We start from the raw sequence: 115,343 nt of genomic DNA on the forward strand, positions 1-115,343 counted from the left end.
CGGCATGTCCAGCCAGCGCGGCAGGGTCTTCCTGGCCACCGGGCTCACCGAAGGCGCGCACGAACGCGAGCACGAGGAGCAGGACATGCGCACGGCGTGGTTCAGCCGCGCCGAGTTCGAGAAGATGATCGCCGCCGGTGAGGTCACCGACGCCCAGTCCATCGCCGCCTACGGCCTGCTCGTGCTGCGCGAACGCCGCGGCGCCTGAGTCACAGGCCCACGCCGCCGAGGGTGTCCAGGTCGATCTGCTCCGGCGGTTCGGCGAGCATGCCCAGCACCTCGTTGAGGTCGATGTCGGGGCGCGTGGCCACGGTGGTCGCCAGCGCGGCGTCAGCGCTCTCGAAGTCCGTCCACGCCTCGACCACGCGCACCGTGTCGGGAGACCCGGCGTCCTTGCTGACCAGGTAGAGCGCGCAGCCGAGCGATCCGCGCAGGCCTTCGGCTACCTGCCTCATGATCGCGACGAGATCGTCTCCCCTGCCGGGCTTCGCGGTGAAGGTCATGATGCGGCCGACCCGCGCGGTGTCGCTCATCGGTTCCCCTCCGGATCCTCGCCTTCGGCCCGGAGACTGTAACCAGACGACGGGAACCGCTGATCATGATCCCCCGAGCAGCGCCGCGGCCGGGTCGCACCCGGCTCAGTGCGGGGAGATCAGTCCGCGACGCGCTCGATGTCAGCGCCGAGGCTGCGGAGGTTCTCCACGAAGTTCGGGTAGCCGCGGTCGATGTGGAAGACGTCCCACACCTCGGTGTCGCCGTCCGCGCACAGGCCCGCCAGCACCAAGCCGACGCCGGCGCGGATGTCGGTCGCCCAGACCGGCGCGCTGGAGAGCCGCTCCAGGCCCCGCACCACCGCGTGGTGGCCGTCGGTTCGCGCGTCGGCCCCCATCCGCACCAGTTCTTCGATGAAGCGGAACCGCGACTCGAACAGGTTCTCGGTGATCATCGAGGTGCCGTCGGCGACCGCGGACAAGGCCAGCGCCATCGGCTGCAGGTCGGTGGGGAACCCCGGGTAGGGCAGGGTCACGTAGTCCACGGCCTTCGGGCGCTGCGGCATGACCACCCGGAAGCACTCCTCACCGGTGGTCACCTCCGCGCCCGCGGTCCGCAGCTTCTCCAACATCAGGTTCGTGTGCCGGGGGTCGACGCCGTTCACCGTGATGTCGCCGCGCGTGGCAGCAGCCGCGAAGGCCCAGGTGGCGCCCACGATCCGGTCGCCGATCACGCGGTGTTCCACGGCCCGCAGCGAGGACACGCCGTGCACCGTCAGCGTGGAGGTGCCCGATCCTTCGATCTTGGCGCCCATCTGCTGGAGCATCACGCACAGGTCGACGATCTCCGGCTCGCGCGCCGCGTTGTCGATCACCGTCGTGCCCTCGGCCAGCACCGCGGCCATCAGGATGTTCTCGGTGGCGCCGACGCTCGGGAAGTCCAGCCAGATCTGGGCACCCTGCAGGTTCTCGGCTTCGGCGACGACCGCGCCGTGCTCGATGTGGCTGGTCGCGCCCAGCTTCCGCAGACCGTTCTGGTGCATGTCCAGCGGGCGGGACCCGATCGCGTCACCGCCGGGCAACGTCACCACGGCGCGGCGGCAGCGCGCCACCAGCGGCCCCAGCACGCACACCGACGCGCGGAGCTTGCCCATCGACGGCGAGATCGCCTCGTGGCTGACCTTGGAGGGCGTGGTGATGCGCACCGTGCCGCCGTCGATCGTGACCTCGCAGCCGAGGCTGCGCAGCACGTCGGCCATCAGCGGAACGTCCAGGATCTCAGGACAGTTCACGATCGTCGTGGTGCCCTCGGCCAGCAGTGCTGCCGCCATCAGCTTCAGCACGCTGTTCTTCGCCCCGACCACGTCCACCGCGCCGACGAGGCGGGCTCCGCCGCGTACCCGGAAGTGCTCACTCACGAGCATCGAGGTTACGGCCCCCGCCCAGCCCGTATCGGGTCGGGGCTCGAGCGAGTGGGGGAACCTTCCTCCCACCGGGGGTGCACACGGGGAACCATCCGCGCACCGCCGGTGCGGCAGCGACGGAAGTGGCGCATGGGAAGCTTCCTGTCACCGGCGCGCCTAGGCTGTGGGCATGGCAGTCCACCTGACGAAGATCTACACGCGGGCCGGCGACGCGGGCTCGACGCGGTTGTCCGACAACTCGACGGTGCACAAGACCGATCCGCGCCTGGTCGCCTACGCCGACGTGGACGAGACGAACTCCGTGCTGGGTGTCGCCCTGGCGACCGCGGAGCTCGCCGAGGACGTCGTCGGCGTGCTGCGCGACGTGCAGAACGACCTGTTCGACGTGGGCGCGGACCTGTCGACACCCGTCGTCGACAACCCCGAGTACCCACCGCTGCGGGTCACCCAGGGCTACATCGACCGGCTCGAAAGCTGGTGCGACGAGTTCAACGCGCGACTGGGCAAGCTCGACTCGTTCATCCTGCCCGGCGGCACCCCGGGTGCTGCGCTGCTGCACCAGGCGCGCTGCGTGGCCCGCCGCGCGGAACGCTCGGCGTGGGCGCTGCAGGAGGCCGACGCCGAGCGCACCTCGCTGCTGCCGGCGAAGTACCTCAACCGGCTCTCGGACCTGCTGTTCATCCTGGCCAGGGTGGCCAACCCGGACGGCGACGTGCTGTGGAAGCCGGGCGGGAACGCCTAGAGCTCCTTGCCGTAGCAGCGGCTGTCCGGATCGCAGCGGTAGACACCGAAGTTCTCGATCCGCTCGTAGCCCGACGAGGTGTAGAGCCCGATGGCTTCCGGCTGCTTGGTGCCGGTCTCCAGCACCAGGCGCTTGCGCACGGCCAGCGCGGCGGTGGACTCCAGTTCGGCGAGCATCCGCCTGGACCATCCAGCGCCGCGCTGACCGGGGACGATGTACATGCGCTTGATCTCGGCGTCGCCGTCGCGGAAGCCCTCCTCGTCGGAGTCGTGGGCACGCCAGCCGCCCGAGGCCACCGGCTCGTCGCCCAGGTAGCCGAGCAGGAACAGCCCCCGGGGCGCGGAGAACTCGGCCGGATCGACCGGAGTCACGTCGGCCTCGCCGTAGCGCACCACGTACTCCTGCTGCAGCTCCTCGATCAACCGTTGGGAGTCGGGGTGGTCGTAGCCGACGATCACGATGCGCACATCCGCAGCGTAATCGGCTCCCACCCAGGTCAGCGAAGCCTTTTCTCGAACCAGTGCGCGGCGTGGGGGTTGTCGTTGTAGGCGGGGATCTCCACGTAGCCCGCTTTGGCGTACAAGGCCTGCGCCTCGCCCAGCTCGGCCGCGGTGTCCAGGCGCACCCGCGCGAACCCCATCCGCCGCGCGTGGTCCTCCAGACTGGTCAACAGGGCCCGCCCGGCGCCCCGGCCGCGCAACTCCGGCGAGATCCACATCCGCTTGACCTCCGAGACGCCCGGCGACTCCGTGCGCAGGCCACCACAGCCCATCACCGCCCCGCCGACCCTCAGCAGCAGGAACACGCCCTTCGGCGGCGTGTACTCGTCGTCAGAAGGCGGAGCTCCCGCACCCGGATCGAATCCCTCCGGAAAGCGCTCGGCGAGCTCAGCGACGTACTGAGCGAGCGCCTGCTGGGCATCGCGGCTGCCGAAGGGCTCCGCCGCGATCGTGAAGTTCTCGGCCATGCGACACAGTCTCGGCCACCACGTCGACCGGCGAACCACCAGGCCCGGACGAGCACGGGAACCTTCCTGCCACAGCCGGGGCGGGAGTGACAGGAAGGTTCCCGTGCTCACTCCCCCGGCCACGAAAAAGCGGGGCCCGTGAGGACCCCGCTGTTCGTCATCCGGGCGTCAGGACGCCCACGGCACCGACCGACCCGGTGGTGCCGATTCGAGCCAGGACAAGAAGCCGGTCAGCGCGTCGCTGTTCATCGCCAGCTCCAGGTCCGGGCCGCTCAGGTCGAGCACCGTGGAACCGCTGGGCATCGCGTACGCCTCCGCCACCGAAGGCTCACGGCGCTGGGCGATGTCCACGGTCCGCCGGTTGATCACGCAGTTCGGGCCGGAGCGAAGGCTCAGGATGCGGTACCAGGCGAACTCCTCGCCCCGGTAGTGCGCCACACCCAGCTGCCAGCCGCGTCCCTTGCCGTCGGTGGCGCGCAGCGCCACGTCGATGCCTCCGACCCGCAGTGCGCGCACCCGTCGCCACGCCAGCAAACCCACCGCGAGGGCGGTGAGCACCACCAGCGCCATCACGGCGACGAGCAACACGACCGGCGACTCCATGGTGGCCCGATCAGTCCGCCTGGCCCGCTGCTCGCAATCGGGCGGCTGCCTGCGTCCTGGCCAGCTCGTCTTCGCTCTTCACGTCCTGGCGGGCCTGCGCCACGTCGATCTCCTGCGCCAGCTCCGCGGACTCCGCGAGCACGCTCACGCCGGCGCCGGTCACCGAGAGGAAGCCACCGTGCACCGCAGCGGTCACGGTCTCCTTGTCGGTGGTGGTGATGCGCACGACGCCGCCCTCGATCAACTGCCCGAGCAGCGGTTCGTGGCCCGGCAGGAGGCCGATCTCTCCCTCGGTGGTCTGCGCGACCACCGCGGTCGCCTCCCCGGACCACAACATGCGCTCGACGGCGACCAGTTGGACGGACATGTTGGCCACGCGCGTCTCCTTTGTCGGGTGTGTGCCCCGCAGTCTAGCCAACGCCACCAGGGCGATCTGGACTGGCCGGGCTCGAAGTGCCTAGTGGCAAAGGGGGTCGGGACCCGTCGGGCCCCGACCCCGCTCGCCGGTTTTCACCTCGCCCCACCGCGGCGGGCGGGGCGGCAGATCACTGCTCGGTGAGCTTCTTGTACGCCTGCTCGAGGTCGTCGAGACCGCCGATGGACAGGAACGCCTGCTCCGGGTAGTGGTCGAAGTCGCCCTTGCACAGCTTGTCGAAGGCCTCGATGGTCTCCTTCACCGGGACGAAGGAGCCCTCCTGACCGGTGAACTGCTTCGCGACGAAGAAGTTCTGCGACAGGTACCGCTGGATGCGACGCGCCCGCTGCACCGTCACCTTGTCCTCTTCGGACAGCTCGTCCATACCGAGGATGGCGATGATGTCCTGCAGCTCCTTGTACTTCTGCAGGATCCGCTTGACCTCCTGGGCCACGCGGTAGTGCTCGTCACCCACGACCGAGGGGTCGAGGATGGTGGAGCTGGAGGTCAGCGGGTCGACCGCCGGGTAGATGCCCATCTGCGAGATCGGACGGGAGAGCTCCGTCGTCGCGTCGAGGTGGGCGAAGGTCGTCGCCGGGGCCGGGTCGGTGTAGTCGTCCGCCGGCACGTAGATCGCCTGCATCGAGGTGATCGAACGACCCCGCGTGGAGGTGATGCGCTCCTGCAGCTCACCCATCTCGTCGGCCAGCGTCGGCTGGTAACCCACGGCCGAAGGCATGCGGCCCAGCAGGGTCGAGACCTCCTGGCCGGCCTGGGTGAACCGGAAGATGTTGTCGATGAACAGCAGCACGTCCTGGTTCTGCACGTCGCGGAAGTACTCCGCCATCGTCAGAGCGGACAGCGCCACGCGCATACGGGTCCCCGGCGGCTCGTCCATCTGACCGAACACCAGAGCGGTGTCGTCGAGGACGCCGGACTCGCCCATCTCCACCCAGAGGTCGTTGCCCTCACGGGTGCGCTCGCCGACACCGGCGAACACGGAGGTACCACCGAAGTTCTTAGCGACTCGGCGAATCATCTCCTGGATCAGAACGGTCTTGCCGACACCGGCACCACCGAACAGACCGATCTTGCCACCCTGCACGTACGGGGTGAGCAGGTCGATCACCTTGATGCCGGTCTCCAGCACCTCGGTCTTGCCCTCGAGCTGGTCGAAGGCCGGGGCCTTGCGGTGGATCTCCCAGCGCTCGGTGTCCGAGCCGTAGCCCGGCTCGTCCAGGCAGTGGCCCAGCGCGTTCCACACGTGGCCCTTGACCTTGTCGCCGACCGGGACCGAGATGGCCGAGCCGCTGTCCACGACCTCGACGCCGCGGACGAGGCCCTGGGTGGGCTGCATGGAGACCGTGCGCACGACGCTGTCACCCAGGTGCTGGGCGACCTCGAGGGTCAGTGTCTTGGCCATGCCCTCGGCCGTGATCTCGGCGGTGAGGGCGTTGTTCAGGTCCGGCACCTGGTCACGCGGGAACTCGACGTCCACGACCGGGCCGAGCACCCGGACGACGCGGCCCGTGCCAGTGCTGGTGGCAGTAGCAGCAGTCATGTCACTCACTTCCTGCGGACGAGAGCGCCTCGACACCGCCGACGATCTCGCTGATTTCCTGGGTGATCTGGGCCTGGCGGGCCTGGTTGGCCTCGCGGCTGAGGTTGCGGATCAACTCGTCCGCGTTGTCCGTCGCCGACTTCATCGCCGTGCGGCGAGCCGCGTGCTCCGACGCCGCCGAGTCCAGCAGGCCCGCGAACAGGCGGGTCTTGATGTACTTCGGCAGCAGGGCGGAGAACAGCGTCTCGGCGTCCGGCTCGAACTCGTAGACGGGCTTGAGCTTGCGCTCGTCGGTGTACTCGACCTCCAGCGGAGCGATCCGCCGGACGGTGGGCTTCTGGGTCAGCATCGACACGAAGTCGGTGCTGACCAGGTGGAGCTCGTCCACACCCAGCTTACCGTCCTGACCAGCGTCGTCGAGGTAGTCGTCAGCGCCCGCGAGGAACGCCTTGACCAGGGTGTCGCCGACCTCGGCGGCATTGGCGTAGTCGGGCCGGTCGCTGAAGCCGGACCAGCTCGCCTCGAGCTCGCGCTGCCGGAACCGGTAGTAGGACTCGCCCTTGCGGCCGATCACGTACAGCACCGGCTGCTTGCCCTGCTCGCGGAGCAGGGCCTGCAGCTCCTCGGCGGCCTTGATGACGTTGGCGTTGTAAGCGCCGCAGAAACCCCGGTCACTGGTCACGACCAGCACACCGGCCCGCTTGGGGTTGGCGCGCTCGGTCAGCAGCGGGTGGTCCAACGTGCTCACGTCGGCCAGCGCGGACAGGACGTTGGTGATCTCCTCGGCGTAGGGCCGCGAAGCCTCGACCCTGGCCTGCGCCTTGGTGATGCGCGAGGTAGCGATCAGCTCCTGCGCCTTGGTGATCTTCCGGGTCGATTTCACCGACCGGATGCGATCCCGGAGTTCCCGAAGGTTGGCCATGGCTTAAGCGGTCACTCCTTCGGAGCGGGCTTGTCGACCTTCACGGTCTCCTGCCCGACCTCGTCGGCGGCCAACGCCTCGGCGTCCGGGCCGCTGGGCGCGGAGGAACCGGCCGAACCGGTGAAGCTCTTCTTGAACTCCTCGACCGCGTCCACGATGGCCTTCTCGGCGTCGGCCGACATCTTGCCGGTCTCGACGATGTCCTTGAGCGTCGTCTCGTGCGAGCGGCGCATGTGGGCCAGGAACTCGCTCTCGAAGCGGCGCACGTCGTTGATCGCCACCGAGTCGAGGTGGCCCTTGGTCGCGATGTAGAGCGAGACGACCTCGTCCTCCACCGGCAGCGGCTCGCCCTGGCCCTGCTTGAGGACCTCCATCAGGCGGGCACCGCGGTCGAGCTGGGCCTTGGACGCGGCGTCCAGGTCCGAGGCGAAGGCCGAGAAGGCCTCCAGCTCGCGGTACTGGGCCAGGTCCAGACGCAGCGAACCGGTGACGCTCTTCATCGCCTTGATCTGCGCGGAGCCACCGACACGCGACACCGAGATACCGACGTCGATGGCCGGGCGCTGACCGGCGTTGAACATGTCCGACTGCAGGAAGCACTGGCCGTCGGTGATGGAGATGACGTTGGTCGGGATGTAGGCCGACACGTCGTTGGCCTTGGTCTCGATGATCGGCAGACCGGTCATCGAACCCGCGCCCAGCTCGTCCGACAGCTTCGCGCAGCGCTCCAGCAGACGGGAGTGCAGGTAGAAGACGTCACCCGGGTAGGCCTCGCGGCCCGGCGGACGCCGCAGCAGCAGCGAGATCGCTCGGTAGGCCTCGGCCTGCTTGGTGAGGTCGTCGAAGATGATCAGGACGTGCTTGCCCTGGTACATCCAGTGCTGGCCGATGGCCGAACCGGTGTAGGGGGCCAGCCACTTCAGACCCGGGGAGTCCGACGCCGGGGCGGCGACGATGGTGGTGTAGTCCATCGCGCCGGCTTCCTCGAGGGTGCGCTTCACACCGGCGATCGTGGAGCCCTTCTGGCCGACCGCGACGTAGATGCAGCGGACCTGCTTGGTCGGGTCGCCCGACTCCCAGTTCTTCCGCTGGTTGATGATCGTGTCGACCGCGACCGTGGTCTTACCGGTCTTGCGGTCACCGATGATCAGCTGACGCTGACCGCGGCCGACCGGGGTCATCGAGTCGATGGCCTTGATGCCGGTCTGCATCGGCTCGCCGACGCCCTGCCGCTGCACGACCGAGGCGGCCTGCAGCTCCAGCGGGCGGTTCTCCTCGGCGGAGATCTCGCCGAGGCCGTCGATGGGCTCACCCAGCGGGTTCACCACGCGACCGAGGAACTTGTCGCCGACCGGGGTCGAGAGGACCTTGCCGGTCCGCTTGACCTCCTGGCCTTCCTCGATCTTCTCGGACTCACCCAGGATGACCGCGCCGATCTCCTGAGCCTCCAGGTTCATCGCGACACCGTAGATGCCGCCGGGGAACTCCAGCAGCTCCTCGGTCATCACCGAAGGCAGGCCCTCGACACGGGCGATGCCGTCACCGGTCTCGGTGACGACCCCGACCTCCTCGCGGCTGACCTCCGGGGAGTAGCTGGAGACGTAATTCTCGATCGCACTGCGGATCTCGTCCGACGAGATCGTCAGCTCCGCCATGTCTCGTTCCTGCCCTCGGTTAGTTCTTGGAAGGGAGTTGGTGTTGCGCGCCGCGCGCCCGGCTCGGAGAAGCCGGGGCGCGGCGTCGGCATCAGTCGGCCAGGTCGCGCCGCAGCGTCTGCAGGCGTCCCGTCACGCTGCCGTCGATGACCTCGTCACCGACCTTGATCAGCAGCCCGCCCTCGACACCCGGATCGACCTCCAGGTGCAGAGCGATCGGACGGGCGTAGATCCGCTGCAGGGTGCGCGACAACCGGTCCTGCTGTTCCGCGTTGAGCGGGAAAGCAGAACGGATGTGCGCCACCGAGCGTTCCCGGCGCTTCGCCGACAGCTCGGCCAGCTCTTCCAGCCCCTCGCTGACCCGCCGGCCACGCGGCCGGGCCACGAGCTGCCGGACCAGTTCGAGGGTCACCGGTTCGACCTTGCCCTCGATGAGCCGGTCCAGCACGGCGGTCTTGCCGGCCGGGTCCCCGGAGGGATCCGACAGCAAGCGCTCCAGGTCCACCTCCGAGCCGATGATCCGGCCCAGGCGGAACAGCTCGTCCTCGACGTCGTCGAGACGACCTGCCCGCTCGGCCTGCACCAGCAGCGCGGTGCGTGCCAGCTGCTCCAGACCGCTGACCAGGTCGCTCGGGCCGGACCAGCGGGCGCGGACGGCTTCGACGATCACCGGCAGCGCCCGGGCGCCGACCTTCGACTCCAGCAACCCGCGGGCCAGGTTCTCCCTGGACTGCGCTTCGGTGGAGGCGTCAGCGAGCGCCCGCCGGAGCGTGGACTCACGGCCCAGCAGAGCCGCCACGCCGAACAGCTCGTCGGCGAGCTCGGTGATCTCCGCAGCCTGAGCCCCGTCAGTGGCCTGCAGCAACTGCAGCTGACTCGCTGCCATCGCCTCTCGGCTCGCGGCGTTCACGAGGGTGCTCAACTCTCAGCGCCTTTCACTAGATTCAGGGCTTGGCCGACTCGGCCGGGGCCGAGGTCGCTTCCAGCTCGTCGAGGAACCGGTCCACGGTGCCGCGACGACGCGCCTCGTCCTCCAGGGACTCACCGACCACGCGACTGGCCAGGTCGACCGCCTGACGTCCCAGATCGGCGCGCAGTTCCGCGACGATCTGAGCCCGCTGGTGCGCCAGCTGGGCCTGACCCTGGCTGACGATGCGGTCCGACTCGGTCTGAGCCTGAGCGCGCATCTCCTCCAGGATCTGCTGACCCTCGGCACGGGCGTCGTCGCGAATGCGGGCGGCCTCGGCACGGGCCTCGGCCAGCTGCGACTTGTACTGCTCGAGGGTCCGCTGAGCCTCAGCCTGCGCGGCCTCGGCCTTCGCGATCCCGCCCTCGATCCGCTCGCTGCGCTCCGCGTAGACCTTCTCGAAGCGCGGAACCGCGAACTTCCAGAGCACGAACAGCAGCAGAAGGAACGCGATCAGACCGACCACGATCTCCGCGGGCTCCGGGATGATCGGGTTGTGCTCGCCTTGAGCGGCCAGCAGCATCTGGGTCTTCACCACAACGTCTCCCAACGCGTTGAGCCGTCAGATGATCAGGCAGCCGATGCGATGAAGTAGACGACCAGACCGATCAGCGCCAGCACCTCGACCAGGACGAAGGAGATCCAGGCGATGCCCTGCAGCTGGCCCTGCGCCTCCGGCTGGCGAGCGGTGCCGTTGATGACGGCGGCCCAAATCAGACCCACGCCGATGCCGGGGCCGACGGCGCCGAGGCCGTAGCCGATCGCGGCGAGACCGGGGTTGATGTTGCTCGCAGCCTCAGCGGCCTGCGCGAGAACGATGTTGCTCACTTTCACTACCTTTCACTCGGTCCGCTTCATCTGGGCGGATCGACAGGTCCTTTTCGGATTGGAAAGTCTTTGTCGTCGCCCGGTTTTCTTTTGTGTCAGGCCGTCAGTGACCCTCGGCCAGCGCTGCGCCGATGAAGTTGGCGGTCAGCAAGGCGAAGATGTAGGCCTGAAGCACCTGGATCAGGGCTTCGACAAAGGTCAGGGCGATAGCGAAGGCGAAGGCCACCACGGAGATCGGCTTGAACGCCGCGCTCGCCTCGAGGAGCAGGTACTCACCGCCGAGCGTGAACACCAGCAGGATCAGGTGCCCGGCGAACATCGCGGCGAAGACTCGGACCGCCAGGGCGGCCGGCTGCGCGACGAACTTCTGCAGGAACTCGATCGGCGCCAGCAAGACGTAGATCGGCTTCGGAACCCCGGGCGGGAACATGATGTGCTTGAAGTAACCCAGGAAGCCGTGGCGTGCGAAGCCGACCCCGTGGAACACCAGGTAGACCACGGCGGCCAGTGCGATCGGGAAACCGATCTTGGACATCGTGGGGAACTGGATGATCGGGATGATGCCGAAGAGGTTGTTCACCAGTACGAACGTGAACAGCGCGAAGATCAGCGGCACGAAAGGACGGAAGTCCTTGGCACCGATCTGCTCCCGGGCGATCTTGTTCCTGCTGAACTCGTAGGCGAACTCGGCCACGAACTGACCCTTGCCCGGAACCAGCTTGAGGTTTCGGGTCGCGATCAGGAAGTAGGCGCCCACGATGATCGCCGAAGCCACGACGAGAACCATCGGCTTGGTGACTCCGCCAGCAATTGGCGGGAGGAAAAAGCTATCGGCGCCCGGCGGCTGGAACGTTCCGCCTTCGGCCAGCATCAGCGCGCCCAACTGGGCTCCTTCCGGTTCTCCCGGCCGAACTTCACTCTTCCGGGGGAATCGTCACGTTTTGCACTAAACGTACCTGATACGGGATCCGGCACGAGGAGGGGCCCTCCCCACCGAGTGGTGTCCGAAGGCCGACCTTCTGGGTGCCCTTCGACCCGCTGTGCAGGGAAGGCTTTCGGTCCAGACCTTACCAGCGGGTACGTAGCCTACCGACATGCTGGTCGGCTACCCCGGCGACTTCACCCGACCGCAGGCCCGGGAATTGCGCCGTGAGAACGGTTCAGTTGCCCGGGATGATGGTCGGAATCCTGGCGCGCTTGAAGGCCACCACTTCGGCCCCCGCCCACACCATCACCGTGGCCAGCATCGTGAACGCGAGCGATTCCCGGTGGATGACGTCGATGCCTCCCAGCAACGTCATCACCACCAGCAGCACCAGCATCTTGCCCACGTAGCCGCCCAGTGCGATGACCATCACGAACTGCGGGTTCATGCCGCCGGAGAACCGCATCAGCCAGATGGTGAGCAACGACGACCCGAAGGCCACCACCCCGCCGATCAGCGCCCCGACCAGACCGGAGATCCCGACCAGCACCGTCGCCACGACAGCCCCGGCGACCACGGTGGCCGCACCCGGCCACACCGCTGTGCGCAGCATCACCGTCGCCAACCGGCGCACGACCTCGGCGTGCGGGTTCACAGCCTCGGCCTGCTCACCGGTCTGGGGCTCGGACGCTTCGCTCATCAGGACTCTCGTTCGGCTCGGGTTCGCATGCGCGGAATCAACGAGATGATAGCCGCCAACAGCACGACGAGTCCGACGACCCAACCGACGACCCACGTGTTGAACAGCGTCAACGACACCGCGCCGAAGGCGATGACCGCTGCCCACAGGTACATCAGCAGCACCGCGCGGCGCTGCGAGTGCCCGATCTCGAGCAGCCGGTGGTGCAGGTGCATCTTGTCGGCGTGGAACGGGCTCTTGCCCGCCTTCGTCCGCCGCACCACGGCCATGATCAGGTCCAGCAGCGGGACGAAGAGCACCGCGGCCACCACCAGCAGCGGCGACAGCAACGCGATCGTGTCACCGGGCCCCGAACCGGTGTAGATGATCCGGCCCGAAGCCGAGGTGCTCGCCGTGGCCAGCATCAGGCCGATCAGCATCGAGCCCGAGTCGCCCATGAAGATCTTCGCCGGCTGGAAGTTGTGCGGCAAGAAGCCCAGGCAGGCTCCGGCGATGGCCGCCGCGATCAGCGCGGGCGGGTAGGCGTTGACGTCGCCGTTCTGCCGGTCCAGCACGCTCAGGCAGAACGCGAACGTCGCCGCGGCCGAGATCAGACCGATGCCCGAGGCGAGCCCGTCGAGCCCGTCGACGAAGTTCATCGCGTTGATCATCGCCACGACCAGCAGCACCGTCAGAAGCTGCCCCTGGTTGCTGCCCAGCACCAGCAGCTGGCCCACGTGCCCGTCGGTGCCGCCCCACGGCACCCAGAACACGAACCACTGCACACCGGACAAGACCAGGATCCCGGCAGCGGTGACCTGTCCCGCCAGCTTCGTCAGCGAGTCCAGCTCGAACCGGTCGTCGAGCGCCCCGACCAGCACGATCAGCCCGCCGGCGATGACGACCGCGAGGGAGTCCTTCGAGTAGGCGAACCCGCGCGAGAGCGCGGGCAGGTTCGCGGCCAGGAACGTCGCGGCCAGCACACCGCCGTACATCGCCACGCCGCCCATCCGCGGCATCGGCTTGACGTGCACGTCGCGGACCCGGGGGTAGGCGACCGCGCCCACCCGGATCGCCAGCAACCGGATCAAGCCGGTCAGCAGGAACGTCGTGACCGCCGCCGTGAACATGACCAGCAAGTACTCACGGGCGGGCAGTCCTACCGGGGCGAAGGGTGCGTAGTCCATGCCGGTGGATCACCTGCACTGCGGCGCGGAGTCGAAGTTCAGCCCCCAGGACGGAGTAATCAAGCCCGGCGCTCCTCATCGCTTGAGAGATCACGGCCCGTCACCGGCGTCGCCGCGGCGCCTCGCGCCCACGCGGCGAGACCGCCGCCCGCCCCGACCCGGGACGGCTGGCCCGCTGCTTCCGGTCTAACGCTATCGATCGCGCTGCCGCGCCCGCTCACCGGTCCGCTTCGACCTCGACGCCCAGCACGTCGGACAGCTCCGCCCTGCTCACGGCACCCTCGCGCAGCACCCGCGGGCTGCCCTGGGTGAGGTCGACGATGGTCGAGGCCACCGGCTCACCGGAAGGCCCCCCGTCGAGGTAGACCTGGACCCGGTCGCCCAGCTGCTCCTCGGCCTGCTCGACGTTGCTGGCCGGCGGCTGACCGGTGTAGTTGGCGCTGGAGACGGCCATCGGGCCGACCTCGCGCAACAGGTCCAGCGCGACCGGGTGCAGCGGCATCCGCAGGTTCACCGTCCCGCGGGTCTCGCCCAGGTTCCAGTTCAGCGACGGTGCCTGCGGCAGGACCAGCGACAGCCCACCCGGCCAGAAGGCCTCGATCAGCGCCCGCGCCTGCTCCGGGACCGACATGACCAGCCCATCCACAGTGGACCAGGAGCCGACTAGGACGGGAACGGGCATGTCCGGCCCGCGTCCCTTCGCCGCCAGCAGCGATCGCACCGCCTCGGCGTCGAAGGCGTCGGCGCCGATGCCGTACACGGTGTCGGTCGGCAGCACGACGAGCCCGCCGGCGCGGACCGCGTTCGCCGCGGCGGCCAGTCCCGCCTCGCGCTTGTCCGGGGTGCTGCAGTCAAAAACGGTGCTCACTCCACGCATCCTGACACGCCACGCCCAGGCGATCTCGGGTGGTGCGGCAGATCATCATCTAGGAGCATCTTGACGAGTAACACCGGGACATCGGCCCGAGATCAATTCGGGTGTGGCCGTGGACACGAAACGTCCGCACCTCCCCACGCGTCTGCCGGACACGGGCGCCGATCGAGAACAGGAATGAGGAGAACGCTGATGACCGCCCCACCCCAGGGTGTTGAGGTCGACCAGATCGAATTCCCGGCCGGCAAGATCCGCTACTACGAGGCGGGAACGGACGGCCCACCGATCGTGCTGCTGCACGGGGGCGGCCCTGACAACGCCCTGATCAGCTGGCGCAACACCATCGAGGTCCTGGCCGCCGACCACCGCGTCTACGCTCCCGACCTGCCTGGTCAGGGCGGCAGCACCGAATGGAGGGGCCGCGCCAACCAGCGCACCTTCGAAGAGGTGCTGCGCTGGCTGCTCGACGCCTGGCGGGTCCCGCAGGCCACCCTCGTAGGTCTGTCGATGGGCGGCAGCATCGCGACCGGCTTCACGCTGCGCCACCCGCAGCGGGTGCGCGCGCTGGCCCTGGTCGACAGCACGGGCGTGCAGCACCGGATGCCCCACCACCTGATGACCTACCTGCTCATGCGTGCCGGCTTCACCGGCCGGGCGGCCGCCACGATGCTGCGCGCCAACCGCTCACTGGTGCGCCTGGCCCTGAACAAGGTCTTCTTCGCCGACGCGTCCTCGGTGAGCGACTTGGAGTCCATCATCGACGAGGTCCGGGCTGAAGCCGGTGCCCGCCGGTCGGTGTTCGCCGACTGGCACGCCGATGCCATCAACCGGCGGTCGATGACCATCAACCACGTGCCGCAGCTCCCGCGGATCGCCTGCCCGGTGACGGTGATCCACGGCGAGAAGGACGCCTTGGTGCCCGTCGCCTCCGCCCACGAGGTCGCCCGCGCGATCCCCGGCGCGCAGCTGCGCGTCATGCCGCAGGCGGGCCACTGGCCGAACCGCGAACGGCCCACCGAGTTCAACGCCCTGCTGCGCGAGTTCGTCAACGCCGTCAACACGCCGACAGTGGCACCGGCGAACGGCGCCGGGAGCGCGTCCAAGCCGGATGCGACCACCGAGGCCCCCACCCGCCGGATCAAGACCCCCGCAGCAGCGGACGCGGCAGCGGCTGACGAGGCCTCCGCGTCGGAGGAAGCCGACGAAGTGCAGAGCGCGGACGGTCCGACCCGGAAGGTGAAGATCAGCTCCGACACCGCGTCCCCCGAGAAGGGTGACGACGCCGAGCCGACCACCGACGAAAACGCGGCCGAGCAGTCCGCTTCCGACGACACGGCCGCTGCCGAAGAGGTCAGCGAGGAAGCCACCGCCGAGGAGGGTGCGACCACCGAGGCCACCACGGAGGAGCCCACCACGGCCGAGTCCAGCCACGAGGACTCCAGTGGGGAGGAGGCTTCGGATGAGCGGACCGAGGAGGCCACCGACCGCTCCTCGGACGAAGCCGACACCGCTGAAGCAGACTCCGACACCTCAGTCGGACCCAGCACCTCGGACGATCGAGGCGACGACACCGACGGCGGCGGTGAGAAGAAGGCGACCGTGGAAGCACCGACCCGGTTCCTCAAGGTCGGCGCCGCCTCAGAGGGCACGAAGCACGCCTCGGAAGCGGAGCGACCGGACTCGGCCCGCCCCGAAGGATCCGACGAACCGGCCAAGGACGACGCCGCGGAGGACACCAGCAGCACGCCGTGACCTGTGCAAGGGAACCTTCCGCTCACCCGACGCGGTCAGGCGGGGGAGGTCCCCGGCTCGACGCGAGGAAGGGAACCTTCCTGTCACTCCGGGTGGGTGCGGCGTGCGGTGGCGAAGCGGGGGCGCCCGGCGAGGTCCGGGTGCTCCCGGACGTCGGTGAGGACCCTGCGGGCCCGCAGGAGGGCGGGCACCGAGCCGCCGTGGGTGTCGTCGTGCTCGATGGCCACGCCGCCGCCGGGCTTGAGCAGGCGGGCTGCGCAGGCCACCACGTGCCGGACGACGTCGAGCCCGTCCCTGCCGCCGAAGACCGCGTCGTGCGGATCGTGGTTGCGCACCTCCGGCGGCACCGGGGTTCCGTCGGGGACGTAGGGCGGGTTGCAGACCACCAGGTCGACCAGCCCCTCCAGCTCCATGAACAGCATCGGGTCGGTGACATCGCCGGAGTAGAGCGCGATCGGGGTGTCACCGGCCTCGGACCGGCGCTCAGCGTTGCGCCGGGCCCACGCCAGAGCGGTGGGGTCCTTCTCGACGGCGTGCACCGCGGCGTCCGGGCGGGCGTGGGCCAACGCGAGGGCCAGCGCACCCGACCCCGTGCACAGGTCGACGACCGTGGGCTTGTCGACCTCGTCGAGCACAGCCGCGCCCCACTCGACCAGCAGCTCGGTCTCCGGTCGGGGGACGAACACACCCGGCCCGACGTCCAGGTCCACGGGCCCCAGCGAGGCGCGGCCGGTCAGGTGCTGCAGCGGTACCCGCGCAGCGCGCTGGCGCACCAGGTCCTGCAGCGCCTGCACCACCGGCGGGTCCACCAGCGGCACCAGCATCAACTTGGTGCGCTCGACGCCGAGCAAGTGCGCGGCGAGCAGCTCGGCGTCGGTGCGCGGGCTCCCCACGCCCGCCGCCGCGAGAGTGCGCTCGGCCTCCAGGATGGCCAGGCGCAATGGCTGTCGGGTCACGTCGATCAGCTTAGAGCGCCAACCGCTCGTTGCGATCCGCAGCCAGCAGCGCGTCCAGCACCGCATCCAGGTCCCCGTCGAGGACCTGGTCGAGGTTGTACGCCTTGTAGTTGATGCGGTGGTCGGAGATGCGGTTCTCCGGGAAGTTGTACGTGCGGATCCGCTCCGACCGGTCCACCGTGCGGACCTGGCTGCGGCGCGTCTCCGCCGCTTCGCGCTCGGCTTCCTCCTCGGCGGCCGCCTGCAGGCGGGCCTGGAGCACCTGGATCGCGCGCAGCTTGTTCTGCAGCTGCGACTTCTCGTTCTGGCAGGAGACGACGATGCCGGTCGGCAGGTGGGTGATGCGGACCGCCGAGTCGGTGGTGTTCACGCTCTGTCCGCCGGGCCCAGACGACCGGTACACGTCGATGCGCAGGTCTTTCTCGTCGACCTCGACCTCGACCTCTTCGGTTTCGGGGTAGACCAGGACACCGGCGGCGGAGGTGTGCACGCGGCCCTGGGACTCGGTGACCGGCACGCGCTGCACGCGGTGCACGCCACCTTCGAACTTCATCTTCGCCCACACACCGTCGGGGCTGGTGTCACCGGCCTTGGCCTTGATCGAGACGGTCGCGTCCTTGTACCCGCCGAGGTCGGAGGGTGTGGCGTCGAGAACCTCGGCCCGCCAGCCCTGGCGCTCGGCGAAGCGCAGGTACATGCGCAGCAGGTCGCCCGCGAACAGCGCGGACTCCTCGCCACCTTCGCCGGACTTGACCTCCAGCACCACGTCGGACCCGTCGTGCGGGTCGCGGGGCAGGAGCAGCTCGGTGAGCTTGTCCTCCAGCTCGGGCAGGCGCGTGGCGAGCCGCTCGGCTTCGGCGGCGAACCCTTCGTCCTCGGTGGCGAGTTCCCGAGCGGTTTCCAGGTCCGAGCGGACCTGGTCGAGCTCGCGGGAGGTGCGCACGATGGGGGTGAGCTCGGCGTAGCGGCGGCCGAGCTTGCGGGCGTTGGCCTGGTCGCCGTGCACGCTCGGATCGGCCAGCCGCTTCTCCAGGTCCTCGTACTCGGCCAGCAGACCTTCGAGCTTCGATGTCTCCACGGACGACCCTTTTCCTGACGGCTTGAAGTCGGTCTCGACGAAGCCGCCCCGGTCGAGACGGCCCTCACGCAACAACGGCGCCCGCCCTCACGCGTGCAGCGGAGGGCGGGCGCCGTCGGCGCAGCTACTTCTTGCGCTTGCCGTAACGGGCCTCGAAGCGGGCCACGCGACCACCGGTGTCCAGGATCTTCTGCTTGCCCGTGTAGAACGGGTGGCAGTTCGAGCAGACCTCAACGGTGATCTGACCGCTCTTGCGGGTGCTGTGGGTGGTGAAGCTGTTGCCACAACCGCAGTTGACCTGCGTCACCACGTAATCGGGGTGAATGCCACTCTTCAACGGCTTTTCCTCTCGACTTGGCCGCCGGGTCCACGTGCCCGTCGCGACGTGGTGAACCGGGACCGGAACCAGCCTTCGATTGTGCCAGACCACGGCACGCGACCTGCAACGCAGGTGTCCGGACCCGTATTCCCGGCACCGCTCGTCGTGCCGGTTCGACCGCCTGGCGCAGCACACCAACCGCCCGGCGAGACCGCCCCCGATCCAGCTGCACAACCCCGTGAACACCGTTCATCATCTCTCCGTGCTGCTGTGCGCCGTCTTGGGAAGACTCACGGTCCGGTCGTGGGTGTCCCTTCCCCTGCTCTTCTTGGGCAGCGTGACCGGTGTGGCCGCGCTCATCGAGATGGTGCTGCGGCCCGAGCTGGTGATGCGCAGCGAGCTGTCGCTGTCAGCTCCGCTGCTGTTCGGCTTCGCCGCCGGCCTGGCGGTGTTCAGCGCCAGCCACGTCCGGTGGAGCTTCCGCTGGCAACGGCTGAGCCTGCGGGTCGCCTACCCACTGGTGATGATCGGCTGCGCGATCGCCCTGGACGTCTTCACCGTTCCGCTGGGGGCCGCCTTGATCGTCGGCCCGATCGCCGCGCTCCTGCTCGCGGCGACGCTGATGCGCACTCGCCAAGCCCGCGACGAGGCCGACTGCCTCACCCCCTGAGGCACCCCGGCGAGCAGGGGAACCTTCCTGTCACTCCCGACTCGCGCGACGTCCCTTCTCACCCGCCCGGCGCGCACAGAGGGAGGAACATGCCAGCGGTCGCGGCCCGCGTGGAGCAGGGGAACCTTCCTGCCATCGCCCGGCCGAGCGAGCAGGGAACCATCCTGTCACCCGGGCACGAAAAACGGGGCCCGCACCGTTGAGGTGCGGGCCCCGTTTCGCGGGAGGGACGATCAGTCGTCGTCCTTGCCCGGGGTGGTCTTGGCGACCTGCATCAGGAACTCGATGTTGGTGCGCGACTTGCGCAGCCGGTCCTGCAGAAGTTCCAGCGCCTGCTGCGCGTCGAGGGCGGCGAGCACCCGGCGCAGCTTGTGGGTCACGGCCAGCTCGTCGGGCGAGAGCAGGATCTCGTCCTTGCGGGTGCTGGAGGAGTCCACGTCGACCGCGGGGAACAACCGCTTGTCGGCGAGCTTGCGGTCCAGCTTGAGCTCCGCGTTACCGGTGCCCTTGAACTCCTCGAAGATGACCGTGTCCATGGTCGAACCGGTCTCCACCAGCGCTGTGGCGAAGATCGTCAGCGAACCGCCGTTCTCGATGTTGCGGGCCGCGCCCAGGAACCGCTTCGGCGGGTAGAGGGCGGTGGAGTCCACACCACCGGACAGGATCCGCCCGGACGCCGGAGCCGCCAGGTTGTACGCGCGGCCGAGACGGGTGATCGAGTCGAGCAGCACGACGACGTCGTGGCCCATCTCCACCAGCCGCTTGGCGCGCTCGATGGACAGCTCAGCGACCGTGGTGTGGTCCGACGGCGGGCGGTCGAAGGTGGAGGCGATGACCTCACCCTTCACCGACCGCTGCATGTCGGTGACCTCTTCCGGACGCTCGTCGGCCAGGACGACCATCAGGTGGCACTCGGGGTTGTTGGTGGTGATCGCGTTGGCGATCGCCTGCAACACCATCGTCTTACCGGCCTTGGGCGGCGAGACGATCAGCGCGCGCTGCCCCTTGCCGACGGGCATCACCAGGTCGATGATCCGGCCGGTCAGGTTCTGCGGCTCGGTCTCCAAGCGCAGGCGCTCGTTGGGGTACAGCGGCGTCAGCTTGTGGAACTCGGAGCGGTTCTTGGCCGCGTCCGGCTCCAGGCCGTTGATGGAGTCGACTCGCACCAGCGGGTTGAACTTCTGGCGCTGCTGCTCACCCTCGCGGGGCTGGCGGATGACGCCCTTGATCGCATCACCGCGGCGCAGGCCGTACTTGCGCACCAGCGACAGCGAGACGTAGACGTCGTTCGGGCCGGCGAGGTAGCCGGAGGTGCGCACGAAGGCGTAGTTCTCCAGCACGTCGAGGATGCCCGCGACGGGCAGCAGCACGTCGTCCTCGCGGACCTCCGGCTCGCCGCCTTCGCCGCGTCCGCGGTTGCGGCGACGGTCGCGGAAGCGACGTCCCCGGCCCCTGCGGCCGCCCTCGTCGTCATCGTCCTGCCGGTTGTCCCGCTCCTGCCGGTCCTGCCGGTTGTCGCGGTCCTGCCGGTTGTCGCGGTCCTGCCGGTTGTTGTCCGACTTGCGCTCGTTGCCGCCGCCGCGCTGGTCGTCGCCACCGCCCGACTCGGTGTTCGCGTTGTTGTTGCGCCCGCTGGAGCGGCGACGGCGGTTGTTGCTGCGGCGGTTGTCGTCGTCGCCGCCGCTGTCGCCGGACTGCCGCCGGGTGCGGGTGCGCGTCTGGGCGGAGCCGTTGTTGTTCGACTCGGCCGCGGTGTCGCGCGAGGCGTTCTCACCCTCGTTGTTGCTGCTGTCGAGGGTCGGCTGGTCGGCCTTGGCGGGGGATTCTTCGCTGCGCACCTGCGCCTTCTTCGCGGTCGAGCGGGTTCGCGGCGCCGTGGTGCCGCCCCCCTGCTTCTCCTTGATCGCGGCGATCAGGTCGCCCTTGCGGAGGCCCCCGGTCTCGATCCCCAGTTCCCCCGCGAGTTGGCGCAGCTCGGCAAGAACCATGCCGGAGAGTCCGCCGCGTCGCCGCGGAGTGCCGTTGGCCTCGGCGTCCTGCTGGCCAGCAGATGAGGTGCCGTTGGCGGCCTCGCTGCTCAACAGTTCGGTGTTGCTCACGAATGTCCTTCCTGACCGGATCGCGCCTCCTACGCGACCCAGCGGATTGCCCGCCCGCTCATCTGAGTGCGGACGGCCGGTATGTGCTACCAGCCCTTTCGCCGGTCGGATTCGCCCCGTGGACGCAGCATCACCGACTTCGACGTTGGCTCGGGGAACCAGCAGCACCGGGCAGTGGGAGGCACCCGGCTCGCGTGGTCCATGTGCGACGCATCCACTCCGATCCACACGTGCCGATGCACGTCCTGCCGCCTCATTCCAGGAATCCCCGACTCTCGGATTGCCCCGGTGGTGGACCGGGAAAACTTCAGGATCCGGGTCGGCGTCATGGTCACCTCGGGGGCCACACCGTGGAACTTAAGGCCCCCACCCCGACATCGGCAACGGATCAGAGCCGATGATCCCGAAGCGAACTCACTTTGAGTTGACAACTCCTGCCTCGGTCACCGCGATCGCCAGACCCGCCTCAGTTGATCTTCACCCGTGTCGGGAGAAGTCCAATTCACAGCGGGAGATGCGCCCCGGAAAACGAAGTTCCGGGTACGGCACCGGCCCTAGGCGCGGTGACTGATTGACCTTGAGGGTAGACGCCCCGTAGTCCGGGTGCAACAACCCCCTGGGCGTGTGGCGCCCGCGCAGATCAAGCCGTCGACTCCCCGGAGCGAAGACCTCGGAAGCGATCGCGAACCCATCGCGAAGACCAGGTCCGCGTGATTGCCTCCCAGCGCCTCGCGCTGCCGGACCGTCGGCGACACTTCATTTCTACCACTTCTCGCGAAGCCGCCGCGCCCGGGGCTGCTGACCAGCGCTCCTGGCGCCGGAGCAGGCCCCGGGGCGGTCGGGCGCGAAAGCGGGAGGGAGATCATCCCTCGACGCGGGTGCGGGCCCCTTCGCGATCGACCGGGAGGTCCAGCACCGCGAACCCGGCCGGGGCGCACTCCCGCGCGTTCGCGTTCTTGCCCGGCAGCGCCAGCACGGTCGGGCCCGCCCCGGACACGGCGGCCGCGATCCCGCGCGAACGGAGCTCGCGCACCAGCGCGACGGTCCCGGGCCAAGCCGGTTCGCGGTAGTCCTGGTGCAGCCGGTCCTCGGTCGCGGCCAACAGCAGCGACGGGTCGCGCGTGATCGCCTGCACGGCGAGCGCGGCACGGCCGGCCGCGAACGCGGCGTCGGCGTGCGGAACCTCCTCCGGCAACAACCCGCGCGTCACGTGCGTCGCCGATTCCCCTTGCGGCACAAAGGCGATCGGCGACACCTCCGGGTGGGCGGGCACGCTCACCGCGCGGAAGCGGTCCGCTTCCCGCCACGCCACCACGAAATCACCCAGCAGGCTCGCCGCCACGTTGTCCGCGTGCCCCTCCCGAACCGCGGCCAGGTGCAGCGCGCGCTCCACGTGCTCCGCGGCGCGCACGTCCGTTCCCGCCAACCCGTGGGCGATGGCGAGACCGGCGACGATCGCCGCCGCCGAGGACCCCAGCCCGCGGGAGTGCGGGATGTTGTTCTCGCAGCGCAGTTCCAGCGCGGGCGGAGCCGGGAACCCCAGTTCCGCGAGGGTGTCGTGCACGACGCGGACCACGAGGTGCCGCTCGTCCTCGGGCACCGAACCGGCGCCCTCCCCGACCACCGACACCGCGGCCGAGCCGGCTGGACCGTCGACCACGCGCGCGGAGACGGTGTCGTGCAACGACAACGCCATGCCCAGGGCGTCGAAGCCCGAGCCGAGGTTCGCCGTCGACGCGGGAACCTCGACCCGCACCGCGCGCACCGGGAGCGAGTTCAACGCAGCTCCAACGCGTCGGCGACCGCGCTCGGGTCGACCGGCAGCGGCTCGACCTCGACCATGCCCGCCAACGCGGTGTCGGGATCCTTCAGCCCGTGCCCGGTGACCGTGCACACCACGACGGCGCCCTGCGGCAGGCGGCCGTCGGCGGCGGTCGCCAGCAGGCCGGCGACGCTGGAGGCCGATGCCGGTTCGACGAACACGCCCTCGCGCGAGGCCAGGGTCCGGTAGGCGTTGAGGATCTCCTCGTCGGTCACCGCGGAGAACAGGCCTTCGGAAGCGTCCTTGGCCTTGGCAGCGCCCTCCCAGGAGGCCGGGCTGCCAACCCGGATCGCGGTCGCGATCGTCTCCGGCTCGGCCACCGGCTGGCCGTGCACCAGAGGGGCGGCACCAGCGGCCTGGAAGCCGAACATCCGCGGCAACGAATCGGTGATGCCGTCGCGGTGGTACTCGTTGTAGCCCTTCCAGTAGGCCGTGATGTTGCCGGCGTTGCCGACCGGCAGGCAGTGGATGTCGGGGGCGCGCCCGAGCACGTCGCAGATCTCGAACGACGCGGTCTTCTGCCCCTCCAGGCGCACCGGGTTGACCGAGTTGACCAGCGTGACGGGGTGCTCGGCGGCGGTCTTGCGGGCGAGTTCGAGGCAGTCGTCGAAGTTGCCCTGGACCTGGAGGATCTTCGCGCCGTGCACGACGGCCTGGGCCAGCTTGCCCAGGGCGATCTTGCCCTGCGGCACCAGGACCGCGGAGGTCAGTCCGGCGCGCGCGGCGTAGGCGGCGGCCGAGGCCGAGGTGTTCCCGGTGGAGGCGCAGATGACGGCCTTGCTGCCCTCGGCGAGCGCGTGGGTGATGGCCACCGTCATGCCGCGGTCCTTGAACGAACCGGTCGGGTTGGCGCCCTCCACCTTGAGGTAGACGGTGCACCCGGTGCGCTCCGACAGGTGCGGAGCGGCGACCAGCGGCGTGTTCCCCTCCTGCAGGGTCACGATGCGCGCCCCGTCCGGGACCTCGACCCGGTCCCGGTAGGCCTCGATCAGGCCCGGCCACCCGGCTCCGGACTTCGCCGGAGCGCTCTGGATGTTCGTCACGTCGGTTCACCTTCCACGCGCATCACGCTGACCACTTCGCGCACGATCGGGAGTTGCGCGATCTTGTCCACTGTGGACGACAGTGCCGCGTCCGGAGCCGTGTGCGTGACCACCACCAGGCTGGCCTCGGCACCCCTGCCCTGCTGACGCACCACCGAAATGCTCACATCGTGCTCGTTGAACGTCGCCGCGACCTGCGACAGCACACCGGGTTTGTCGGCCACGTCGAGGCTGATGTGGTAGCGGGTCGGGGTCTGCCCCATCGACTGCACGGGCAGCTGGGCGTGCGCGGACTCGCGCGGCCCCTTGCCCTTCACCACCAGGTTCCGGGCCACCGCCACGAGGTCGCCGAGCACCGCGCTCGCCGTCGGCGCACCCCCGGCACCCTGGCCGTAGAACATCAGCTGACCGGCGGCCTCGGCCTCCACGAACACCGCGTTGAACGCCCCGCCGACACCGGCCAGCGGGTGGCTGCGCGGGATCATCGCCGGGTGCACACGGGCCGACACCGACTCGTTGCCGTCCTCGTCGACCACCCGCTCGCAGATCGCCAGCAGCTTCACCGTGCGGTCGAGGGTTGCCGCGGCGGCGATGTCGCCCGGCGTCACCCCCGAGATGCCCTCGCGGTGCACATCGCTGGCCGTGACCCGGGTGTGGAAGGCCAGCGACGCGAGGATGGCGGCCTTCGCCGCGGCGTCGAAGCCGTCCACGTCCGCCGTCGGGTCCGCCTCCGCGTAACCGAGGCGACCGGCCTCGTCGAGCGTCTCCGAGTAGCCGGCGCCGGTGGAGTCCATCGCCGAGAGGATGTAGTTCGTGGTGCCGTTGACGATGCCCATGACCCGGTCGATCCGGTCACCGGCGAGCGACTCGCGCAGCGGGCGCAGCAGCGGGATCGCGCCCGCCACGGCGGCCTCGAAGTAGATGTCGGCACCGGCCTCGTCGGCCGCCGCGTACAGCTCCGAGCCGTGCTCGGCCAGCAGCGCCTTGTTCGCCGTCACCACCGACTTGCCCGAGCGCAGCGCGGTGAGCAGCAACGACCTGGCCGGCTCGATGCCTCCGATGAGCTCGACGATGACATCGACGTCACCCTCCACCAACGCCTGCGCGTCGGTGGTCAGCAGGTGCTCGGGCACCTCGGGATGCTTGTGGGGCCGTCGCACGGCGACGCCGGTGACCAGCATCGGGGCCCCGGTTCGCGCCGCGAATTCCTCCGGTTGGTCCTGGAGCAGCCGCAGCACCTCGGTGCCCACGGTGCCGCAGCCCAACAACGCGACCCTGATCGGTTCACGGTCCCGGATCACTCACACCTCCAGCCGGAGCAGGTCGTCCTCGGTCTCCCTGCGCAGCAACAATCGCGCTCGACCAGCGCGAACCGCAACCACCGGCGGCTTGGGCAGGCGGTTGTAGTTGCTGGCCATCACGTAGCAGTACGCCCCGGTGGCGGCCACCGCGAGCAGGTCTCCCGGAGCAATGTCCTCCGGGAGCCAGCAATCGCGCACCACTACGTCACCGGACTCACAGTGCTTGCCCACGATGCGGGAGAGCACCGGCTCCGCTTCGGCTGAGCGGGACACCAGTCGGCTGTCGTAGACCGCGTCGTAGAGCGAGGTGCGGATGTTGTCGCTCATCCCGCCGTCGACGCTGACGTAGCGCCGTTCGGCCTCGGCACCGAGCACGACGTCCTTGATGGTGCCGACCTCGTAGACGGTGATCATGCTCGGGCCGACGATGGCGCGCCCGGGTTCGACCGCGATCTTGGGCACCGGCAGGCCGGCGTTCTCCGCTTCCTTGCTGACGATCTCGAAGAGCCTGCTCGCCAGCTGCGCAGGGGGCATCGGGTCGTCCTCGGCGGTGTAGGCGATGCCCAGCCCACCACCGAGGTCGACGGTGTCGGCCGAGGCCAGCGCCTCGGCACCGTGCTCCTCCCGCAGCTCCGCCAGCAGCCGCACCACGCGGTGCGCGGCCAGCTCGAAACCGTCCACCTCGAAGATCTGGGAGCCGATGTGGCTGTGCAGGCCCACCAGCTCCAGCGAGCCGGCCTTGACCACCCGGGAGACGGCCTCGGCGGCCTGACCGCCGGCCAGCGAGAACCCGAACTTCTGGTCCTCGTGCGCGGTCGCGATGAACTCGTGGGTGTGCGCCTCGACGCCCACCGTGATCCGCACCAGCACCCGCTGTTTCGCGCCGCGCTGGGAGGCGATGTGGTCGAGCCGGGCGATCTCGTGGAACGAGTCGAGCACCACCGAGCCGACCCCGGCCTCCACGGCGGCGGTCAGCTCGGCCACGGACTTGTTGTTGCCGTGGAAGGTGATGCGCTCGGCGGGGAACCCCGCGCGCAGCGCTACGGCGAGCTCGCCGCCGCTGCACACGTCCAGGCTCAGACCCTCCTCGGCGACCCAGCGGGCCACCTCGGTGCACAGGAACGCCTTGGAGGCGTAGTGGACGGCGGCCGGGTCGCCGAAGGCCTCCGCGTAGTCGCGGCAGCGCGACCGGAAGTCGTCCTCGTCGAGCACGAACAGCGGGGTGCCGTACTGCTCGGCGAGCTCCCGGACGTCCAGACCGGCGACGCGGACGACGCCGTCGGCGCCGCGCTCGCTGTTGCGCGGCCACACGTGCGGGTGCAGCAGGTCGATCTCCCCGGAGCTGGCCGGGGACGGTCCTGCGGTGTTGCCGGGCGGCACGACTTCGGCGTGCCGCGGCCCGGCGGGATGGGCGCGCATGTTGACAAAGCTCCTTCGCGCAGCCTGCCGCTGGACAGGCGGTGAGGTGGGCAGCACGCTCCCTCTTCGTCGAGGGAACCCGTCTACCTGCGATTACATCTGTTCCGGCGCGCTCACGCCGAGCAGGCCCAGACCGTTGGCCAACACCTGGCGGGTGGCCTCGCACAGCTGGAGCCGCGCGGTGGTCAGCGGGGTCGCCTGGTCGTCACCAGGCTGCAGCACGCGGCAGGCGTCGTAGAACTTGTGGTAGGCGCTGGCCACGTCCTCCAGGTACCGAGCCACCCGGTGCGGTTCGCGCAACTGGGCGGCCGAACGCACCACGCGGGGGAACTCGCCCAGGGTGCGGATCAGGTCGCCTTCACGTTCGTGGGTGAGCAGCGACAGGTCGGCATTCTCCACGGTTCCCCGCTCGATGCCCAGGGAGGCGGCGTTGCGCTGCAACGACGACAGGCGCGCGTGCGCGTACTGCACGTAGAAGACCGGGTTCTCGTTGGTGCGCTTGCTGATCAGGTCCAGGTCGATGTCGACGGCCGAGTCGACCGAGGAGCGGATCAACGAGTAGCGGGCGGCGTCGACCCCGACGGCCTCGACGAGGTCCTCCAGGGTCACCACGGTGCCGGCCCGCTTGCTCATACGCACCGGTTTGCCCGCGCGCACCAGGTTCACCAGCTGGCCGATCAAGACCTCGACCACGGCCGGGTCGTCGCCGAGCGCCGCGGCAGCAGCCTTGAGCCGGGCGATGTAGCCGTGGTGGTCGGCGCCGAGCATGTAGATGCACAGGTCGAAGCCGCGGGAACGCTTGTCGCGCAGGTAGGCGATGTCACCGGCGATGTAGGCCGGGGCCCCGTCGCTCTTGATGACCACCCGGTCCTTGTCGTCGCCGTACTCGGTGGAACGCAGCCACCAGGCGCCGTCGGTGTAGTAGAGGTGGTCGGAGGCCTTCAGCTGGTCGAGGCACTCCTCGACCTGGCCCGAGCTGTGCAGCGAGTCCTCGTGGAAGAAGACGTCGAAGACGGTGCCGAAGTCGTTGAGGCTCTGCTTGATCTCCTCGAACATCAACCCGACGCCGATGCGGCGGAAGGTCTCCCGCCGCGCGTCCTCGGGCTGCTCCAGCACGCCCGGCTCGGCCTTGACGACCTGGTCGGCGATCTCGGCGATGTAGTCGCCGCCGTAGCCGTCCTCGGGCGCGGGCTCGCCCTTCGCCGCGGCGATCAGCGAGTTGACGAAGCGGTCGATCTGCGCCCCGGCGTCGTTGAAGTAGTACTCGCGGGTGACCTTGGCGCCCTGCGCGGAGAGCACCCGGCCCAGCGCGTCACCGACAGCCGCCCAGCGGGTGCCGCCCAGGTGGATGGGACCGGTCGGGTTGGCCGAGACGAACTCGAGGTTGACCTTCAGGCCGCTGTAGAGGTCACCCGTGCCGAAGTCGGCGCCGGCGCTGAGCGCCTCCCGCACGATCTGGCCCTGCGCGTCGGCGGCGAGCCGCAGGTTCAGGAAGCCCGGGCCGGCGACGTCGACGGAGTCGATGCCGTCCTTGTCGGCCAGCGCCTCGGCGAGCCAGGTGGCGAGATCGCGCGGGGCGACGCCCGCCTTCTTGGCGACCTGCATCGCGAGGTTGGTCGCGTAGTCACCGTGCTCGGGGTTCCGCGGGCGCTCGACCGTGACAACCTCGGGCAGCACCGACGTGTCCAGCCCACGGGCGGACAGCACGTCGACGGCGGTGTTGCGGACCAGTTCAGCGAGCGCGGCAGGAGTCACCCTGTGAAGTCTAGGGATCCTTCGACCCAGTTCAGACGCCGGGTTGCCGCCCACTCTGTGGACTCGCCCGGGTCCGTTCGGCCCAGCCGTGATCGCACGTCGCGCACGAACCGACCACGGGGCGTGATCAGAGCGTTGCCCGTGTGTGAGAACGTGTGGTGGCGAGCACTTGCCTCTCGGCACTCCGCCGATCGGGCAATCTCTACACTGGCGGGCGCTGTCCCCAGGTACTGGCGAGACGAGGTTTGCGAGCAGCATGGCTAAGAACAAAGCGGTCCGCGGCGCCGCTGTGGTGAACCAACGGTCGATCCCGTGGGTGCTGGTGGCCGGGGTGACGGTGGTCGCGGTGTTCGCGGCAGTGATCTTCGGGTACGCCTACAGCCGCTGGTCCGAGCAGGCCGCGACGCGCGAGGCGCAGGCCGCCGCGGAGAAGGCGACCGAGGCGTTCAAGCCGTCGCCGCAGAACCCGGACCCGTCGAAGACGATCCCGGGCGTCGTCACGGCCAACTACGAGGGCCAGCAGCACGTCAAGCCGGACCAGCGCGTGGCCTACGACAAGAACCCGCCGTTCGGCGGTCCGCACGACGGCGTCTGGGCCGACTGCACCGGCGTGGTCTACCCGCAGCCGGTCCGCACCGAGAACATGGTCCACTCGCTGGAGCACGGCGCGGTGTGGATCGCCTACAACCCGGACAAGCTCGACCAGGCCTCCCTGGACCGCCTCAAGGTCCGCGCGCAGGGCAAGCCGTACACGATGCTGTCGCCGTACCCGGGCCTGGACTCGCCGATCTCGCTGCAGTCCTGGGGCCACCAGCTCAAGGTCGACAACGCCGACGATCAGCGGATCGACCAGTTCATCACCGCGCTGCGGCTGAACAACAACGGCGTCTACCCCGAGGTCGGCGGCTCCTGCCAGGCCTACCCGGGCGCGTTCGACACCAACAACCCGCCGAAGTTCGACGCCACGCCTCCGGGCCCGGATGCGGTTCCGATGGACGGCAAGGGCGCCAACGCCGGCGCCGGTCAAATGGGTCAGTGAGCCCGTTGCCGCAGGCACGACGCGTTTCGCAGGTCATCGTCGCCGTCGTCGCGGCGATCTCGCTGCTGCTGTTGGGGGCGGCGCTCGGACTATTGGTCCGGGTGCCGTCCTTCGACCGCGCAGAACCTGAGCCCACGGCGGTCGACGTCGGGTTCTCCCAGGACATGAGCGTCCACCACCAGCAGGCGGTGACGATGGCGACGCTGGCGCGGGAACGCGCCGACGACGTCGCGGTCCGGCAGCTGGCCTTCGACATCGAGACTAACCAGCGCGACCAGATCGGCCGCATGCAGGGCTGGTTGAGCATCTGGAACCAGCCGGCCCAGGCGACCGGCCCGGTCATGCAGTGGATGACCGACACCGGCGAGCACCACCACGGGGGCGGCATGGCGATGCCGATGGCCGGGGGCGCCCTCATGCCGGGCATGGCGACCAGCGAGGAACTTTCCCGCTTGAGCTCGCTGCGCGGCCCGGAGTTCGACGTCTACTTCCTGCAGCTGATGCTGCGCCACCACCAGGGCGGCGCCGGGATGGCCGAGTACGGCGGAACCCACGCCGCGGTCCCCGCCGTGCGCGCCCTGGCGAAGAACATGCTCGGCTCGCAGGGCAGCGAGATGGAACTCATGACGTCCATGCTCAACCAGCGCGGTGCTCAGCCGCTGCGCTGAGCATGGGAACCTTCCGCTCACCGAGCGAGGCCCCGCGGCCGGTCACCAGGTGAGCTCTCGACAACGACGGGCGCATTCGGCGGGCTCGACCTGCAGCGTGGCGTGGTCGATCCGGTAGTTCTCGGACAGCAGCCGCTGCGCGGCGGTGAGAACCCCACCGTGGTCGGCGTCGTGGCTCGCCGTCAGGTGCGCCGAGGCGACCTCCATCCCCGAGGTCAAGGTCCACACGTGCAGGTCGTGCACCTCGGTGACCGACGGAAGCGCGGCCAGGTCGCTGTGCATCTGCTGCACGTCGACGCCCTCGGGCGCTTGCTGCACGAGGATCCGCAGCGCCTGGCGGGCGAGCGTGAAGGTGCGGGGCAGCACGAACAGCCCGACACCGACGGCGACGATCGGGTCGGCCAGGTACCAGCCGAACGCCCACGTCAGGAAGCCTCCGACCAGCACACCGGCCGAGCCGAGCGTGTCGGCGAGGACTTCCAGGTAGGCACCGCGCAGGTTGAGGCTCTCCCTCGCCCCCTTGCGGAGCAGCGCGAACACGACGAGGTTCGCCAGCAGACCGGCGGCGGCCGTCACCATCATCGGAAGGCCGGCGACCTCGTGCGGCTCCTGGAACCGCTTCACCGACTCGAACAAGATGTAGCCGGCGACGCCGAACAGCAGGACGGAGTTGGCCAGGGCGGCGAGGACCTCGACCCGGTAGAGGCCGAAGGTGCGCCTGGTGCCGGTGGGGCGACGAGCCGCGGTGATCGCGGCCAGCGCCATCCCGACCCCGAGGACGTCGGTGAGCATGTGCCCGGCGTCGGACAACAGGGCGAGCGACGACGTCAGCCACCCGACGACGGCTTCGAGCACGAAGAAGGCCAGCAGCACACCGAAGGCGATGGACAGCCTGCTCAGGTAACGGCCCGACGCGTGGACCGCGTCGGCCGCGGATCCGTGCCCGTGGCCGTGCCCCATGTCTGCGCCTCCTCACATCCGCAAGAGATACATAGCGAAGTATGCATGATTCAGGTGCGGGAAGAAATGGCGTGCAACCCAGATCACCGCCCCGGCGCCCTCGGGTGCGGTGACAGGAAGGTTCCCTTGCACCCACTGCCCGGTACCCCGCATGAACACCGTTGAACCTCAGCAACCCACCCCGCTCCAGGCCCGCGTGCGGCGTGCGATAAGCTATCGATCGTCCACAGCGACAAGCCCTCGTAGCTCAGTGGATAGAGCACTGCCCTCCGGAGGCAGGTGTCATAGGTTCGAATCCTATCGAGGGCGCAGTCGGCAGAACCGCCCCTGACCAGCACGGTCAGGGGCGGTTTTGTGTTTCACGGGTTGATTCGGCACGCCCTGAGGAGAACGACGCGAGCGACGGTTTCCTGGGCGGAACGTGGACCTAGTCGGCAGTTGTCTCGAGGTCGAGCGCGCGTGCGGCAAGTCGTTTCGCGCTGTCGGCGGCTTGCTCGATCACGCTGAGGGACTGCACGACGGTCACGCCTTCGAGCAGGATCGTGAGCTCGTCGGCCACGCGCTCGGGCTCGGGTGCGTCGGCCTCGTGGGCGAGCGATGCCAGGTGGTTGCGCACCCAGTGCTTGTGCTCGGTGATGACCGCCCGGGCCGGGTGGTCGGTGTCGGCGAGTTCGGCGTGCGCGTTGACGAACGCGCACCCTCGCGGGTGGTTGTGGCGCATCCACTCGGCCAGCGCGTCGAACGTCGCGAGGAGCTTCTCGCTCGGAGTCGTCGCGTGCTGCTCGAGGTGCTCCTGCCACCACTTCCGCCAGCGCTGGTCGCGATCCCGCAGGTAGGCCACGATCAACTGGTCCTTGGAGCCGAACCTGTCGTAGAGGGTCTTCTTGGTCACGCCAGCGGCTTCGGCGACCGCTTCCACACCGATCGCGTTGATGCCCTGCTCGTAGAACAACTCCCCAGCGGTCACCAGGATGCGCTTCGCCGCAGGCGTCAGCTCTCCCTCAGGCGTGCGTGGCCGTGGCATGCAGGACCTCCTTCCCGGCACGCGGGCTGACCGCCAGCGAGGCGTTGACGGCGCCACGTTTGTTAACTATACCGGTGTGTGTACTTCACTCAAAGCCGCGACCCGTCGCGGCCCACGCGAGGAGTGGACGTGGTGCAAATGACCAGGACATCGGTCCGCGAGCTCAGTGAGTCGGGTCGGACGCTGTCCGACGTGCCCGACCGCATGGTGGCTGTCGTGCTCACCCGGCATGGCGGCCCCGACGCGCTGGAGGTCAGGACCGATGTCCCGACACCCGCGCTCGCCGAGCACGAGGTGCTCGTGGCTGTGGCAGCAGCGGGCATGAACAACACCGACGTGTGGAGCCGCGAGGGCAGCTACGGCACTGCCGGTGACCCCGACTCCGTGGGCGGGTGGCGAGGAATGCCACTGCACTTCCCGCGCATCCAGGGAGGCGACATCGTGGGAACCGTCGTCGCAGTGGGGCGTGGCGTCGAGGACTCGCGACTCGGCCAACGAGTTCTGGTCGACAGCGCGCTGTACGACGGTCCAGGCCCGCACGCGAACGCGGTCGGCCTGTTGGGCAGCGAACGCGACGGCGGGTTCGCGCAGTTCGTCGCCGTCGAGGCTCAACATGCCCACGACATGACCACCAGTCCGCTGACCGACCAGCAGCTCGCGGCGCTGCCCATCGCCTACGGCACTGCGGTCGGAATGCTGGAACGCGCTGAACTCGCACCCGGTGAACGGATCCTCATCACCGGAGCATCCGGAGGCGTCGGCATGGCACTCGTGCAACTGGCGGCGGCGCGGGGCTGCCACACCGTGGCGATCACCACCGAAGCCAAGCGAGAGCAGCTCCTCGCGGCAGGCGCTTCCCAAGTGCTGCTCCGAGACTCCGTGCCGTCTCGCGAGCTCGACGCACCGGTCGACGTCGTCGCGGACGTGGTCGGAGGCAGCGGCTTTCCCGACTTGATCGATGCCCTGGCTGAAGGCGGCAGACTCGTCACCGCCGGAGCGATCGCCGGCCCGCGGATCGAGATCGACGTCCGCCGCCTCTACCTCCACAGCCGCCGGCTCATCGGCTCGGCGATGTGGACACCCAGCCACTTCGACCGCCTCGTGCAGGACGCGCGGGAAGGCACGTTCACCCCTGTCATCGCCGAGTCCTTCCCGCTCACCGAGATCGCTGCAGCACAACGGGAGTTCGAGAAGAAGCAGTTCGTCGGCAAGTTCGTCCTCACCGCACCGAGCCCGACGGGAGGATGAAGGTGCCGGTTCTCGCAACGCACGACGCCGTCCACTGCGTGCGGGGCGGCCTTGCGTCGGACCGGCTCACCGCGCCTCGAAGGTTGAGAGGCCTCGATGCTGAGACACGTGCGTTGGGGGCCACCTCTCCACCCTTGATCCCCCCGCCTCACGGCTCAGCGACGCGTGCAAGGGAACCTTTCGTGCACCGCCACGGTGTGGCTTCCACCGTCGCCCAGTTCTCCTCCCTCCTGCACACGTCGCCCACCACGGCGACGCCACGCTGTCAGCTCAGGTGGGTGGATCCACGGCAAATGCCCGTGCCGCACCTGATGTGGCGGCAGGAACCTCTCCTGAACGCGAGAAGATCCGCCGCTGAACGATCGGATGTCCGTTCAGTGGCGGATCTTCTCGGGTGCTGACGCTCTCCCGTCAGGCGTCGAAGTCGACGGTGAGCGTGCCGGTGACCGGAATGGACTGGCAGGTGAGGACGAAACCTTCCGCCACCTCCGCCTTCTCCAAGGCGAAGTTGCGCCGCATGTCGACCTCGCCCTCGGTGACCTTCGCCCGGCACGTGCCGCACACACCGCCCTTGCAGGCGAAGGGCAGGTCTGGCCGGGCCTTCTGCGCTCCGTCGAGAACCGACGTCTCGCGCGACAGCGCCGCGGTGGTGCGGCGGCCGTCGAGCACGATCGTGGCCTCCGTCATCTCCCCCGTGGGGGCCGCATCGACGTGCCGCACGGGTTCCGGCGGCACGTCGTCGACGTAGAACAGCTCGCGGTGGATGCGCTCGTCGGCCACGCCGAGCTCCGCCAGCAGCTGCTGCGCACCGGTGACCATGCCGAACGGCCCGCACAGCCACCACTGGTCGACTTCACCGACCTCCGGGAGGAGCGCCATGAGATCGCGGAGCTTGTCCGCGTCGAGGCGCCCTGTGAACAGGTCCGCCTCGCGAGGTTCGCGCGAGAGCACGTGGACGAGTTCCAGCCGTTCCGGGTAGCGGTCCTTGAGGTCCGCCAGCTCGTCGGCGAACATCACGGAGTCCGTGCGGCGGTTGCCGTAGACGAGCGTGACGGTCGCCTCCGGGTCGTCCAGCACGGTCGCGGCGATCGACAGCAGCGGGGTGATGCCCGATCCGGCGCCGATGAGCACGTGATGACCGCCGACCGACTGCGGGGTGAACGCGCCGGTGGGCGTCCCCACCTCGATCTCGTCGCCGGGCCGCACCTCGTGGACGAGCCAGGTCGAGAACAGCCCGTCGGGGACCTCGCGGACTCCGATGCGCGGAAGGGTCCCTTCAGGCGAGCAGATCGAGTAGGAACGCCGCTCTTCCCTGCCGTCGATGACGCGGCGCAGCGTCAGGGACTGCCCGGCTCGGAAGTCGTAGGTGCCGTCGAGCTCCGGTGGCACGGTGAAGGTGACCGCGACCGCGTCGTCGCACAGCCGGCTGACGTCGGCGATGGTCAGCGTGTGGAACTCGCCCCGCAACCGGGACTTGGTCAACGCGGTCACCTCAGATCTCCTTGACGTGTTCGAACGGTTCGGCGCACGAGCCGCAGCGGCGGATCGCCTTGCACGCGGTGGGACCGAATTCCGACAGCGGCTCGGTGTTCGCCGCTCCGCAGTGCGGGCAGGACACCTGCCGCTCGGGTGGGCGCAGCGTCAGCGGGACCGGCCCCGATTGGCGTGCGGGAGCGTCACCGGGAGGCGCGATGCCGGCCTCGGCAAGCTTGCGCCGCCCCTTGTCCGAAATCCAGTCCGAGCTCCACGGCGGCTGCAGCACGGTGTGGACCTCGACGTGGGCGTAACCAGCACCCTGCAGCGCGTGGACCAGGTCGTCCTTCATCGTGTCCATGGCGGGGCACCCGGTGTAGGTGGGTGTGATGGACACCTTCACCGCACCGTCGTGCTCGGACACCTCGCGCAGCACGCCGAGATCCGCGAGCGTGAGCATCGGCAGCTCGGGGTCGCGGACCGTCTCGGCCACAGCTCTTGCGGTCACCATGTCGCCTCCGGGTGGGCGCGCGCGACGCTCTGCAGCTCCGCGAGCAGGTAACCCATGGCTTCCGTGTGCCGTCCGTGCCTGCCGGTGCCGCCGGCCACCCCGGCCTTGGCAGGAACCTCGGGTAGCTGCAGGGTCGAGGCTTGCAGAACCTGTTCCAGCACGCCGTCGAACTCCTCGCGCACAGCTGCCGGGTCGACCGCGACGCCCGCGTCGGCCAAGCGGGATTCGGTCTCGTGCGGCGCGAACAGCTCGTCCACGAACGGCCAGTTCTCGGTGAAGGCTTCCTGCATGCGCTCGTGGGAGAAAGGCGTCCCATCACCGAGGCGCACTGCCCACTGGGCTGCGTAGTCGCGGTGGTAGGTCAACTCCTTGACGCCCTTGTCCGCGATGGCGGCGAGCACCGGGTCCCGGGACGCGGTCAGCCGCTGGAACAGGGCGAGCCGCCACGTGGACAGCACCAGCAGGACCGCGATGAGCCGGCCGAAGTCACCGCCTTCGAGCTCAGCGAGCCGCACGTTGCGGAACTGGTGCTCGTCGCGGAAGAACGCGTAGTGGTCCTCACCGCGTCCGCTGCCGTCGGCCTTGCCAGCTCGCGCGAGCAGCAGCCGGGCCTGCCCGAGCAGGTCCAGGCCGATGTTGGCGATGGCGACCTCGTCCTCGAGTTCGGGCGCGAAGGTGCACCACTGCTGCAACCGGTGGGAGAGGACGAGCGCGTCGTCGCCCAGCATCAAGCAGTACGCGGCCAGGTCCGCTCCGTCCACACCGGACGGGACCGAGGTGTCGACCCCTGCCAGCGGGTCGTCGAACCCGGTGCCGAAGGCCCAACGCGAGTCGTCGTGGGCGTCGATGAGTGCCTCGTAGGCGTTGTCGAAGGACATCGTCGGCTCACATGTGGGGAACGTTGTCGGGAATGTCGTAGAAGGTCGGGTGCCGGTACACCTTGTCCCCCGAGGGCGCGAAGAAGGGATCCTTCTCGTCAGGGCTGGACGCGGTGATCTCCGAGGCCTTCACGACCCAGATGCTCACGCCTTCGTTGCGTCGCGTGTAGAGGTCGCGTGCGTGGTGCACGGCCATCTGGTCGTCCGCGGCGCGGAGGGAACCGACGTGCACGTGGTTCAAACCGCGCTTGCCGCGCACGAACACCTCGTAGAGCGGCCATTCACTGCGACTCATGACTTCGCCTCCGTCATCTTGCGCGCGTGCGCTGCCGCGGCTTCGCGGACCCAGGCGCCGTCCTCGTGCGCCTTCCTCCGTCGTGCCAGCCGTTCGGTGTTGCACGGGCCGTTGCCCTTGATGACCTGCTTGAGCTCGTTCCAGTCGACCTCGCCGAAGTCGTAGTGGCCGCGTTCGGCGTTCCACTCGAGGTCGGGGTCCGGCAGCGTCACTCCGAGCACTTCGGCCTGCGGCACTGTCATGTCGACGAACCGCTGCCGCAGCTCGTCGTTGGTGTGCCGCTTGATCTTCCAGAGCATGGACTGCTCGGTGTGCGACGATTCGGCGTCAGGCGGGCCGAACATCATCAGTGACGGCCACCAGTACCGGTTCACCGCGTCCTGCACCATGTCCCGCTGCGCCTGGGTGCCTCGCATCATCGTCATCAGCAGCTCGTAGCCCTGGCGCTGGTGGAAAGACTCCTCCTTGCAGATGCGGATCATCGCCCGGGCGTAGGGGCCGTAGCTGGACCGGCACAGGGGGACCTGGTTGCAGATCGCAGCACCGTCGACGAGCCAGCCGATCACGCCGACATCGGCGAAGGACAACGTCGGGTAGTTGAAGATCGACGAGTACTTCTGCTTGCCGCTGATGAGCTTCTCGGTCAATTCCTGCCGGTCACCGCCGAGCGTTTCGGCCGCCGAGTAGAGGTACAACCCGTGGCCGGCTTCGTCTTGGACCTTGGCCAGCAGGATGGCCTTGCGGCGCAGCGAAGGTGCCCGGGTGATCCAATTGCCCTCCGGTTGCATGCCGATGATCTCGGAGTGCGCGTGCTGGGCGATCTGCCGGACCATCGTCTTGCGGTAGGCCTCGGGAAGCCAGTCCCGGGGCTCGAGCCGCTGGTCCTTGGCGATGGTGTGCTCGAAGTGCTCCTCGAGCTCCTTCTCGGACAACGTCGCTGTCATCGCTGCTCCTTGGCCACCAGGGTGAGCACGTCGTACTTGGCGACCGACTCCTGGTTCTGGTTGGTCACGTCGGCGTCCCAGCGCACCTCGCCGTAGTCGGCGTTCTCGCGAGGGGTGGTCTGCTTGCAGGTCAACGTCACGGTCAGCTCGTCGCCGGGCTTGACCGGGGTGAGGAACCGGAGGTTCTCCAGTCCGTAGTTGGCCAGCACCGGTCCGGGTTCGGGCGAGACGAACAGTCCCGCGGCGAAGGACACGACGAGGTAGCCGTGCGCCACGATCCCGCCGAACAGCGGGTTCTCCCGGGCCGCGGCTTCGTCGGTGTGGGCGTAGAAGGTGTCGCCGGTGAACTCCGCGAAGTGCGCCACGTCTTCCTCGGTGACCGCACGGGGACCGGCGACCACCGAGTCGCCCACCTTGAGCTCGGCGAGGGACTTGCGGAACGGGTGGATCTCGGTCTCAGTGCGAGGGGCACCCTCCACCCAGCGGCCGGTAACCTGCGACAGGACGTTCGGGCTGCCCTGCACGGCCGTGCGCTGCATGTGGTGCAGCACGCCGCGGACACCGCCCATCTCCTCGCCGCCGCCGGCGCGGCCCGGCCCGCCGTGCACGAGCGCCGGCATCGGCGACCCGTGCCCGGTCGACTCCTTCGCGTCGTCGTTGTCGAGCACCAGCAGCCGGCCGTGCCACGGCGCGGCACCGAGCACGACCTCCCGCGCGAACTGAGCGTCTGCGGTGACCACGGATCCCGCGAGGCTTCCCTGACCGCGTGCGGCGTAGTCGACCACCTGCTCGACCGAGGTGTAGGACATCAAGGTCGACACCGGCCCGAACGCCTCGACCTCGTGGGGCTCGACGCGCTCGGGGTCGGCCTTGAGCAGGACCGGTGAGAGGAAGGCTCCCTTCTCCGCATCCGCGTCGACGACCTCGACGCGCTCGGGATCACCGAACACGATGTCGCCGGCGCCGCGCAGCGCCTTCAGGGAGCGGCGGACCTCTTCGCGCTGTTCCAGGCTCGCCAACGCCCCCATCCGCACCCCGGAGTTGGCGGGGTTGCCGACCTTGACCTTCGCCAGGCGTTCGGCGGCCGCCTCGGCCACGTCGTCGAGCAACTCGGCGGGGACGAACGCGCGCCGGATCGCCGTGCACTTCTGCCCTGCCTTGACGGTCATCTCGGTGACCAGCTGCTTGACGTAGAGGTCGAACTCAGGCGTGCCCGGTGTGGCGTCGGGGCCGAGGATCGAGCAGTTGAGCGAATCAGCCTCGGCGTTGAAGCGGACCGAGTTGCGCACGATGGCCGGGTGGGCGCGCAGCTTCTGCGCGGTGGAGGCCGACCCGGTGAACGACACGAGGTCCTGCCCGGTCACGTGGTCGAGGAGGTCGCCCGCGCTTCCGCTGATCAGCTGCAGGGCGCCTTCGGGGATGATCCCCGACTCGACGATCAGCTCGACCAGCTTCTCGGTGACGTAGGCGGTCTGGCTGGCGGGCTTGATCAGGCTCGGGACACCGGCGAGGAAGGCCGGGGCGAACTTCTCCAGCGGCCCCCACGCGGGGAAGTTGAACGCGTTGATCTGCACCGCGACGCCGCGCAGCGGTGTGGCGATGTGCTGGGCGAGGAACGTGCCGCCCTTGCTGAGCGGTTCGACAGCTCCCTCGACGTAGACGGTGTCGTTGGGCAGTTCCCTCCGGCCCTTGCTGGAGTAGGAGAAGAGGACCCCGATGCCGCCGTCGATGTCGAACTTGGAGTCCCCGACGGTCGCGCCGGTCTTGGCGGACAGTTCGTAGAGCTCCTCGCGGTGCTCGCGGAGGTGCGACGCCAACGCCTTGAGCAGTGCCGCGCGCTGGTGGAACGTCAGTTCCCTGAGCGCCGGGCCACCGACCCGACGGCCGTGGTTGAGCGCGGCGGCCATGTCGATGCCGGCCGAGGAGATCCGCGCGACCTCTTCGCCGGTGACGGCGTCGTGCAGTGGTGTGCCGTCGCCTTCACCCACCTGCCAGCGGCCACTGGTGTAGCTGCGCAGGACCTTGCTCGCACCCTGAGCCATCGTGCCTCGCTCTCCAGAATTACTAACCGAACGGTCGGGAATTAATGCTAGCGCGCCACCCCGCAGAACGGAAGTGGCGAGAACACCCCGTGCGCCCCAGCCGGCGCAGGCGGCGAGCAAGGGAACCTTCCTCCCACCGCCACCACGAGAAGTCCTCCTGTGGACGGGGATCGTCCGAATCCGCCACCCTTGACATCTGTTCTGGCGCTGACATTTACTTGAGCGGATTTCTTTACCGTCCATTCGGTCAGTAAGCAAGGCGGTGGCGCACGTGACGAGCTCGGCGAACCGACTCACCGATTCCGCGAAGTCCATGCTTGAAGCCGACGCCGCCTCGGCCGCGCTCGGCATCGACGTGACAGCGGCGCACGACGGCACAGCGGTGGCGCGGATGCGGGTGACCGAGCAGATGGTCAACGGGCACGACATCACCCACGGCGGCTACGTCTTCTTGCTGGCTGACACGACCTTCGCCGCCGCCTGCAACAGCCACGGTCCCGTCACCGTCGCCGCAGGAGCCGAGATCTCGTTCGTCACGAGCGCCCGTCTCGGTGACGAGCTGGTGGCGAACGCGCAGGAACGGACCAGGTACGGCCGCAACGGCATCTACGACGTCACGGTGCACCGGGAAACCCCCTCCGGACCGGAGGTCGTCGCGGAGTTCCGCGGCCGCAGCCGCACCGTTGGACAGATCAAGCGCTGAGGAGTCTTCCCCCATGACGACCACGCACAACGAGGTGCCGAGCGCACGCCGGCTGGGTGCTGCGCCCGCAGTGGACGACCTCTCGCCGGCAGAACGGCTGAGCACCGACGAGCTTCGCGCGCTGCAGCTCGAACGACTGCAGTGGACCCTCCACCACGCCTACGACAACGTCCCCTTCTACCGTCGGAAGTTCGACGACGCCGGCGTGCACCCGGACGACTGCCGGGAACTCGACGACCTGCAGAAGTTCCCCTTCACCACCAAGCAGGACCTGCGCGACAACTACCCGTTCGGCATGTTCGCCGTCCCGCAGGACCAGGTGCGCCGGGTGCACGCCTCCAGCGGCACGACCGGCAAGCCCACCGTCGTCGGCTACACCGAAGGCGACATCGACGCGTGGGCGACCGTGGTCGCGAGGTCGATCTTCGCCGCCGGGGGACGGCCCGGGCACAAGGTTCACGTGTCCTACGGGTACGGCCTGTTCACCGGCGGGCTCGGTGCCCACTACGGGGCGGAGAAGCTCGGCGCCACCGTCATCCCCGCTTCGGGGGGCATGACCGCGCGGCAGGTGCAGATCATCACCGACTTCCGCCCCGAGATCATCATGGTGACGCCGTCCTACATGCTGACGCTCCTCGACGAGTTCGAGCGCCAGGGGATCGACCCTCGCAGCAGCTCGCTCAAGGTCGGGATCTTCGGTGCCGAGCCGTGGACCGAGCAGATGCGTCGCGAGATCGAGGAGCGCGCCGACATCGACGCGGTCGACATCTACGGCCTCTCGGAGGTCATGGGACCCGGTGTGGCGCAGGAAGCGATCGAGACCAAGGACGGTCTGCACATCTGGGAGGACCACTTCTACCCCGAGGTCATCGACCCGATCGACGGTGTCCCGCTTGCCGAGGGCGCCACTGGCGAGCTGCTGTTCACCTCGCTGACCAAGCAAGCGCTGCCGATCATCCGCTACCGGACCCGCGACCTCACGGCGCTGCGGCCCGGGACGGCGCGTCCTGCCTACCGGCGCATGGACAAGGTCACCGGTCGCAGTGACGACATGATCATCCTGCGCGGGGTGAACGTCTTCCCCACCCAGGTCGAGGAGATCGTGCTCGACACCACCGACCTGTCTCCGCACTTCCAGCTCAAGATCACCCGCCAGGACCGGCTCGACCGGCTGACTGTGCTCGTCGAGGCGCTGCCGGAAACCACACCGGAACGTCGGCAGACCGCCTCGGAGGAGGTCGCCGCCCGGGTCAAGGACGGTGTGGGAGTCAGCGTCGGCGTGGAGATCGTGGAGCCCGGTTCCCTGGAACGCTCGGTGGGCAAGCTCCGCCGCGTCATCGACCAACGCCCTCGTGACTGAAACCACTTGCGATAATGGCTCCCATGACCGATCCACCCAGCACCCGCGGCACCAAACGCGGTCGCCCAGGCTACGACTTGGAATCCCTGCTCGCGGTGGCGGTCAAGCTGTTCAACGAGCGCGGTTACGACGGCACCAGCATGGAGGATCTGTCGCGCAAGCTGCAGATCACCAAGTCCGCGATCTACCACCACGTGCGCAGCAAGGACGAACTGCTGCGACTGGCCGTGAACCGCGGTTTGGACGGACTGTTCGCTGAAGCGGACAAGCTGGAGACCATCGACGGCCGCGCCATCGACAAGCTCGAATACCTGGTTCGGGCCAGCGTCGGCGTGCTCGTCGAGCAGCTGCCCTTCGTGACCCTGTTGCTGCGGATCCGCGGCAACACGAAGGTCGAGAAGGCCGCGCTGGCCCGACGTCGGGAGTTCGACCAGATCGTCGCCGACCTGGTCAGCAAGGCCGCCGCTGACGGAGATCTTCGCTCCGACGTGGACCCGGCGACGGCGGCCCGCCTGCTGTTCGGCATGGTCAACTCGATCGTCGAGTGGTACCGGCCTCACCGCGGCGCGGAGGCGAAGACGCTCGCGGACACGGTGGCCACGGTCGCGTTCGACGGCCTGCGCGTGCGCAAGCAGGACTGATCCGGAGCCCGGCCGACTCGCGCTGAACCTCAGCGCTCGACGTCGTCGAGCCGGTAGAAGTCGTTGATGTGACCGCGCAGCAGCGCAACGGCACGTTCAGCGTCGTGGTCCTCGATCGCCTGGACGAGAGCCAGGTGTTCGCGATGCAGCCGCTGCGAGGTGACTCGCCGGTCCTCCAACGGCTCGTGGGCCTCGACCATCTGGCGTTGGATCGCTGTCCGCAGCGAAGCCATGAGGTGGGCGGCCAACGAGTTGCCGGTGGACTCCGCGATCCGGACGTGGAACTCGGTGTCGAGGCGGTGGAAGTCACCGGTGGTGAGCTCCGGGCCATCCATCTCGTCGAGGATCTCGCGCAGGGCGTGGTGGTCGGCGGAGGTCGCGTGCCGGGCGGCTTCGGTGATCGCCCACTCCTCCAGGGTCAAGCGGGTCCGCAACACCTCGGTGCGGTCGAAGTGGCCGAGGGCCAGCTGCATCTTCAGCAGCATCGAGAGGCCCGTGCCCGGCTGTCCGAGGAAGACAGTTCCGCCTTCAGGCCCGCGGCCGGGTCGCACGTCGACGATGCCCAGGGCTTCGAGAACGCGCAGCGCTTCACGCAACGACGGCCGGCTGACACCGAGGAGTTGAGCGAATTCGCGCTCGCTGGGCAACCGGTCGCCAGGCGCCAAGCGCCCGTCGAGGATGCGGCGCTCGATCTGCGCCATGACCTGCTCGTAGGTCCGGGTCTTGTGCACCGGCTCCCATGAATTCTGGGTAGCGGAACTCATGCCATCCTCGCTTTCCCGGCTGCTACGCCAGCCACTCCCCGGTCCCGTCACGCAACACCGATGCCCACGACATCGGTGTTGCGTCGACCGCCTCGGACAGTCCTGCCGGCGAAGTCGGCCCAGGGCGGTGGAAGCAGGGAACCTTCCTGCCGGGGAAGTAGCAGGAAGGTTCCCTTCCACTGGTCAGCTGCTCAGGAGGTGCCTATGCCTGTGAGCGAACGGACCTCCATCTCGTCGGCCCGGACGCCGTCCTCCCGATCGCCGAGCAGGGTTCCGATGTAGCCCAACAGGAAGGACGCGGGAATCGACACCAGGCCCGGGTTGCTCAGCGGGAACCAGGCGAAGTCGATGCCGGGCAACATCGAGGTCGGCGAACCGGAGACCACCGGCGAGAAGATCATCAAGATCAGGCACGTGCCCATCCCGCCGTACATCCCCCACAGCGACCCTCGCGTGTTGAACCGTCGCCAGTACAGCGAGAACAACAGGGTGGACAGGTTCGCCGACGCGGCGAAGGCGAAGGCGAGGGAGACCAGGAATGCGAGGTTCTGCCCGTTGACCAGGATGCCGCCGACGATCGAGGTGGCGCCGATGACCAACGCGGTCAGCCGTGCCACCCGGATTTCCGACTCGGAATCGGCCTCGCCTCGCCTGATGACGTTGGCGTACACGTCGTGGGCGAAGGACGCCGATGCGGTCAGAGTCAGCCCTGACACCACGGCGAGGATCGTGGCGAAGGCGATCGCGGCGACGATGCCCAGCAGCACCGTTCCGCCGATGCGGTAGGCCAGCAGTGGAGCCGCGGAGTTCTCACCGCCAGGCGCCGACAGGATCGAGTCGGTTCCGCTGACGGCTCCAGCTCCGAAACCGATCACGAACGTGCACAGGTAGAAGACGGACATGGTGACCGTCGCCCAGACGACGGAGCGTCGTGCCTGCAGGGCGTTGGGCACCGTGTAGAAGCGCATCAAGACGTGCGGAAGACCGGCGACACCGAGCACCAACGCCATCGAGAGCGAGATGAAGTCGAGCTTGGTGGTCACGTCCTTGCCGTACTCGGCGCCTGGGGCGAAGATCCGCTCGCCGAGGGGGTTCTTCTCAGCGGCGTGCTGCAGCAGGGAGGTGATGCTGTAGCCGAACTTGCCCATCAGGAACAGGGTCATGAAGGCGACGCACAGCATCAGCGCGACGGCCTTGATGATCTGCACCCACGTGGTTCCCTTCATCCCACCCACGAGCACGTAGACGACCATCAACGCACCAACTCCGGCGATCACGAGAGCTTGCCCAGTGGCGCTGTGCACATCGAGCAGCAGGGACACGAGGCTTCCCGCGCCCGCGATCTGGGCGATCATGTAGATGAAGGAGATCATCAAGGTGGACACCGCTGCGGCGGCGCGCACCGGACGTGGTTGCGTCCGATAGCTGATCACGTCTCCCATCGTGAACCGGCCGGTGTTGCGCAGCAGCTCAGCGATCAGGAGCAGGTTCACCAACCAGCCGACCAGGAAGCCGATCGAGTAGAGGAACCCGTCGTAGCCGTGCACGGCGATGGCGCCGGCGATGCCCAGGAACGACGCGGCGGACAGGAAGTCACCGGACAGCGCGATCCCGTTCTGCGCACCGCTGAACTGCGACCCCGCGGCGAAGTAGTCGGTGGTGGTGCCGGCGCTGCTCACCCGGTAGACGACGTAGAGCGTGAACAGCACGAACGCCGCGAAGATGCTGATGTTGAGCAGCGGGTTGGTGTCCATCACTCGCGCTCCTCACCGGTCGCGTCGCGGTAGAGCTCGGCGGCGCGGGGATCGATTTCGTCGGCCGCGTAGCGCAGGTACAGGGCCGTGATGACCAGGGTGCTGACGAACTGGCCGAGGCCGAGGACGAGCCCGATGTTGACGGCTCCGAACAGGCGGATGGCCATGAATTCGGGGAAGTACGCGGCGGCGACGACGTATCCGGCGTACCAGAGGAGGAACAGGACGGTCATCGGGAAGGTGAACCTGCGCAATGTGCTGCGCAGTTCCCGGAATTCGGCGCTGCGGGCGATGCGGGGGAAGTCAGGTGCTGCAGGGGTGGGTGGAGGCAGATCAGTGCGCCTGGCCGACTTGTTGATCTCACCGAAGGTCGCTTCGGTACCTCGAGCCGGAGGCGGAGACTGGGTGGCGTAGCGCATGCATCCTTCCAGACGTTCGGCGGAGCACCGACGCTATTCCGCCAGTGCTGCAAAGTCCCCCAACTTCGTCCGACGCCCTTGTCCGCGATCTTCACAGATCTCGAAATTCCGCAGGCGTCGTTGACCGCACGACTTGCGATGCCAACCAGGCCGGGAGTCTAACGATCAATTCCTGACTCCTGGACCGCTGCAGCGACACACCACACCTATTGATGAATCGAGCGATCACGCCGAGTAGCCGAAGCCGGCGTGAAACGCCACCCCGCCGATTCTCCAGCGTTGCCGAAGAAGGCGCGAAGATGGACTTCCAGTCGGACATCTTCGCTGATCAACCACCAGTTTCGGTGAGAATAACACGGAGTGGACATGGGAGCCTTCCTGTCGTTCCCACCTGCAGCGTCACCCGTTCGAGGACATTCTCTCTATCGAGTGACTAAAGCCTGGTCAGGCCCGCTCAGGACGAACACGATCAGTGTCTGCCTGCCCCACCCACCCTGCCACGACCAGGGAAGATGATCTCCTCAAGCTTGAAATACCAGGTCAGAAGGATGATTCCGAGATACTTGGTAGATCATTTCAGTGAGGTAATGTTCTGCACGCCGACGACCGGTGCGAACTGATTCGATGCCGCCGCGATCACCCCCGACATCGCAGGCCATCGAACACCGCCGTCGAAGACCGCACTGCCACCCGCGAAAACCCCGAAAACGCAGGCAGCGCCGCCAACCACGAAAGACCTGCCGCGCACACCCGAGGCGGGCCGGCCTGCCCACCACACGAACGCGCAGTTGGCGATGAAAGCTTCGACCGCGCGGGAAAGGACTGCGTCGTGAGCAGCGGAGTAGAAAACCCGCCCGCGAACGCGACCCGGGCGTCCACGTGGTCGCGCGCCACATCTCGAATCACCACGTGGCAGAACTGGAAACTTCCGGTCAAGATCGCCGCCGTCGTGCTCGTCCCAGTCATCTTCGCACTCGTGCTGGGCGTCTTGCAGATCCGCGGTCAGATCACGGAGGCCCGCGACTACGAGCAGATGGACCGGGTTGTCTCGGCAGGACGAGCCGTTCGCACGGCCGTCGACAACTTGCAAGAAGAACGCAGCCAAGCCGCGGAGTTCCTCGTGCGCGGTCACGTTTCCGAGGCCGATGTCAGGAACAGCTTCGCCGCCTCCGACCAGGCGCTGGCCGACACGCAACGCCTCCTCCGCGCCGCGCCGGACAGCGACGCCGTCCGCTACGCCCGTCAGGAGACCGAGCGGCAGTCGACCGAACTCGACCCGATCCGCAGGCTCGTGCTCGGTGGCCGCGCCGACCCCGGCATCACCGCCACCGCCTACACCGAGCTCATCGACGTGATGCTCGCGCTGGACCGCACGCTGATCAGCCAGATCTCGTCGTCTGAGCTCGTGGCGACCGCGACCACGGTGCACGAGCTCGCCAAGATCAACGAAGAGGTGCAGCTGCAGCAGGCGCTCGTGCTCACCGGGCTGTCCCGCGAGAACTTCACCAGCGACAACCTCGCCCGCCTCGCCGCCAGTGAGGCCCGGCGCACCGCGGCGGTCAAGGAGTTCCGCGCGGCCGCCGACCCGCAACAGCGGATGCGTTACGACCGGCTCTACGCCAACCCCCAGGTGCCGGCTCGCGAGACCTCCGTCCAGCTGGCCATGGCCGAGGAGGACAACAGGAGGGCGACCCTCTCCTTGGTGACGCCCGCGACGTGGAAGGACCAGTCCAGCACCGCCACCCGCGCTCTTCACACGCTGCAGGCCGAACTCGACCACCAGCTGCACCGCACCGCCTTCACCCTGCAGGACACGGCAGGCAACCTCGCCGGGCTCCAATCGGTCATCCTGCTCACCGCGCTGTTGATCGCCGCCTTGATCGTGGTCGTGATGGCTCGGCACCTGCTCGGCTCGCTCGACCTGCTGCGACGCAGTGCGCTGGACACCGCCAACCACCAGCTGCCCCACGCGGTCGCCGACATCCGCGCCGGACACGCTCCGCTGGCCGTGGAACCGGTTCCGGTCGTGACCAAGGACGAGATCGGTGACGTGGCCCGCGCGTTCGACGACGTGCACACGCAGGCGGTCACGCTGGCCTCCGAGCAGGCGGAGCTGCGCCGCAGCTACAGCGATTCGTTCATCAACGTCTCTCGGCGCAGCCAGAGCCTGCTGGAACGCCAACTCCGGCTCTTCGAGCAACTCGAACGCGACGAGGAAGACCCCGACCAGCTGGCGACCCTTTTCCAACTGGACCACCTCGCGACGCGGATGCGCCGCAACAACGAGAACCTCATGGTGCTCTCCGGTGCGGACCTGGCGCGGCGTTTCACGCGCCCCACCAACCCAGCCGACCTGCTGCGCGCCGCGGTGTCCGAGATCGAGCACTACCCGCGTGTCAGCGTGGAGCAGCTGCCCGACACCAAGCTCGTCGGTTACGTGGCCAGCGACCTCGTGCGACTGCTGGCCGAGCTGCTCGACAACGCGGCCAACTTCTCCGCTCCGCAGACCCAAGTGGTCGTGTCCGGCACGCGCCAGCGCGACGGTGCTCTGTGCCTCGACATCGACGACGAGGGCATCGGCATGAACGCGGCCGAGCTCGCCGAAGCCAACCAGCGTCTGACCTCGGACGAGGAGATCAAGCAGTCCACTTCGCGGCGCATGGGGTTGTTCGTCGTGGGCCGGTTGGCGCGCCGTCACGGCATCCACGTGGAGTTGAAGCCCGGCCAGGACGGCACGGGGGTGCGCGTGTCGTTGACGATCCGGCCCGAGCTGCTGATCGACGACGTCTCCCTCCCCGCACCGCGCACGAACGGCGTTTACCGCCCCGACAACGACGACGACACGCTGATCCGGCAGTTCGACTGGGAAGCAGCCGAACAGGACGCGACCAGCAACCCGCCGACGCACAACGGGTTCCACCTGTTCCGCGGCACCGACGGTGAGTCGCCGCACAGCTCGGCCGACGACCTTTTCCACACGCAGGAGATCTCCGCGGAACCGCCGCCTGCGATGGAGGTTCCCGAGACCGCGGAGTCGATCCTCGACGAGCTGTCCTCGGCGTGGTTCCAAGAACGCGCCGACGGCAGCCCGGAAGGCGAGGAGGCTCTCCAGTGGCCCGACGAGGCCGATGGCCCGAACACCGAGACCTTCGCGGCCGTCGATGTGGAAGGAAGGGACCCCTCCTCCGACGACGGTGCCGGTTCAACGAACGGCTCGTCGGCACGGGAGTGGTACTTCGCCAGCGATGAGGTCCAGCTGCGCGCCGAGGAGGTCGCTGCCGCTGAACCGACCGACTTCACCGAGGCCGGACTGCCCCAGCGGGTGCCACGGGCAAATCTGCTGGCGGGAAGCGCAAGCCAGGTCGACGACGACGAACCGCGGCCGGCGCGTGACGCCAACCTCGCGCGAGGCAGGCTGGCAAGCTTCCAGGCAGGCGTCCAGCGCGGCCGCCACCGGCTCAACCAAGCGTCGCAGGCCAACGGGACCGCGACCGAGGAACCCGTCACCGCCCAGGCAGAGCCGCAGGCAGACAGCGGCAGCGACGCGACTCGGCCGACCACTAGCAACGAGGACGTGAACCACACGCCCTCCGGTCTGCCCCGCCGAACCCCCAGAGCTCAGCTGGTGTCGGGAATGGCCACCGAATCGACTGCCACACCGCCGCGCGACGCCGATCTGATGCGCGGTCGACTGGCCAGCTTCCAACGCGGTGTCCGCGACGGCAAGCACAGTCTCCGCGACGCCCACCCGTCGACGGACGAGTCCCGGTGACCCCCGAACCAGCGAGGAGGAAAGGAGGCGCCATGAACGCCCAGAACCCCCAGCCGAGTCAGTTCGGCTGGCTCGTCACGGACTTCACCGAGCGGGTGCCCGGTGTTGCTCACGCAGTCGTCGTCTCGGCTGACGGCCTTCTGCTGACGGCGTCGGCGAAGCTGCCGACCGACCGCGCCGATCAGCTCGCGGCCGTCGCGTCCGGCCTGCTCAGCCTCACCCAGGGGGCGGCTCGGTGCTTCGAAGCGGGAGCGGTCACCGAGACCGTCGTGGAGATGGAGCGCGGTCTGATGCTGCAGATGGCCATCAGCGATGGCTCCTGCCTGACCGTGCTGGCGGCCCCGCAGTGCGACATGGGCCTGATCGCGTACGAGATGACGCTGCTGGTCGAGCGCGTCGGGCAGATCCTGACGCCGGAACTGCGTTCCCAACTTCAGGGGGCCAGCCGAGTGATGACCGGACAGTCGGTGTGAGGCGACGATGAGCGAAGGTCCGGACCCGACCGGGCAGCACCGGTGGCGTGACCCCGATTCACCGGAGGACGAGAGCCTGGTGGAGGTCTTCAACCGGTTCACCTTGGACACTGGTCGCCGCGGGTGGCGCCGGAAGCGTGCCCAGAAGGACCCCGGGGCTCAGGGCACGTCCGAGCCTGCTTCGTCCGACCGTGCGCCTGAGGCAGGCTCGTCGACCTCCGGCGCCTCGGCGCCTGAAGCGTCGTGGCCTGCCAACGACTCCACGCCGCGCCCGGTGGACGCCTCGGCACCAGCGGACGCTCCGCCTGTGGGGGAAACGATGTCCACGTCGATCCGCCCCTACGCGTGGACCGGCGGCCGCACCAGGTCGAACCACCACCTGGAGTTGGAAACGCTGGTCTCGGCGAGCGAGTTCTGCACCCGGGACCGGTTGCGGCGCACCGAGCACAGCTCGATCGCCGAGATCTGCCAGCACCCCAGGTCGGTCGCCGAGGTCGGCGCGGTGCTCGGAGTCCCGCTCGGTGTGGCCAAGGTGCTGCTCGGTGACATGGCTGACCTGGGGTTGATCACCGTGCACGAAACCGTCAGCGACAACAGCAGCTCGTCACATTTCCTGCTGATGGAACGCGTTCTGAGCGGGCTCCGTCGGCTCTGATCCCCGACCGAACGCGTCACGCGCAGATACCAGCTTTGACCTGATGACTGAAGTGGGCAGACATGAATCCTGATACGCAAGCCCGACCGGAATCTTCCCGCAGGTCCCCGACCACCACCTCGGCGAAGATCGTCGTCGCAGGTGGTTTTGGTGCCGGCAAAACCACGTTCGTCGGTTCAGTGTCGGAGATCGTGCCGCTGACCACGGAAGCGGTCATGACGGAAGCGAGCCGGGAAGTCGACGACCTGCACGCCACGCCCAACAAGCAGACGACGACCGTGGCGATGGACTTCGGTCGCTTGTCGCTCGACTCGGACCTGATCCTCTACCTGTTCGGCACGCCCGGCCAGCACCGCTTCTGGTTCATGTGGGACGACTTGGTGCGCGGTGCGATCGGTGCGGTCGTGCTGGTCGACACGCGGCGGCTGGCCGACTGCTTCTCGGCGATCGACTTCTTCGAGGACCGCCAGCTGCCCTACATCGTCGGTCTCAACTGCTTCGACGGGAACCTGCACCACCGGGTGCAAGAGGTCCGCGAGGCGATGGCGATCCCGGAGGATGTCCCGATCGTCACCTGCGACGCCCGGAACCGGGAGTCCACCAAGCAATCCTTGATACGGCTGGTCGAATACGCGATGCAGTGGTGGATGCAGAAGCACCCCGAGGTGCAAGGGAATCTTTCTGCCACTCGCTGATGTGGACGCCCGCGGTGGGTGTGGGAGCTCGTCACTCCGGAGCGAATGAGCGAAAGGCTCCCACACCCTCAGAACCGCTGGGTTTTGCGCTTGACCTGGCGTTCCCAACACACGCACAGTTGCTGGCGCATTCCACGATTTCGTGCGTGCGCCGTGGATAGTGCTACGCATGCACTCCTCGCTCGCCACCAAAGCCGCCGCTCTGAACCTCCCCCGCCGCGTCTACCGGGTGGTCGAACTCGCCAATCTCGGGATCAGCCAGTCGAAGGCTTACCGCTGGGCTCGCGCCGACGGCCCGTGGAGCCGCTTGGCTCCCGGGATCGTGCTCGTCGCCCCAGGCCCGGCCACGGTGCGAGATCGCATTGACGCCGCGTTGCTGCGAGCAGGGCCGGGAGCGGTGCTCACCGGCCTCCACGCCGCGCGCATGCACGGCCTGAAGTCACCGCCTGCGTCGGCAGACATCCACGTGCTCATCCCGCACCGGCAGAAGATCCAGAGCTATGCGGGGACGCGGTTCGAACGCACGACTCGCCTGCCGAAGCCGGTGTTCATCGATGGCATTCCGGTCGCGCCGCCCGTACGTGCGGTGATGGACGGCGCCCGCACGTTCCTTTCCGCGGTACTGACCCGTCGGATCCTCTTCGAGGCGATCCGCGAGGAGAACTTGTGCCGGTTCGAAGAGCTGCTGCGCGAGATGGAGAGCGGGAGTCGCCGCGGAACAGCGCTTCCTCGCGCGACGCTCCGCGCCTACCGGCTCGACCTCTCCCCGCCGCAGGACCTGTTGCGAGTGGCTCCGCTTCGCGTTCCAGGGCAACCGCCGGTCGCGCGAGCGGCCAGTCGACGCCGGCATCCCTTGAGCCTGCTCGGACGCGCGTTCCTCAGGACACTGGTGCCGGGTCCGTGATGCCGAGCCGGCCCTCGTCGACGGGTCTCCCCGCGATGTCCACTGCCCTCCCCGCTGGCACGGGTGTGGCTTTGGGCAGCCAGTCACGCGCCACCCGCCAGGCCGTGTCGATCAGCGGTCCGGAGTGGGAGAACGAGTAGGGCGAGAGTCCGACGACGGAGGGAGCCGGAACCACGTAGAGCTCACAACGTGGGGCGTTGACCTGCATGTCCAGACGAGCAGCGGAGACCATTGCTGCCCCGAGGGCAGCTCCGTTGACCCCGCTGATCGACCGCGGTGGTCTTTTCGGGGGCGGCCACGTGGCGATGGAGCCGATCCCGCGTCGCCGATCGGGGTTGAACTCGAACGGCTCGGTACCGCCGCACGGGAGCACGAACACGCGCTCGGCTCCCTGCGCCACGGCGCGGCTGATCGGCATGAAGGCCGCGGGACCTCCGTCGACCAGCCACCGACCGTCGATCTCCACCGGAGGGAACATGCCGGGGATCGAGCACGAGGCCACCAGAGGTGGCAGCGCAGGGCCGTCTTCGAAGTAGACGGCTTCACCGGTGTGGAGGTCGGTCGCGGTCACGGTGACCGGGATCGCCGCGTGTTCGAGCCTGCGGAAAGGCAGGGTTTGGTGCAGCCACCGGGCCAGGCCGTGGTTGCCCATGAGGTGGTTGGCGAAGCCGAGCTTGCCCGCGAGGATCCTCGTCGGCTGGATCGGGAACACATCGGCGCGCCGCATCGACCTCCACAGTTCGCGCAGCTTCTCGACACCGCGCACGGTCGGATCACCGGCGACCCAGGCGGCGTTGAGCGAGCCCGCGGAGGTGCCCACGACGAGGTCCGGCTCGATGCCGGACTCGAACAGTGCCGTTGCCAGACCCGCCTGGATGGCCCCGAAGGTGGAGCCGCCGGGCAGGACCCACGCTGTGCGCATCAGCTCGTCCCTCCTGCCTTCACCTCTGCGCAAGAGTAGCGAGGAACGCGGTCTTCGCAGTTCAGGCTTCGCCAGGATCACCGCGTCGGCGTTGCCGCTTGATCTCGGACCGGCGCTTCTTTCCGGCCAGTCGTCGACGTTGCGACCCCTTCGTCGGTTTGGTCGGGCGGCGCATCGCGGGTGGTGGCGCGACGGCGGCGGCCAGCACGTCGGCCATGCGTTCCCGGGCTGCTTGACGGTTGGCCAGCTGCGCACGGTGCTCGGACGCGGTGACCGTGAGCACTCCGTCGGCGAGCCGGTGGGCGAGACGATCGACGGCGCGAGCACGCAGCTTCTCGGGGACCGACGCTGCCCGCGCCAGGTCGAACGACAGCTCCACGCGTGAATCCGTGGTGTTGACGCCCTGACCGCCTGGCCCGGACGAGCGGGAGAAGCGCTCGGAGAGCTCCGCAGCCGGGATGATCCAGGCATTGGTGATGCGCAGGTCTTCGGCCATGCGGCCAGCATGCCGCACGCCCTCTCCCGGGCACAGCAGCACCTACGCAGCCGGGGGTTCTTCCTGCCAGGCACGTGGCAGGAAGGATCCCGTGCTCACGCCGGTTGGCTAGCTGCCTGCGGGCCGCCAGCCCGCGACTCCGCCGGGCACCGGGGCGTCCGGGTCGTAGGGGATGCGGGTGAAGATGAAGGTGTTGAGGTTGAGGTGGTTGGGCTTGCCGTCTGCGTCTCGGCCGACGCGCAGGATCTCTCCCGCGTAGTAGCCGTCCAGGCCCGTCCAGGTCCCGTCGCCGTTGGGGCGGAAACGTGAAGCCCTACCCCGCCGCCCGTGGCCGAGCCGGAGGTCCAGCAAACCGTCGCTGAGCACCCGCACCACGTGCGGGGACGGGCCCCAGTACCACTCCCCGGTCAGTTCGAGCAGGTCCTTGTCCACGTCCGGACGAGGGACCCAGGGTTCCGGAATGCGGGGTTCGTGCTCGGCGAGGGCGTCGAGCAGGTCCGTGCCCAGGGCTCCGGTGACTCCGGCCGTGGTGTTGGCCATGAAGATCACCGCTTCGGTTTCGGCCGGGTCGGCCCACACGCTGGCCAGGAACCCTGGCATCGATCCGCTGTGGCCGGCGAGGCGCCGACCGTTGTGCCGCAGCAGTTGGAAGCCGAGCCCGTATCCGGAGCGCCATTCCGGGCCGTCGTCGACCGAACCGGGCACACGCATCTCCGCCACCGTGTCCGGGTGCAGGACCTCGCCGGTGTCGCCCATGACGAAGCGCGCCCACCGGACCATGTCGTCGAAGGTGGACCACAGCTGCCCCGCGGGTGCCATCGCGCCGGCGTCCTCGGCGGGTTCGGGCAGCACCACGTCTGCCCAGGGGTGGACGGCGAAACCGTCCGCGTGCGGGGCGACCGGGCTCAGGGTGGTGCGGCGCATGCCGAGCGGCTGCAGGATCTCCCTCTCCACCACCTCGTGCCACGCGGCACCGCGGAGCCTGGTGACCAGTTCGCCCAGGATTCCGAAACCCACGTTCGAGTAGTGGAACTGGTGACGTGGTGTCGGGCGCAGCGCGCTGTCGTCGACGCTGGCGAGCAGCTCCTCGGCGGTGCCGCCGGGGGTGCGCTCCCACCACTGCCCTGCCGGCTCGGCCGTCAACCCACTGGACTGGCTGAGGAATTCGCCGATGCTGCGGTTTCCCACGGCCGTTCCTGGCACGTAGTCGTCGAGCTTGTCGGCGAGGTCGAGGCGCCCTTCATCGCGCAGCCGCATCACGAGCACCCCGATGAACGTCTTCGTGATCGACCCGATCCGGTACTGGGTGTCCGTCGTCGCAGGCGCACCGTTCACCTGCCCGCGCGAGTCGACCCAGATCGTCTCCCCGTCGCGCACCAGCCCGGCGATGAGGGACGGCACGCGGTTTTCACTCTGCTCCACTGCCAAGCGCCGCAGTAGGGCGCGCTGGGTGGAGGGCAGCAGACTCGTCACCATTCCCCCATGCTGTCACGCCAAAGGCCGTGCGCACGGGTCTTTCGCGGAGCGGCCGACCACAGTGGAAGGAAGGTTCCCATGCACGTGCTCACTCCTTGCGGCTGCGTCGCTGGACTCCCCTGCTGATGCCCTCCCGGACCTCGGGCAAGCGCACCGGCAGCTTCCCGAGCATGACGAGGCCGAGGATGAGCAGCACCAGCACGATCCAGCCGCTCCACCCCAGAAGGCCGACGTGGGCGTTGTCCACGGGGTGTCCGGCTTGGCTGAAGATCAGCGCCATGCCGCCCGCGGAGTTGAGGAAGCCGTGGGCTATCACCGCGGGCCACACGCTGTCGGAGGCCAAGCGCAGCCAGCTGAGCAGCGTGCCCGCGAGCACGCAGAAGGAACCCATCATCAGGAACGACACCACCACCGGCACGGTCGGGTAGTTGTAGCCGAGCAGCAGGATCGGGGCGTGCCACAGCCCCCAGAGCACGCCGGTGGTGACGAACGCGCCGGGCTGACCGAGGGGCAGCAGCGCCTTCACCAGGTAACCGCGCCAGCCGAGTTCCTCGCCGAGTGCCGGGAGCGCGTGCACCCAGCCGAACAGCAAGACCTGGCCGAGGTGGCTGAGCGCGAGCGTGGTCGGCGCTGTCCGGTTCTGCTCCCCGACGACGGTGGGCGTGGTTTGTTCCACGAGCCCGGAGAATCCGGTCCAGTCAGCTTCGTAGCTGCCGAGCAGGTATCCGACGAGCAGCGCCACCAGCATCGCCAAGAGCGGTCCCACGCATCCCAGGAGGGCATAGCGCCACCACTTCCTGATGCCGCCGGGGTTGGTGAGCCCCACGTCCCGCAGCGGGGTTCGGCTCGGGCTGATCCACTTGGTGACCACGAGCGCGGCCACTGCGGGTGTGAACATCATGAGGGTGAGGGCCACCGGTGCCCAGGTCCACAGCAGTCCCTCACCGGTGAGCCACAGCGGTGTGCTCAGCAGCCACGCGGGCAGGTAGGCGAGAACGACGAACCAGACGCTGCCACGAACATCCACTCGATCACGTTCGGAGACCACGAAGGCATTCTGCCAACGCTTCCTGAGCCGTCGCTGAGCACAGGTACGCCACGAGAAAGGGGGCCTTCCTGCCGTTCTGAGTGGCAGGAAGGCCCCCTTGCTCGCATGTTACGGCGCTGCGGCCGGCGGACCCGCGGGCGGCGGCGGTGTGCCCGGAAGCTGCACGACCGGCATCCCTTCGTGAATCTTGGTCATCGCGTCGAACCAGGTGCGGGCCGGCACCTTGCCGCCGTAGATGTTGCCGCGGCTCCCGCAGAGGAACGGCGGGGCGTCACCGCCGCCGTCGCAGATGCCCTGCGGACGCTTGCCGTCGGAGTAGGTCAGCACCGCGCCCGCCATCTGCGGGGTGGCCGCCAGGAAGGCCGCGGACTTGTGCTCCTGCGTGGTGCCGGTCTTGCCGATCATCGGACGTGCCCACTTGACGGCCTGCGCCGCTGCGCGGGAGGTTCCCTCGGTGTCGTCCTTGCTCAGGCCCTGGGCGAGGGCGGTGGCAACAGCGGGTGCGACCGCCTGCTCACACGCCGGCTCGTTGAGCTGGACCGGGTTGCCGTTGCGGTCCCTGACCTCCTCGATCGGGGTCGGCGGGCAGTAGACGCCCTCGCTCATGAGCGTTGCGGCGACGTTGGACAGCTCCAGCACGCTGGTCGGGGTGAAGCCGAGCGTGAAGGACCCGTTGTTGCTGCGCTTGATCGCGTCCCCGAGCGCGGGGCCGTTGGACCCGTCCTTCTTGAGGGTCGAACCCTGCGCGTTGACGCCGTTGATGCTCTTGCGCATCCCGAGCTTGGCGGCCATGTCGACGGCGTTGTTCAGGCCCGCTCGCTCCAGCAGCGCCACGAAGCCGGTGTTCGGCGAGGTCGCCAGCGCGCTCTGCAAGGTGCGGGGCCCGGGCCTGACTCCGTCGGCGTTGTGCACGGTGTAGGGGGCGAGACCGTTCTTGTAGATGCGGGAGGTGTAGCTGGCCGGGACGTCGATCGTGTCGTAGATGCTCATGCCGCGTTCGATCGCAGCCCCCGCGGTGAAGATCTTGTAGATCGAGCCCGCGCCGAAGGGCTGCACCCGGCTGACGATGTCGTAGGCCGTCTGCCCCTTGCTCGGGTCGTTGCCGAAGTCGCGGTTGGCGACCAGAGCACGCACCTTGTGCTTGTCCTTGCCCGGTTCGACGACCGACATCGCGTTGGCGATGCCTTCGGTCTGCGTCGGGACCTGCTTCTGCGCGGCCTGCTTGGCCGCGTCGGACGCGGTGCGGTCCAGGGTGGTGCGGATCGTGTAACCACCGACCTTGAGCTGGTCGGTGTCGATCCCGAAGCGCTCGAGGTAGTCGCGCACGTAGGTGCAGAAGAAGCCGTCGGTGGTGCCGTCACCGATGCCGACGCAGCCGTTCGGCGGACGCCCCAGCGGGGAAAGCACGCCCAGCGGCTCCTGCTTCGCGATCTCGGCGTCTTCCTCGGTGATGCGGATGTCGTTGTGCGGGTCGGCCATCAGGTCGATGACCAGGTTGCGTCGCGCCAGCGCGTCCTGGGGGTTGCTGTTGGGGTTCAGCGATCCCGGCTGGTTGACCACCGCGGCCAGCAGGGCGGACTGGGCGATCGTGAGCTTGTCTGGCGTGGTGCCGAAGTAGGTCTGTGCGGCCGCGCCGACGCCGAAGGTCTGGTTGCCGAAGGGCACCACGTTGAGGTAGCCGGTGAGGATCTCTTCCTTGGACATGGTGCGCTCGAGCTCGACCGCGATCTTGGCTTCGCGGAGCTTCCGCGCGACCGTGGTTTCCTTGGCCTGCTCGGCTTCGAGCTCGTTGGTCGCCGACACGTGCACGAGGTAGTTCTTCACGTACTGCTGGGTGATCGTCGAGGCGCCCTGGGCGGTCTCGCCGCTGCTGACGTTGGTGGCCAGCGCCCGCATCGTGCCGTGCCAGTCGACACCGCCGTGGTGCCAGTAACGCTTGTCCTCGACCGCGGTGATGGCGGCCTTCATCGTGTCGGCGACCTGCTCGGGCTTGGTCTCGACCCGGTAGTCCTTGAAGAAGTAGGCGATGGGCTTGCCGTTGCGGTCGGTCACGGTCGACACCTGCGGCATGTCGCGCTCGGCGAGCGAGGTCGACATCTTCGACATGGCATGGGTGGTCTGGTTGACCATCGCCCCTGCGCCGGTCGCAACGGGCAGCAGCAAAGCCGCCACGAGTACGCCGGCAAGGACGCACAGTCCGAACATCTTCAACAGCACGCCGCTGCGCACGCCAGCCCCTATCACCAAAGTGTCCGCAAGATCCGGCCCACCGACCGCGGAACGCGGTGCCTACCCACGCCCCCGCTCACCGATCCCACCAGTCGGAAAGAAGCCGCTGGCTTCCACTGAGCGGAAGCAAGCGGCAATGGGTTTCGCTTTGCCGTCAGCCAGTTCGTTGATATCACACCGAGGCGTTCGTCCCGCGTGCTGGCGAACAACTGCATTCGACTTGAGACCGACACGGGGGAGGCCGAGATCACTACACTTCGTGACAGGAAGGTTCCCTTGCTCGCGGAGGACTCATGACCGACCCGTTCCTCGATTCGTTGGCCACGGCACTGGGCGGGCAGGCCGCCACCGCCCTCGGAGCCACCGGGACGATGGCGCTGGCCAAGGTGCGCGATCTGCTCCGCCGGAGGTCGCAGCAGGACCCGGAGACACAGGTGGCGTTGGAGGCCGCCGAGCGCGACGACGCGGGGCCTGCTCAGATCACCGCGTTGGCCGAGCGCTTGGACGAGGCGTGCGCGCAGGACGCGGAGTTCGCAGACCAGTTGCGCCAGGAAGGCGCTGCAGTGCACGCCGAGATCACGGCCTCGGACAACGTGGTCAACATCAACAAGGGAACGGTCACCAAGCTGGTGCAAACCCGCGAGATCAACGGCGGGATCACCTTCAACTAGCGGGTGGTGTCCGATTCGTTGAGGCCGGCGAGGTAGCGGTTGTACTCGGCGAGCTCGGGGTCCTCATCCTCATCGACCGGCGGCGCCGGGGGCGGCACCAGCGGCCGTGTTCGGCGGCGTTGCGATTCCTCCGCCTCCGGGGCGGGCTGTTCTTCCTCGGGAGCAGCCTCGGGAGTGGCTTCCTGGCTGTCCTCGCCTCTCTGCTGCGCGAGGTCCATGCGCATCAGCTTGATCCAGAGGAAGATCGTGAAGGCGCCGAAGAGGGGCCACTGCAGCGCGTAGCCGAGGTTCTGGAAGCTCCCACCCGCATCGTGCGCGCGATCCCACTGCCACACGGCCAGGTAGCCGGTGGCGAGGGTGGCCACGATGAACAGCACATGCAGAAGCAGCCATCGCGGGGTCATGAGGCTGCGCAACACGCGTCCGATTCTAGGTGCTCGCCGCCGGTGGTAGCGGCCTGGCTCCTGCCGCCCCGCTCAGCGGCCACGGTCGGTGACCTCGCTCCGCGCGTGACGGCGGGGGACGCCTGTGGCCAAGCGCACAGGCGTCTCACGAGCGCGCGATGACAGGAAGGTTCCCTTCCTTCTCACCCCCACCTGCGGATGGCGAGGGCGCGGCAGGCGATCAGCACAGCGCCTGCGACCGCGAAGGTCACGGGGTAGCCGGAGGCGGCGATGAGGACGCCGAAGCCGATGGCGCCGAGTCCGTGACCGCCGTCGTAGGCGATGTTCCACGCGGTGCTGGCGGTGGCCGAGTCGACCCGCTCGAGCATGAGGATCAAGGTCGTGTTCTGCATGGCCCCGAAACCCGCACCGAACACTCCCGCACCGAGCAGCGCGACGGGGTCGGCCAACCACGCGGCCAGCGCGATCAGCAGCACACCGAAGCCGCCGAGCAGGACCGAGGGGGCGAGGACCCTCCGCTGGCCGAAGCGGTCCCCCAGGTGGCCCGCAAGCCAGCGCCCGAGCATCGTCATCCCGGCGAAGATCAGGAGCGCGGCAGGCGCGATCGAAGGGTCGACGGCCAGCGGCAGGAAGGCCGTCAGGCCTCCGGCCGCTGCCGTGTTGGCGGTCATGATCGTCCAGGACGGCAGCAGGCTGGCGGTCTTGGCCGGTGCCGCGCGTTCCTGCTCCCGGATGCGCACCCGTTCGATGCCGATCACGCTCAACGCGGCCACGACGGGCACCACGCCGGAAGCCCAGAACAGCGGCTCGAACCCGATCCGGCTGCTCAACCACACCCCGGCCGGGAGGAGCGCGACGTTGGGCAGACCGATGGCCAGGCCGTAGTAACCGGCGGCGCGGCCGCGCTGCGCGACGGGCACGAGTTCGGCGGTCAGCGCTGATCCGGTGACGGTCAGGAGCCCGAAACCGATCCCGCGCAGAGCCGACACTCCGAGCAGCACCCACAGGTCGCTGGACAGCGCGAACAGCGGTGTGGGCGCTCCGATCACCGCGGTTCCGAGCGCGAAGAGCGCGCGGCAGTCGACACGGGCGAGCAACCACGGCATCACCAGCTGGGTGAGCACGGTGACGAGCATGAACACCGCGTTCGTCGCCCCGGCGGCGACTTCTCCCGCGCCTCCGGCGACCGCCCACAGCGGAACGACGGGAAGCAGCAGCGCGTATCCGGAGAACCCGCCGATCGTCGCGATCAGGAGGAAGCGGAACGATCGTTGTCGCAGCGGTGTGGGAGAACCGGCGGAGGCGGGGTTGCGCACCTGCTCTTGATAGGCCGGGAACCCCTCCGATGTCCATTCGGGTTCGAATACTCGAATTCCCGGGTTGTCCACTCTTGGCCGATTGTGCGTTTCGTGTCGATCGACTTGTCTGAGCCCGTTTCGGCTCACCTCAAGGAGTTCGCAATGCACCGATTACGAGCACTGGCGTTGGCGGGTGTCGTCGCGGGGGCCGCCCTCGTCCCGGCGACCGCTGCAGCGCCGCGGACCATGGCCGCTCCTCCGCCGTGCAGCGAGGAACCTCGCGAGAACCCGATCAGCGAGTTCACGAGTTACGACGAGCTGCTGGTGGAACTCGACCGCGTTGAACGGGTCAGCACTGGACGAGTGTCGGTCGAGGAAGTGGGCAGCTCCAACCGGGGACGGGGCATGATGCTCGCCCGGGTCGGCACGGGCCCCAAGGTCGTGTTCATCACCGCGGAGATCCACGGCAACGAGAAGACCGGCCCTGACGCCCTGCTCGACGTCCTCGACTACCTGGGCACGTCGGATTCCAGCGCGGCGCAGCAGATCCGCGAGCGGCTCACGGTGGTCGCGATGCCGAAGATCAACCCGGACGGGGCGTCGCTCGACCGGCGCGGCAACGACCTGACGTGGCAGGAGGTGCAGTCCCGGTTCCCGCAGCTAGCCGCCTCCCCGCCGCCGTGGAACTACATCACCGACCAGCGGCAGGGTGACGACTACTCGCAGCGACCCGGTTTCGACGTCAACCGCGACTACCACCCGAACCTGGAGTACCAGCCGCAACCGCAGGACTTCCCTGGTAGCAGCGATCAGCCTGGGTGGTTCCTCAGCCCGGAGACGCAGACGGTGCGGGACGTCTACAAGGGCCTGCAGGCCGAGTTCGGCACGGTCGACACCTACGTCGACCTGCACCACCAGGGTGCTTGCTACACCGTTCCGGGAACCGACGAGTTCGTGACCATGAGCCTGTCCGGCAAGTTCGTCGCGGACCCCTCCACTCCGGAAGGCTCCGCGTTCGCCGACTTCGCCGACACCTACCGGCCGGAGTACTCGAAGCAGCTCAACGTGGCCGCCTACAACGCGTTGCAGGCCGCGGCTGAGAAGAACCCGGCCTTCGGCAACATCACGCTGTACCCGCAGGACATCAACCTGCCGGGAACCGGGCTGGGCGCGTTCCAGCTCAACGGCAGCGGCGCTGTGCTGTTCGAGGTTCGCGGTCAGACGCAGACGCTGGGCGAGCAGCACAGGGAGATGCTGACCAAGACCGTGCACATCGGGCTGGGCGGCATCCTGTCGTCGGTCGCCAGCGGAGAGGTGGAGCAGCTCGACCCGGCCTCCTACGACAAGATCCCGCCGACCGACCGCGGTCAGCGAACGCTGGGTCGGACCACCGACATCGAGGACTGACCCACTGCGCGGCCGCGGGCCGGTGACTGGAAGGTTCCCATGCTCGGCTCGACCACGAGCGGTCGAGCAGGGGAAGCCTCAGGTGAGGAAGGGCCGTTGTCGTCCCGCGCGTTGGCGGGACGACAACGGCTCATCCGTCGAGTTCGTGCAGTGCGGCTTGGGCCGCTTCGAGCTCGGCTCGCAGTTGCTCGACCCGGGCGCGGTGCTGTTCGCGTGCCGCTTCGATCAGCGGCTCGACGGCGGCGGCCACGTCGTCGTGCAGCAGCTTGGCCGCTTGGGCCACGGCGTTGGCCGGTACCTGCGTCGGCTTGACCAGCTTGCGCTTGGGGCTGGTGACTTCGACGCTCCACTGCCCGTCCTCACCTGCGGTGAGTGTGACGACGGCACCCCCGATGCTCTGCTTGGTCTGCCGGGGTGTGCGGCGACCGGCAGCGGACTCACCGGACTTCGCCGTGGTCTGGGGCCGTGGCTTGGCTGCCGGAGCGGCTTGCTTCGCAGCCGGCTTCTCGGCAGGCTTCTCGCTCGCCGCGGACCCCGCTTGCTGGTTGGGCTTGGTCGCCGGTGCTTTTGCGGCCGGCTTGGCCGGCTCGGGGGTGGGTTTCTTGCGAGGTGGCTTGACCTGGGTGATCTCTGCGGTCGAGAAGGACAGGACGTCCTTCGAACCGGCCGGGCGGACCTGGATGAAGTCCCCCTCGGCCGGCTCGTTCAGCGCGATCACCTTGCCTGAGCGCCCCTCTTGAACGCCGACGGCGGAGCTGGTGAACCACACGGTCGGTGTGGTTCCCGCTTTCAGTTCCTCGCGGATTGAGCGCAGTTCATCGGACGACAGCGGTGACATCGCCGCCCCTAGCTAGGGTGCGCCCCGGAACGGGGCTGCTCGACAGTGACCCGAACACCATATCGAACGCCCGTGCGAAAGTTCAACCGGGTGCGGCGCCCGGTTCACTCAGCGCGCAGCCACCTCGTAGTCGGAGTAGTCCACCTTCCTGGTGCGCAGCCAGTACTTCCAGGTGAAACCCGGCCACAGCGTGCGGTTCACGCCGTTCTCGTCGAGGTACCAGCTGCGACACCCACCGACCGACCAGACCTCGTCACCGAGCTCCTGCTGGATTTCGCGGTTGAACGCGTCCTGCACCGGCTGGCGGACGTCGACCTGGCCGATGTCGCCCTTGTGGATGCGGCGGATGCAGTCGATCACGTAGTTCAGCTGCGACTCGATCATGAACACGACCGAGTTGTGGCCGAGTCCGGTGTTCGGACCGAGCAGGAAGAACAGGTTGGGGAACCCGGAGACGGTGATGCCGAGGTAGGTTTCGGCGCCGTCGCGCCAGGCGTCCTGCAGCTTGCGCCCGTCGCGCCCGACGATGGCGAGGTGGTCGTAGGCGTCGGTGACGTGGAACCCGGTGCCGTAGATGATGGCGTCGACCTCGTGCTCCTGGCCGTCGCCGGTCACCACGGAGTTCGTGCGGACCTCGGCGACACCGCTGGTGTCGACGTCCACGTTGGACCGGTTCAGCGCCGGGTAGTAGTCGCTGGAGAGCAGGATGCGCTTGCAGCCCATCGAGTAGTCCGGCGTCACGACCTCACGCAGCTTCGGGTCGGTGATCGTCTTGCGGATGTAGCGCTTGGACAGCCACTCGGCCGCCTTGCCGAGACGCTTGTTGAACACCGCGAAGTAGCGGGCTTCGAGGATCCAGTACATCGCCGCGCGTGCCAACCGCTGCGCGCCTGGGACGGTGCGGAACAGCTTCTTGACCGCCTCGGGGATTTCGCGGTCCGGTTTGGGCTGGATCCACGGGGGCGTGCGCTGGAACAGGTGCAGCTTCTCGGCTTGCTCGGCGACCGGCGGGACGAACTGGATCGCGCTGGCACCGGTACCCACGACCGCGACGCGCTTGCCGCGCAGGTCGTAGTCGTGGTTCCACTCGGCCGAGTGGAAGACCTCGCCTTCGAAGTCCTGCACGCCGGGCAGGTCGGGGTAGCTGGGGATGTGCAGGGCGCCGACGCCCGAAACCAGGGCTCGACCGACGTATTCGGTGCCGTCGCGGGTGGTGACCAGCCAGGTCTTGGCCTGCTCGTCGTACTCGGCGCCGGTGAACTCCACGCCGTGGTGAACGTGGTCGCGGACCCGGTACTTGTCCGCGCAGTAGCTCAGGTACTCGTTGATCTCGCCCTGCTCGGCGAACAGCCGCGACCAGTTCGGGTTCTGCTCGAACGAGAAGGAGTACATCAGCGACGGCACGTCGCAGGCGCAGCCCGGGTAGGTGTTGTCCCGCCAGGTTCCGCCGAGGTCGGAGGACTTCTCCAGCAGGATGAAGTCGTCGATACCGGCCTGCTTGAGCTTGATCGCCATGCCGAGACCGGAAAAACCGGATCCGACGATGACCACCGAAGTCTCGTATCGACGTTGGCCGGACGACTGCCTTTGCACCATCAGAGCCCCTCCTCGGACACCGGCACGCTATCTACTCCGCGGTAGGCTACTACGAGTAGGTTACTTGCGGTAGGGTTGATCCGTGATGAGCTCACCTGCCATCGGCGGACGCAAGCGGATGTCCCGAGCCGAGCGCGAAGCGCAGATCCTGGAAGTCGCCGAGCGCGTTTTCGCCAACGACGGCTACCAAGCGACGTCGATGGACGACATCGCAGCTCAGGTGGGCCTCTCGAAGCCGATGCTCTACGAGTACTTCGGATCCAAGGAAGGCTTGCTGATCGCCTGCCTGCGGCGCTCGAAGCGCGAGCTGCTCGAAGCGACCAGCCTCGCCGCCGCCCAAGCCGAGAGTTCGGAGCAGCTGCTCTACGACTGCTTGTTGGCCTTCTTCCGCTTCGGCGACGAGCACCAGCAGGCGTGGGCGCTGCTGCGCAACGAGTCGTCCATCGCCGACACCTCGGTCAACACCGAGCTGGAAGCGATCCGAATCCAGCAGCGCGACTTCACCGCCGACGTGCTGCGCAAGGTCCGCGAAGAGCTCGACGACGAGCAGGCGGAGGCCTACGCGGAGCTGATCATCGGCGCCAGCGAACGGCTCGCGCTGTGGCGGGAGAACCGACCGGAGGTCACCGCTGAGAGGGCGACCGAGCACATGATCGCGTTGTTCGCACCCGGCCTCGGTTTCTGACCCTGGGCGGGGCACCACCCTTCGCGGTGACCTGCACAAGGGAACCTTCCTGCCACTCCGCCGCACCTCACGCAGCCGCCGGACGTGCACAAGGGAACCTTTCTGCCACCGCCCCGCACGTCCGACCGTGATTCACTCGTTCAGGCTTCATTCTCCGAGAACGGCTCAAGATCCTCTACAGCGTCTCCGATGTCGAGTCAGCCGTGCCAACACCTCTGACTCGAGGAGACTCAATCTTGCGCTCTTGGACCACGCGCACAGTCAAGGCGGCCGTCATGGCCGCAGGCCTCGCCACCGCCGGCACCGGTGCCGCGAACGCGGCGGGAACCTCCGGCATCGAGAAGCCGGACCTGTCGTCCGTACCGGACGAGATCTCCGCGGACCTTCCGGCCCACGCCTGCAAGATGCAGGAGGGACCGGCGTTCCACCCCACCAAGGCGCCGTGCGCTGACGCGCAGCTGAACGTCAGCTCGCCCAACGTCGTCAAGAAGGTCGGCGCGGACGTCACCAAGACCGGGCACGGCATCGCCGGCGAGCTGCAGGACGGTCGTCCCGTGCTCGCACCCGGCAAGCCCAACCGCGTTCTCGGGCACGTCTTCGCCGAGACCACCCGGGTTTCGAAGATGACCAAGACCCGGCCGACGGTCGGCGGCTCGGTGAACCCGGGGCACCTCGGCGTCGTCTACGAGCACACGCCTGACGCCGCGCTGCTCGACACCGAGATCGGGCCGCGCGAGCCGAACCACCAGGGCTTCTCCGCGCTGGACACCGCGGTTGCGCTGACCGCCGCTCAGGGCTACGAGTCCGAGCCGATCAGCATCCCGGTGGCGCTGGTCGCTCCGACGCTGAACAACAACCCGCTGCAGACCTCGGGTGAGCCGCTCACGCTGGCCAAGCCCAGCGACGCGCTGCCCGCGGCGGAGAAGACGCCGGTGCTGGCCGAGGCCGACAAGGCCGTGGGCGGTGTCTCCGGCGCTCCGCCGCAGCAGATCAGCGGTGTTCTGCCCCAGAGCTGAGCACCGCTCGGCGTGCAGTCGACCAACCACAGTGGAATGTCCGAACTGGATCACTCCATCGAGGGTATTCGGGCTGAAAACGCCCGTATGAGTTCGACTCGGAAAAGCGTCGTGTCGCAGACTCTGCCGCGCGACGCAGGAGAAGCGCAGGAATTCCCTGCGCCGCAAGGGTGAGCACCCTGAAGAACAGTCATCCGTGAGGAGAACGACAGTGCGTACCGCTGCACGTATCGCCGGCGTCGCCGGCGCTGCCACCGCCATGCTGGCCCTGGCCGGCCCGGCGTTCGCCGACAGCGCGGACAACGAGGGCGTCAACGGGGCGAACGACAACAACATCAGCGCCGTTCCGGTGCAGCTGTGCGGAGACAACGTCGCCGCCCTCGGCGCGGTGGTTCCGGTTCTGTCGCCGCAGGCCCCGAAGTGCGTCAACGCCCCGGTCGTGGACCACCCGACCGCGAACTGAGCGAGCACGAAGGCGCCGGGTCCTCTCGGACCCGGCGCCTTCGTCATGTCAGCCCCTTCAGGCAGCCGACGTGGCCTTCACGATCTCCACGTCCGGCTCACCGATGTCGAACGGCTCGCCGTTGGCAGCACGCTTGACCAGTGATTCCGGCGGCTGGAACCGGTCGCCGTAGCGCTCCGCGAGTTCGCGGGCACGTGCCACGAAACCGGAGAGCCCGCCCGGGTACCCGTTCATGTACTGCACGACTCCGCCGGTCCACGGCGGGAAGCCGATGCCCATGATGGAACCGATGTTGGCGTCCGGCACCGAGGTCAGCACGCCCTCGTCGAGGCACTTCACGGTCTCCAAGGCCTCGGCGAACAACATCCGTTCCTTCAGGTCGTTCAAGTCGACCTCGGACGGGTCGGTGTCGGCGGAACCGAAGTGCTCCACCAGACCCGGCCACAGACCGGCACGCTTGCCGTCGACGTAGTCGTAGAAGCCCTTACCGCCCGACTTACCGGGACGGTCGAACTCCTCCACCATGCGGTCGATGATCTGCTCGGCGGGGTGCGGATCCCACGTGCCCCCTGCTGCTTCCATGGCGGCCTTGGACTCGTCGCGGATCTTGCGCGGCAGGGTGAGGGTCAGCTCGTCGAACAGCTGCAGCACCGGCGCCGGGAAACCGGCCTGCGAGGAGGCCTGCTCGATGGAGGCGGGGTGGATCCCCTCGGCCAGCATGGCCACGCCCTCGTTGATGAAGGTCCCGATGACGCGGCTGGTGAAGAAGCCGCGGCTGTCGTTGACCACGATCGGCGTCTTGTTGATCTGACGCACGACGTCGAACGCGCGGGCCAGCGCGCGGTCGCTGGTCTGCTTGCCCGAGATGATCTCGACCAGCGGCATCTTGTCGACCGGCGAGAAGAAGTGCAGGCCGATGAACTCCTCGCGGTTGCGGACACCTTCGGCGAGGTCGGTGATCGGCAACGTCGAGGTGTTCGAGCACAGCAGGGCGTCGCTGTCGATGACGTCCTGGACCTCGCCGAAGACCTGGTGCTTGAGCTTGAGGTTCTCGAAGACTGCCTCGATCACGAGGTCGCAACCCGACAGCGGCTCCACCTGGGCGGTCGGGGTGATGCGGCTGAGCAGCTCGTCGGCCTTCTCCTGCGTGGAGCGGCCCTTGGCCACAGCCTTCTCCAGGAGCTTCACCGAGTAGTCCTTGCCCTTCTCGGCGTTCTCCAGCGAGACGTCCTTGAGCACGACCTGCATGCCGGCCTTGGCGCAGACGTAGGCGATGCCGGCGCCCATCATGCCGCCGCCGAGGACCGCGACCTTCTTCGCCCGGAACTCCGGCACACCGTCAGGACGGCTGCCGCCCGCGTTGATGTGCTGCAGGTCGAAGAAGAAGGCCTTGCTCATGTTCTTCGCGGTCTGGCCGCAGACCAGCTCCACGAAGTAGCGGCCCTCGATCTCGAGCGCGGTGTCGAAGTCGACCTGGCTGCCCTCGACCGCGGCGGCCATGATGTTGCGCGGCGCCGGCATGGGGGCGCCCTTGAGCTGCTTGCGCAGGTTGGCCGGGAACGCGGGCAGGTTCGCGGCGAACTTCGGGTTCGACGGGGTGCCGCCCGGGATCTTGTAACCAGGGGCGTCCCACGGCTGGGCGGCTTCGGGGTTGGCCTTGATCCACGCCTTGGCCTTGGACAGCAGCTCGTCGCGCGTGTCGACGACCTCGTGGACCAGGCCGGTCTTGAGTGCCTTGTCCGGGCGCAGCTGCTGGCCCTGCAGCAGGACGTTGAGCAGTGCGTCAGAGATGCCCAGCAGTCGCACGCTGCGCACGACGCCGCCGGCGCCGGGCAGCAGGCCGAGGCTGACCTCGGGGAACCCGAAGCGTGCCTTCGGGTCGTTCAGGGCGATGCGGTGGTGGCAGGCCAGCGCGATCTCCAGGCCGCCGCCGAGCGCCGTGCCGTTGAGCGCGGCGACCACGGGCTTGCCGAAGGTCTCCAGGCGGCGCAGCTGCTTCTTGACGTTGGCGGTGGTGGCGTTGACGGACCCGGCGTCGTCAGGCCGGGCCTGGATGAGTTCGTGCAGGTCACCGCCCGCGAAGAAGGTCTTCTTGGCGGAGGTGAGGACCACGCCGGTGATGTTGTCGCGCTCGTCTTCCAGGCGCTGCAGGGTCGCGTCCATGCTCGCCTGGTAGCGCAGGTTCATGGTGTTGGCCTGCTGCTGCGGGTCGTCCAGGGTCAGCACGACGATGCCGTCGGCGTCGGACTCCCAGCGGATGGTGTTCTGCTCGCTCATGTCTGATGTGTCCCTCAGCCGATCCGTTCGACGATGGTCGCGATGCCCATGCCGCCACCGATGCACAGCGTGGCCAGGCCGTAGCGGAGGTTGCGGCGTTCGAGCTCGTCGATGACGGTGCCCAGGATCATCGCGCCGGTGGCACCCAGCGGGTGGCCCATGGCGATGGCACCGCCGTTGACGTTGACCTTGTCGTGGCCGACGCCGAACTCCTTCATGAACTTCAGCGGCACTGCGGCGAAGGCCTCGTTGATCTCGATCAAGTCGATCTGCTCGATGCTCATGTCGGCCTTGCTCAGCGCCTTGCGCACGGCGGGGCCGGGGCCGGTGAGCATGATCGTCGGGTCGGCACCCGAGAGAGCGGCGGAGACGATGCGGGCGCGCGGCTTGAGACCGGTGCGCTCCCCGAGCCCCTTGCTGCCGATCAACGCCAGCGCGGCGCCGTCGACGATGCCGGAGGAGTTGCCGGGGGTGTGCACGTGGTCGATGTGCTCGACCCAGTGGTACTTCTGCAGCGCGACCGAGTCGAACCCGCCGAGCTCGCCGATGTCGGCGAAGGAGGGCTTGAGCCCGCCGAGGGATTCGGCGGTGGTGCCGGGACGGACGTGCTCGTCGCGGTCGAGGACGGTGAGGCCGTTGCGGTCCTTGACCGGGACCACGGAGTTGGCGAAGCGCCCGTCGGCCCAGGCCTTGGCGGCGCGGTCCTGAGACTCGGCGGCGTAGGCGTCGACGGTTCCGCGGTCGAAGCCTTCGATGGTGGCGATGAGGTCGGCGCCGATGCCCTGCGGCACGAACGACGTGGCGTAGTTGGTCTCGGGATCCATCGCCCAGGCGCCACCGTCGGAGCCCATCGCGACGCGGGACATGGACTCGACCCCGCCTGCGAGGATCGCGTCCTCCCAGCCGGAGCGGACCTTCTGCGCGGCGATGTTGACGGCTTCCAGCCCGGATGCGCAGAAGCGGTTGAGCTGGACACCGGCGACCGTCTCGGGCAGGCCGGCGGCGATCGCGGCTGTCTTGGCGATGTCACCGCCCTGATCGCTGACGGGCGAGACCACGCCGAGCACGACATCGTCGATCAGCGCGGGATCGAGCTGCGGATGGCGGCGTTGCAGCTCCTCGATCAGGTTCACGGCCAGGGTGATCGGTTTCACCCCGTGCAGGGAACCGTTCTTCTTTCCACGACCCCGCGGTGTGCGGATCGCGTCGTAGACGAACGCCTCGGACATGTGTGGCGTGCCTCCTCATTGCGGCAGGTGCTCCACCCAGAGTGTGACACCGATACTGTCACAGTCAATGACTGCGGCGCTGTCGGCCAGGTGGAGCAGCGTGCGTTCCACGCATGGGAACCTTCCGCTCATCATTCACCCACGGATCCAGCTGAGGTTCAGCAGGAAGGTCCCCCTGCTGCACAACGACGGAGCGGGGCCGCCGCAACGGCGACCCCGCTCCACTCGCGGACCAGCGGATCACCGCAGCAGCGATTCCGCTCCCAAGCCTCGGATCGAGGCGTCGAGGACCTGCACGGTGTGCGCCATCGACATCTCCTCGTCGCGGCGCTCCAGGGCCGTGCGGATCTGCATCGAGCAGCCCGGGTTGGCCGTGACCAGGAGTTGTGCGCCGGTGTCGAGCACGTTGGCGGCCTTGCGGTCACCGAGCTCGCGGGCCGCCTCGGGCTGCAGCAGGTTGTAGACGCCGGCCGAACCGCAGCACAGCTCGGCCCGGTTGATCTCGCTGAGCTCCAGTTCCGGAATGGCGCGCAGCAGTTCGCGCGGTTGCGACCGGATCCCCTGACCGTGGGCGAGGTGGCACGCGTCGTGGTAAGCGATCTTCACTGGCAGCGGGTGTCGTTCCGCCACCGGTCCCAGCTCGACGAGCAGTTCCGCGATGTCGCGCACCTTCGCCGAGAACCGCTCGGCCTTCTCCCGGTACTCCGGGTCGTGCTGGAGCAGCCGCGGGTACTCCTTGAGGGTCGAGCCGCAGCCGGCGGAGTTGATGACGACGTGGTCCACGCCGGACTCCTCGAAGGTGTCCAGCAGGTCGCGGGCGAACCGGATCGCCTCTTCCTCGCGACCGGAGTGCTCGCTGAGCGCGCCGCAGCACCCCTGCGAGGGCGGCACCACCACGTCGCAGCCTTCGGCGGAGAGGATGCGTGCGGTGGCCGCGTTGACGTCGGGGAAGAACGCCGACTGCACGCAGCCGGTGATCATGCCGACGGTCGCGCGCTTGGTGCCCTGGGCCGGGACGCGTGAGGGGAGCTTCTCCACGCGGTTGATCGGGGGCGCCAGCGACTCCATCACCTGCAGGCCCGCGGGGAGCTTGCCCATCAGGCCGGTCCGCTTGAGCAGCTTGCCCAGGCGGCTGCGCTGGTAGAGGGCCAGCGGACCGCGCATCGCACGAAGCCGCTTGGGGTACGGGAACAGCGTGAAGATCGCGGTGCGCATCAGCTTCTCGAAGCGCCCGCGCTTGTGGTGGCGTTCGACCTGGGCACGCGTCTCGGTGATCAGCGTCCCGTACTGCACACCGGAGGGGCACGCCGTCACGCAGGCCATGCAGCCCAGGCAGGCGTCGAAGTGCTCGACCACGTTGTCGGTGAGAGGTTCGCCTTCGAGGCCTTCCTTCATCAGGTAGATGCGACCGCGAGGGGAGTCCATCTCCTCGCCCCACAGCTCGTAGGTGGGGCAGCTGGGCAGGCAGAACCCGCAGTGCACGCAGTCGTCGATGAGCTCGCGCTGCGGAGGGTTGAAGGCGTCGAAGGCACCGTGGCGGGCGGGGGTCTCGGTCATCAGATTCCTCCCACGAACCGGCCGGGGGCGAGCCGGTGTTGCGGATCGAACTGGTCCTTGGTGCGGCGCATCAGCGTGAACGGTCCCGCGGCGACGGGACCCCACGGGTCCACGTGGTCGAGGACCGCGCGGGGGGCGCGCTCGACCACGGCGTAGGTGCCGCTGTCGCGCAGGTCGGCGGTGAGCCGGGCGATGTCGGCGGGATCTGCGTCGGCGGGCACGCCGAGGTGCAGCACGCCGAGCCCGATGGCCCCGCGCACCGTGACTGGCAGGTCGCCGGAGCGCTGCTCGATCGCGGTCAGCAGGGAGGCCATGGCGACCGGCTCGGCACCGACCCGCAACCCGGTGCCGTCAGCGGTGAAGGGGTGCTGTCCCCACCACTGCGGCGGCTGGTCGGTGACCTCACCACCGATCTTTTCCGCCAGCTCGAGCGCCCGCGCGTGGGTGGCAGAAGGGCGACCTTCCAACTGCCCGCACACCACGAGCGGTCCGCCCGTGGGCCGGTCGACCTCGATGGCCGTCGGCATCTCCTGCGAGTGGCGGATGGTGTCGGCGGCGGCCGCCGCCGCGGCGGGCTCGTCGGTGGTGACGGTGATCCACCGGTGTTCGGCGGCGACGGGGTGCAGCCGGAACACCGCCTCGGTGATGACACCGAGGGTGCCGAACGAGCCGGTGTAGAGCTTGCAGAGGTCGTAGCCGGCGACGTTCTTGACGACCTTCCCGCCTGCTGTGGTGACGGTGCCGTCGGCGAGCACGACGGTGATGCCGATCAGCAGGTCCCGAACGCCTCCGAACAGGTGCCTGCAGGGTCCGGAGGTGGAGGTGGCGATGACCCCGCCGACCGTGGCGGACTCGATGGGTTGGTCGATGGCCAGTTGCTGACCGCCGGCGCGCACGGTGCGGTTGATCTCGGCGATGGGGGTGCCGGCCAGCGCGTGCACCACCAGGTCGCCTGCTGCGTGCTCGACGACCTCGTTGGCGGGGGAGACGTCCAGCAGCAGGTCCACGTCACGAGGTGGCGCGCCCCAGTCGAGCTTGCTGCCCGAGCCCTTGGGCAGGACGCGCAGGTCGTGTTCTGCGGCGACCTTCATCGCGGCCGAGGCCTGCTCGGTTCCCGCGACCTCGGCCACCAGCGAGTGGCCGATCCCGTGGGGGTCGTCGTCGCGCGCCGGCACGGTGACGTGGTCGGCACCAAGTGCGGCGACCAGCGCGCCGTGGGCCGCGTCGGTGGTTTTCGTGGGCATCAGAACTGCTCCGCCAATCCCGCTTCGGTCAATGGGTGCACACCTTTCCGCCGACCCGGTACTTCCCCGCACAGCCGCGGAGTGGGGAAGACCTTGCCGGGGTTGCAGATTCCCGTCGGGTCGAACGCGCAGCGGACTCGCTGCATGGTGTCGAGGTCGTCGGCGGTGAACATGCGGCCCATGTACTTGACCTTGTCCGCTCCGACGCCGTGTTCACCGGTGATGGAGCCGCCGTGCTCGATGCACAGGTCGAGGATGGCGCCCGAGACGGCTTCGGCCCGTTCACCCGCTCCGGGTTCGGAGTCGTCGAAGAGCACCAGCGGGTGGAGGTTCCCGTCGCCGGCGTGGAAGACGTTGGCGACGCGGACGCCGGAATCGCTGGACAGGCGGGCGATGCGGCCCAGCACCTCGGGCAGCGCGGTGCGCGGGATGACCCCGTCCTGGACGATGTAGTCGGGGCTGATGCGGCCGACGGCGGCGAAGGCCGACTTGCGGCCCTTCCAGATCATGGCGCGCTCCGCGTCGTCGGCGGCGACCCGGATCTCGAACGCGCCGTGCTCCTGGCAGTGGCGTTCGACTTCGGTGAAGGTGTGCTCCACCTCGGCCGCCGGCCCGTCGAGCTCGACGACCAGCACGGCACCCGCACCCTCGGGGTATCCGCACTGAACCGCTTGCTCCGCGGCTTCGATCGACAGGGCGTCCATCATCTCGATCGCTGCGGGCGTCACGCCCTCGGCGATGATCGCCGACACGGCGCCGCCTGCGTCGTCGGTGGAGGGGAACCCTGCGAGCAGGGTTTGCACTGCTTCGGGTTTGCGCAGCAACCGCACGGTGATCTTGGTGACGATGCCGAGGGTCCCCTCGCTGCCGATGAAGGCCCCCAGCAGGTCGTAGCCGGGAGCTTCACGCGCGTCGGAGCCGAGCTCGACGAGTTCACCGTCGGGAGTGACCACTTCGACTCTGAGGATGTGGTTGACGGTGAAGCCGTACTTCAAGCAGTGCGCGCCGCCGGAGTTCTCCGCCACGTTGCCCCCGACCGAGCAGACCTGCTGGCTCGAGGGGTCGGGGGCGAAGTAGTAGCCCTGCGGTGCGGCGGCTTTGGTGACGTCGAGGTTGATCACGCCCGGCTCGACGACGGCGCGTTCGTTGTCGGCGTCGATTTCCAGGATGCGCCGCATCTTGGAGGTGACGACGAGAACGCCGGAGGAGTGCGGGAGGGCGCCTCCCGACAGCCCGGTCCCGGCGCCTCGGGCGACGAACGGGATCCCGTGCGCGGCGCAGGTGCGCACGACGTCCCGGATCTGCTCGGCGGTCTCCGGCAGCACGACGACGGCTGGGATGACCCGGTGGCTGGCCAGCCCGTCGCATTCGTAGGTCCGCAGCCGCTGCGGGTCCGTGATCACCGAGCCGTCTGGCAAGGCCGCGCGGAACTCCCCTATCGCGGTATCCAGCGCGGTCGACTCGTCCACCGCGCGTTCGGCTTCGACACTGGCCGACTGCATTGTTCAGCCTCCCGGGAAACTTCCGCCTAGCAGAAAAACGGTTCCGTAAAAGGGAATACTAGGTTGCTCACAACATAGATACAAGAGGTGGACAAGATGCGTCTTCCCCTTACGAGTGTGCCCGAATATGCACGTCAGAGACGATCTGCGCAGGTCGGAGCCGCGGCACGGGTGACAGGAAGGTTCCCTTGCTCGCCGCCGGATTCCTAGAGCTCGGCCAGCGCCTTCGCCGAGGGGAAGACCTCGTCACCGAGGCGTTCCACCGCCGCCAGCACGTGGCCGCTGGGGAACCGGTAGCGCACCCGGTCGGGCACGGCGCGTCCCACGGCGCGGAACGCACGGGCGCCGGCCGTGGCGACCGCAGCGGGCAGCGCGCGCTTGCCGTGCAGGCGGGGCGCCCAGTCCGGGAGCAGCGAGTACGCCAGGTGCCCGATCGGCAGGTAGCCGAGGTTCAGCGGCCGCAGCTGCGGGGAGGTGAAGGGGCGGTGCAGGAACCGCACCACCACGTCCGAGTCCTGCGTGCGCGCCAGCTCGGGACGCACGTGCTCGAAGTAGTCGGCCACCTCGGCCCGCGACCCGGGCACCTGCTGCGGGTCGAGGCCCACGAGTTCGGCCGACCGGCGCTGCTCGGTGAAGTAGCGGTCGTGCTGGGCATCGCTGAGCGGGAACCCGGCCCGCCGCACCACCTCGGCGAACGTGGCGACCTCGGCGCAGTGCACCCACAGCAGCAGGTCCGGGTCGTCGAGGCGGATCGGCTCGCCCGTCCGCGGGTCCCGGGCGCTCAGGGTGCGGTGGACGTGGCGAACGCGTTCGGCGGCGGCGCCGGCCTTGGCGGTGGTCCCGTAGGTGGAGACGCCGACGAAGTCGCTGGTGCGGCGCAGCCTGCCGATCGGGTCTTCTTGGAACCGCGAGTTCTGCACCACCGCGGCCACCGCACGGGGGTGCAACGCCTGCAGGAACAGGCTGCAGATCCCCGCGAGCCACATCGTCGGATCGCCGTGCAGGTGCCAGGTCACCGTCCTCGGCCCGAACAAGCCGACGTCCGTCATGGGCCCTCCGCGCCCGTCAGCAGCACCGGCACCCACTGCTCCGCGGCCGTCAGCGAACCGTGGTGGCCGCGCAGCGTCGACTCCCCCGGCTCGACCACCGACCTGACCACCCCGGTGGTGCGCATGATCGCCAGCACGTCTCCGATGCGCGGGCGCACGGATGCCGACACCGGCCCGAAGTAGCCCGCTTCGACGGCGTCTTCCGCGGTGAGCACCGAGCCGCGGTCGCCGATGGTCTCCCGCCAGGCGGCCAGCACGTCCTCCCGGGCCCCTGGCCAGGTGTAGACGTGGCGGGCGCGCACCTCGCCACCGAGCAGCCGGACACCCTCCTGCAGCGCCGGGTCGCTGTCGGCGTCGATCACGCCGGTCGGGTCGATCTCCACCATGCCGTGGTCGGCCACCACACCGAGCACCGCGCCGGGCGGTAGTTGTTCGGCGACCATCTGCACGAACGCGTCGACCTGACGCAGCTGCAGCCGCCACTGGACCGAACCCGGTCCGTGGATGTGGCCGAGCAGGTCGACGCCGCCGTGGTAGCCGTAGCAGAGGGTGGGCCCGGGGCTGGTGGCCGCGTCGAGGAGCTCTGCGGCGAGGTCTCCCAACTCCCGCACGCCGCGGAACCGTCCTGCGCGCAACGAGGCCCTGGTCAGTCCGGTGCCGTGGAAGTGGTGCGGCACCGCGGTGCGGACGTCGACGTCCGCCGCCTCGGCGCGTTCGAGCACGGTGGTGTGGGGCTGCACCTGCTCCGGTGGCCACTTCTCCAGCATGCTGGCCCGCTCGTCGTCGCCGGACGGCGCGCTGCGGGCGGTCCAGCTCAGCGGGTGCAGCAGTCCTCCGCCCGGTTCGGCGAAGGTGTAGCCGACGACGCCGTGCTCACCGGCGCAGCGGCCGGTGGCCAGCGAGGTGATGCTGGTGACCGTGGTGGTGGGGAACCCCGCTGTCAGTGGTGGCGCGTTCTGCAGGCTCGCCAGGAACGGCGCGTCGGAGGCGTGCTCGCGCAGCAGCTCGTGGCCCAGGCCGTCGATGAGCAGGACCAGGGCGTTGCGGCACGGCGGGATCCCGATCGTGTCGGTGAAGCCCTCGACCCCCATGGCGGACAGCATCGACGGCAGCACGTCGCGCAGCGCGCGCCCGGTGGGATCAGGGGCGATCATCCAGTCCACGGCTCGCCTCCTTCGCGGCGGGAGCGGTGACCGGCGGTCTGCCGGTCACCGCAGGCCCCGTCAGAATCCCATGGAACGCCCGATGATCTCCTTCATGATCTCGGTCGTGCCGCCGTAGATCGTCTGCACCCGCGAGTCCAGGTAGGCCTTGGCCACCGGGTACTCGGTCATGTAGCCGAACCCGCCGTGCAGTTGCAGGCAGCGGTCGACGACGCGCTTGTTGAGCTCGCTGAGCCACCACTTGGCCATGGCTGCGTGCTCGATGCTCAGTTCACCGCGCACGTGGTCACGCACGCAACGGTCTGCGAAAACCTGGCCGATCTCGACCTCGGTGGCCATCTCGGCGAGTTCGAAGCGGGTGTTCTGGAACTTGCCGATGGGGCGGCCGAACGCGGTGCGTTCGCGGCAGTACTCCTTGGTGATGTCCAGGACCTTGGCGGCGGAGGCGATCGCGGCGACACCGATCGACAGGCGCTCCTGCGGCAGGTTCTGCATCAGGTAGACGAAGCCCTGCCCTTCTTCGCCGAGCAGGTTGCGGGCCGGCACGCGCATGTCGTTGAAGAACAGTTCGGCGGTGTCCTGCGCCTTCTGCCCGATCTTGTCGAGGTTGCGGCCGCGCTCGAAGCCGGGCATGCCGCGCTCGACCACCAGCAGGCTGATGCCCTGGTGCCCGGCGTCGGGGTCGGTGCGGGCCACCACGATGACCAGGTCGGACATGATGCCGTTGCTGATGAAGGTCTTCTGCCCGTTGAGGACGTAGTCGTCCCCGTCGCGGATCGCGGTGGTGCGGATGCCCTGCAGGTCGCTGCCGGCGCCGGGTTCGGTCATGGCGATCGCGGAGATGAGCTCGCCCGAGCAGAACCCGGGCAGCCAGCGCTGCTTCTGCTCGTCGTTGGCCAGCTTCATCAGGTACGGCGCGACGATGTCGTTGTGCAGGGGCGAGCCGAAGCCGGAAACCCCGGCGCGGACGAGTTCTTCGTCGAAGACGACGTTGAAGCGGAAGTCGTCGACACCGCCCCCGCCGTAGGCGTCGTCGACGGCGAAACCGAGCAGGCCTTGCTCACCGGCGGCGCGCCAGGATTCCCTGCTGACCTGACCGGCTTCCTCCCACTCCTGCTGGTGCGGGACGAGTTCCTTGTGGACGAAGGTCCGAACCGTCTCGCGGAACGCCTCGTGTTCGGGCTCGAACAACTCCCTGCGCATGGTCACGCTTCCTTCCGGTTGGTGGCGGGCAGTGCGAGCAAGGGAACCTTCCTGTCATCCACTGCCCGACACGCCGCTTCAAGGGGACGGTTCTGTCGGTCGGGTGCGCCGCGGGTCACTGCGGCGTGGAGCGCATCGCCCCGGAATCGAGCAGCTCGCGGGGAAGTCCCCAATCGCGGAGCACCTCTTCGGTGTGCGCCCCAGGGGTGGCGACCGCACCGGGTTCGGGGTTCGGGGTGCGGCTGAAGCGTGGCGCTGGGGCGGGTTGAACGGTCCCGTCGCGGCGCAGCAGGGTTGTGCGGGCCGCCAGGTGCGGGTGCTCGTCGGCTTCGGCCATGGACAGGACCGGGGCGAAGCAGGCGTCGGAGCCGTCGAAGATCTCGGTCCACTCCTGCTGGGTGCGCTGCTTGAACCGCTCGGCGAAGGCCTTCCGCAGTTCGGGCCAGTTCGACGGGTCGTCGCGGTCGGGGACCTCGCCGGTCAGCTCGAGCTTGTCGAGCAGTTCGGCGTAGAACTTGGGTTCCAGCGCACCCACCGAGACGTGTTCGCCGTCGGCGGTTTCGTAGACGTCGTAGTAGGGCGCACCGGTGTCGAGCAGGTTGGTGCCGCGCTCGGTGCTCCAGGCACCGGAGTTGAAGAAGCCCCACAGCATGGCGCCGAGGTGCGCGGTTCCATCGACGATGGCCGCGTCGACGACCTGGCCGCGGCCACTGCCGCGGGCCTCCAGCAGGGCGGCGAGCACGCCGACCGCCAGGTACATCGCGCCGCCACCGAAGTCGCCGAGCAGGTTGGCCGGGACCTGCGGCGGGCCGTCCTTGCGTCCGATGAGGTGCAGCATGCCGGTCAGCGACACGTAGCCGACGTCGTGGCCGGCGGTGTGCGCGAGCGGGCCGTCCTGACCCCACCCGGTCATCCGCCCGTAGACCAGTCGGGGGTTGAGCTCCCAGCACTGTTCCGGGCCGACGCCGAGGCGTTCGGTGACGCCGGGACGCAGTCCCTCCAGCAGCACGTCGGCTTCGGCTGCCAGCGCCAGCACCGCTTGCGGCCCCTGCTCGTGCTTGAGGTCGACCTGCACCGAGCGCTTGCCCCGGTTGAGCAGGTCCTCGTCGCCACCGGACCCGCCGGGCCGGTCGACGCGGACCACGTCCGCTCCGAGGTCGGCCAGCAGCATCGCGCAGAACGGTGCGGGACCGATCCCGGCGAGCTCGACGACTTTCACCCCGGCCAGCGGGCCACCCCTTGCCGTCACGACAGATCCTCTCCCCACGACGCGGAAGCCCGAGCCCTCGGACAACGCTGTGTCACGCGACACACGAATCACGACGCAATCAGTGTTACATCGTTGGTGTTACAGCGGTCAAGGAGTAGCGTGTCGGCATGCTCCGAACTGCGGACGAAGAGCTCACCATCGACGAACTGGCCGCCCGTGCCGGGGTGACCGTGCGGACGGTCCGCTTCTACTCGTCGCGCGGCCTGCTGCCGCCTCCGCGGTTGCGCGGTCGTCTCGGACTCTACGGCGCCGAGCACCTCGCGCGACTGGATCTGATCCGCGAGCTGCAGACGCTGGGCTTCACGCTGTCGGCCATCGAACGCCACCTTCAGCGCATCCCGGAGGGCTCTTCGCCGGACGAACTGGCCTTGCAGCGCGCGCTGATCGCCCCGTGGACCGACGAGCACGCCGAAGAGCTCGACCGCCACGAACTCGACCGCCGCGCAGGCCGCCACCTGGACGACGAGCTGGTCGAGCACCTGGTGGAACTGGGGATCCTCCAGCGCATCGACGACCCCGACAAGCTGCGGCTGCCCAGCCCGGCGATGCTGGGCGTGGGACTGCAGATCCTCGACCTGGGGCTGCCGCTGGAGATGCTCGTGCAGGCCAAGGGGATCGTCGAGAAGCACACCGCGCAGATCGCCACCGAACTGCGCGAGCTGTTCGCGGCGAACGTGCTGCGCCCCTACGTGGAGCACGGCCGCCCCGAGGACGAGCGGGAACGCGTGCGCGCGGCGACCGACCAGCTCCGGCCGCTGACGATCCAGGTCCTGGTCAACGGTTTTCAGCACGCCGTCAACGACGTCATCCGCGACCACGTCTGATCCGACCGCTCCTCCCCCGAAGTCGCTTCCTCCCCGCGCGGTTCGTCGCGGTGTGATTTCCAGCGTTCGGCGCTGGTCCCGATCGCGCTCGATCAGGTTTCATCTCGTCAACGCGCGACACGCAACCGCTGTTTCGGTGCGAGGGGAGATCGGCTGCGATGAACACCGTGGACGACTGGGCCGAGGCAGCACTGGCCACGACCCTCCCGCGTCTGCTCGCCCACACCACCGCCCAGTTCCCGGACAAGCCCGCCTTGACCGACTCCGGCCGGACCTTCACCTGGCAGCAGGCCGGTGAGGAGGTCGAGCTGCTGGCCGCGGCGTTCCACGCGCTCGGACTGCAGCGCGGCCAGACCATCCTGCTGATGATGTCCAACCGCGCCGAACACTGGCTGGCCGACGTCGCCGCGGCTCACCTGGGCGCGGTCTCCAGCACCCTGCACCCGTCGTTGAGCCAGGACCAGGTGCACGCCATCGCCAGCCACAGCCGCGCACGCGTGGTCGTGCTCGAAAGCAGCAACCAGCTGCGGCGGTGGGCGAAGGCACTGCGCAACCACAGCACCATCGAGCACGTGGTGGTGCTCGATGAGGCCGTGATGGTTGGCGCCGACCACCGGTTCCAGACCTGGAGCGACCTGCGAGCACGGGGTGCTCAGCGCCTGCGGGAAAACCCGGAGCTCGTGCAGCGGGCGAGCGCGCCGATCAGCCCGGGCACCCCTGCGGCCGTGATGTACCCGAACGAGGACAGCGATCAGATCAAGGCCGTGGTGCTGACCCACCGCAACATCTGCTTCGCCGCGGCGGCGCTGCACCAGCTCACGCGGCCGCGGCCGAACACGCGACGGCTGAGCTACCTGCCGCTGAGCCACATCGCCGAGCGGGTGGTGGGCATCTACGCCGCGATCCACGACGCCGCGCACGTGCACTTCTGCCCGGAGCGCGAGGACGTGCTCTCCCAGTTGCGGAAGGCACGGCCGACGCTGTTCTTCGCCTCGCCCGAGATCTGGTCGCGGCTGGCCGGAGCGCTCCGCGACATCCCCGCTGAGCAGCGGGCCAACGCCCGCGACGGGCGCAGGGCGCGGGAACGCATCGGCTTGGGCGGCACGGTGTGGCCGTCAAGCAGGTCCGGCCCGATCAACTCCGAGGAGAGGGAGCTGTTCCGCGGCATCGGGCTCGACGTCTGCGAGTTGTGGGGGCTGACCGAGACGACGGGGTGCGCGACCACGAACCACTCCGACGCCCGCCGCACCGGCACGGTCGGCCGGGCGATGCCCGGCATGGAGATCCGCATCGCAGCGGATGGAGAGGTGCTGGTCCGCGGGCCGCTGGTGTGCGCGGGGTATTTGGAGGCCGACGGGCTGGTCCGTCCCGCCACCGACACGGACGGCTGGCTGTCGACGGGCGACGTCGGCGAGCTCGACCAAGACGGTTACCTGACGATCACCGGTCACAAGCCCGAGCTGTTCGGCGGCGGCCTGCCCTTGGCGTTGTGAGCGTCGTCGCGAGCAGGGGAACCTCCCTGCCATTCCGGAAGCCGGTGTGAGGTGGCAGCACGGACGCTCCCTTCAGCGGCCAACTCAGGGGCTGACCACAGGCGGCGGTTGCACCGTTCGCACCAGATAACGTGAGGTCATGCCGACCAACGGGGAAGAGGGGGCCACGCGCTGGCCGCGGCGGCTCTACGAGGAGGGCGAGGAACCCGATCCGCGGTTCACGCTCGCCAACGAGCGGACGTTCCTGGCGTGGATCCGCACCGCGTTGGCGTTGATGGCCGGCGGTGTTGCGGTCGAGGCGCTCAACGCCGTTGCGGCAGAGCCCAGCACACTGCGCACCATGCTGGCGGTCCCGTTGCTGCTGGCCGGTGTGCTGTGCAGCGGCACCGCGTTCACCCGGTGGGTCGCCACCGAACGCGCACTGCGGCGGGGTCGGCCGCTGCCCGCGCCGCGGCTGGCTCCCGCGTTGGGTTACGGGCTGGCCCTGATCGGCGTGGCGGCCTGCGTGCTGCTGTTCGTGACCGGGTTCTGAGATGAGCGGTGACGAGCCCTGGGATCCGGGACTGCAGGTCGAGCGCACCACGCTCGCCTGGTTGCGAACCGTGCTGTCGTTCACCGTGAGTCTGTTGGTGCTGCTCAAGTTGATCTCGCACCACAGCGCGATCGCGGCGGTCGTGTGCGCGCTGGTGACGTTGCCGACCAGCGCGATCGTGGGTTGGCTGGTGTGGCGGCGTCACCACCGCAGTGATCGTCGGCTGCGCGCACAGGCACCGCTGCCGGGCGGGTCGTTGCCCGCCGCGACAGCGGTGCTGTCGATGCTCGCCGGTGCGACCGGCGCGGTCTACGTGCTGTTCGCCTAGGAGCCGTGCTGCATCCCGTGCGGGGGTGGAGCGGTTCCTCAGCGGGCCTCAGGCGACGCGCACGTCGATGTCGACGTTGCCCCGCACCGCGTTGGAGTACGGGCAGACTGCGTCCGCGGCTCCGGCGAGCTGCTGGGCCTGCTCTCCTGGCACCCCGGGGAGGTCGACGACCAGGGCCACGGTGAGCCCGTACCCGCCCTCGCCGTTCGGGCCGATGCCGACCTCGGCGGTGACCGACGAGCCCTCGATGTCGACCTTCTGCTTGCGGGCCACGACCTGCAGGGCGCTGTGGAAGCAGGAGGAGTAGCCGGCCGCGAACAGCTGCTCGGGGTTCGTGGCTCCGCCAGGACCGCCCATCTCCTTCGGAATGGCCAGTTCGAGGTCGACCAGGCCGTCGGAGGTCCGGGTGCGGCCGGCGCGGCCGGCACCGGTGGCGGTGGCTTCCGCGGTGTAGAGAGCAGTCATGATCGTGTCTCCCGATTCTCGGTGACCCGGCGCGCCGCGTCGTTCAACGTGCTCGTCAGGTTCTCCAGCGTGGCCCGCAATTCCTCGACCTCACCGAGGTCCATGCCGGTGGCGGTGACCATCCGCTGCGGGATGTCGCGCGCCTGCTGCCACAGGGCACGCCCGTCGTCGGTGACCTCCACCCGCACCGACCGTTCGTCGGTCTCGCTGCGGGTGCGGACGAGCAGCCCGCGGGCCTGGAGCCGTTTCAGCAGTGGCGACAGCGTTCCCGAGTCGAGCCGGAGCGCTCCACCGAGTTCCTTGACCGTGACCGACTCGCGCTCCCACAGCACCAACATCACCAGGTACTGCGGGTAGGTCAGGCCGATCTCGTCGAGGAAGGGCCGGTAGAGGTTGGTGAACGCCCGCGATGCGCTGTGCAGCGCGAAGCAGAGCATCCGGTCCAGCGTTGAGCCCGTTCCCGTCGTCACACAACCACAGTAGCGTCCAATTCAGTTGTGCACAACTGAATTGGACGCAATCGGGTTCAGTCCGATCGCGCACGAGGTGAACGAGCCGCGCACCTTCAGGTCAGCGCGGTGGAGCGGCCCTCGGTGATGACAGGAAGGTTCCCATGCTCACCTCGGGCCGCTCGTCAGCACTCGATGACGTTGACGGCCAAACCGCCGCGCGCGGTCTCCTTGTACTTGACCTTCATGTCGCGGCCGGTCTCCCGCATGGTCTTCATGACCTTGTCCAACGACACGAAGTGCGTGCCGTCGCCGCGCAGCGCCATCCGCGCAGCGGTGATCGCCTTGACCGAGGCCACCGCGTTGCGCTCGATGCACGGGATCTGCACCAGGCCGCCGATCGGATCGCAGGTCAGGCCGAGGTTGTGCTCCATCGCGATCTCAGCGGCGTTCTCCACCTGCTCGGGCGTGCCACCGAGCACCTCGGCCAGCCCGGCTGCGGCCATCGAGCAGGCCGAGCCGACTTCACCCTGGCACCCCACCTCAGCTCCGGAGATGGACGCGTTCTCCTTGAACAGCACGCCGATCGCTCCCGCCGTGAGCAGGAACCGCACGACGCCGTCCTCGTCGGCACCCGGCACGAACTTGGCGTAGTAGTGCAGCACCGCGGGGACGATCCCGGCCGCCCCGTTGGTCGGTGCGGTCACCACTCGCCCACCGGCTGCGTTCTCCTCGTTGACCGCCAGCGCGAACAACGTGACCCACTCCAGGGGATCGTCCTGGTCGGTCAGCGCGGCAGCCAGCTCCGCCGCGCGCCGACGCACCTTCAGACCCCCGGGCAGCTCACCGGTGTTGCGGCACCCGTTGTCGACGCACTCCCGCATCACGCGCCAGATGTCCCACAGCCCGGCGCGCACCGCGGACTCCTCGCGCCACGCCCGCTCGTTGGCCAGCATCACGCCGCTGATCGGAAGACCGGACTCGGCGCTGCGCAGCAGCAGGTCCGCCCCGGTGCTGAAGGGCATGGGAACCGCCGTGCCATCGGGTTGGACCCGATCCGCGCCGGCGGCGTCCTCGTCCACGACGAACCCGCCGCCCACCGAGTAGTACAGGGCCGAGTCCAGCTCACCGCCGCCGTTGCCGAGGGCGGTGAAGCGCATCCCGTTGGGGTGGTGCGGCAAGGACTTGCGCCGGTGCAGCACCAGGTCCCGGGCGCTGGTGAAGGACAGCACGTGGTCGCCACCGAGCCGCAGCAGACCACTGCGTTCGATCGCCTCGACCCGTTGCGCACCGGCCACCGGGTCCACCGACTCCGGACGGTGCCCTTCCAACCCGAGCACCACCGCGTTCGGGCTGCCATGCCCGTGGCCGGTCGCGCCGAGGGAACCGAACAACTCCGCTTTGACCCTGTTGACCTGGGAGATCGTCCCGCGTTCACGCAGCCTGGCGGTGAACCGCTGCGCTGCGCGCATCGGTCCCACGGTGTGCGAGCTGGACGGGCCGATCCCCACCGAGAACAGGTCGAAGACACCGATCGCCATTGATCGTCTCGCCTCGTTCCGGGGCTTCGCGGCTACTCGCTGATCAACTCCGAGTACTGCTGAGCCGTGAGGGTCGCACCGGTCTCGCTGACGCGCACCTCGATCAGCCAGCCCTCGCCGTAGGGGTCGGAGTTGACCACGGCCGGGTCGTCGACGACCGCTTCGTTGATGGTGACGACCTCGCCGGTGACGGGTGCGAACAGGTCGCTGACGGACTTGGTGGACTCCAGCTCACCGCACGCCTGACCGGCCTCGATCTTGTCACCGACCTCGGGCAGCTGGACGAAGACGATGTCACCCAGGGCGCTGGCGGCGTGCTCGGTGATGCCGATGCGGGCGATCTCGCCGCGGTCTTCGATCCACTCGTGCTCTTCGGTGTACGCCAGGTTGGTCGGCAACGACATGAGGGAGGCTCCAAAGCTGTTCGTGGGGACGATCGTTCCCCGGTTTCGGCTGGGCCTCCCCCTCTGTTGCGGAACCTGAGAGCTTCGCCGCCGCAGCGGCTTGCACCGTGGGTGGCCCGTCGACGACGACGAGCACTTTCCAGAGTCGCCTCGCCCGAGCGGTCATGGGTGCCTGAGAGTTTGCTGGGGAGTGTTGCTCCTTCGGCGCCCTGCGCTGCTGGCAGGGTCTCTCCCGCACGGGGTCGATGGCCGGTATGCGATTGTCGATGTGCTCCGCAACGATAAACGGGCCAGCGGGACTGTCAATGCCGATGTGATCTCCGCCGGTACCCCATGGTCGAGGAGGCCCCTTCGATGCTCGACGTCCGGGCGCTGGTCGAGCGGGTCGGCCCGGCCCTGCTGCGCACCGTCATCAGCCCGGAATCCAGCACCGTCGCCGGTGACGTGGTGATCGCCGAACCGGACCAGCCCACGACCGCGACCGGCGGTGACCTGGTGATGGCCGTGGGCATCAGCGGGTGCGAGCAGGCGGTGCAGCTGGTGCGCGACTGCGGTGAGCGAGGTGCGGCCGCGGTGCTGCTGAAGCCGCCGGTGCCCGCCGAGGCCGCGGTCGTGGAGGCCGCCCGCGAGGAGGGCGTGGCGCTGGTCGAGGTGCGTTCGGGCACCGATTGGGCACAGCTGGTGTGGCTGGTCCGCGCCGCCCTCGCGGGCGGGATCAAACCTGCCGAGGAGAGCGGCGTCGGTGTCGCCGACCTGTTCCGGCTCGCCGACGCGGTCGCCGATGTCGTGGACGCCCCGGTGACGATCGAGGACGCCCATTCGCAGGTGCTGGCCTACTCGGCCCGGCAGGACCTCACCGACCCCGCCCGGGTCTCCACCATCATGGGGCGCAAGCAACCGGACGACGTGCTGGCGAAGTTTCGAGCCCGCGGCACGTTCCGCCAGCTCACCAAGGGCAGCTCGGCGATCTTCGTGCCCGCGCAGCAGGACGGGACGCTGCCGCGGCTGGTGATGCCGATCCGGATGGGCGGAGAGCTGCTCGGTTCGATGTGGGCGGTGGTGCCGGGGCCGGTGTCGGAGGAGCGCGCGACGGCTTTCGCCGACACCGCGCCCCTGGTGGCGCTCCAGTTGCTGCGCTGGCGCGCGGTCGCCGACGTGCAGCGGCGCAGGTCCGCCGAGCAGGTGCGCCTGCTGCTCGACGGCAGCGACGGCTGGCGCGCGGCGGCCAACGAGCTGGCGGTGCCCAATGAAGCGCACCGGGTGATCGCGATCGAGATGCCGGCGTCCGACGAGCCAGCGGAGGGGCAGCGGTTGGCGATGTGGGAGTGGATCACCCGCGGCATCGGGCGGCGACCGCTGGTCACCGAGATCGGTTCGGTGCTCTACGCGCTGGTGCCGGACCGGGCGCGCGGCGGTGGCTGGCCGGAGTTGCGCCAAGCACTGCTGTCGCACGACGTGTCCCCTCGTCCGCTGATCGCGGTCGGCACCGCGGTGGCGGTGACCGACGTGCCGCGTTCCCGCGCCCAAGCGGACGAGCTGATCGGGCTGCTGCGCACGGGTCTGGTGCACGACACCGTCGCGGTCTACGAGGAGCTGTGGCACTTGCTGGTGCTCAGCCGGATGGCCGGTGCCGCCACCGACGCGGGCGTTGCCACGTTGGGTCCCCTCGTGGCGCTGCGCGAGCACGACCGCACGCAGGGCACCGAGTACCAGGCGACCTTGCACGCGTGGTTGCGGCACCCGGGTGATCCGCGGCAGGCGGGCCGCGAGCTCCGGGTGCACCCCAACACCTTCCGGTACCGGATGAAGCGGATCTCCCAACTGGTGGACCTCGACCTCGACGACCCGGACGTCCGCTCCGCGCTGCGGGTGCAATTGCTGGCCGAGCGGTGGGCGCAGCACGGCTGAGAACCCCCGGACCTGAGCAGGGGAACCTTCCTGTCACCACCCTCGGTGCGCGCACCGGATTTGTGCCACCGGCACAAACACCCCGCCCCCATCTCATGCCGCGGAAATGATGCGCCGTGCGCCACACCGTCCGATCGTTGTTTCCACACGACGAAAGGACCCCACGGTGAAGATCGCAGTGCCGCGCGAGATCAAGAACAACGAGTACCGGGTCGCGATCACGCCCGCCGGTGTGCACGAGTTGACCACGCGTGGTCACGAGGTGTTCGTCGAAGCGAGTGCCGGTGCCGGCTCCTCCATCCCCGACGAGGACTACCTCGCCTCCGGAGCGAAGGTGCTGGCCACCGCCGAGGACGTGTGGGCCGAGGGCGACCTCGTGCTCAAGGTCAAGGAGCCGATCGCCGAGGAGTACCCGCGGCTGCGACGGGACCAGGTGTTGTTCACCTACCTGCACCTGGCGGCGTCGGCTGAGCTGACCGACGCGATGCTGGGCTCGGGTGTCACCGGCATCGCCTACGAGACCGTGCAGACCGAGGGCGGCGGGTTGCCACTGCTGGCGCCGATGAGTGAGGTCGCCGGACGACTCGCGCCGCTGGTGGGCGCGCATTCGCTGATGCGTCCCAGCGGTGGCCGCGGCCTGCTGCCCGGTGGTGTTCCCGGGGTGCACCCGGCGCGCGTGGTGGTGATCGGCGGCGGCGTCGCGGGGCTCAACGCGGCGCGGGTGGCCCTGGGCATGGGTGCCGAAGTGGAGTTGCTGGACACCAACGTCGACAAGCTGCGGGAGATCGACCGCGACTTCCACGGCCAGATCCGCACCGTCGCCTCCAACCGCTACGCGGTGGAGCAGGCCGTCCGCTCGGCGGACCTGGTGATCGGGGCGGTGCTGATCGCTGGTGCGAAGGCCCCGAAGCTGGTGTCGAACCAGATGGTGTCGCAGATGAAGCAGGGCAGCGTGCTGGTCGACATCGCCATCGACCAGGGCGGCTGCTTCGCCGACTCGCGGCCGACCACGCACGACGACCCGACCTACCGGGTCCACGACTCGGTCTTCTACTGCGTGGCGAACATGCCTGGCGCAGTGCCCACGACCTCCACGTACGCGTTGACCAACGTGACGCTGCCCTACGTCGTGCGCATCGCCGATTCCGGCTGGCAGCAGGCCTGCCGCAACGACGCCGCGCTGGCCGGCGGCCTCAACACCCACGACGGCCAGCTGGTCAACCAGGCCGTCGCCGAGGCGCATGGCCGGTCGAGCACGGGGCTGGAGGACGTCCTGGGCTGACACCGCTCAGCGGTCCGCCGGTGCGGGGCTGGGAGGAAGGTTCCCTTCCTCCCAGCCCCGCTCGACTCCCGACGGCAGGGTGGCGCGCTGCTCCTGCGGCCGTGCTCGTGGGGAATTCGCACCAAGTTCGAATTCGAATTGGTGGATCGGCAACACTTCGGAATGCGCCGGAATTCGCTCGTCCGGAAAATGCGGGAACGCCCGGAAAAGGGAGAACAGGGGCGGCCCGCTCAACCAGCCTGGGGGTCACCGGGAGCAGGCCGCCGCTTTCCAGTGTAGGGGAAGATCCCCGGTTTGCCGACGACGCGAGCGAGCGCTTCACGCACGATTTCAAGCCGAATCGATAACCACTCGATGGGGTGAGTCTGGGCGGGGGGCCGTGCAGGCGTGAAGACACGATGCCGATGTCACCCATCGGAGTAATGGTGGGTGGACGATCACCTGCTGCTCTCCTCCGGAAACGCCACGCGGGAAAACGCGCCAACGGGTGGGAGAAAAACGTGACGGACACGGCACTGCGCAAGGCGGTTCTGGACCGCCTCGACACCCTGGACCGAGCGATGAGCGAAGGTTCCCCCGAAGTCCTGCTACCGATTGCCCGTTCCGAGCTCTACCGACTCACGGAAGCGCTCCGAGCGCTGTTAGACGACCACGAACCGGATCCCGCCGGGCACTGCACGTCCTGCCGCGGCACGCTGCGCGGCCGCCCTTGGCCCTGCAAGGTGTGGCAGGCCGCGCACCACCAGCTGATCACCGAGCGCTCCACCTCCGCGGTGCACCGCAGTTCGCTGCGCCGCCAGATCCGACCCCACCCGCGCGCTCCCGAACCGGAAGTCGCGGTGATCGCCGAACCGATCGTGGCCGCCACCGGCCCCGGACCGTCCGATTGGGACACCGACGAGTTCATCCGGCCCAACCTCACCACGGCGACCACGACGCCGCCCCGGTTGACCCAGCGGCTCGAGACCGACCACAACAAGATCTACCGCGCCGCGGTGGTCGAACGCGCCTGACCTGCTCCCTTCGCCCGCGTTCGGCACCTGCGGCCCGGGGAGGCCTTCCGACCCTCGTCCGTCCGGCAGGATGGAGGCGTCAGGGTGGGCACACCGACGGGTGACCGGACGCGGGAGGGCGAGTGCACGACGGCAGCGGTCGCATCCACGTGCAAGGGCTGAACAAGACGTTCGGTCCCGTGCACGCGGTGCAGGACCTCAGCTTCACGGTGCAGCCCGGTGCGGTCACCGGCTTCCTCGGCCCCAACGGCGCGGGCAAGACCACCGCGCTGCGCATGATCCTCGGTTTGGTCACGCCGACCTCGGGGACGGCGACCATCAACGGGGTGCCGTTCGCCGAGCTGCCGAACCCGGGTGGCGTGGTGGGCGCCGTGCTCGACGCCCACGGTTTCCACCCCAACCGCACGGCGCGCGACCACCTGCTCTGCTACGCCGCCGCGACGAACGTTCCCGACGGCCAGGTGGACCGGGCGCTGGAGCTCGTGGGGCTCGGCATGGCCGCGGACCGCAGGGTCGGCGGCTTCTCGCTGGGCATGCGGCAACGACTCGCCCTGGCCACCGCCCTGCTCGGCGACCCGCAGGTCGTGGTCCTCGACGAGCCCGCCAACGGGCTGGACCCGGAAGGCATCGCGTGGTTGCGGGGCTTCCTCCAGGCGTTCGCGGCTGGAGGCAGGACCGTGCTGATGTCCAGCCACTTCTTGCGGGAGATCGAGCACACCGTGGATCGGCTGGTGATCATCAGCCAGGGCCGGTGCGTCTACGACGGGCACATCGAGGAGCTCCGCGCCGCCGAGCAGTCCCGGGCACTCGTGCAGGCCGATTCTCCCGACGCGCTGGTCAGCAAGGTCCAGGAAGCCGGTTTCGGGGTCGAGCACCTCCCGGACGGGCGGTTGGCGGTGCTCGGAGCCGATTCCCGCACGGTCGCCGACCTGGCGCTGGAGGCCGGGGTCGCGCTCTACGGGATGCAGGACGAGCGGATCGACCTGGAGCAGTTGTTCTTCCGCCTCACCCACGGCCAGTTCACCGGGCTCACGCACTACGCTCCGCCCGCGTCGCAGGTGTGGGCGCGGCCAGGAGGCCCAGGACAGCCCGGCGATGGCGGGAGCGTGTGATGTTCGGGCTGATCAAAGCCGAGTACCGGAAGATCGTCACCACCAACCTGTGGTGGGCACTGCTGATCCCGGTGGTGGTCCTGGGCTTCGGGGCCGGCTGGTTGGGCACGGCGCTCGGCGGGATCATCGACATGGTCGAGGAGTTCAGCGCCTCGCTGCCGCTAGGCCTGCTGTCGGTGGCGCTGTCGACCAACTTCGGCACGATCTTCGCGCTGCTGTTCGGCGCCTTGGCGTTCGCCGGGGAGTTCCGCACCAAGACCATCACCACGACCTACCTCACGGCCACCCCGCGCAGTGCGGTGCTGTGGGCGAAGCTCATCACCTGCGCCGGCGTCGGGGTGCTCTACGGGCTGGCCAACGTGCTGGTCTCCAGTCTCGGCGCGCTGCTCGGCGCGGGCCACGACATGGGCAACTTCGGCAGCTTCGGCAGCTGGCTCGGAGTCGGGGCCGCGGGAGTGCTCTCGATGCTGCTGTGGACGCTGCTCGGAGTCGGTTTCGGGGCCTTGATCGCCAACTCGGTGCTGGTGATCATCCTGCCGCTGGTCTACAAGTTCGCGATCGAGTTCATCCTGTCGCTCAGCCTGATCGACTCGCCTCTCTCCGGCATCGAGCCCTACCTGCCGGGAGCGGCGGGCAACGGCATCGTGTCGAACCTGGCGGTGCCGCTGTTCGTCTCCGCGGTCGCCGGTCCCGACGAGCCGAACACCCCGCGCGCGGCGTTTGAGCTCCTGCACCTGTTCTTCGGCGGCAGCTACGGCCACCCGTGGTGGGGCAGCCTGCTGACGTTCCTGGCCTACACCGCCCTGTTCGTGGCGGGCGGCTGGTTCGTGGGCCGGCGGCGCGACGTGGTGTGAGGAAGGGAACCTCCCTGCCACACGCCTTGCACAGCAGGAAGGTTCCCCCGCTCACCCGTGGGTGCCGGTCACACCGCAGGATCGGCGGTGCTGCGGTGTCGGCGGTGCGGCCTAATCTGGCGTGGTGAGCGACTCCGAGAATCCCCGTCGATCGTCCGGCGGCTGGATCCGTCGCATCTTCGCCGCATGTCGGCGCCACCCGGTCGCGTTGGTGTTGGCGATGGGCGCCTCCGTGACCGCCGTGGGCTTGGAGGCGCTGGTCCCGCTGCTGACCAAGCTCGCGATCGACGACGCGGTCGCCCGCAGCACCGAGCGGCTGTGGTGGATCGTGGTCGTGCTGCTGGTGCTGGGGGTGTTCCGGTTCGCGGCCGCGTTCATCCGCCGCTACAGCGCCGGCCGCCTGGCGCTGGACGTGCAGCACGACCTGCGGCGGGCCGTGTTCGCCGCGATGCAACGCCTCGACGGCGGCAAGCAGGACGCGTTGCGCACCGGGCAGGTGGTGTCGCGGTCGATCAGCGACCTGCAGCTGGTGAACTCGCTGCTGTCGATGCTCCCGCTGGCGGCGGGCACCGCGGTGCTGGCGGTCTTCGCGATCGCGGCGATGGTGTGGCTCTCCCCGCTGCTCACCGTGGTGGCGCTGGTCGTCGCGCCGCTGATCGCCGTGGTCTCGGCGCGCAGCAAGAAGCGCCTGTTCCCGGCGACCTGGTCGGCTCAGCAGCGCGCGGCCGACATCGCCCAGCACGTCGAGGAGACCGTCACCGGGGTGCGGGTGGTCAAGGGCTTCGGACAGGAGGAGCGCGAGGTCGCCCAGCTGGAGACGCGCGCCCAGCGGCTGTTCGCCGAGAGGCTGCGCGCGGCGCGGATGACTTCGCTGCCCGCCGCGAGCCTGGCCACCCTGCCCGCGGCAGGGCAGGTCGGTGTGTTGGGCCTGGGCGGGTGGCTGGTGCTGCAGGACCAGGTGAGCTTGGGAACCTTCGTGGCATTCGCCGGCTACGTCGCGATGCTGTCCGGGCCTGCTCGGATGCTCTCCAGCGTGATGATCCAGGCGCAGCTGGCGCGCGCCGGGGTGGAGCGGATCCACGAGCTCACCGACTCGCAGCCCGAGGTGACCGAGAAGCCCGACGCCCAGCGCCTGCCCGACGGGCCGCTGGAGGTGCGGCTGGAGGGCGTGGGGTTCGGCTACACGCGCGACCAACCGGTGCTGCGGGACGCCACACTGCGGGTGCGACCGGGCGAGACGGTGGCGCTGGTGGGCCCGGCGGGTTCGGGCAAGTCCACGGTGTCGTTGCTGCTGCCCCGCTTCTACGACGTGCACTCGGGGCGCATCGCGATCGGGCCCGCGGGTTGGGAGGAGGCGCTCGACATCCGCGACCTGCGGCTGGACTCGCTGCGCAGCGCGGTCGGGGTCGTCTTCGAAGAAGCGTTCCTGTTCTCCGACACGATCCGGGGCAACATCGCCTACGGCCGTTCCGACGCCAGCGACGAGGACGTGGTCGCGGCGGCGAGGGGCGCGGAGGCGCACGAGTTCATCACCGGCCTGCCCGACGGTTACGACACCGAGGTCGGCGAACGCGGTCTGACGCTTTCCGGTGGTCAGCGGCAGCGCGTGGCGTTGGCGAGGGCGTTGCTGTCCCACCCCCGGGTGCTGATCCTCGACGACGCGACCTCGGCGGTGGACCCGGCGACGGAAGCGGCCATCCACGGCACGCTGCGCTCGGTGACCGCGCAGCGCACGACGTTGCTCATCGCCCACCGGCGTTCGACGCTGGCGCTGGCCGACCGGATCGCGGTGCTCGACGAGGGACGTGTCGTCGACATCGGCACCGAGGAGGAGCTGCGGGGGCGCTGTGCGCTGTTCCGGTCGCTGCTGGCCGGTCCGGGCGAGACGATCGACGACCGGCACGACACCCAGACGGACGCCTCCCCTGACGGCATCACGCCTGAGCTGTGGCCGCCGGAGGAACACACCGATGAGCCCACCGAGAGCACCGGTGCGGTGGTGGCCACGTCGGGTCGGCACGGGCTGAGCACCACGTCGGCTCCGCCAACACCGGAGCTCCTCGAGGGGATCCGCACGCTGCCTCCCGCCCGCGACCTCCCGCAAGTGGAGGGAACCGATCCCACCGCGCCGGACCCGGAGTTCCGGCTGTCACGACTGCTGCGGCCGATCCGCTGGGGGCTGCTGCTGACCGTCCTCCTCGTCGCCGGGGACGCGCTGACCTCGGTGCTGCTCCCGTCGCTGGTGCGCCACGGCATCGACAGCGGTGTCGGGACCGCGGACCTCAACACGTTGTGGCTGGCCACGGGCCTCGGTGCGGTCCTGGTGGCGGGCGGCTGGCTGGTGATCAAGCTGCAGACCGTGATCACCGCGCGCACCGGCGAGACCTTGCTCTACGTCCTGCGGATGCGCAGCTTCGCGCACCTGCAGCGGTTGGGCTTGGACTTCTACGAGCGCGAGCTGGCCGGGCGGATCATGACGCGGATGACCACCGACGTCGACGCGTTGTCGTCGTTCCTGCAGACGGGTCTGGCGACGTTCGTGGTCAGCGTGCTGACCTTGGTGGGCATCGCGGTCGCCTTGCTGCTCACCGACCTGTCGCTGGCGCTGGTGGTGATGGCGGTCCTGCCGGTCCTGGTGGTGGCCACGATCGTGTTCCGCAAGGTGTCCTCGACCGCTTACGCGGAGGCTCGGGAACGCGTCAGCACGGTCAACGCCGACCTGCAGGAGAACGTTTCGGGCATGCGGGTCGCGCAGGCCCACCGCCGCGAGGGGCACGCGGCGAAGGTGTTCGCCGAGCGCAGCGACGCCTACCGGCGTTCGCGGCTGCGCGCCCAGCGCTACATCGCCACCTACTTCCCGTTCGTGGCGCTGCTGTCGGAGATCGCGCAGGCCGCGGTGCTGGGAGTGGGTGCGGCGCGGGTCGCCGCCGGCGGGCTCACCCCGGGGGTGTTGGTCGCCTTCCTGCTGTACCTGGGGCTGTTCTTCTCCCCCGTGCAGCAGCTGTCGGGTGTCTTCGACGGCTACCAGCAGGCGAAGGTCGGCTTGCGTCGCATCGGCGACCTGCTGCGCACACCGACCTCGGTGCCGGCTGCCGACGCACCGGTGGCGGTGCCTGGACGGCTGCGCGGCGAGGTCGAGCTGCGGGACGTGTCCTTCCGCTACCCGGGCACCGAGCAGTACGCGCTGCGGGAGGTGAACCTGCGGGTGCGACCGGGCGAAACGGTGGCACTGGTGGGCGCCACCGGCGCGGGCAAGTCGACCTTGATCAAGCTGATCGCCCGCTTCTACGACGTCTCCGAGGGCGCGGTGCTGGTCGACGGGACCGACGTGCGCCACTACGACCTGGCGGCGTTCCACCAGCGCCTGGCCGTGGTGCCGCAGGAAGGGCACCTCTTCACCGGCGACGTCGCCGACAACATCACCTACGCCCGTCCGGATGCCGGACCGGCCGAGGTGGAGGCCGCCGCTCGCGCGGTGGGTGCGCTGCCAGGGATCGCGATGTTGCCGCACGGGTTCCGCCAGGAGGTCGGCGAGCGGGGCCGTGGCTTGTCGGCGGGTCAACGCCAGCTGGTGGCGCTGGCCAGGGCGCAGCTGGTCGACCCGGACGTGCTGCTGCTCGACGAGGCGACGGCCGCCTTGGACCCGGCGACGGAGTCGATGGTGGTGGCGGCCAGCGACCGGCTCGCGGCGCAGCGCACCACGTTCGTCGTGGCGCACCGGCTGGGCACCGCGGCTCGCGCGGACCGGATCGTGGTGGTCGACGGGGGACGCATCGTCGAGCAGGGCCGGCACGAAGACCTGCTGAGCCGGCACGGCCACTACGCCCGCTTGTGGCGGGCGGCGGACGCGCACGGGTCACCCGGGGAGGGGGCCACGAGCAACATCGCGTGAGGAAGGGCCCCTCCTTCCACGCCTCCTGCCCGGCGAGGCGGCTGACGCGCCCCAAGATCGGCCCAAGATCAAGTTCAGGTGTGAGGAAGGGAACTTTTTTGTCACGAGCACTCACCTCGGCCGCCCACGTGAACTCTGAGGCACCGGATGGACACGCTGAGCGACGAGTGGCCCGGCAAAACGGGCGCTGGGCGGGGCGGCTCGAGGGTGTTCTCGAAATGCGAGCCGATTCGGCTACCACGTGGGAACACAGCGTGTCCCTGAAACGCCATAATGAACGTGTACGACTACCCGTGTGGACTAGCGCGAAGCCGCGCTGATCAGCGAACGACCTGAGTCGAGGACGACCGATGATCGATCGACTGGCCCGAACGGGGGCACGTCCCCGCTGGCCGGGCGATCCTGATCGATTCTGTGAGAAGAGTCGATCCGCCGAACGGCCGTCCTGTGTGTCAACCTCGCGAATCGGGCGGCTAGCCTGGTACCCGAGTGTGTCTGTAAATCACGAGCATATGGATCGAGGCGAACGCCAGCCGTGTCCAGCAGCCCCGCGTCACAGTTCGGCCCCAACGAGTGGTTGATCGAGGAGATGTACGAGCAGTTCCTCCAAGATCCCACTTCCGTAGACTCGGCGTGGCACGAATTCTTCGCCGACTACAAGTCGGACCAGGCGCCAACCGAGAAGTCCGCAACCGCGGCTGCGGCCGGCCCTGCAGCGGCCCCGACCAAGACGACCACCGCGACGCGCTCCGGTGAGACCAACGGTCAGGCACCCGCTGCCGCGGCCAAGCCCGCCGCCAGCCAGAAGCCCTCGCCGCAGCAGGCCGCCAAGGCCGCGCCGGTGAAGCAGCCTCAGGCCGAGGGCGACGTGAAGACCCTGCGCGGGGCCGCGGCTGCGATCGCCAAGAACATGGATCAGTCGCTGACGGTCCCCACCGCGACGAGCGTGCGCGCGGTGCCGGCCAAGCTGCTGTTCGACAACCGCATCGTCATCAACAACCACCTCAAGCGGAACAAGGGCGGGAAGGTCTCCTTCACCCACCTCATCGGCTACGCGCTGATCAGGGCGGTCAGGGACTTCCCGAACATGAACCGCCACTACGGCGAGGACCAGAAGGGCAAGCCCGCCGCCGTCACGCCGGAGCACATCAACCTCGGCCTGGCCATCGACATGCCGGGCAAGGACGGTGCGCGCAACCTCGTGGTCGCCTCCATCAAGGGCTGCGAGGACATGTCGTTCTACCAGTTCTGGCAGGCCTACGAGGACATCATCCGCAAGGCCCGCAGCAACGCGCTGACCGCCGAGGACTTCGCCGGCACCACGATCTCGCTGACCAACCCGGGTCCGTCGGGCACGAACCACTCGGTGCCGCGGCTGACCAAGGGGCAGAGCGCGATCATCGGCGTCGGCGCGATGGACTACCCTGCGGAGTTCCAGGGCGCCAGCGAGAAGACGCTGGTCGACATGGGCATCAGCAAGATCGTCACGCTGACGTCCACCTACGACCACCGCGTCATCCAGGGCGCCGAGTCCGGCGACTTCCTGCGCCGCGTGCACCAGCTGCTGCTGGGCGAGGACGGCTTCTTCGACGACATCTTCGCCTCGCTGCGCATCCCCTACGAGCCGGTGCGCTGGACGCAGGACATTCCCGAGGGCGCGGTCGACAAGACCGCTCGGGTGCTCGAGCTGATCGACGCCTACCGCACGCGCGGCCACCTGATGGCCGACATCGACCCGCTGAACTACCGGCAGCGCCGGCACGAGGACCTCGACGTCCTGTCGCACAGCCTCACGCTGTGGGACCTGGACCGCGAGTTCGCCGTGGGCGGCTTCGCCGGTCGCGAGAAGATGAAGCTGCGCGACGTGCTGGGCGTGCTGCGCGACTCCTACTGCCGCACGGTCGGCGTGGAGTACATGCACATCCTGGAGCCCGACGAACGCGAGTGGCTGCAGGAACGGGTCGAGAAGCCGCACACCAAGCCCGACTCGACCGAGCAGAAGTACATCCTGTCGAAGCTCAACGCGGCTGAGGCCTTCGAGACGTTCCTGCAGACCAAGTACGTCGGGCAGAAGCGCTTCTCGCTGGAAGGCGCCGAAACCGTCGTGCCGCTGCTGGACGCGGTGCTGGACACCTCCTCGGCGCACGAGCTCGACGAGGTCGTCATCGGCATGCCGCACCGCGGCCGCCTGAACGTGCTGGCCAACATCGTCGGCAAGCCGATCTCGCAGATCTTCCGCGAGTTCGAGGGCAACCTCGACCCGGGCCAGGCCCACGGGTCCGGCGACGTGAAGTACCACCTGGGTGCTGAGGGCAAGTACTTCCGGATGTTCGGCGACGGCGAGACCAAGGTGTCGCTGACCTCGAACCCGTCGCACCTGGAGGCCGTGGACCCGGTGCTGGAAGGCATCGTCCGCGCCAAGCAGGACATCCTGGACAAGGGCCAGGAGGGTTTCACGGTCCTGCCGGTGCTGCTGCACGGTGACGCCGCGTTCGCCGGTCAGGGCGTGGTCGCCGAGACGCTGAACCTGTCGCTGCTGCGCGGTTACCGCACCGGCGGCACGGTCCACGTGATCGTCAACAACCAGGTCGGTTACACCACCGCGCCGGAGCACTCGCGCTCCAGCAAGTACTGCACCGACGTCGCGAAGATGATCGGCGCGCCGGTGTTCCACGTCAACGGTGATGACCCCGAGGCCTGCGTGTGGGTCGCCCGGCTGGCGGTCGAGTACCGGCAGGCGTTCGGCAAGGACGTCGTGATCGACATGGTCTGCTACCGCCGTCGTGGCCACAACGAGGGCGATGACCCGTCGATGACGCAGCCGAAGATGTACGACGCCATCGACAAGATGCGCAGCGTCCGCAAGGTCTACACCGAGTCGCTCATCGGCCGCGGTGACATCACCGTCGACGAGGCCGAGAAGGCGCTGAAGGACTACGCAGCCCAGTTGGAGCACGTGTTCAACGAGGTCCGCGAGCTGGAGAAGCACCCGCCGGCACCGAGCCCGTCGGTGGAGTCCGAGCAGCAGGTGCCGCGCGGCCTGTCCACGGCGATCTCGCCGGAGGCGCTGGAGCGCATCGCCGAGGCGCAGATCAACCTGCCGGAGGGCTTCTCGCCGCACCCGCGGGTCAAGCCGGTGCTGGAGCGCCGCGCCAAGATGGGCCGCGAGGGCGGCATCGACTGGGCCTTCGGTGAGCTGCTGGCGTTCGGCTCGCTGGTGATGGAGGGCCGCCAGGTCCGCCTGACCGGTCAGGACAGCCGTCGAGGCACGTTCGGCCAGCGCCACTCGGTGCTCATCGACCGCAAGAACGACTCCGAGTACACGCCGCTGCAGAACCTCTCTGACGAGCAGGGCAAGTTCCTGGTCTACGACTCGGCTCTGTCGGAGTTCGCGGCGCTGGGCTTCGAGTACGGCTACTCGGTGGGCAACCCCGACGCGCTGGTGCTGTGGGAAGCGCAGTTCGGTGACTTTTTCAACGGCGCCCAGTCGATCATCGACGAGTTCATCTCCTCCGGTGAGGCCAAGTGGGGTCAGCGCTCCGACGTGGTGATGCTGCTCCCGCACGGCCAGGAGGGCCAGGGTCCGGACCACAGCTCGGGTCGCATCGAGCGTTGGCTGCAGCTGTGCGCTGAGGGCTCGATGACGGTCGCCATGCCGTCGACCCCGGCGAACTACTTCCACCTGCTGCGGCGCCACGCGCTGGACGGCATCCACCGTCCACTCGTGGTGTTCACGCCGAAGTCGATGCTGCGCCTGAAGGCCGCGACCAGCCCGGTCGAGGACTTCACCGAGGGCAAGTTCACCTCCGTGATCGACGACCCGACCCAGCCGGACCCGTCGCAGGTGAAGAAGCTGGTGCTGTGCACGGGCAAGCTCTACTACGAGCTGGCGGCCCACCGCGACAAGAACGGCATCACCGACACCGCGGTCGCGCGGCTCGAGCAGCTGTACCCGCTGCCGCACCGCAAGCTGGGTGCCCTGTTCGACCGGTACCCGAACCTGGAGTCGGTGCGCTGGACGCAGGAGGAGCCGGCCAACCAGGGCGCGTGGCCGTTCCTGGGCTTGGCGCTGACCGAGAAGTTCCCGCAGCTGGTCGGCAAGCTCAAGCGGGTCTCGCGTCGTCCGATGGCCGCGCCGGCCACCGGTCTGGCCAAGGTCCACGAGGTCGAGCAGGCCGAGGTCGTGCAGAACGCCTTCGCCTGAGCTCCACCGTCGAAGCGGGCCGTCGGTTCCTCCGGGAGCCGGCGGCCCGCTTCTTTCGGCACCCGCGGTGGTGCCGGGGCGAGCATGGGAACCTTCCGCTCACTTCGACCGGGGCGCATCACCGGTCCTGGTAGGACGTTTCGTACCCTGCTGTTCCCGACCAACACCGCGTGAAGACAGACGGACCACTAGGAGGAAGCGGTGTACTTCACCGACCGCGGCATTGAGGAACTCGAAGAGCGTCGCGGTGACGACGAGGTCACCTTGGCGTGGGTCGCTGACCGGATGCGAGCCTTCGTGGACAACAACCCGGACTTCGAGGACGCGACCGAGCGCCTGGCGACCTTCCTCGCGCGCGACGACGCCGACGACGAGTGAGGTGACCCGGCCGCGCACCCCCAGAGGCGCGGCCGGGCGCGCGTTCAGGGGTGCAGCACGGCCCGCCCGACGATCTCGCGCTGTTCGACCGCGAGGTGCGCGTCGGCGGCTCGTGCGAGCGGGAAGCTGGGCCCGATCGTCGGGGCGAGCTGCCCGGCGGCGGCTTCCCCCAGCACCTTCACCAGGACCTCTTTCCGCTCCTGACGTGAGGGCCGCGGAACTTCCAGGAGCCCGGTGGTGGTCACCTGCCGCCGCCGGGCCTCGTCGGGGTCGATCTCGGCGAAGTCCTCATCGGATGCGCCGTAAGTGATGATGCGCGCGCCGTCGCGGGCCGCGCCGAACGCGGCTCGTCCGTACCGGCCGCCCGCTCCGTCGAAGATGACGTCAACACCACCGGTCAGCTCGAGCACGCCGCCGACCCAGTCCGGTGCGCTGTAGTCGACCGGCATCGCACCGAGCTCGCGCACCCGCTCGAGCTTCCGCAGACCTCGCGCAGCGCCGACGACCTGCGCCCCCGCGGCTGTGACCAGCTGGACGACGAGGGTCGCGGCTCCTCCCGCCGCGGCGGTGACCAGGACTCGCTGACCCGGTCGCACGTCGGCGTGGTCGACCAGCTGCACGGCAGTGGTGGCATCGTGCAGCAACACCACGGCGGCCTGCTCGCCCACCCCGTCCGGGATCGCCACGAGTTCGCTTTCCGCGGCGAGCACCAGCTCGGCGTAGGTGCCGCCGTTCTCCGTGCTGGTGACGACCCGCGTGCCCAGCCACGCGGGGTCGACGCCCTCCCCCACGCCGACGACGTCACCGGACACGCCGTCGCCGGGGACGTAGGGCGGTTCCACGTCGAAGTGCTCGAGCCCCCAACCGCTGCGGAGCTCGTGTCGAGGAACAGCACATCGACGGCGACCATCCGCACGAGCACCTGCCCCGATCCCGGGACGGGGTCGGGCACGTCGACCACCTCGAGGACCTCCGGACCACCGAACTCCGCCACCTGCACCGCACGCATCCTGATCACTCCACTCCCGATCGGTTCCCGCTCACCCTCCGACTTCGAGTTAAGTGAAGGTCAAGGACGCGCTGCGGCATCGAGTGGCCAGGTCGAGCTGCATCAACAGGGCTGGGTGCCCTGGGTGTTGGCGGCCGCGGTGTGACAGGAAGGTTCCCATGCGCACGTCCGGAGGCGGCAGCTGAGAGCCGCACCGCGGTCAGCGAATGCGGTTCCCCTCACGCCACACGGCTCGAGTCAGGGGAACTCCTGGGCGGTACGCCAACCAGGTCGTGCTCGGTGCGTCGAGGAGCTGGACGTCGGCGCGGGCTCCGGGGCGGAGGACGCCGACCGCGCCGTCGCCGGTCTCCCGCCGCAGAGCCCGCGCACCACCCCAGGTGGCCGCGTGCACGGCTTCGGAGACGCTCATGCGCATCTGCAGGACCGCGGTGGTCACGCAGTACGCCATCGACGAGGTGTAGGACGACCCCGGGTTGCAGTTGGTGGCCAACGCGACCGTGGCCCCGGCTTCGAGCAGTGCTCGCGCGTCCGGCAACGGCTGGCGCGTGGACAGGTCGCACGCCGGGAGCAAGGTCGCGACCGTGTCAGAGCCGGCGAGCGCCTCGACGTCGGAGGCGTCCAGGTAGGTGCCGTGGTCGACGCTGGCCGCTCCCACCTCGACCGCCAACCGCGCACCGGGACCGGGCCCGAGCTGGTTGCCGTGGACGCGCAACCCCAGGCCGTGCTGGCGGGCCGCCGCCAGCACGCGGCGCGACTGGTCGGCGTCGAAGGCGCCTCGCTCGCAGAACACGTCGCACCACCCGACGTGGTCGGCGACGGCGTCCAGCATGTCCCCGCACACGAGGTCGACGTAGTCGTCGACGTCGGTGCCGGGCGGGACCAGGTGAGCGCCGAGGAAGGTGACGTCGTCGGCGACGGAGGCAGCGATCTTCGCCGAGCGCAGCTCGTCCTCGACGGTCAACCCGTAACCGGTCTTGGTCTCCACGCACGTCGTGCCCTGGGCTGCGGCCTCCTCGACGTGGCGGCGCAGGTTGTCGGCCAGTTCTGCATCGCCGGCCTGCCTGGTGGCCTCGACGGTCACCGCGATGCCGCCCGCCTGGTAGGGCAAGCCGGACATGCGGGCCGCGAACTCGGCGGTGCGATCACCAGCGAAGACCAGGTGGGTGTGGCTGTCCACCCAGCCGGGCAGCACAGCGCGTCCCTCCGCGTCGACCCGCTCGTCCGCATCCGGCGCGGACGAAGCCGAGCCGACCCAGGCGATCCGGTCGCGCTCGATGACCAGGGCGGCGTCAGCGAGCGTGCCGTACTCGTCGTCGTTGGTCGTGAGCTCACCGATCCCGGTGATCACAGTGGCTGTCATCGTTGCCCATTCCCTCACGTTCGCAGTGCTGCGATGGATGCGCGCAGTTCACGAGCGGTGTCGATGGCCGTGTGGGCGCCGTCGGCGACGACGTCCCGGCCGTCGATGATCACGTCGCGGACGTCTTCGGCACGAGCCACGGCAGGCACCGCCTCCGGTGCGACACCGGCCAGGCGCGGCGTGTCGAGGTCGAGCGCGACGAAGTCCGCGCGGGCGCCCACGTCGAGCCGCCCCGCGTCGGGGTGACCGAGGGCGCTGTGCGCGGTGGCCATCGCGAGCAGCTCGCCGGGCGCGTGGTGGCCCCGGGTTTCCGACGCCAACCGCTGGTAGGACTCCACGGCCTGCGCCTCGGCGAGCAGGTCGATGACCGAGTGGCCGTCACTGCCCAGTGACAGCGGGCTTCCCGCCACCGCGAGCGCACCGGCGGGACCGATCCCGTCGGCCAGGTCCGCTTCTGTCGTCGGGCACAAGCACACGCCGGTGCCGCTTCCGCCGAGCAAGGCCACATCGCGGGCCGCGAGGTGGGTGGCGTGCACGGCGGTCACGTTCTCCCCGAGCGCACCGCGCTCGGCCAGCAGCTGCACCGGTGTCCGGCCGTGGGCAGCCAGGCAGGCCTCGTTCTCCGCGCGCTGCTCGGAAACGTGGACGTGCAGGGGAACCTTCCTGTCACGCGACCAGCCGGCGACTTCGCCGATCGCGTCGGCCGGTACCGCGCGGACCGAGTGCACGGCGCCTCCCAGCACCACGTCGTCCGCGGTGAAGGACTCCACGCGGTCAGCCCACCCGGCCGCGTCGCCGTCGGAGAACCGCCGTTGGACCTCGTCGAGCTCGTGGCCGAAACCGCCTGCGAGGTAGCAGGTGTCCAGCAGCGTCAACCTGATCCCGGCGTCGTGGGCGGCTTGGGCGAGCGCGTGGTTCATCGCGTTCGGGTCGCGGTAACGGACACCGCCGGGCGCGTGGTGCAGGTAGTGGAACTCACCCACCCCGGTGATCCCCGCCTGCACCATCTCCGCGTACACACCGCGGGCGAGCAGGTAGTAGGTGTCCGGGTCGAGCTGCGCCGCGACCCGGTACATCCGCTCCCGCCAGGTCCAGAACGTGCCGCGCCTGGTGTCACCGCGCAGCGCTCGGTGGAAGGCGTGGGAGTGCGCGTTGGCCAGGCCCGGCACGACGAGGCCGGGCAACCGGCGGGCACCCCCGGGTGCGTCGCCCTGCCGCACTGAGGTGATCCGTCCGTCCTGGACCCCGAACAGCACGTCGCGGCTGGGTCCGTCGGGCAGCCACGCCCATTCGCACCAGTACATCCGCTCACCCCGCCAGGTCTGCCAGGACGCGGGCCAGTGCGTGGGAACCTTCCTCGCAGTCCCCGGCGGTCGCGTGCTCCTCCGGCGCGTGGCTGATGCCGGTCGGGTTGCGCACGAACAACATCGCCGTGGGCTTCTCCGCTGCGAGGATGCCCGCGTCGTGACCGGCGCCGGTGGGCAGCGCCGGCACGTCGTCGAGGACTCCGCGCAACCGGTCCCGCAGCGCGGGGTCGAAGTGGACGGTGTCGCCGAACGACTCCTCGACCACCTCCACCCGGCACCCCTCCTGGGCTGCGAATTCCCGTGCCTGCCCGGTCAACTCCTGCACCATGTCCCGGGCACCGCGGGGAGCGCGGGCGTCCAGGTGGACGTCCACGGCGGAGGCGATGACGTTGGTACCGCCCGGGTTGGTCACGAGCCTGCCGACCGTGGCGCGGCCGTCGGGCGTGCCGGCAGCCGTGCGGCGTGCTGCGAGGACGAGTTGCGCGGCGGGAACCATCGGGTCGTTGCGGTCGTCGATGGGCGTGGCTCCCGCGTGGTTGCCCTGGCCGTGGAAGCGGAACCGCCACCTGCCGTGCCCGAGGATCGAGTCGGCCACGGCGACCGGGTGTCCCCAGTCGACCAGTCCCTTGCCCTGTTCCACGTGCAGTTCGACGACGGTGTCGATGCGGTCGAGGGCGGTGTCGTCGCGACCGATGCGCGCCGGGTCTGCGCCGAAGGCGCGAAGCGCTTCGGCGAGGGTGCGGCCGTCGGGGTCGCGCAGGTTGCGGGCGTGGTCCGCGTTGATGGTTCCCGTCATCAGCCGGGAACCCAGGCAGGGCACGCCGAAGCGACCGCCCTCCTCTTCGGCGAACACCACCACGGCCAGCGGCGTGCGCGGCCGGAACCCGCGCTCGCGCAGGAGGTCCACCGCTTCCAGCGCGCTGACCACGCCCAGGGGACCGTCGAAGGCACCGCCGCCGGGGACCGAGTCGAGGTGGCTGCCGGTCACGACGGCGCCGGGCCCGGGCGGGCCCCACCAGGCCCATATGTTGGTGTTGACATCGGTTTCCACCGACAACCCGCGCTTCTCGGCCTGCTCGACGAACCACTCGCGCAGCTGCTGTTCGGCGTCGTCGAACAGGTGCCGCGAGTAGCCGCCGCGTCGCCGGTCCGCGCCGATGCCGGCGATCGCGTCGAGGCCGCTCATCGGCTCACCAGCGGGGTGCGCACGCCGCGCTGCGCGGCGACCTCCTCGGCGCGCTCGTACCCGGCGTCGACGTGCCGGATGACGCCCATGCCGGGGTCGTTGGTGAGCACGCGTTCGAGTTTCTGCGCGGCGAGCGCGGTGCCGTCGGCGACCGTGACCTGACCGGCGTGCAGGGACCGGCCCATGCCCACGCCGCCACCGTGGTGCAGCGACACCCAGGTCGCGCCGGAGGCGGTGTTGACCAGGGCGTTGAGCAGCGGCCAGTCGGCGACGGCGTCGGAGGAATCGGCCATCGCCTCGGTCTCCCGGTAGGGCGAGGCGACCGAGCCGCAGTCGAGGTGGTCGCGGCCGAGGACGACCGGGGCGCTGAGCTCACCCGAGGCGACCATCTCGTTGAACCGCAGTCCGGCGGCGGCGCGCTCGCCGTAACCGAGCCAGCAGATCCGGGCCGGAAGGCCGTGGAAGGGAACCTTCCTGCCGGCCAGCCGCAGCCAGCGCGCGAGGTGCTCGTCGTCGCCGAAGAGCTCCAGCACCGCTTGGTCGGTCTTGGCGATGTCGGCGGGGTCGCCGGAGAGCGCTGCCCACCTGAAGGGGCCTTTCCCCTCGCAGAACAGCGGCCGGATGTAGGCGGGGACGAAACCCGGGTAGGCGAAGGCGCGCTCGTAGCCGGCGAGCTGGGCTTCCCCGCGCAGCGAGTTGCCGTAGTCGAAGACCTCGGCGCCGGCGTCGAGGAATCCGACCATCGCCTCGACGTGGCGTGCCATGGATTCCCGCGCGCGGGTGGTGAACTCGTCGGGTTTGCGGGCGGCGTAGTCGGCCCAGTCCTCGAGGTCCACACCCAGCGGGAGGTACGAGAGGGGGTCGTGGGCGGAGGTCTGGTCGGTGACGATGTCGGCGGGCACCCCGCGCCGCAGCATTTCGGGCAGCAGCTGTGCGGCGTTGCCGATGACGGCCACGGAGTAGGCGCGGCGGTCCGCCTTCGCGGCGAGGGCCTTGTCGAGGGCGTCGTCGAGGGAGTCGGCGACGTCGTCGAGGTAGCCCTGGCGGGCGCGGCGGTGGGCGCGTTCCGGGTCGCACTCGACGACCAGCGCGACGCCTTCGTTCATGGTGATCGCCAGCGGTTGGGCGCCGCCCATGCCGCCGAGTCCGGCGGTGATGGTCAGCGTTCCGGCGAGCGTTCCGCCGAAGCGCTTGGCGGCGATGGCACCGAAGGTCTCGTAGGTGCCTTGGAGGATCCCTTGGGTGCCGATGTAGATCCAGGACCCGGCGGTCATCTGCCCGTACATCATCAGGCCGAGCTCGTCGAGGCGCCGGAACTCCGTCCAGTTCGCCCAGTCGCCGACGAGGTTGGAGTTGGCGATGAGCACCCGTGGTGCCCATTCGTGGGTGCGCAGCACGCCGACGGGTTTGCCCGACTGCACCAGCAGCGTCTCGTCGTCGCCGAGGGTGGCCAGTTCGCGCACGATCGCGTGGTAGCAGGCCCAGTTGCGCGCGGCTTTGCCGGTTCCTCCGTAGACGACGAGGTCTTGCGGGCGTTCGGCGACATCGGGGTCGAGGTTGTTCTGCAGCATGCGCAGCGGCGCCTCGGTGCTCCAGCTGCGGGCGGTCGGCGTCGTGCCTCGTGGGGCGCGCACGTCGGTCATCGGTCCCTCCCTGTTTCGGCGGCGGTGAGGACTTCGCCGGTGCGGATGAGGTGTTCTGCTGTGGCGATCTCGGGGGCGACGTGCCGGTCCGGGCCAGGGCCGGGCACGTGCCGGCGCAGCAGGTCGCGGGCGGCTCCGGTGGCGGGCCCGGGGTCCAGGGGCGCGCGCAGGTCGAGGGCGCGGGCGGCGGTGAGCAGTTCGACGGCCAGCACGGTGGTGAGCCCGTCGACCGCGCGGCGCAGCTTGCGGGCGGCGGCCCAGCCCATGGACACGTGGTCTTCCTGCATGGCGCTGGTGGGGATGGTGTCCACCGAGGCCGGCACGGCGAGGCGTTTGAGCTCAGCGGTGATCCCGGCCTGGGTGTAGTGGGCGATCATGTGCCCGGAGTCGACTCCGGGGTCGTCGGCGAGGAAGGCCGGCAGGCCGTGCGACCGGGCGACGTCGAGCATCCGGTCGGTGCGGCGCTCGCACATGCCGGCCATGTCGGCCAGCGCGATGGCCAGGAAGTCCAGGACGTACCCGAGCGGGGCGCCGTGGAAGTTGCCGTTGGACTCGATGCGCCCGTCGGGCAGCACCACGGGGTTGTCGATGGCCGCCGCGAGTTCCCGGTCGGCGACGTTCTCGGCGTGGCCGACGGTGTCGCGGGCGGCGCCGTGGACCTGGGGTGCGCAGCGCAGCGAGTAGGCGTCCTGCACTCGCGGGCAGTCGGGTCCGCGGTGGCTGGCGACGATCGGGGAGCCTGCGAGGAAGGAGGCCATCCTCGCGGCTGAGACGGCTTGCCCCGGGTGCGGGCGGAGCGCTTGCAGGTCGGCGGCGAAGGTGCGGTCGGTGCCCAGCAGGGCCTCGACGCTCATGGCGGCGGTGAGGTCGGCGACGTCGATCAGCTGGTGGATGTCGTGCAGCGCCAGCACCAGCATGCCGAGCATGCCGTCGGTGCCGTTGGTGAGGGCGAGGCCTTCCTTCTCCGCCAGCACGACCGGTTCGACACCGGCGTCGGCGAGCGCCTCGACTGCGGGGCGTCGCTGCCCGGCGGCGTCGAGGACCTCCCCTTCGCCGGTGAGCGCCAGGGCAACGGTCGCCAGCGGTGCGAGGTCGCCGGAGCAGCCGAGGGAGCCGTGCTCGTGCACGAGGGGAACGATCCCCGCGTTGAGCATCCCCACCAGGGCGTGGGCGGTTTCGGGTCGCACGCCGGTGCGACCGGTGGCGATGGTGTGCAGGCGCAGCAGCATCTGCGCGCGCACGACTTCGGGTTCGACGTGGTCACCGGCGCCTGCCGCGTGGGACCGGACGAAGGACTGCTGCAGCGCGGCCCTGCGGTCGCGGGGGATGTGGCGCACGGCCAGGGCGCCGAACCCGGTGGACACCCCGTAGACGGGTCGTTCCTCAGCGGCCAGCGCGTCGATGTGCTCGCGGGTCTTGGCGATGCCTTCTTCGGCGAGCTCGCTGAGCCGCACGGCACTTCCCCCGCGCGCGACCGCCACGACGTCCGCTCGCGACGGCGGCTGCGGACCGATGAACAACTCGTTGTGCATGTCCCCATCCCAGCTCGCCGAGGCTCCTGGCAGAAGACCTGGTGGAGGGACTCTGTCTGAGATGCCAGACTTCAGGCGTGGGTGAGAGCAGCGATGTGCCCGCGCTGCGGCGCGGGCTGGCGATCTTGCGGGCGCTGGCCGGGAGAGCGGGGCCGGTGTCGGCAGGTGTGCTGGCCCGCGAGCTCGACCTGCCGAGGTCGACGACGTACCACTTGCTGGCGGAGCTGGTGGCGGGCGGGTTCGTGGTGCACCTGCCGGAGGAGCGCCGCTACGGGCTGGGGGTGGCGGCGTTCGAGCTCGGTTCGGCGTACCTGCGCCACGACCCCCTCGAGCGCTTGGCGGGACCGGTCCTGCGGCGGCTGGTGGACCGGGTGGGGCGCACTGCGCAGCTCGGCGTGCTGCACGGCGGGGAGCTGCTCTACCTGGTCAAGGAGCGCCCTTCACAACCGCAGACGCTGGTCACCGATGTCGGGGTGCGGCTGCCCGCGCAACTGCCGGCGTCGGGCAGGGCGATGCTGGCGCACCTGCCGGCGGCGCAGGTGCGTGCGATGTTCCCTTCCACCGAGCACTTCGTGCTGCGCACGGACAGGGGGCCGCGGAACCTGCCGGAGCTGCGCCGGCTGCTGGCGGAGGAACGCCGCCGCGGCTGGGCGGTGGAGGACGGCCTCGTGACGGCCGGGTTCGCCTCGGTGGCGTGCCCGGTGTTCGACCACACGGCGAGGCCGATCGCCGCGGTCGCGGTCACCTTCCGCCACTCGTGCGAGGCGCCCGCCTGCGGTGGGACGTGGCCGGAGCTCGCCGAGGACGTCGCGCACGCGGCCGCGGCGCTCACCGCCCGGATCAGGGGCCGCACCGCTTGACCGGCCGCCGCCGAGGCGGCCGGTCGAGCGTGGTCAGAGACCGGCGGTGGCGACGAACTCCTTGGCGAGGTCGGCGGGGTTGGCCTTGTCGACCTCGAGCCGCTTGTTGAGCTCGGTCAGCTTCTCGGTGGTCAGCGCACGGCTGACCTTGTTGAGCGCCTCGACCTGCGGCGGTGTCAGCTTGCCCTTGCCGACGAGCGGCACCACGTTCTGGGCCGGGAACATGTTCTTCGGGTCGTCGAGCTCCACCAGGTCGTTGGCCTCGATCTGCGACGAGGTGGTGAACAGGTTCGCGGCCTGGACCTCGCCGGAGAGCAGGGCGTTGACGGTGATGGTGCCGGCTTCGACGCTGCGGATCTCCTTGAACGTGCAGCCGTAGTCCTGTGCGATCTTGGCTTCCCACCGGTCCTTCCACTCCGCCGGGGCGCCGAGGACCATGTCGCCGCAGCGCGGTCCCAGGTCGGCCATGGAGCGCAGTCCGGTGTCGGCGGTGGCCCTGGTGACGGCGAGGACGTCGGAGTCTTCGGCGGGGGACTGCTCGAGCAGTTCCACCTCAGGACCGACCTTGCTGCTGAGCTGGTCGTAGACCTGCTGCGACTCGGTGGCGGTCGAGGCCGGGTCGAGGAACTCCAGCAGGTTGCCGGTGTACTCGGGGACCAGCGTGAGCTCACCGCCGCGGACGGCGTTGACGTAGAACTCGCGGGCACCGATGCGGGGGCGGGTCTGCACGTCGGAGCCGGTGGTCTTGAGCGCTTCGGCGTAGACGTGCATCAGCAGCTCGCTCTCGGCGAAGTCCGCTGAGCCGATGACGACCTGCCCCTCCTTCGCCTTGTTGGCTTCCAGCGGGTCCTGCGTGCCGCATCCGGTCAGCACCACTGCCGCGGCGGCGGCCAGGGCCAGCAGTCGTTTCATCGATCACTACCTCCTCGTCGGGCGGCCAGGAGCAGACCGCGTGGCACCACGAGCCGGGTGAGCCCGGCCAACGCCAGGTCGAGCAGCACGGCCAGGACCGCGATGGCGATCGCGGCGGAGGCCATCTGCGCGTAGTCGCTGATCTTCAACCCGTCCAGCAGGATGCGTCCGAGCCCGCCGAGTCCGACGTAGGCCGCGACGGCGGCGGTGGCCACGACCTGCAGCATCGCGCTGCGGACACCGCCGAGGACCAGCGGCAGCGCGGTGGGCAGCTCGACCTGCCACAGCACCTGCGCGGGTCGCATGCCCATCCCCTTCGCGGCGTCGACGGCGTCGCCGGGTGCGTTGCGCACGCCCGCGTAGGCACCGGAGAGGATCGCCGGGATCGCCAGGACGACCAGGCCCGCGAGCGCCGGGGTGACGCCGAGGCCGAACCCGAGCACGAGCAGCGTGACCACGCCGAGCGTGGGCAGGGCCCGCACCGCGTTGCTGATCCCGACCACCAGCACCGCTCCGCGCCCGGTGTGTCCGATGTAGACGCCGAGGGGGATGGCGATCAGGGCTGCGACGAGCACGGAGAGCACGCAGTAGTAGAGGTGCAGCAGCGTCTGCGCGGGGATCCCGTCCGGGCCGCTCCAGTGCGCGGGATCGCTCAGCCACGTGATGAGTTCGCCGATCATCGCCGCGCCCACGGGGTTGCGAGCCGCCACAGCAGCACCAGCAGGAGGTCGACCGCCAGCGCCAGCAGCAGGGTCAGCACGATGCCGATGAGGATCTGCTCGGGGTAGTCGCGCTGGAAACCGTCGGTGAAAAGCCTTCCCAGCCCCCCGATCCCGACCAGCGCGCCGACGCTGACGAGGCTGATGTTGCTCACCGACGCCACGCGCACGGCCGCTGCCAGCACCGGCACCGCCAGGGGGAGTTCCACGGCGACCAGTCGCCGGCCCGGCCGGTAGCCCATGGCGGTGGCGGCGGCGACGATGTGCCCGGGGACCGAGTCCAGGGCTTCCCGCACCGGTCGCACGAGCAGCGCCGCCGTGTAGAGCGTCAGGGCGATGATGACGTTCAGCGGCGACAGCAGCGGGGTTCCCATCAGGCCGGGGAGGAGCACGAACAGCGCCAGGGAAGGGATGGTGTAGAAGACGTTCGCGACGTTCTGCAGCGCTTCGCGCAGCCACCCGACGCGTTGCGCGAGCCGCCCCAGCGGCAGGGCGAGCAGCACGCCGAACAGCAGCGGCAGCAACGACAGGTAGAGGTGCTCACCGAGCTGGGTGACCACCAGTTCCCGGTTGCTGGGCGAACCGAAGAAGTCGATCATGTCGCTGCCCGGTGCCCGTCCAGCAGTGACAGCACTTCGTCGGCCGTGACGACGCCGACCGCGGCCCCGGCGGCGTTGACGACGACACCGAGTCCGGAGGGTGCCGACAGCGCGGCGTCCAGAGCGCCGCGGAGGCTCCCGTGCTCCGCGTGCAGCGACCCTCCGGCCACGAGCTCGTCCTCGCGGAGCGGCCCGGCCGAGCCGGCGCCCGGGGGCAGCCAGCCGCGTGGCCGGTCCCCTTCATCCACCGCCAGCCGCCAGCGGTCGTCGGAAGGGATCCTTCCTCCCAACCGCACTGTCGGGACCGGGCTGGGACGCAGGTTCGCGGCGTCCACGAAGGACAGCCGACGGTAGCCGCGGTCGCGGCCGACGAAGGAGGTCACGAAGTCGTCGGAAGGTGAGGCCAGCAGGTCGTCGGGCCGTGCGTACTGCGCGAGGTGTCCGCCTTGGCGCAGCACCGCGACCTTCTCGCCGACCTTGACGGCCTCGTCGATGTCGTGGGTGACGAACAGGACGGTCTTCCCGAGTTCGTCCTGCAGCCGCAGCAGTTCGTCCTGCAGCCCTTCGCGGACGACGGGGTCGACGGCGCTGAAGGGTTCGTCCATCAGCAGCACCGGCGGGTCGGCGGCAAGCGCTCGCGCGACACCGACGCGTTGCTGCTGGCCCCCGGACAGCTGTGCCGGGTACCGCGTGCCGAGTTCGGCCGGCAGGCCGACGAGGTCGAGGAGCTCACCGGCGCGGTGGCGGGCGGCGCGGCGGGTTCCCCCCGCGAGCAGCGGGACGGTGGCGATGTTGTCGAGCACGGTCCGGTGCGGGAACAGGCCCGCCTGCTGGATGACGTAGCCGATCCCTCGGCGCAGCTGCGCGGGGTCCCGGTCGCGGACGTCGGTGCCGTTGACGGAGACGGTGCCCGAGGAGGGCTCGATCATGCGGTTGACCATCCGCATCAAGGTGGTCTTCCCGCACCCGGAGGGCCCCACCAGCACCGTGATGGTCCCCGTTTCCACGGACAAGCTCAGCTCCTCGACGGCGACAGTGCCGTTCGGGTACTGCTTTCGGACGGACTGGAACTCGATCAAGCGAGCCCCCTCTCGCGCGGGTCCCCCAAACCCGGCCGACCCTAGCCGGGCGGTCCACTTCCCGCGATCCACTGAGACCGTTGCGTGACCTGCTCTCATGATGCGGGAACTCGCAGCGCGTTGAATCATCGGCAGGAGGCGCGAACGCGACCGCCCCGGAATTCCCGCACCGATTAGGCTTTGCACTCCCATGGACAACACCCCTTCCTCCTCCCCGATCGAAGCCGTCCGCGAACTCCGCGAGGAGCACGGTCTGCTCGGTCTCCACGTGCGCCGTGTGCTGGCGGAACTCGCCGCAGGACCGCGGTCGCTGGACGAGCTGATCCAGCGGACCGGGGTGGCGCGCCGCACGGTCGAGCAGGTGCTCGCCGCCGCCGGTGACGACGTCGCCGAGCAGTCCGGCGCGTTCCGCCTCGAGGACTCCTCCCTCCCGCTCTACCGGCAGGAGCTGTCCCTCGACGAACTCGCGGTCCCGCGGGAAGAAGGTGACCTCGACGCCGAGCTGGTGGAGGTGATGCGCGGGTTCGTCGAAACGGGCCCCCGGCCGGAGTCGGCGCTGGACCACGTCACCGCCACTCCGGAAACGGCGTTGCGGCGCGCCTCGTGGTTGCGCGACCACTACGACCTGGCGGGCCGGAAGGTGTTGTGCCTGGGTGACCACGACCTGACGTCGCTGGCCCTGTCGCTGGTGGTGCCGTCAGCGGACGTGCGGGTGGTGGACCTCGACGAGCGCATCCTGCAGCACATCGACACCGTCGCGGCCGAGCGGGGTTCCAGCATCGGCACCACCCACGCGGACCTGCGCTTCGGGTTGCCGCCGAGCGTGGAGGACTGGGCGGACGCGGTGTTCACCGACCCGCCCTACACCCCGGAAGGGATCGGCCTGTTCTCGACGCGGGCCGCCGAGTGCCTGGCCCCGGGCGGCAGCCGGATGTTCCTGGCCTACGGCTACAGCGCGCGGACCCCGGCGTTGGGGTGGAAGGTCCAGCAGGAGCTGCTGCGACTGGGCTTCGTGTTCGAGGCGATCCTCCCGCAGTTCAACCGCTACAGCGGAGCGCAGGCCATCGGCAGCGCCAGCGACCTGTACGTGTGCCAGCCAACCGCGCACACCCGCAAGCTGGCGCTGCGCCAGGACCAGGCGATCTACACCCACGGCCCGCAGTCGGTGGAGGCCTCGACCGGCACGCCGGAGGCTTTGCCGCGCGCAGCGGCTGAACGGCTCGATGCCCCGGTGGCCGAGCTGCGCCGGGCCGGGTGGGCACGGCCGGTGCGCGGCACGGATCCCGTGGCGTTCGACCTGCGGGCGGACCCGGGCCCGTGGCTGTTGCGGATGCTGCTGGCCTGCAACGCGGAGAAGGTCGCCTTCGTGCTGGACAACAACCACCCGGACATCACCAACGAGCGCGCCCAGTCAGAGCTGCGCGACCTGGTGGCGGACAAGTACCGGCTGAAGCTGCACCGCAGCACCCCGGACGGCAAGCACGCCGTCGTGGTCGCCGCACGCGCGGACACCGGATCGGCGGCCGACTTCCTGTTGCAACGGGCCCACGGCAAGCTGGGCAACATCTGGCGGGAAGCGCTCATCGCGCAGGACGAGGGCCTGACGAAACGCCAAGCCCGGGAGAAGGTCGCCGAGGTGGCGCCGCACCCGCACGACCTCGAGCTCAGGCTCATCGACCTGCCGCGGCACCGCATCGCCGACGTCCTGCACCGGATGCGGTGACGCCGCGGTCGGCTACGGGATGATGAGCGGCCCGTCGGCGAGCATGTCGCGGAACTTCGGAGCGGGAACCGCGCCGGAGAACAACCAGCCCTGGTAGGCCTCGACGCCGACACCGCGCAGCAGCCGGAACTGGGTGGCGTCCTCGACGCCTTCGGCCACGCACTGGCGGTCCATGGCGTAGGCCATGTCGACCACGGCGCGGGCGACGGCGAAGTCGGACGGGTCGCCGCCGACCCCGGCCACGAAGCGGCGGTCGACCTTGATGATCTGGGCGGGCAGGTCCTTGAGCCTGGCCAACGACGAGTACCCGGTGCCGAAGTCGTCGACCGCGAACCGCACGCCGCGGGAGACGAGTTCACCCATCTCGTGCCGGGTGCGCGAGGGCAGGTCGACCAGCGCGGTCTCCACCAGTTCCAGGATGACCCGGTCCCACGCGATGCCGGTCTCGGCGACGATGTCGGCGACGGAGTCGACGAAGTCGGGTCCGCCCGGCACCAGACCGGCCAGGTTGACCGCGATGCTGACGGGACGGCCCTTGCGCACCGGCCAGGACGAGGCTTCGCGCAGCGCCGTCCGCAGCACCCAGCGGTCGAGTTCGCGCAGCAGGTCCCCTTGTTCGGCGACCGGCAGGAACGCGTCGGGCGAGAGCATGCCGCGTTCCGGGTGCGGCCAGCGGATCAGCGCTTCGGCGCTGACCACGGTGCCTTCGGCGTCGACGACCGGCTGGTAGTGCAGGGCGAGACCGTCGTTGCTCAACGCTTCGCGCAGCTGACCTTCGAGGTGCAGCTGGCGGTCGGCGGCGGCCATCAAGGCCGGGCTGGCCAACGAAACCTTGCCGCTGCCACGCCGTTTCGCTTCGAACATGGCGGCGTCGGCGAAGCGCAGGAGGTCTTCACCACCGGCCCCGGAGCCGTTGGGCACGGCAGCTCCGATCGACGAGGACACCCGGACCAGCTGGCCGTGCACGGGCACGGCCGTGCGCAGCAGGGCGGAAACGCGGGTGGCGAGCTGGTCGACTCCCCCGCAGGCTTCGACGTCGGAGCAGATGATGACGAACTCGTCGCCGGACAGCCGCGCGGCCGTGCACTCCTCGGGCAGCCCGCCTTCCAGGCGCCGGGCCAGGGCCACGAGCAGTTCGTCGCCGGCGTCGTGGCCGAGGGAGTCGTTGACGCGCTTGAAGTTGTCGATGTCGCAGAACAGCACCGCGATCTCGGGTGAGTCCGCCCGTCCCATGAGGCGTCCGAGCAGTTCCTTGACGGCGGTGCGGTTGGGCAGGCCGGTCAGGTCGTCGTGGGTGGCCTGGTAGCGCAGGGCTTCGGCGGCACGGCGGCGCTCGGTGATGTCCTGGAACACCACCAGCCAGAACTCGGTGCCGTCGTCCTGCACGGAGCTGGAGGTGTGCAGTTCGCAGTAGACGGGTTCGCCGTCGGCGCGCACCATGACGCGCTGCGGCGCGCGCCTGCGGACACCGCTGCTCTCGTCGGGCGCGGGCAGGCTGGGGTCGACCTCGTCGGGGTGGGTGATGTCGCGGGTGCTCAGCCCGCGCATCTGGTCCAGCCGGTACCCGAGCAGGTCGCAGAGGGCGTCGTTGGCGTTGACGAGCCGTTCGGTGCGGTCGAAGAGCCCGATCCCGACCGGGGTGATGTTGACCAGGTCGGAGAAGCGCTGGCTGGAACGTTCCATCCGGGTGACCACGGCCCGCTGCTCGGTGACGTCCTGCGCGGTGCCGACGAAGAGGTCCCTGCCGTCGGCGTCGGCGATCTTGGTGCCGTGCAGCCGCAGGATGCGGGTGGTGCCCTCGGAGCGCACGTAGCGGTGCTCGATCTCGACGGGCGCGCCGCGTTCGAGCAGCGGGCGCCACGCCTGCCGCACCCATTCGCGGTCGTCGGGGTGCACGCGGTCGAGGTAGCGGTCGAAGGTGCCTGCGGTGCTGACCGGCTGGCCGAGGATCTCGTGGAGCATGCTCGACAGCCGCATGACGTTGGTGCGCGGATCGACTTCCCAGGTGCCGAGCCG

General features: G+C 69.3%; 104 protein-coding genes, 1 tRNA gene and 2 riboswitches (2 of these 107 only partly in view). Of the genes, 35 read left to right on the top strand and 70 right to left on the bottom strand.

The genetic code is table 11. The annotated features are described in order from the left end of the window. On the top strand, positions 1-208 hold the 3' portion of the coding sequence (locus EIL87_RS23220; protein WP_199740581.1) for an NUDIX domain-containing protein. Its footprint begins 329 nt before the window's first position; only the last 208 of its 537 coding nucleotides appear in the window; its start codon lies beyond the left edge, outside the window; its stop codon occupies positions 206-208. 1 nt (position 209) lies between these two features. On the opposite strand, the gene EIL87_RS23225 is transcribed toward EIL87_RS23220, so the two are convergent. Continuing rightward, positions 210-533, bottom strand: a complete 324-nt coding sequence (locus tag EIL87_RS23225; RefSeq protein ID WP_125092719.1) for a putative quinol monooxygenase — start codon at positions 531-533, stop codon at positions 210-212. A gap of 119 nt (positions 534-652) precedes the next feature. Next, complete coding sequence (murA, locus tag EIL87_RS23230) at positions 653-1,909, bottom strand: UDP-N-acetylglucosamine 1-carboxyvinyltransferase (protein WP_125092720.1); 1,257 nt, start codon at positions 1,907-1,909, stop codon at positions 653-655. A 175-nt stretch (positions 1,910-2,084) separates the two neighbouring features. On the opposite strand from murA, the gene EIL87_RS23235 reads away from it, so the two are divergent. Next, the gene (locus tag EIL87_RS23235; protein WP_125092721.1) at positions 2,085-2,657 is read left to right on the top strand and encodes a cob(I)yrinic acid a,c-diamide adenosyltransferase; all 573 of its coding nucleotides are present in this window, start codon (positions 2,085-2,087) and stop codon (positions 2,655-2,657) included. Here EIL87_RS23235 and EIL87_RS23240 read toward each other — a convergent pair. From EIL87_RS23240 to EIL87_RS23305, 14 genes are all read right to left on the bottom strand, one after another. Beyond that, positions 2,654-3,124, bottom strand: a complete 471-nt coding sequence (locus EIL87_RS23240) for a GNAT family N-acetyltransferase (protein ID WP_125092722.1) — start codon at positions 3,122-3,124, stop codon at positions 2,654-2,656. The two genes, EIL87_RS23235 and EIL87_RS23240, sit on opposite strands and share 4 nt — an antisense overlap. A gap of 29 nt (positions 3,125-3,153) precedes the next feature. Beyond that, the gene (locus EIL87_RS23245; protein ID WP_125092723.1) at positions 3,154-3,624 is read right to left on the bottom strand and encodes a GNAT family N-acetyltransferase; all 471 of its coding nucleotides are present in this window, start codon (positions 3,622-3,624) and stop codon (positions 3,154-3,156) included. A 168-nt stretch (positions 3,625-3,792) separates the two neighbouring features. Beyond that, a complete protein-coding gene (locus tag EIL87_RS23250) occupies positions 3,793-4,227 on the bottom strand; it encodes a DUF2550 domain-containing protein (RefSeq protein ID WP_125092724.1) in 435 nt (144 codons plus the stop codon). 10 nt (positions 4,228-4,237) lie between these two features. Then, entirely contained in the window at positions 4,238-4,603 is a 366-nt protein-coding gene (locus tag EIL87_RS23255; RefSeq protein WP_125092725.1) for a F0F1 ATP synthase subunit epsilon, read from the bottom strand. Between the two features lie 169 nt (positions 4,604-4,772). Next, positions 4,773-6,203, bottom strand: coding sequence for a F0F1 ATP synthase subunit beta (atpD, locus tag EIL87_RS23260; protein ID WP_125092726.1), 1,431 nt, complete (start codon positions 6,201-6,203; stop codon positions 4,773-4,775). Between the two features lies 1 nt (position 6,204). Beyond that, positions 6,205-7,125, bottom strand: coding sequence for a F0F1 ATP synthase subunit gamma (locus EIL87_RS23265; protein WP_125092727.1), 921 nt, complete (start codon positions 7,123-7,125; stop codon positions 6,205-6,207). An 11-nt stretch (positions 7,126-7,136) separates the two neighbouring features. After that, entirely contained in the window at positions 7,137-8,780 is a 1,644-nt protein-coding gene (gene atpA / locus EIL87_RS23270; protein ID WP_125092728.1) for a F0F1 ATP synthase subunit alpha, read from the bottom strand. Between the two features lie 91 nt (positions 8,781-8,871). Continuing rightward, complete coding sequence (locus EIL87_RS23275) at positions 8,872-9,702, bottom strand: F0F1 ATP synthase subunit delta (protein WP_125092729.1); 831 nt, start codon at positions 9,700-9,702, stop codon at positions 8,872-8,874. A gap of 22 nt (positions 9,703-9,724) precedes the next feature. Beyond that, on the bottom strand, positions 9,725-10,282 hold the full coding sequence (locus EIL87_RS23280) for a F0F1 ATP synthase subunit B (RefSeq protein WP_125093310.1): 558 nt from the start codon (positions 10,280-10,282) through the stop codon (positions 9,725-9,727). Positions 10,283-10,317: 35 nt separating this feature from the next. Further along, positions 10,318-10,575 carry an ATP synthase subunit c family protein gene (locus EIL87_RS23285; protein ID WP_125092730.1) on the bottom strand — a complete coding sequence of 86 codons (258 nt, stop codon included), beginning with the start codon at positions 10,573-10,575 and terminating at the stop codon, positions 10,318-10,320. 103 nt (positions 10,576-10,678) lie between these two features. Next, complete coding sequence (gene atpB / locus EIL87_RS23290; protein ID WP_125092731.1) at positions 10,679-11,458, bottom strand: F0F1 ATP synthase subunit A; 780 nt, start codon at positions 11,456-11,458, stop codon at positions 10,679-10,681. A gap of 277 nt (positions 11,459-11,735) precedes the next feature. After that, on the bottom strand, positions 11,736-12,200 hold the full coding sequence (locus EIL87_RS23295; protein ID WP_125092732.1) for a hypothetical protein: 465 nt from the start codon (positions 12,198-12,200) through the stop codon (positions 11,736-11,738). Then, positions 12,200-13,366, bottom strand: coding sequence for a glycosyltransferase family 4 protein (locus tag EIL87_RS23300; RefSeq protein ID WP_125092733.1), 1,167 nt, complete (start codon positions 13,364-13,366; stop codon positions 12,200-12,202). The genes EIL87_RS23295 and EIL87_RS23300 overlap by 1 nt, the downstream gene beginning before the upstream one ends. A gap of 217 nt (positions 13,367-13,583) precedes the next feature. Continuing rightward, positions 13,584-14,234, bottom strand: a complete 651-nt coding sequence (locus tag EIL87_RS23305) for an L-threonylcarbamoyladenylate synthase (RefSeq protein ID WP_125092734.1) — start codon at positions 14,232-14,234, stop codon at positions 13,584-13,586. 198 nt (positions 14,235-14,432) lie between these two features. On the opposite strand from EIL87_RS23305, the gene EIL87_RS27595 reads away from it, so the two are divergent. Beyond that, positions 14,433-15,992 carry an alpha/beta fold hydrolase gene (locus EIL87_RS27595; RefSeq protein ID WP_233576522.1) on the top strand — a complete coding sequence of 520 codons (1,560 nt, stop codon included), beginning with the start codon at positions 14,433-14,435 and terminating at the stop codon, positions 15,990-15,992. Positions 15,993-16,075: 83 nt separating this feature from the next. Here the strand turns inward: EIL87_RS27595 and prmC are convergent, their stop codons facing one another. The 3 genes from prmC to rpmE form a co-directional block, all read right to left on the bottom strand. Further along, positions 16,076-16,948 carry a peptide chain release factor N(5)-glutamine methyltransferase gene (gene prmC, locus EIL87_RS23315; protein ID WP_125092735.1) on the bottom strand — a complete coding sequence of 291 codons (873 nt, stop codon included), beginning with the start codon at positions 16,946-16,948 and terminating at the stop codon, positions 16,076-16,078. A 10-nt stretch (positions 16,949-16,958) separates the two neighbouring features. Further along, positions 16,959-18,026 carry a peptide chain release factor 1 gene (gene prfA, locus EIL87_RS23320; RefSeq protein ID WP_125092736.1) on the bottom strand — a complete coding sequence of 356 codons (1,068 nt, stop codon included), beginning with the start codon at positions 18,024-18,026 and terminating at the stop codon, positions 16,959-16,961. A 124-nt stretch (positions 18,027-18,150) separates the two neighbouring features. Further along, positions 18,151-18,363, bottom strand: coding sequence for a 50S ribosomal protein L31 (rpmE, locus tag EIL87_RS23325; RefSeq protein WP_125092737.1), 213 nt, complete (start codon positions 18,361-18,363; stop codon positions 18,151-18,153). Between the two features lie 319 nt (positions 18,364-18,682). Between rpmE and EIL87_RS23330 the strand changes: the two genes are divergently transcribed. Continuing rightward, positions 18,683-19,015 carry a hypothetical protein gene (locus EIL87_RS23330; protein WP_233576616.1) on the top strand — a complete coding sequence of 111 codons (333 nt, stop codon included), beginning with the start codon at positions 18,683-18,685 and terminating at the stop codon, positions 19,013-19,015. A 233-nt stretch (positions 19,016-19,248) separates the two neighbouring features. On the opposite strand, the gene rho is transcribed toward EIL87_RS23330, so the two are convergent. From rho to argS, 6 genes are all read right to left on the bottom strand, one after another. After that, a complete protein-coding gene (gene rho / locus EIL87_RS23335; RefSeq protein WP_125092739.1) occupies positions 19,249-21,114 on the bottom strand; it encodes a transcription termination factor Rho in 1,866 nt (621 codons plus the stop codon). An 862-nt stretch (positions 21,115-21,976) separates the two neighbouring features. After that, positions 21,977-22,894, bottom strand: coding sequence for a homoserine kinase (gene thrB, locus EIL87_RS23340; protein ID WP_233576524.1), 918 nt, complete (start codon positions 22,892-22,894; stop codon positions 21,977-21,979). Next, the gene (thrC, locus tag EIL87_RS23345) at positions 22,891-23,979 is read right to left on the bottom strand and encodes a threonine synthase (RefSeq protein ID WP_199740582.1); all 1,089 of its coding nucleotides are present in this window, start codon (positions 23,977-23,979) and stop codon (positions 22,891-22,893) included. The genes thrB and thrC overlap by 4 nt, the downstream gene beginning before the upstream one ends. Then, positions 23,976-25,280, bottom strand: a complete 1,305-nt coding sequence (locus tag EIL87_RS23350) for a homoserine dehydrogenase (protein WP_125092740.1) — start codon at positions 25,278-25,280, stop codon at positions 23,976-23,978. Before EIL87_RS23350 ends, thrC begins: the two co-directional genes overlap by 4 nt. Beyond that, positions 25,281-26,699 carry a diaminopimelate decarboxylase gene (gene lysA / locus EIL87_RS23355; RefSeq protein WP_125092741.1) on the bottom strand — a complete coding sequence of 473 codons (1,419 nt, stop codon included), beginning with the start codon at positions 26,697-26,699 and terminating at the stop codon, positions 25,281-25,283. Between the two features lie 93 nt (positions 26,700-26,792). After that, entirely contained in the window at positions 26,793-28,454 is a 1,662-nt protein-coding gene (argS, locus tag EIL87_RS23360; protein ID WP_125092742.1) for an arginine--tRNA ligase, read from the bottom strand. A 256-nt stretch (positions 28,455-28,710) separates the two neighbouring features. On the opposite strand from argS, the gene EIL87_RS23365 reads away from it, so the two are divergent. Continuing rightward, on the top strand, positions 28,711-29,493 hold the full coding sequence (locus EIL87_RS23365) for a DUF3105 domain-containing protein (protein ID WP_125092743.1): 783 nt from the start codon (positions 28,711-28,713) through the stop codon (positions 29,491-29,493). Then, a complete protein-coding gene (locus EIL87_RS23370) occupies positions 29,490-30,161 on the top strand; it encodes a DUF305 domain-containing protein (protein ID WP_125092744.1) in 672 nt (223 codons plus the stop codon). Before EIL87_RS23365 ends, EIL87_RS23370 begins: the two co-directional genes overlap by 4 nt. Positions 30,162-30,203: 42 nt before the next feature. On the opposite strand, the gene EIL87_RS23375 is transcribed toward EIL87_RS23370, so the two are convergent. Then, positions 30,204-31,121 (bottom strand): cation diffusion facilitator family transporter, encoded by a 918-nt coding sequence (locus EIL87_RS23375; protein WP_125092745.1) that lies wholly within the window; start codon positions 31,119-31,121, stop codon positions 30,204-30,206. Positions 31,122-31,357: 236 nt separating this feature from the next. On the opposite strand from EIL87_RS23375, the gene EIL87_RS23380 reads away from it, so the two are divergent. After that, positions 31,358-31,430 (top strand) — tRNA-Arg (locus EIL87_RS23380). Between the two features lie 118 nt (positions 31,431-31,548). Here EIL87_RS23380 and EIL87_RS23385 read toward each other — a convergent pair. Further along, the gene (locus EIL87_RS23385) at positions 31,549-32,145 is read right to left on the bottom strand and encodes a TetR/AcrR family transcriptional regulator (protein WP_125092746.1); all 597 of its coding nucleotides are present in this window, start codon (positions 32,143-32,145) and stop codon (positions 31,549-31,551) included. 138 nt (positions 32,146-32,283) lie between these two features. Here EIL87_RS23385 and EIL87_RS23390 point away from each other — a divergent pair, with 138 nt between their 5' ends. Continuing rightward, positions 32,284-33,393: a zinc-binding dehydrogenase gene (locus EIL87_RS23390; RefSeq protein ID WP_325049505.1), complete on the top strand. Its 1,110-nt coding sequence runs from the start codon at positions 32,284-32,286 to the stop codon at positions 33,391-33,393. 411 nt (positions 33,394-33,804) lie between these two features. Here EIL87_RS23390 and paaE read toward each other — a convergent pair whose 3' ends face one another. Genes paaE through paaZ form a run of 6 tightly spaced genes read right to left on the bottom strand, consistent with a single transcriptional unit; the run spans position 33,805 to position 39,536 of the window. After that, a complete protein-coding gene (paaE, locus tag EIL87_RS23395; RefSeq protein ID WP_125092747.1) occupies positions 33,805-34,884 on the bottom strand; it encodes a 1,2-phenylacetyl-CoA epoxidase subunit PaaE in 1,080 nt (359 codons plus the stop codon). 1 nt (position 34,885) lies between these two features. Beyond that, the gene (gene paaD, locus EIL87_RS23400; RefSeq protein ID WP_125092748.1) at positions 34,886-35,377 is read right to left on the bottom strand and encodes a 1,2-phenylacetyl-CoA epoxidase subunit PaaD; all 492 of its coding nucleotides are present in this window, start codon (positions 35,375-35,377) and stop codon (positions 34,886-34,888) included. Continuing rightward, the gene (paaC, locus tag EIL87_RS23405; protein WP_125092749.1) at positions 35,371-36,255 is read right to left on the bottom strand and encodes a 1,2-phenylacetyl-CoA epoxidase subunit PaaC; all 885 of its coding nucleotides are present in this window, start codon (positions 36,253-36,255) and stop codon (positions 35,371-35,373) included. Before paaC ends, paaD begins: the two co-directional genes overlap by 7 nt. A 7-nt stretch (positions 36,256-36,262) precedes the next feature. Then, entirely contained in the window at positions 36,263-36,550 is a 288-nt protein-coding gene (paaB, locus tag EIL87_RS23410) for a 1,2-phenylacetyl-CoA epoxidase subunit PaaB (protein WP_125092750.1), read from the bottom strand. Next, positions 36,547-37,494: a 1,2-phenylacetyl-CoA epoxidase subunit PaaA gene (paaA, locus tag EIL87_RS23415; protein WP_125092751.1), complete on the bottom strand. Its 948-nt coding sequence runs from the start codon at positions 37,492-37,494 to the stop codon at positions 36,547-36,549. The genes paaB and paaA overlap by 4 nt, the downstream gene beginning before the upstream one ends. Next, the gene (paaZ, locus tag EIL87_RS23420; protein ID WP_125092752.1) at positions 37,491-39,536 is read right to left on the bottom strand and encodes a phenylacetic acid degradation bifunctional protein PaaZ; all 2,046 of its coding nucleotides are present in this window, start codon (positions 39,534-39,536) and stop codon (positions 37,491-37,493) included. Before paaZ ends, paaA begins: the two co-directional genes overlap by 4 nt. Positions 39,537-39,849: 313 nt before the next feature. On the opposite strand from paaZ, the gene paaI reads away from it, so the two are divergent. The 3 genes from paaI to EIL87_RS23435 are packed head-to-tail and all read left to right on the top strand — an operon-like array spanning position 39,850 to position 42,240. Then, positions 39,850-40,239 (top strand): hydroxyphenylacetyl-CoA thioesterase PaaI, encoded by a 390-nt coding sequence (gene paaI, locus EIL87_RS23425; protein WP_125092753.1) that lies wholly within the window; start codon positions 39,850-39,852, stop codon positions 40,237-40,239. A gap of 13 nt (positions 40,240-40,252) precedes the next feature. Then, positions 40,253-41,599, top strand: coding sequence for a phenylacetate--CoA ligase PaaK (gene paaK / locus EIL87_RS23430; RefSeq protein WP_125092754.1), 1,347 nt, complete (start codon positions 40,253-40,255; stop codon positions 41,597-41,599). A gap of 23 nt (positions 41,600-41,622) precedes the next feature. Further along, positions 41,623-42,240 (top strand): TetR/AcrR family transcriptional regulator, encoded by a 618-nt coding sequence (locus tag EIL87_RS23435; RefSeq protein ID WP_125092755.1) that lies wholly within the window; start codon positions 41,623-41,625, stop codon positions 42,238-42,240. Positions 42,241-42,269: 29 nt separating this feature from the next. Here EIL87_RS23435 and EIL87_RS23440 read toward each other — a convergent pair whose 3' ends face one another. From EIL87_RS23440 to EIL87_RS23450, 3 genes are all read right to left on the bottom strand, one after another. Beyond that, the gene (locus EIL87_RS23440; RefSeq protein WP_125092756.1) at positions 42,270-43,004 is read right to left on the bottom strand and encodes a FadR/GntR family transcriptional regulator; all 735 of its coding nucleotides are present in this window, start codon (positions 43,002-43,004) and stop codon (positions 42,270-42,272) included. Between the two features lie 191 nt (positions 43,005-43,195). Next, on the bottom strand, positions 43,196-44,758 hold the full coding sequence (locus tag EIL87_RS23445; RefSeq protein ID WP_199740583.1) for a solute symporter family protein: 1,563 nt from the start codon (positions 44,756-44,758) through the stop codon (positions 43,196-43,198). Then, positions 44,758-45,177: a DUF485 domain-containing protein gene (locus EIL87_RS23450; protein ID WP_125092758.1), complete on the bottom strand. Its 420-nt coding sequence runs from the start codon at positions 45,175-45,177 to the stop codon at positions 44,758-44,760. The genes EIL87_RS23445 and EIL87_RS23450 overlap by 1 nt, the downstream gene beginning before the upstream one ends. 829 nt (positions 45,178-46,006) lie before the next feature. Here EIL87_RS23450 and EIL87_RS23455 point away from each other — a divergent pair. The 3 genes from EIL87_RS23455 (at position 46,007) to EIL87_RS27600 (ending at position 50,077) form a co-directional block, all read left to right on the top strand. Further along, complete coding sequence (locus EIL87_RS23455) at positions 46,007-48,949, top strand: sensor histidine kinase (RefSeq protein ID WP_125092759.1); 2,943 nt, start codon at positions 46,007-46,009, stop codon at positions 48,947-48,949. A 32-nt stretch (positions 48,950-48,981) separates the two neighbouring features. Then, positions 48,982-49,422, top strand: coding sequence for a roadblock/LC7 domain-containing protein (locus EIL87_RS23460; RefSeq protein ID WP_125092760.1), 441 nt, complete (start codon positions 48,982-48,984; stop codon positions 49,420-49,422). A 319-nt stretch (positions 49,423-49,741) separates the two neighbouring features. After that, complete coding sequence (locus EIL87_RS27600; protein WP_233576526.1) at positions 49,742-50,077, top strand: DUF742 domain-containing protein; 336 nt, start codon at positions 49,742-49,744, stop codon at positions 50,075-50,077. A gap of 16 nt (positions 50,078-50,093) precedes the next feature. Here the strand turns inward: EIL87_RS27600 and EIL87_RS27605 are convergent, their stop codons facing one another. Beyond that, positions 50,094-50,294, bottom strand: coding sequence for a hypothetical protein (locus EIL87_RS27605; protein ID WP_233576638.1), 201 nt, complete (start codon positions 50,292-50,294; stop codon positions 50,094-50,096). On the opposite strand from EIL87_RS27605, the gene EIL87_RS23470 reads away from it, so the two are divergent. After that, entirely contained in the window at positions 50,206-50,772 is a 567-nt protein-coding gene (locus EIL87_RS23470) for a GTP-binding protein (RefSeq protein WP_233576618.1), read from the top strand. The genes EIL87_RS27605 and EIL87_RS23470 overlap by 89 nt on opposite strands. A gap of 169 nt (positions 50,773-50,941) precedes the next feature. Next, positions 50,942-51,676: a hypothetical protein gene (locus tag EIL87_RS23475; RefSeq protein ID WP_125092763.1), complete on the top strand. Its 735-nt coding sequence runs from the start codon at positions 50,942-50,944 to the stop codon at positions 51,674-51,676. On the opposite strand, the gene EIL87_RS23480 is transcribed toward EIL87_RS23475, so the two are convergent. From EIL87_RS23480 to EIL87_RS23500, 5 genes are all read right to left on the bottom strand, one after another. Then, a complete protein-coding gene (locus EIL87_RS23480) occupies positions 51,651-52,598 on the bottom strand; it encodes a patatin-like phospholipase family protein (protein ID WP_125092764.1) in 948 nt (315 codons plus the stop codon). The two genes, EIL87_RS23475 and EIL87_RS23480, sit on opposite strands and share 26 nt — an antisense overlap. 61 nt (positions 52,599-52,659) lie before the next feature. Further along, positions 52,660-53,094 (bottom strand): alternative ribosome rescue aminoacyl-tRNA hydrolase ArfB, encoded by a 435-nt coding sequence (gene arfB / locus EIL87_RS23485; RefSeq protein WP_125092765.1) that lies wholly within the window; start codon positions 53,092-53,094, stop codon positions 52,660-52,662. A gap of 108 nt (positions 53,095-53,202) precedes the next feature. Beyond that, a complete protein-coding gene (locus EIL87_RS23490) occupies positions 53,203-54,570 on the bottom strand; it encodes a serine hydrolase domain-containing protein (RefSeq protein ID WP_125092766.1) in 1,368 nt (455 codons plus the stop codon). 88 nt (positions 54,571-54,658) lie between these two features. Beyond that, on the bottom strand, positions 54,659-55,597 hold the full coding sequence (locus EIL87_RS23495; protein ID WP_125092767.1) for a CPBP family intramembrane glutamic endopeptidase: 939 nt from the start codon (positions 55,595-55,597) through the stop codon (positions 54,659-54,661). 129 nt (positions 55,598-55,726) lie between these two features. After that, positions 55,727-57,847: a transglycosylase domain-containing protein gene (locus EIL87_RS23500; protein ID WP_125092768.1), complete on the bottom strand. Its 2,121-nt coding sequence runs from the start codon at positions 57,845-57,847 to the stop codon at positions 55,727-55,729. Between the two features lie 293 nt (positions 57,848-58,140). Between EIL87_RS23500 and EIL87_RS23505 the strand changes: the two genes are divergently transcribed. Continuing rightward, positions 58,141-58,518 (top strand): hypothetical protein, encoded by a 378-nt coding sequence (locus EIL87_RS23505; RefSeq protein WP_125092769.1) that lies wholly within the window; start codon positions 58,141-58,143, stop codon positions 58,516-58,518. On the opposite strand, the gene EIL87_RS23510 is transcribed toward EIL87_RS23505, so the two are convergent. Beyond that, a complete protein-coding gene (locus tag EIL87_RS23510) occupies positions 58,515-58,937 on the bottom strand; it encodes a hypothetical protein (RefSeq protein WP_125092770.1) in 423 nt (140 codons plus the stop codon). The two genes, EIL87_RS23505 and EIL87_RS23510, sit on opposite strands and share 4 nt — an antisense overlap. Positions 58,938-59,104: 167 nt before the next feature. Beyond that, positions 59,105-60,238: an MFS transporter gene (locus tag EIL87_RS23515; protein WP_125092771.1), complete on the bottom strand. Its 1,134-nt coding sequence runs from the start codon at positions 60,236-60,238 to the stop codon at positions 59,105-59,107. A gap of 144 nt (positions 60,239-60,382) precedes the next feature. Between EIL87_RS23515 and EIL87_RS23520 the strand changes: the two genes are divergently transcribed. After that, positions 60,383-61,627: a M14 family zinc carboxypeptidase gene (locus tag EIL87_RS23520; protein ID WP_125092772.1), complete on the top strand. Its 1,245-nt coding sequence runs from the start codon at positions 60,383-60,385 to the stop codon at positions 61,625-61,627. Positions 61,628-61,757: 130 nt separating this feature from the next. On the opposite strand, the gene EIL87_RS23525 is transcribed toward EIL87_RS23520, so the two are convergent. After that, the gene (locus EIL87_RS23525; RefSeq protein WP_233576528.1) at positions 61,758-62,345 is read right to left on the bottom strand and encodes a DUF6319 family protein; all 588 of its coding nucleotides are present in this window, start codon (positions 62,343-62,345) and stop codon (positions 61,758-61,760) included. A 228-nt stretch (positions 62,346-62,573) separates the two neighbouring features. Further along, a complete protein-coding gene (locus tag EIL87_RS23530) occupies positions 62,574-64,061 on the bottom strand; it encodes a flavin-containing monooxygenase (RefSeq protein ID WP_125092774.1) in 1,488 nt (495 codons plus the stop codon). Between the two features lie 85 nt (positions 64,062-64,146). Here EIL87_RS23530 and EIL87_RS23535 point away from each other — a divergent pair, with 85 nt between their 5' ends. From EIL87_RS23535 to EIL87_RS23545, 3 genes are all read left to right on the top strand, one after another. Further along, positions 64,147-64,746, top strand: coding sequence for a TetR/AcrR family transcriptional regulator (locus EIL87_RS23535; RefSeq protein ID WP_199740584.1), 600 nt, complete (start codon positions 64,147-64,149; stop codon positions 64,744-64,746). Between the two features lie 236 nt (positions 64,747-64,982). Continuing rightward, positions 64,983-65,762, top strand: coding sequence for a hypothetical protein (locus tag EIL87_RS23540; RefSeq protein ID WP_125092775.1), 780 nt, complete (start codon positions 64,983-64,985; stop codon positions 65,760-65,762). A 211-nt stretch (positions 65,763-65,973) separates the two neighbouring features. Then, positions 65,974-66,225, top strand: a complete 252-nt coding sequence (locus EIL87_RS23545; RefSeq protein WP_233576530.1) for a hypothetical protein — start codon at positions 65,974-65,976, stop codon at positions 66,223-66,225. Positions 66,226-66,282: 57 nt separating this feature from the next. On the opposite strand, the gene EIL87_RS23550 is transcribed toward EIL87_RS23545, so the two are convergent. The 9 genes from EIL87_RS23550 to EIL87_RS23590 all read right to left on the bottom strand — a co-directional run bounded on the left by EIL87_RS23550 (position 66,283) and on the right by EIL87_RS23590 (position 78,698). Next, entirely contained in the window at positions 66,283-68,502 is a 2,220-nt protein-coding gene (locus tag EIL87_RS23550) for a 3-hydroxyacyl-CoA dehydrogenase NAD-binding domain-containing protein (protein WP_125092776.1), read from the bottom strand. A gap of 14 nt (positions 68,503-68,516) precedes the next feature. Further along, the gene (locus EIL87_RS23555) at positions 68,517-69,731 is read right to left on the bottom strand and encodes an acetyl-CoA C-acetyltransferase (protein WP_125092777.1); all 1,215 of its coding nucleotides are present in this window, start codon (positions 69,729-69,731) and stop codon (positions 68,517-68,519) included. Positions 69,732-69,971: 240 nt separating this feature from the next. After that, entirely contained in the window at positions 69,972-71,288 is a 1,317-nt protein-coding gene (locus tag EIL87_RS23560; protein WP_125092778.1) for a (Fe-S)-binding protein, read from the bottom strand. After that, complete coding sequence (locus EIL87_RS23565) at positions 71,288-72,532, bottom strand: FAD-binding oxidoreductase (RefSeq protein ID WP_125092779.1); 1,245 nt, start codon at positions 72,530-72,532, stop codon at positions 71,288-71,290. Before EIL87_RS23565 ends, EIL87_RS23560 begins: the two co-directional genes overlap by 1 nt. Next, a complete protein-coding gene (locus EIL87_RS23570) occupies positions 72,532-74,034 on the bottom strand; it encodes an FAD-linked oxidase C-terminal domain-containing protein (RefSeq protein ID WP_125092780.1) in 1,503 nt (500 codons plus the stop codon). Before EIL87_RS23570 ends, EIL87_RS23565 begins: the two co-directional genes overlap by 1 nt. Positions 74,035-74,240: 206 nt before the next feature. Next, complete coding sequence (locus tag EIL87_RS23575; RefSeq protein ID WP_125092781.1) at positions 74,241-75,083, bottom strand: oxygenase MpaB family protein; 843 nt, start codon at positions 75,081-75,083, stop codon at positions 74,241-74,243. After that, positions 75,080-76,237: an alkaline phosphatase family protein gene (locus EIL87_RS23580; RefSeq protein ID WP_199740621.1), complete on the bottom strand. Its 1,158-nt coding sequence runs from the start codon at positions 76,235-76,237 to the stop codon at positions 75,080-75,082. The genes EIL87_RS23575 and EIL87_RS23580 overlap by 4 nt, the downstream gene beginning before the upstream one ends. A gap of 69 nt (positions 76,238-76,306) precedes the next feature. Beyond that, positions 76,307-77,449, bottom strand: coding sequence for an acyl-CoA dehydrogenase family protein (locus EIL87_RS23585; protein ID WP_125092783.1), 1,143 nt, complete (start codon positions 77,447-77,449; stop codon positions 76,307-76,309). 115 nt (positions 77,450-77,564) lie between these two features. Beyond that, positions 77,565-78,698, bottom strand: a complete 1,134-nt coding sequence (locus EIL87_RS23590; RefSeq protein ID WP_125092784.1) for a CaiB/BaiF CoA transferase family protein — start codon at positions 78,696-78,698, stop codon at positions 77,565-77,567. 128 nt (positions 78,699-78,826) lie between these two features. Between EIL87_RS23590 and EIL87_RS23595 the strand changes: the two genes are divergently transcribed. From EIL87_RS23595 to EIL87_RS23610, 4 genes are all read left to right on the top strand, one after another. Further along, positions 78,827-79,543 (top strand): MerR family transcriptional regulator, encoded by a 717-nt coding sequence (locus EIL87_RS23595; protein WP_125092785.1) that lies wholly within the window; start codon positions 78,827-78,829, stop codon positions 79,541-79,543. Positions 79,544-79,701: 158 nt separating this feature from the next. Continuing rightward, a complete protein-coding gene (locus EIL87_RS23600; RefSeq protein ID WP_125092786.1) occupies positions 79,702-81,036 on the top strand; it encodes an AMP-binding protein in 1,335 nt (444 codons plus the stop codon). A gap of 139 nt (positions 81,037-81,175) precedes the next feature. After that, positions 81,176-81,568: a YidH family protein gene (locus tag EIL87_RS23605; RefSeq protein WP_125092787.1), complete on the top strand. Its 393-nt coding sequence runs from the start codon at positions 81,176-81,178 to the stop codon at positions 81,566-81,568. A gap of 1 nt (position 81,569) precedes the next feature. Beyond that, positions 81,570-81,896, top strand: a complete 327-nt coding sequence (locus EIL87_RS23610; protein WP_125092788.1) for a DUF202 domain-containing protein — start codon at positions 81,570-81,572, stop codon at positions 81,894-81,896. A gap of 48 nt (positions 81,897-81,944) precedes the next feature. Here the strand turns inward: EIL87_RS23610 and EIL87_RS23615 are convergent, their stop codons facing one another. From EIL87_RS23615 to gcvH, 4 genes are all read right to left on the bottom strand, one after another. Beyond that, positions 81,945-82,361 carry an organic hydroperoxide resistance protein gene (locus EIL87_RS23615; RefSeq protein ID WP_125092789.1) on the bottom strand — a complete coding sequence of 139 codons (417 nt, stop codon included), beginning with the start codon at positions 82,359-82,361 and terminating at the stop codon, positions 81,945-81,947. Next, the gene (locus EIL87_RS23620; RefSeq protein WP_125093316.1) at positions 82,358-82,798 is read right to left on the bottom strand and encodes a MarR family winged helix-turn-helix transcriptional regulator; all 441 of its coding nucleotides are present in this window, start codon (positions 82,796-82,798) and stop codon (positions 82,358-82,360) included. The genes EIL87_RS23615 and EIL87_RS23620 overlap by 4 nt, the downstream gene beginning before the upstream one ends. 197 nt (positions 82,799-82,995) lie before the next feature. Next, positions 82,996-84,351, bottom strand: a complete 1,356-nt coding sequence (locus tag EIL87_RS23625) for an L-serine ammonia-lyase (protein WP_125092790.1) — start codon at positions 84,349-84,351, stop codon at positions 82,996-82,998. A gap of 32 nt (positions 84,352-84,383) precedes the next feature. Then, entirely contained in the window at positions 84,384-84,755 is a 372-nt protein-coding gene (gene gcvH / locus EIL87_RS23630; RefSeq protein ID WP_125092791.1) for a glycine cleavage system protein GcvH, read from the bottom strand. Positions 84,756-84,808: 53 nt separating this feature from the next. Then, positions 84,809-84,904, bottom strand: a riboswitch (glycine riboswitch). Beyond that, positions 84,905-85,000: riboswitch (glycine riboswitch) on the bottom strand. 109 nt (positions 85,001-85,109) lie between these two features. Between gcvH and EIL87_RS23635 the strand changes: the two genes are divergently transcribed. From EIL87_RS23635 to EIL87_RS27165, 8 genes are all read left to right on the top strand, one after another. After that, positions 85,110-86,663: a PucR family transcriptional regulator gene (locus EIL87_RS23635; RefSeq protein WP_125092792.1), complete on the top strand. Its 1,554-nt coding sequence runs from the start codon at positions 85,110-85,112 to the stop codon at positions 86,661-86,663. A 166-nt stretch (positions 86,664-86,829) separates the two neighbouring features. After that, a complete protein-coding gene (gene ald / locus EIL87_RS23640; RefSeq protein ID WP_125092793.1) occupies positions 86,830-87,945 on the top strand; it encodes an alanine dehydrogenase in 1,116 nt (371 codons plus the stop codon). 500 nt (positions 87,946-88,445) lie between these two features. Then, positions 88,446-88,958: a hypothetical protein gene (locus EIL87_RS23645; protein ID WP_233576531.1), complete on the top strand. Its 513-nt coding sequence runs from the start codon at positions 88,446-88,448 to the stop codon at positions 88,956-88,958. Positions 88,959-89,080: 122 nt separating this feature from the next. Next, positions 89,081-90,070 (top strand): ABC transporter ATP-binding protein, encoded by a 990-nt coding sequence (locus EIL87_RS23650; RefSeq protein ID WP_125092794.1) that lies wholly within the window; start codon positions 89,081-89,083, stop codon positions 90,068-90,070. Continuing rightward, positions 90,070-90,924 (top strand): ABC transporter permease subunit, encoded by an 855-nt coding sequence (locus EIL87_RS23655; RefSeq protein ID WP_125092795.1) that lies wholly within the window; start codon positions 90,070-90,072, stop codon positions 90,922-90,924. Before EIL87_RS23650 ends, EIL87_RS23655 begins: the two co-directional genes overlap by 1 nt. 220 nt (positions 90,925-91,144) lie before the next feature. After that, positions 91,145-94,816 (top strand): ABC transporter ATP-binding protein, encoded by a 3,672-nt coding sequence (locus EIL87_RS23660; RefSeq protein ID WP_325049506.1) that lies wholly within the window; start codon positions 91,145-91,147, stop codon positions 94,814-94,816. Positions 94,817-95,405: 589 nt separating this feature from the next. After that, the gene (locus tag EIL87_RS23665; RefSeq protein ID WP_233576620.1) at positions 95,406-99,020 is read left to right on the top strand and encodes a multifunctional oxoglutarate decarboxylase/oxoglutarate dehydrogenase thiamine pyrophosphate-binding subunit/dihydrolipoyllysine-residue succinyltransferase subunit; all 3,615 of its coding nucleotides are present in this window, start codon (positions 95,406-95,408) and stop codon (positions 99,018-99,020) included. A 201-nt stretch (positions 99,021-99,221) separates the two neighbouring features. Next, positions 99,222-99,398 (top strand): DUF6104 family protein, encoded by a 177-nt coding sequence (locus EIL87_RS27165; RefSeq protein ID WP_199740585.1) that lies wholly within the window; start codon positions 99,222-99,224, stop codon positions 99,396-99,398. Positions 99,399-99,442: 44 nt separating this feature from the next. On the opposite strand, the gene EIL87_RS23670 is transcribed toward EIL87_RS27165, so the two are convergent. The 6 genes from EIL87_RS23670 to hutH form a co-directional block, all read right to left on the bottom strand. Then, positions 99,443-100,240: a zinc-binding dehydrogenase gene (locus tag EIL87_RS23670; RefSeq protein WP_199740586.1), complete on the bottom strand. Its 798-nt coding sequence runs from the start codon at positions 100,238-100,240 to the stop codon at positions 99,443-99,445. 366 nt (positions 100,241-100,606) lie between these two features. Continuing rightward, complete coding sequence (gene hutI / locus EIL87_RS23675) at positions 100,607-101,767, bottom strand: imidazolonepropionase (protein ID WP_125092798.1); 1,161 nt, start codon at positions 101,765-101,767, stop codon at positions 100,607-100,609. 14 nt (positions 101,768-101,781) lie between these two features. Further along, positions 101,782-103,071, bottom strand: coding sequence for a formimidoylglutamate deiminase (locus tag EIL87_RS23680; RefSeq protein WP_125092799.1), 1,290 nt, complete (start codon positions 103,069-103,071; stop codon positions 101,782-101,784). A gap of 4 nt (positions 103,072-103,075) precedes the next feature. After that, positions 103,076-104,260, bottom strand: coding sequence for an allantoate amidohydrolase (locus EIL87_RS23685; protein WP_125092800.1), 1,185 nt, complete (start codon positions 104,258-104,260; stop codon positions 103,076-103,078). After that, positions 104,257-105,903 carry a urocanate hydratase gene (gene hutU / locus EIL87_RS23690; RefSeq protein ID WP_125092801.1) on the bottom strand — a complete coding sequence of 549 codons (1,647 nt, stop codon included), beginning with the start codon at positions 105,901-105,903 and terminating at the stop codon, positions 104,257-104,259. Before hutU ends, EIL87_RS23685 begins: the two co-directional genes overlap by 4 nt. Next, positions 105,900-107,435, bottom strand: coding sequence for a histidine ammonia-lyase (gene hutH, locus EIL87_RS23695; RefSeq protein ID WP_125092802.1), 1,536 nt, complete (start codon positions 107,433-107,435; stop codon positions 105,900-105,902). Before hutH ends, hutU begins: the two co-directional genes overlap by 4 nt. Before the next feature lie 77 nt (positions 107,436-107,512). Between hutH and EIL87_RS23700 the strand changes: the two genes are divergently transcribed. Then, entirely contained in the window at positions 107,513-108,295 is a 783-nt protein-coding gene (locus EIL87_RS23700) for an IclR family transcriptional regulator (protein WP_125092803.1), read from the top strand. Positions 108,296-108,328: 33 nt separating this feature from the next. Here the strand turns inward: EIL87_RS23700 and EIL87_RS23705 are convergent, their stop codons facing one another. The 4 genes from EIL87_RS23705 to EIL87_RS23720 are packed head-to-tail and all read right to left on the bottom strand — an operon-like array spanning position 108,329 to position 111,604. Further along, complete coding sequence (locus EIL87_RS23705; protein WP_125092804.1) at positions 108,329-109,207, bottom strand: ABC transporter substrate-binding protein; 879 nt, start codon at positions 109,205-109,207, stop codon at positions 108,329-108,331. After that, on the bottom strand, positions 109,204-109,887 hold the full coding sequence (locus EIL87_RS23710; protein WP_125093318.1) for an ABC transporter permease: 684 nt from the start codon (positions 109,885-109,887) through the stop codon (positions 109,204-109,206). The genes EIL87_RS23705 and EIL87_RS23710 overlap by 4 nt, the downstream gene beginning before the upstream one ends. Continuing rightward, positions 109,884-110,525, bottom strand: a complete 642-nt coding sequence (locus EIL87_RS23715; protein WP_125092805.1) for an ABC transporter permease — start codon at positions 110,523-110,525, stop codon at positions 109,884-109,886. Before EIL87_RS23715 ends, EIL87_RS23710 begins: the two co-directional genes overlap by 4 nt. Further along, entirely contained in the window at positions 110,522-111,604 is a 1,083-nt protein-coding gene (locus EIL87_RS23720) for an ABC transporter ATP-binding protein (RefSeq protein ID WP_199740587.1), read from the bottom strand. The genes EIL87_RS23715 and EIL87_RS23720 overlap by 4 nt, the downstream gene beginning before the upstream one ends. Before the next feature lie 190 nt (positions 111,605-111,794). Between EIL87_RS23720 and EIL87_RS23725 the strand changes: the two genes are divergently transcribed. Then, the gene (locus tag EIL87_RS23725; RefSeq protein ID WP_125092807.1) at positions 111,795-113,327 is read left to right on the top strand and encodes a bis-aminopropyl spermidine synthase family protein; all 1,533 of its coding nucleotides are present in this window, start codon (positions 111,795-111,797) and stop codon (positions 113,325-113,327) included. 12 nt (positions 113,328-113,339) lie between these two features. Here EIL87_RS23725 and EIL87_RS23730 read toward each other — a convergent pair whose 3' ends face one another. Next, a protein-coding gene (locus tag EIL87_RS23730; RefSeq protein ID WP_233576532.1) for a sensor domain-containing protein crosses the window boundary here: on the bottom strand, positions 113,340-115,343 show its 3' portion. The gene runs 738 nt beyond the window's last position; only the last 2,004 of its 2,742 coding nucleotides appear in the window; its start codon lies off the right edge, out of view — the gene reads right to left on this strand; it ends in the stop codon at positions 113,340-113,342.

Origin of the sequence: Saccharopolyspora rhizosphaerae, from assembly GCF_003931915.1 — a bacterium.
Lineage (GTDB): Bacteria > Actinomycetota > Actinomycetes > Mycobacteriales > Pseudonocardiaceae > Saccharopolyspora > Saccharopolyspora rhizosphaerae.

Coding starts and splice junctions, on each gene's coding strand:
- EIL87_RS23225 (WP_125092719.1), bottom strand. CDS start 533: ATGAGCGACACCGCGCGGGTCGGCCGCATCATGACCTTCACCGCGAAG.
- EIL87_RS23235 (WP_125092721.1), top strand. CDS start 2,085: ATGGCAGTCCACCTGACGAAGATCTACACGCGGGCCGGCGACGCGGGC.
- EIL87_RS23245 (WP_125092723.1), bottom strand. CDS start 3,624: ATGGCCGAGAACTTCACGATCGCGGCGGAGCCCTTCGGCAGCCGCGAT.
- EIL87_RS23250 (WP_125092724.1), bottom strand. CDS start 4,227: ATGGAGTCGCCGGTCGTGTTGCTCGTCGCCGTGATGGCGCTGGTGGTG.
- atpD (WP_125092726.1), bottom strand. CDS start 6,203: ATGACTGCTGCTACTGCCACCAGCACTGGCACGGGCCGCGTCGTCCGG.
- EIL87_RS23265 (WP_125092727.1), bottom strand. CDS start 7,125: ATGGCCAACCTTCGGGAACTCCGGGATCGCATCCGGTCGGTGAAATCG.
- atpA (WP_125092728.1), bottom strand. CDS start 8,780: ATGGCGGAGCTGACGATCTCGTCGGACGAGATCCGCAGTGCGATCGAG.
- EIL87_RS23295 (WP_125092732.1), bottom strand. CDS start 12,200: ATGAGCGAAGCGTCCGAGCCCCAGACCGGTGAGCAGGCCGAGGCTGTG.
- EIL87_RS23300 (WP_125092733.1), bottom strand. CDS start 13,366: ATGGACTACGCACCCTTCGCCCCGGTAGGACTGCCCGCCCGTGAGTAC.
- EIL87_RS27595 (WP_233576522.1), top strand. CDS start 14,433: ATGACCGCCCCACCCCAGGGTGTTGAGGTCGACCAGATCGAATTCCCG.
- lysA (WP_125092741.1), bottom strand. CDS start 26,699: ATGCGCGCCCATCCCGCCGGGCCGCGGCACGCCGAAGTCGTGCCGCCC.
- EIL87_RS23365 (WP_125092743.1), top strand. CDS start 28,711: ATGGCTAAGAACAAAGCGGTCCGCGGCGCCGCTGTGGTGAACCAACGG.
- EIL87_RS23375 (WP_125092745.1), bottom strand. CDS start 31,121: ATGGGGCACGGCCACGGGCACGGATCCGCGGCCGACGCGGTCCACGCG.
- EIL87_RS23385 (WP_125092746.1), bottom strand. CDS start 32,145: ATGCCACGGCCACGCACGCCTGAGGGAGAGCTGACGCCTGCGGCGAAG.
- EIL87_RS23390 (WP_325049505.1), top strand. CDS start 32,284: ATGACCAGGACATCGGTCCGCGAGCTCAGTGAGTCGGGTCGGACGCTG.
- paaD (WP_125092748.1), bottom strand. CDS start 35,377: ATGGTGACCGCAAGAGCTGTGGCCGAGACGGTCCGCGACCCCGAGCTG.
- paaC (WP_125092749.1), bottom strand. CDS start 36,255: ATGTCCTTCGACAACGCCTACGAGGCACTCATCGACGCCCACGACGAC.
- paaB (WP_125092750.1), bottom strand. CDS start 36,550: ATGAGTCGCAGTGAATGGCCGCTCTACGAGGTGTTCGTGCGCGGCAAG.
- paaA (WP_125092751.1), bottom strand. CDS start 37,494: ATGACAGCGACGTTGTCCGAGAAGGAGCTCGAGGAGCACTTCGAGCAC.
- paaZ (WP_125092752.1), bottom strand. CDS start 39,536: ATGGCTCAGGGTGCGAGCAAGGTCCTGCGCAGCTACACCAGTGGCCGC.
- paaI (WP_125092753.1), top strand. CDS start 39,850: ATGCTTGAAGCCGACGCCGCCTCGGCCGCGCTCGGCATCGACGTGACA.
- paaK (WP_125092754.1), top strand. CDS start 40,253: ATGACGACCACGCACAACGAGGTGCCGAGCGCACGCCGGCTGGGTGCT.
- EIL87_RS23435 (WP_125092755.1), top strand. CDS start 41,623: ATGACCGATCCACCCAGCACCCGCGGCACCAAACGCGGTCGCCCAGGC.
- EIL87_RS23440 (WP_125092756.1), bottom strand. CDS start 43,004: ATGAGTTCCGCTACCCAGAATTCATGGGAGCCGGTGCACAAGACCCGG.
- EIL87_RS23445 (WP_199740583.1), bottom strand. CDS start 44,758: ATGGACACCAACCCGCTGCTCAACATCAGCATCTTCGCGGCGTTCGTG.
- EIL87_RS23450 (WP_125092758.1), bottom strand. CDS start 45,177: ATGCGCTACGCCACCCAGTCTCCGCCTCCGGCTCGAGGTACCGAAGCG.
- EIL87_RS23460 (WP_125092760.1), top strand. CDS start 48,982: ATGAACGCCCAGAACCCCCAGCCGAGTCAGTTCGGCTGGCTCGTCACG.
- EIL87_RS27600 (WP_233576526.1), top strand. CDS start 49,742: ATGTCCACGTCGATCCGCCCCTACGCGTGGACCGGCGGCCGCACCAGG.
- EIL87_RS27605 (WP_233576638.1), bottom strand. CDS start 50,294: ATGACCGCTTCCGTGGTCAGCGGCACGATCTCCGACACTGAACCGACG.
- EIL87_RS23475 (WP_125092763.1), top strand. CDS start 50,942: ATGCACTCCTCGCTCGCCACCAAAGCCGCCGCTCTGAACCTCCCCCGC.
- EIL87_RS23480 (WP_125092764.1), bottom strand. CDS start 52,598: ATGCGCACAGCGTGGGTCCTGCCCGGCGGCTCCACCTTCGGGGCCATC.
- arfB (WP_125092765.1), bottom strand. CDS start 53,094: ATGGCCGAAGACCTGCGCATCACCAATGCCTGGATCATCCCGGCTGCG.
- EIL87_RS23490 (WP_125092766.1), bottom strand. CDS start 54,570: ATGGTGACGAGTCTGCTGCCCTCCACCCAGCGCGCCCTACTGCGGCGC.
- EIL87_RS23505 (WP_125092769.1), top strand. CDS start 58,141: ATGACCGACCCGTTCCTCGATTCGTTGGCCACGGCACTGGGCGGGCAG.
- EIL87_RS23520 (WP_125092772.1), top strand. CDS start 60,383: ATGCACCGATTACGAGCACTGGCGTTGGCGGGTGTCGTCGCGGGGGCC.
- EIL87_RS23530 (WP_125092774.1), bottom strand. CDS start 64,061: ATGGTGCAAAGGCAGTCGTCCGGCCAACGTCGATACGAGACTTCGGTG.
- EIL87_RS23535 (WP_199740584.1), top strand. CDS start 64,147: ATGAGCTCACCTGCCATCGGCGGACGCAAGCGGATGTCCCGAGCCGAG.
- EIL87_RS23550 (WP_125092776.1), bottom strand. CDS start 68,502: ATGAGCGAGCAGAACACCATCCGCTGGGAGTCCGACGCCGACGGCATC.
- EIL87_RS23555 (WP_125092777.1), bottom strand. CDS start 69,731: ATGTCCGAGGCGTTCGTCTACGACGCGATCCGCACACCGCGGGGTCGT.
- EIL87_RS23560 (WP_125092778.1), bottom strand. CDS start 71,288: ATGACCGAGACCCCCGCCCGCCACGGTGCCTTCGACGCCTTCAACCCT.
- EIL87_RS23565 (WP_125092779.1), bottom strand. CDS start 72,532: ATGCCCACGAAAACCACCGACGCGGCCCACGGCGCGCTGGTCGCCGCA.
- EIL87_RS23570 (WP_125092780.1), bottom strand. CDS start 74,034: ATGCAGTCGGCCAGTGTCGAAGCCGAACGCGCGGTGGACGAGTCGACC.
- EIL87_RS23575 (WP_125092781.1), bottom strand. CDS start 75,083: ATGACGGACGTCGGCTTGTTCGGGCCGAGGACGGTGACCTGGCACCTG.
- EIL87_RS23580 (WP_199740621.1), bottom strand. CDS start 76,237: ATGATCGCCCCTGATCCCACCGGGCGCGCGCTGCGCGACGTGCTGCCG.
- EIL87_RS23585 (WP_125092783.1), bottom strand. CDS start 77,449: ATGCGCAGGGAGTTGTTCGAGCCCGAACACGAGGCGTTCCGCGAGACG.
- EIL87_RS23595 (WP_125092785.1), top strand. CDS start 78,827: ATGCTCCGAACTGCGGACGAAGAGCTCACCATCGACGAACTGGCCGCC.
- EIL87_RS23600 (WP_125092786.1), top strand. CDS start 79,702: ATGAACACCGTGGACGACTGGGCCGAGGCAGCACTGGCCACGACCCTC.
- EIL87_RS23605 (WP_125092787.1), top strand. CDS start 81,176: ATGCCGACCAACGGGGAAGAGGGGGCCACGCGCTGGCCGCGGCGGCTC.
- EIL87_RS23610 (WP_125092788.1), top strand. CDS start 81,570: ATGAGCGGTGACGAGCCCTGGGATCCGGGACTGCAGGTCGAGCGCACC.
- EIL87_RS23615 (WP_125092789.1), bottom strand. CDS start 82,361: ATGACTGCTCTCTACACCGCGGAAGCCACCGCCACCGGTGCCGGCCGC.
- EIL87_RS23620 (WP_125093316.1), bottom strand. CDS start 82,798: ATGCTCTGCTTCGCGCTGCACAGCGCATCGCGGGCGTTCACCAACCTC.
- EIL87_RS23625 (WP_125092790.1), bottom strand. CDS start 84,351: ATGGCGATCGGTGTCTTCGACCTGTTCTCGGTGGGGATCGGCCCGTCC.
- gcvH (WP_125092791.1), bottom strand. CDS start 84,755: ATGTCGTTGCCGACCAACCTGGCGTACACCGAAGAGCACGAGTGGATC.
- EIL87_RS23635 (WP_125092792.1), top strand. CDS start 85,110: ATGCTCGACGTCCGGGCGCTGGTCGAGCGGGTCGGCCCGGCCCTGCTG.
- EIL87_RS23655 (WP_125092795.1), top strand. CDS start 90,070: ATGTTCGGGCTGATCAAAGCCGAGTACCGGAAGATCGTCACCACCAAC.
- EIL87_RS23660 (WP_325049506.1), top strand. CDS start 91,145: ATGGGCGCCTCCGTGACCGCCGTGGGCTTGGAGGCGCTGGTCCCGCTG.
- EIL87_RS23665 (WP_233576620.1), top strand. CDS start 95,406: ATGTACGAGCAGTTCCTCCAAGATCCCACTTCCGTAGACTCGGCGTGG.
- hutI (WP_125092798.1), bottom strand. CDS start 101,767: ATGACAGCCACTGTGATCACCGGGATCGGTGAGCTCACGACCAACGAC.
- EIL87_RS23680 (WP_125092799.1), bottom strand. CDS start 103,071: ATGTACTGGTGCGAATGGGCGTGGCTGCCCGACGGACCCAGCCGCGAC.
- EIL87_RS23685 (WP_125092800.1), bottom strand. CDS start 104,260: ATGAGCGGCCTCGACGCGATCGCCGGCATCGGCGCGGACCGGCGACGC.
- hutU (WP_125092801.1), bottom strand. CDS start 105,903: ATGACCGACGTGCGCGCCCCACGAGGCACGACGCCGACCGCCCGCAGC.
- hutH (WP_125092802.1), bottom strand. CDS start 107,435: ATGCACAACGAGTTGTTCATCGGTCCGCAGCCGCCGTCGCGAGCGGAC.
- EIL87_RS23705 (WP_125092804.1), bottom strand. CDS start 109,207: ATGAAACGACTGCTGGCCCTGGCCGCCGCCGCGGCAGTGGTGCTGACC.
- EIL87_RS23710 (WP_125093318.1), bottom strand. CDS start 109,887: ATGATCGGCGAACTCATCACGTGGCTGAGCGATCCCGCGCACTGGAGC.
- EIL87_RS23715 (WP_125092805.1), bottom strand. CDS start 110,525: ATGATCGACTTCTTCGGTTCGCCCAGCAACCGGGAACTGGTGGTCACC.
- EIL87_RS23725 (WP_125092807.1), top strand. CDS start 111,795: ATGGACAACACCCCTTCCTCCTCCCCGATCGAAGCCGTCCGCGAACTC.